General features: G+C 71.6%; 105 protein-coding genes and 3 pseudogenes (1 of these 108 only partly in view). 55 read left to right on the top strand and 53 right to left on the bottom strand.

From position 1 onward, the window contains the following. Positions 1-485: 485 nt before the first annotated feature. Positions 486-1,016, top strand: a complete 531-nt coding sequence (locus ACIBI9_RS28660; protein ID WP_397226084.1) for an RICIN domain-containing protein — start codon at positions 486-488, stop codon at positions 1,014-1,016. 354 nt (positions 1,017-1,370) lie between these two features. Then, positions 1,371-3,032 carry a hypothetical protein gene (locus ACIBI9_RS28665; protein WP_397226086.1) on the top strand — a complete coding sequence of 554 codons (1,662 nt, stop codon included), beginning with the start codon at positions 1,371-1,373 and terminating at the stop codon, positions 3,030-3,032. 507 nt (positions 3,033-3,539) lie between these two features. Here ACIBI9_RS28665 and ACIBI9_RS28670 read toward each other — a convergent pair. Then, positions 3,540-3,917 carry a hypothetical protein gene (locus ACIBI9_RS28670; protein ID WP_397226088.1) on the bottom strand — a complete coding sequence of 126 codons (378 nt, stop codon included), beginning with the start codon at positions 3,915-3,917 and terminating at the stop codon, positions 3,540-3,542. Between the two features lie 292 nt (positions 3,918-4,209). On the opposite strand from ACIBI9_RS28670, the gene ACIBI9_RS28675 reads away from it, so the two are divergent. Further along, positions 4,210-7,782 carry a WD40 repeat domain-containing serine/threonine protein kinase gene (locus ACIBI9_RS28675; protein WP_397226090.1) on the top strand — a complete coding sequence of 1,191 codons (3,573 nt, stop codon included), beginning with the start codon at positions 4,210-4,212 and terminating at the stop codon, positions 7,780-7,782. A 680-nt stretch (positions 7,783-8,462) separates the two neighbouring features. Here ACIBI9_RS28675 and ACIBI9_RS28680 read toward each other — a convergent pair. Next, positions 8,463-9,065 (bottom strand): hypothetical protein, encoded by a 603-nt coding sequence (locus ACIBI9_RS28680; protein ID WP_397226092.1) that lies wholly within the window; start codon positions 9,063-9,065, stop codon positions 8,463-8,465. 652 nt (positions 9,066-9,717) lie between these two features. On the opposite strand from ACIBI9_RS28680, the gene ACIBI9_RS28685 reads away from it, so the two are divergent. Both ACIBI9_RS28685 and ACIBI9_RS28690 read left to right on the top strand, forming a co-directional pair. Then, positions 9,718-9,996: a hypothetical protein gene (locus ACIBI9_RS28685; RefSeq protein WP_397226094.1), complete on the top strand. Its 279-nt coding sequence runs from the start codon at positions 9,718-9,720 to the stop codon at positions 9,994-9,996. Between the two features lie 52 nt (positions 9,997-10,048). Next, positions 10,049-11,446, top strand: a complete 1,398-nt coding sequence (locus ACIBI9_RS28690; RefSeq protein WP_397226096.1) for a DHA2 family efflux MFS transporter permease subunit — start codon at positions 10,049-10,051, stop codon at positions 11,444-11,446. Here the strand turns inward: ACIBI9_RS28690 and ACIBI9_RS28695 are convergent. After that, entirely contained in the window at positions 11,400-12,173 is a 774-nt protein-coding gene (locus tag ACIBI9_RS28695; RefSeq protein WP_397226098.1) for a methyltransferase, read from the bottom strand. The two genes, ACIBI9_RS28690 and ACIBI9_RS28695, sit on opposite strands and share 47 nt — an antisense overlap. A 290-nt stretch (positions 12,174-12,463) precedes the next feature. Between ACIBI9_RS28695 and ACIBI9_RS28700 the strand changes: the two genes are divergently transcribed. After that, positions 12,464-12,697 carry a hypothetical protein gene (locus tag ACIBI9_RS28700; protein WP_397226100.1) on the top strand — a complete coding sequence of 78 codons (234 nt, stop codon included), beginning with the start codon at positions 12,464-12,466 and terminating at the stop codon, positions 12,695-12,697. Here ACIBI9_RS28700 and ACIBI9_RS28705 read toward each other — a convergent pair. Beyond that, on the bottom strand, positions 12,691-13,596 hold the full coding sequence (locus ACIBI9_RS28705; RefSeq protein ID WP_397226102.1) for a hypothetical protein: 906 nt from the start codon (positions 13,594-13,596) through the stop codon (positions 12,691-12,693). The two genes, ACIBI9_RS28700 and ACIBI9_RS28705, sit on opposite strands and share 7 nt — an antisense overlap. Positions 13,597-14,004: 408 nt before the next feature. After that, positions 14,005-15,021 carry an NADP-dependent oxidoreductase gene (locus tag ACIBI9_RS28710; RefSeq protein WP_397226104.1) on the bottom strand — a complete coding sequence of 339 codons (1,017 nt, stop codon included), beginning with the start codon at positions 15,019-15,021 and terminating at the stop codon, positions 14,005-14,007. Positions 15,022-15,121: 100 nt separating this feature from the next. Between ACIBI9_RS28710 and ACIBI9_RS28715 the strand changes: the two genes are divergently transcribed. Together ACIBI9_RS28715 and ACIBI9_RS28720 are read left to right on the top strand one after the other, a co-directional pair. Continuing rightward, complete coding sequence (locus tag ACIBI9_RS28715; RefSeq protein WP_397226106.1) at positions 15,122-15,736, top strand: TetR/AcrR family transcriptional regulator; 615 nt, start codon at positions 15,122-15,124, stop codon at positions 15,734-15,736. Between the two features lie 227 nt (positions 15,737-15,963). Then, positions 15,964-16,690: pseudogene (locus ACIBI9_RS28720) on the top strand (transposase family protein). Here ACIBI9_RS28720 and ACIBI9_RS28725 read toward each other — a convergent pair. The 4 genes from ACIBI9_RS28725 to ACIBI9_RS28740 all read right to left on the bottom strand — a co-directional run bounded on the left by ACIBI9_RS28725 (position 16,680) and on the right by ACIBI9_RS28740 (position 19,070). After that, positions 16,680-16,976: an SMP-30/gluconolactonase/LRE family protein gene (locus ACIBI9_RS28725; protein ID WP_397226108.1), complete on the bottom strand. Its 297-nt coding sequence runs from the start codon at positions 16,974-16,976 to the stop codon at positions 16,680-16,682. The pseudogene ACIBI9_RS28720 and the gene ACIBI9_RS28725 overlap by 11 nt on opposite strands. A gap of 70 nt (positions 16,977-17,046) precedes the next feature. Beyond that, positions 17,047-17,805: an IclR family transcriptional regulator gene (locus ACIBI9_RS28730; RefSeq protein ID WP_397226110.1), complete on the bottom strand. Its 759-nt coding sequence runs from the start codon at positions 17,803-17,805 to the stop codon at positions 17,047-17,049. 60 nt (positions 17,806-17,865) lie between these two features. Beyond that, positions 17,866-18,675, bottom strand: a complete 810-nt coding sequence (locus ACIBI9_RS28735; RefSeq protein WP_397226112.1) for an NAD-dependent epimerase/dehydratase family protein — start codon at positions 18,673-18,675, stop codon at positions 17,866-17,868. 5 nt (positions 18,676-18,680) lie between these two features. Next, a complete protein-coding gene (locus ACIBI9_RS28740; protein WP_397226114.1) occupies positions 18,681-19,070 on the bottom strand; it encodes a MerR family transcriptional regulator in 390 nt (129 codons plus the stop codon). A gap of 45 nt (positions 19,071-19,115) precedes the next feature. On the opposite strand from ACIBI9_RS28740, the gene ACIBI9_RS28745 reads away from it, so the two are divergent. Beyond that, positions 19,116-19,856 carry an MBL fold metallo-hydrolase gene (locus tag ACIBI9_RS28745; protein ID WP_397226117.1) on the top strand — a complete coding sequence of 247 codons (741 nt, stop codon included), beginning with the start codon at positions 19,116-19,118 and terminating at the stop codon, positions 19,854-19,856. Positions 19,857-19,881: 25 nt separating this feature from the next. Here the strand turns inward: ACIBI9_RS28745 and ACIBI9_RS28750 are convergent, their stop codons facing one another. Further along, positions 19,882-20,517: a phosphatase PAP2 family protein gene (locus ACIBI9_RS28750; RefSeq protein ID WP_397226119.1), complete on the bottom strand. Its 636-nt coding sequence runs from the start codon at positions 20,515-20,517 to the stop codon at positions 19,882-19,884. Positions 20,518-20,740: 223 nt separating this feature from the next. On the opposite strand from ACIBI9_RS28750, the gene ACIBI9_RS28755 reads away from it, so the two are divergent. Genes ACIBI9_RS28755 through ACIBI9_RS28770 form a run of 4 tightly spaced genes read left to right on the top strand, consistent with a single transcriptional unit; the run spans position 20,741 to position 25,414 of the window. Beyond that, positions 20,741-22,237 carry an ABC transporter substrate-binding protein gene (locus ACIBI9_RS28755; RefSeq protein WP_397226121.1) on the top strand — a complete coding sequence of 499 codons (1,497 nt, stop codon included), beginning with the start codon at positions 20,741-20,743 and terminating at the stop codon, positions 22,235-22,237. Then, a complete protein-coding gene (locus tag ACIBI9_RS28760; protein ID WP_397226123.1) occupies positions 22,222-23,169 on the top strand; it encodes an ABC transporter permease in 948 nt (315 codons plus the stop codon). Before ACIBI9_RS28755 ends, ACIBI9_RS28760 begins: the two co-directional genes overlap by 16 nt. Then, positions 23,166-23,939 carry an ABC transporter permease gene (locus tag ACIBI9_RS28765; protein ID WP_397226125.1) on the top strand — a complete coding sequence of 258 codons (774 nt, stop codon included), beginning with the start codon at positions 23,166-23,168 and terminating at the stop codon, positions 23,937-23,939. The genes ACIBI9_RS28760 and ACIBI9_RS28765 overlap by 4 nt, the downstream gene beginning before the upstream one ends. Before the next feature lie 44 nt (positions 23,940-23,983). Then, complete coding sequence (locus tag ACIBI9_RS28770) at positions 23,984-25,414, top strand: ABC transporter ATP-binding protein (protein WP_397226127.1); 1,431 nt, start codon at positions 23,984-23,986, stop codon at positions 25,412-25,414. Between the two features lie 15 nt (positions 25,415-25,429). On the opposite strand, the gene ACIBI9_RS28775 is transcribed toward ACIBI9_RS28770, so the two are convergent. Together ACIBI9_RS28775 and ACIBI9_RS28780 are read right to left on the bottom strand one after the other, a co-directional pair. After that, entirely contained in the window at positions 25,430-25,672 is a 243-nt protein-coding gene (locus ACIBI9_RS28775) for a hypothetical protein (protein WP_397226129.1), read from the bottom strand. 6 nt (positions 25,673-25,678) lie between these two features. Further along, entirely contained in the window at positions 25,679-26,140 is a 462-nt protein-coding gene (locus tag ACIBI9_RS28780) for a hypothetical protein (protein ID WP_397226131.1), read from the bottom strand. Positions 26,141-26,338: 198 nt separating this feature from the next. Between ACIBI9_RS28780 and ACIBI9_RS28785 the strand changes: the two genes are divergently transcribed. The 3 genes from ACIBI9_RS28785 to ACIBI9_RS28795 all read left to right on the top strand — a co-directional run bounded on the left by ACIBI9_RS28785 (position 26,339) and on the right by ACIBI9_RS28795 (position 30,838). Then, positions 26,339-27,109: an IclR family transcriptional regulator gene (locus ACIBI9_RS28785; protein WP_397226133.1), complete on the top strand. Its 771-nt coding sequence runs from the start codon at positions 26,339-26,341 to the stop codon at positions 27,107-27,109. Between the two features lie 61 nt (positions 27,110-27,170). Next, positions 27,171-28,022, top strand: coding sequence for a fumarylacetoacetate hydrolase family protein (locus tag ACIBI9_RS28790; protein WP_397226690.1), 852 nt, complete (start codon positions 27,171-27,173; stop codon positions 28,020-28,022). A gap of 8 nt (positions 28,023-28,030) precedes the next feature. Beyond that, positions 28,031-30,838, top strand: coding sequence for an FAD-binding and (Fe-S)-binding domain-containing protein (locus tag ACIBI9_RS28795; protein WP_397226135.1), 2,808 nt, complete (start codon positions 28,031-28,033; stop codon positions 30,836-30,838). Here ACIBI9_RS28795 and ACIBI9_RS28800 read toward each other — a convergent pair. The 4 genes from ACIBI9_RS28800 to ACIBI9_RS28815 form a co-directional block, all read right to left on the bottom strand. Continuing rightward, the gene (locus ACIBI9_RS28800; RefSeq protein ID WP_397226137.1) at positions 30,828-33,371 is read right to left on the bottom strand and encodes a M14 family zinc carboxypeptidase; all 2,544 of its coding nucleotides are present in this window, start codon (positions 33,369-33,371) and stop codon (positions 30,828-30,830) included. The genes ACIBI9_RS28795 and ACIBI9_RS28800 overlap by 11 nt on opposite strands. Positions 33,372-33,394: 23 nt before the next feature. Then, positions 33,395-35,425, bottom strand: coding sequence for a M14 family zinc carboxypeptidase (locus ACIBI9_RS28805; protein ID WP_397226139.1), 2,031 nt, complete (start codon positions 35,423-35,425; stop codon positions 33,395-33,397). Positions 35,426-35,510: 85 nt separating this feature from the next. After that, positions 35,511-36,311, bottom strand: a complete 801-nt coding sequence (locus ACIBI9_RS28810; RefSeq protein ID WP_397226141.1) for an IclR family transcriptional regulator C-terminal domain-containing protein — start codon at positions 36,309-36,311, stop codon at positions 35,511-35,513. A 69-nt stretch (positions 36,312-36,380) separates the two neighbouring features. Further along, entirely contained in the window at positions 36,381-37,823 is a 1,443-nt protein-coding gene (locus ACIBI9_RS28815) for an amidohydrolase family protein (RefSeq protein ID WP_397226144.1), read from the bottom strand. A gap of 161 nt (positions 37,824-37,984) precedes the next feature. On the opposite strand from ACIBI9_RS28815, the gene ACIBI9_RS28820 reads away from it, so the two are divergent. Genes ACIBI9_RS28820 through ACIBI9_RS28840 form a run of 5 tightly spaced genes read left to right on the top strand, consistent with a single transcriptional unit; the run spans position 37,985 to position 42,287 of the window. Next, a complete protein-coding gene (locus tag ACIBI9_RS28820; RefSeq protein ID WP_397226146.1) occupies positions 37,985-39,202 on the top strand; it encodes a CaiB/BaiF CoA transferase family protein in 1,218 nt (405 codons plus the stop codon). Further along, entirely contained in the window at positions 39,199-40,086 is an 888-nt protein-coding gene (locus ACIBI9_RS28825; protein WP_397226148.1) for a citryl-CoA lyase, read from the top strand. The genes ACIBI9_RS28820 and ACIBI9_RS28825 overlap by 4 nt, the downstream gene beginning before the upstream one ends. Beyond that, positions 40,079-40,942: an extradiol ring-cleavage dioxygenase gene (locus ACIBI9_RS28830; protein WP_397226150.1), complete on the top strand. Its 864-nt coding sequence runs from the start codon at positions 40,079-40,081 to the stop codon at positions 40,940-40,942. The genes ACIBI9_RS28825 and ACIBI9_RS28830 overlap by 8 nt, the downstream gene beginning before the upstream one ends. Then, a complete protein-coding gene (locus ACIBI9_RS28835) occupies positions 40,939-41,298 on the top strand; it encodes a hypothetical protein (RefSeq protein WP_364754566.1) in 360 nt (119 codons plus the stop codon). The genes ACIBI9_RS28830 and ACIBI9_RS28835 overlap by 4 nt, the downstream gene beginning before the upstream one ends. Further along, positions 41,298-42,287 carry a zinc-binding alcohol dehydrogenase family protein gene (locus ACIBI9_RS28840; RefSeq protein WP_397226152.1) on the top strand — a complete coding sequence of 330 codons (990 nt, stop codon included), beginning with the start codon at positions 41,298-41,300 and terminating at the stop codon, positions 42,285-42,287. The genes ACIBI9_RS28835 and ACIBI9_RS28840 overlap by 1 nt, the downstream gene beginning before the upstream one ends. Before the next feature lie 12 nt (positions 42,288-42,299). Here the strand turns inward: ACIBI9_RS28840 and ACIBI9_RS28845 are convergent, their stop codons facing one another. Continuing rightward, positions 42,300-43,697, bottom strand: a complete 1,398-nt coding sequence (locus ACIBI9_RS28845; protein WP_397226154.1) for an L-fuculokinase — start codon at positions 43,695-43,697, stop codon at positions 42,300-42,302. A gap of 266 nt (positions 43,698-43,963) precedes the next feature. Between ACIBI9_RS28845 and ACIBI9_RS28850 the strand changes: the two genes are divergently transcribed. From ACIBI9_RS28850 to ACIBI9_RS28865, 4 genes are all read left to right on the top strand, one after another. Then, positions 43,964-44,995, top strand: coding sequence for a hypothetical protein (locus tag ACIBI9_RS28850; protein ID WP_397226156.1), 1,032 nt, complete (start codon positions 43,964-43,966; stop codon positions 44,993-44,995). A 320-nt stretch (positions 44,996-45,315) separates the two neighbouring features. Continuing rightward, on the top strand, positions 45,316-45,936 hold the full coding sequence (locus ACIBI9_RS28855) for an L-threonylcarbamoyladenylate synthase (RefSeq protein ID WP_397226158.1): 621 nt from the start codon (positions 45,316-45,318) through the stop codon (positions 45,934-45,936). A 341-nt stretch (positions 45,937-46,277) separates the two neighbouring features. Then, complete coding sequence (locus tag ACIBI9_RS28860) at positions 46,278-47,663, top strand: SPFH domain-containing protein (protein WP_397226160.1); 1,386 nt, start codon at positions 46,278-46,280, stop codon at positions 47,661-47,663. Between the two features lie 116 nt (positions 47,664-47,779). Continuing rightward, the gene (locus ACIBI9_RS28865; protein WP_397226162.1) at positions 47,780-48,214 is read left to right on the top strand and encodes a DUF4158 domain-containing protein; all 435 of its coding nucleotides are present in this window, start codon (positions 47,780-47,782) and stop codon (positions 48,212-48,214) included. Here the strand turns inward: ACIBI9_RS28865 and ACIBI9_RS28870 are convergent. Both ACIBI9_RS28870 and ACIBI9_RS28875 read right to left on the bottom strand, forming a co-directional pair. Beyond that, positions 48,096-48,926, bottom strand: coding sequence for an MBL fold metallo-hydrolase (locus ACIBI9_RS28870; protein ID WP_397226164.1), 831 nt, complete (start codon positions 48,924-48,926; stop codon positions 48,096-48,098). The genes ACIBI9_RS28865 and ACIBI9_RS28870 overlap by 119 nt on opposite strands. Further along, positions 48,920-49,495: a dihydrofolate reductase family protein gene (locus ACIBI9_RS28875; RefSeq protein ID WP_397226166.1), complete on the bottom strand. Its 576-nt coding sequence runs from the start codon at positions 49,493-49,495 to the stop codon at positions 48,920-48,922. Before ACIBI9_RS28875 ends, ACIBI9_RS28870 begins: the two co-directional genes overlap by 7 nt. A gap of 95 nt (positions 49,496-49,590) precedes the next feature. Between ACIBI9_RS28875 and ACIBI9_RS28880 the strand changes: the two genes are divergently transcribed. Then, complete coding sequence (locus ACIBI9_RS28880; RefSeq protein ID WP_397226168.1) at positions 49,591-50,094, top strand: winged helix-turn-helix transcriptional regulator; 504 nt, start codon at positions 49,591-49,593, stop codon at positions 50,092-50,094. Positions 50,095-50,172: 78 nt separating this feature from the next. Here ACIBI9_RS28880 and ACIBI9_RS28885 read toward each other — a convergent pair whose 3' ends face one another. The 3 genes from ACIBI9_RS28885 to ACIBI9_RS28895 are packed head-to-tail and all read right to left on the bottom strand — an operon-like array spanning position 50,173 to position 52,403. After that, positions 50,173-50,568, bottom strand: coding sequence for a hypothetical protein (locus tag ACIBI9_RS28885; RefSeq protein WP_397226170.1), 396 nt, complete (start codon positions 50,566-50,568; stop codon positions 50,173-50,175). An 11-nt stretch (positions 50,569-50,579) separates the two neighbouring features. Then, a complete protein-coding gene (locus tag ACIBI9_RS28890; protein WP_397226172.1) occupies positions 50,580-51,941 on the bottom strand; it encodes a NucA/NucB deoxyribonuclease domain-containing protein in 1,362 nt (453 codons plus the stop codon). Positions 51,942-51,944: 3 nt separating this feature from the next. After that, entirely contained in the window at positions 51,945-52,403 is a 459-nt protein-coding gene (locus ACIBI9_RS28895; protein ID WP_397226174.1) for a hypothetical protein, read from the bottom strand. A 109-nt stretch (positions 52,404-52,512) separates the two neighbouring features. On the opposite strand from ACIBI9_RS28895, the gene ACIBI9_RS28900 reads away from it, so the two are divergent. Both ACIBI9_RS28900 and ACIBI9_RS28905 read left to right on the top strand, forming a co-directional pair. After that, the gene (locus ACIBI9_RS28900) at positions 52,513-56,307 is read left to right on the top strand and encodes a helix-turn-helix domain-containing protein (protein ID WP_397226176.1); all 3,795 of its coding nucleotides are present in this window, start codon (positions 52,513-52,515) and stop codon (positions 56,305-56,307) included. Further along, entirely contained in the window at positions 56,304-56,915 is a 612-nt protein-coding gene (locus ACIBI9_RS28905) for a hypothetical protein (protein WP_397226178.1), read from the top strand. The genes ACIBI9_RS28900 and ACIBI9_RS28905 overlap by 4 nt, the downstream gene beginning before the upstream one ends. Here ACIBI9_RS28905 and ACIBI9_RS28910 read toward each other — a convergent pair. Both ACIBI9_RS28910 and ACIBI9_RS28915 read right to left on the bottom strand, forming a co-directional pair. After that, positions 56,896-57,717, bottom strand: a complete 822-nt coding sequence (locus ACIBI9_RS28910; RefSeq protein ID WP_397226180.1) for an ABC transporter permease — start codon at positions 57,715-57,717, stop codon at positions 56,896-56,898. The two genes, ACIBI9_RS28905 and ACIBI9_RS28910, sit on opposite strands and share 20 nt — an antisense overlap. Continuing rightward, a complete protein-coding gene (locus ACIBI9_RS28915) occupies positions 57,714-58,658 on the bottom strand; it encodes an ATP-binding cassette domain-containing protein (RefSeq protein ID WP_397226182.1) in 945 nt (314 codons plus the stop codon). The genes ACIBI9_RS28910 and ACIBI9_RS28915 overlap by 4 nt, the downstream gene beginning before the upstream one ends. An 86-nt stretch (positions 58,659-58,744) precedes the next feature. Here ACIBI9_RS28915 and ACIBI9_RS28920 point away from each other — a divergent pair, with 86 nt between their 5' ends. Beyond that, entirely contained in the window at positions 58,745-59,497 is a 753-nt protein-coding gene (locus ACIBI9_RS28920; protein WP_397226184.1) for a TetR/AcrR family transcriptional regulator, read from the top strand. 220 nt (positions 59,498-59,717) lie between these two features. Here ACIBI9_RS28920 and infA read toward each other — a convergent pair whose 3' ends face one another. The 3 genes from infA to ACIBI9_RS28935 form a co-directional block, all read right to left on the bottom strand. Next, positions 59,718-59,942: a translation initiation factor IF-1 gene (gene infA / locus ACIBI9_RS28925; protein WP_397226186.1), complete on the bottom strand. Its 225-nt coding sequence runs from the start codon at positions 59,940-59,942 to the stop codon at positions 59,718-59,720. 53 nt (positions 59,943-59,995) lie between these two features. Beyond that, the gene (locus ACIBI9_RS28930) at positions 59,996-60,784 is read right to left on the bottom strand and encodes a GNAT family N-acetyltransferase (RefSeq protein ID WP_397226188.1); all 789 of its coding nucleotides are present in this window, start codon (positions 60,782-60,784) and stop codon (positions 59,996-59,998) included. A gap of 341 nt (positions 60,785-61,125) precedes the next feature. Continuing rightward, positions 61,126-62,760: a RecQ family ATP-dependent DNA helicase gene (locus tag ACIBI9_RS28935; protein ID WP_397226190.1), complete on the bottom strand. Its 1,635-nt coding sequence runs from the start codon at positions 62,758-62,760 to the stop codon at positions 61,126-61,128. 297 nt (positions 62,761-63,057) lie between these two features. Here ACIBI9_RS28935 and ACIBI9_RS28940 point away from each other — a divergent pair, with 297 nt between their 5' ends. Genes ACIBI9_RS28940 through ACIBI9_RS28950 form a run of 3 tightly spaced genes read left to right on the top strand, consistent with a single transcriptional unit; the run spans position 63,058 to position 64,951 of the window. Then, positions 63,058-63,567 carry a hypothetical protein gene (locus tag ACIBI9_RS28940; RefSeq protein WP_397226192.1) on the top strand — a complete coding sequence of 170 codons (510 nt, stop codon included), beginning with the start codon at positions 63,058-63,060 and terminating at the stop codon, positions 63,565-63,567. 10 nt (positions 63,568-63,577) lie between these two features. Next, entirely contained in the window at positions 63,578-64,021 is a 444-nt protein-coding gene (locus tag ACIBI9_RS28945; RefSeq protein WP_397226194.1) for a peptidase inhibitor family I36 protein, read from the top strand. Between the two features lie 57 nt (positions 64,022-64,078). After that, positions 64,079-64,951, top strand: coding sequence for a hypothetical protein (locus ACIBI9_RS28950; protein ID WP_397226196.1), 873 nt, complete (start codon positions 64,079-64,081; stop codon positions 64,949-64,951). Positions 64,952-65,238: 287 nt separating this feature from the next. On the opposite strand, the gene ACIBI9_RS28955 is transcribed toward ACIBI9_RS28950, so the two are convergent. Further along, positions 65,239-65,757 (bottom strand): hypothetical protein, encoded by a 519-nt coding sequence (locus ACIBI9_RS28955; RefSeq protein WP_397226198.1) that lies wholly within the window; start codon positions 65,755-65,757, stop codon positions 65,239-65,241. A 59-nt stretch (positions 65,758-65,816) separates the two neighbouring features. Between ACIBI9_RS28955 and ACIBI9_RS28960 the strand changes: the two genes are divergently transcribed. Next, positions 65,817-66,137, top strand: coding sequence for a hypothetical protein (locus tag ACIBI9_RS28960; RefSeq protein WP_397226200.1), 321 nt, complete (start codon positions 65,817-65,819; stop codon positions 66,135-66,137). Positions 66,138-67,002: 865 nt separating this feature from the next. Here ACIBI9_RS28960 and ACIBI9_RS28965 read toward each other — a convergent pair. Further along, entirely contained in the window at positions 67,003-68,172 is a 1,170-nt protein-coding gene (locus tag ACIBI9_RS28965; protein WP_397226202.1) for a PQQ-binding-like beta-propeller repeat protein, read from the bottom strand. 72 nt (positions 68,173-68,244) lie between these two features. Continuing rightward, positions 68,245-68,394: a hypothetical protein gene (locus ACIBI9_RS28970; protein WP_397226204.1), complete on the bottom strand. Its 150-nt coding sequence runs from the start codon at positions 68,392-68,394 to the stop codon at positions 68,245-68,247. Positions 68,395-68,439: 45 nt separating this feature from the next. Between ACIBI9_RS28970 and ACIBI9_RS28975 the strand changes: the two genes are divergently transcribed. Continuing rightward, positions 68,440-69,012, top strand: coding sequence for a GNAT family N-acetyltransferase (locus ACIBI9_RS28975; RefSeq protein ID WP_397226206.1), 573 nt, complete (start codon positions 68,440-68,442; stop codon positions 69,010-69,012). On the opposite strand, the gene fusA is transcribed toward ACIBI9_RS28975, so the two are convergent. Then, positions 68,975-71,002, bottom strand: a complete 2,028-nt coding sequence (gene fusA, locus ACIBI9_RS28980; RefSeq protein WP_397226208.1) for an elongation factor G — start codon at positions 71,000-71,002, stop codon at positions 68,975-68,977. The two genes, ACIBI9_RS28975 and fusA, sit on opposite strands and share 38 nt — an antisense overlap. 375 nt (positions 71,003-71,377) lie before the next feature. Here fusA and ACIBI9_RS28985 point away from each other — a divergent pair, with 375 nt between their 5' ends. From ACIBI9_RS28985 to ACIBI9_RS29000, 4 genes are all read left to right on the top strand, one after another. Further along, complete coding sequence (locus tag ACIBI9_RS28985; RefSeq protein ID WP_397226210.1) at positions 71,378-72,094, top strand: GNAT family N-acetyltransferase; 717 nt, start codon at positions 71,378-71,380, stop codon at positions 72,092-72,094. Next, positions 72,091-73,044 (top strand): lysophospholipid acyltransferase family protein, encoded by a 954-nt coding sequence (locus ACIBI9_RS28990; RefSeq protein ID WP_397226212.1) that lies wholly within the window; start codon positions 72,091-72,093, stop codon positions 73,042-73,044. The genes ACIBI9_RS28985 and ACIBI9_RS28990 overlap by 4 nt, the downstream gene beginning before the upstream one ends. 278 nt (positions 73,045-73,322) lie before the next feature. Then, the gene (locus tag ACIBI9_RS28995) at positions 73,323-74,114 is read left to right on the top strand and encodes a DUF1206 domain-containing protein (RefSeq protein WP_397226214.1); all 792 of its coding nucleotides are present in this window, start codon (positions 73,323-73,325) and stop codon (positions 74,112-74,114) included. After that, positions 74,111-75,667, top strand: a complete 1,557-nt coding sequence (locus tag ACIBI9_RS29000; protein ID WP_397226216.1) for a phospholipase D family protein — start codon at positions 74,111-74,113, stop codon at positions 75,665-75,667. Before ACIBI9_RS28995 ends, ACIBI9_RS29000 begins: the two co-directional genes overlap by 4 nt. On the opposite strand, the gene ACIBI9_RS29005 is transcribed toward ACIBI9_RS29000, so the two are convergent. Beyond that, a complete protein-coding gene (locus tag ACIBI9_RS29005) occupies positions 75,644-76,312 on the bottom strand; it encodes a phosphatase PAP2 family protein (RefSeq protein ID WP_397226218.1) in 669 nt (222 codons plus the stop codon). The two genes, ACIBI9_RS29000 and ACIBI9_RS29005, sit on opposite strands and share 24 nt — an antisense overlap. After that, the gene (locus ACIBI9_RS29010; RefSeq protein WP_397226219.1) at positions 76,299-77,024 is read right to left on the bottom strand and encodes a phosphatase PAP2 family protein; all 726 of its coding nucleotides are present in this window, start codon (positions 77,022-77,024) and stop codon (positions 76,299-76,301) included. Before ACIBI9_RS29010 ends, ACIBI9_RS29005 begins: the two co-directional genes overlap by 14 nt. Before the next feature lie 74 nt (positions 77,025-77,098). Between ACIBI9_RS29010 and ACIBI9_RS29015 the strand changes: the two genes are divergently transcribed. The 3 genes from ACIBI9_RS29015 to ACIBI9_RS29025 all read left to right on the top strand — a co-directional run bounded on the left by ACIBI9_RS29015 (position 77,099) and on the right by ACIBI9_RS29025 (position 79,706). After that, positions 77,099-77,980, top strand: coding sequence for a diacylglycerol/lipid kinase family protein (locus tag ACIBI9_RS29015; protein WP_397226221.1), 882 nt, complete (start codon positions 77,099-77,101; stop codon positions 77,978-77,980). 101 nt (positions 77,981-78,081) lie between these two features. Next, a complete protein-coding gene (locus ACIBI9_RS29020) occupies positions 78,082-78,387 on the top strand; it encodes an FAD/NAD(P)-binding protein (protein WP_397226223.1) in 306 nt (101 codons plus the stop codon). Between the two features lie 5 nt (positions 78,388-78,392). Continuing rightward, positions 78,393-79,706: a hypothetical protein gene (locus tag ACIBI9_RS29025; protein ID WP_397226225.1), complete on the top strand. Its 1,314-nt coding sequence runs from the start codon at positions 78,393-78,395 to the stop codon at positions 79,704-79,706. A gap of 14 nt (positions 79,707-79,720) precedes the next feature. On the opposite strand, the gene ACIBI9_RS29030 is transcribed toward ACIBI9_RS29025, so the two are convergent. After that, positions 79,721-80,632 (bottom strand): LysR family transcriptional regulator, encoded by a 912-nt coding sequence (locus tag ACIBI9_RS29030; protein ID WP_397226227.1) that lies wholly within the window; start codon positions 80,630-80,632, stop codon positions 79,721-79,723. Positions 80,633-80,739: 107 nt separating this feature from the next. On the opposite strand from ACIBI9_RS29030, the gene ACIBI9_RS29035 reads away from it, so the two are divergent. Beyond that, positions 80,740-81,624, top strand: coding sequence for an NAD(P)H-binding protein (locus ACIBI9_RS29035; protein WP_397226229.1), 885 nt, complete (start codon positions 80,740-80,742; stop codon positions 81,622-81,624). Positions 81,625-81,634: 10 nt separating this feature from the next. On the opposite strand, the gene lexA is transcribed toward ACIBI9_RS29035, so the two are convergent. Continuing rightward, entirely contained in the window at positions 81,635-82,294 is a 660-nt protein-coding gene (lexA, locus tag ACIBI9_RS29040; protein WP_397226231.1) for a transcriptional repressor LexA, read from the bottom strand. 112 nt (positions 82,295-82,406) lie between these two features. Then, on the bottom strand, positions 82,407-83,708 hold the full coding sequence (locus ACIBI9_RS29045; protein WP_397226233.1) for an FAD-binding oxidoreductase: 1,302 nt from the start codon (positions 83,706-83,708) through the stop codon (positions 82,407-82,409). 308 nt (positions 83,709-84,016) lie between these two features. Here ACIBI9_RS29045 and ACIBI9_RS29050 point away from each other — a divergent pair, with 308 nt between their 5' ends. Next, complete coding sequence (locus ACIBI9_RS29050; protein ID WP_397226235.1) at positions 84,017-85,033, top strand: ABC transporter substrate-binding protein; 1,017 nt, start codon at positions 84,017-84,019, stop codon at positions 85,031-85,033. Here ACIBI9_RS29050 and ACIBI9_RS29055 read toward each other — a convergent pair. The 3 genes from ACIBI9_RS29055 to ACIBI9_RS29065 form a co-directional block, all read right to left on the bottom strand. After that, positions 85,026-85,508: a metallophosphoesterase family protein gene (locus tag ACIBI9_RS29055; protein ID WP_397226237.1), complete on the bottom strand. Its 483-nt coding sequence runs from the start codon at positions 85,506-85,508 to the stop codon at positions 85,026-85,028. The two genes, ACIBI9_RS29050 and ACIBI9_RS29055, sit on opposite strands and share 8 nt — an antisense overlap. Positions 85,509-85,567: 59 nt before the next feature. Continuing rightward, the gene (locus ACIBI9_RS29060) at positions 85,568-86,800 is read right to left on the bottom strand and encodes an RNA polymerase sigma factor (protein WP_397226239.1); all 1,233 of its coding nucleotides are present in this window, start codon (positions 86,798-86,800) and stop codon (positions 85,568-85,570) included. 66 nt (positions 86,801-86,866) lie between these two features. Continuing rightward, positions 86,867-87,217 (bottom strand): YciI family protein, encoded by a 351-nt coding sequence (locus ACIBI9_RS29065; RefSeq protein WP_397226241.1) that lies wholly within the window; start codon positions 87,215-87,217, stop codon positions 86,867-86,869. A gap of 168 nt (positions 87,218-87,385) precedes the next feature. On the opposite strand from ACIBI9_RS29065, the gene ACIBI9_RS29070 reads away from it, so the two are divergent. Then, positions 87,386-88,192: a nucleotidyltransferase domain-containing protein gene (locus ACIBI9_RS29070; protein ID WP_397226243.1), complete on the top strand. Its 807-nt coding sequence runs from the start codon at positions 87,386-87,388 to the stop codon at positions 88,190-88,192. Between the two features lie 29 nt (positions 88,193-88,221). Next, positions 88,222-89,052: an LLM class flavin-dependent oxidoreductase gene (locus tag ACIBI9_RS29075; protein ID WP_397226245.1), complete on the top strand. Its 831-nt coding sequence runs from the start codon at positions 88,222-88,224 to the stop codon at positions 89,050-89,052. 12 nt (positions 89,053-89,064) lie between these two features. Here ACIBI9_RS29075 and ACIBI9_RS29080 read toward each other — a convergent pair whose 3' ends face one another. From ACIBI9_RS29080 to ACIBI9_RS29090, 3 genes are read right to left on the bottom strand one after another with little or no spacing between them, the layout of a single operon-like run. Continuing rightward, a complete protein-coding gene (locus tag ACIBI9_RS29080) occupies positions 89,065-89,406 on the bottom strand; it encodes a DUF4180 domain-containing protein (protein WP_397226247.1) in 342 nt (113 codons plus the stop codon). Then, entirely contained in the window at positions 89,399-89,527 is a 129-nt protein-coding gene (locus ACIBI9_RS29085; protein WP_397226248.1) for a hypothetical protein, read from the bottom strand. The genes ACIBI9_RS29080 and ACIBI9_RS29085 overlap by 8 nt, the downstream gene beginning before the upstream one ends. A 5-nt stretch (positions 89,528-89,532) precedes the next feature. Further along, positions 89,533-89,925, bottom strand: a complete 393-nt coding sequence (locus tag ACIBI9_RS29090; RefSeq protein WP_397226250.1) for a helix-turn-helix domain-containing protein — start codon at positions 89,923-89,925, stop codon at positions 89,533-89,535. Positions 89,926-90,030: 105 nt separating this feature from the next. Between ACIBI9_RS29090 and ACIBI9_RS29095 the strand changes: the two genes are divergently transcribed. Genes ACIBI9_RS29095 through ACIBI9_RS29110 form a run of 4 tightly spaced genes read left to right on the top strand, consistent with a single transcriptional unit; the run spans position 90,031 to position 94,008 of the window. Continuing rightward, entirely contained in the window at positions 90,031-91,575 is a 1,545-nt protein-coding gene (locus ACIBI9_RS29095) for a phenylacetate--CoA ligase family protein (RefSeq protein ID WP_397226252.1), read from the top strand. Then, positions 91,572-92,018 (top strand): DUF4188 domain-containing protein, encoded by a 447-nt coding sequence (locus ACIBI9_RS29100; protein ID WP_397226254.1) that lies wholly within the window; start codon positions 91,572-91,574, stop codon positions 92,016-92,018. Before ACIBI9_RS29095 ends, ACIBI9_RS29100 begins: the two co-directional genes overlap by 4 nt. Further along, a complete protein-coding gene (locus ACIBI9_RS29105) occupies positions 92,015-93,091 on the top strand; it encodes a hypothetical protein (protein ID WP_397226256.1) in 1,077 nt (358 codons plus the stop codon). The genes ACIBI9_RS29100 and ACIBI9_RS29105 overlap by 4 nt, the downstream gene beginning before the upstream one ends. Continuing rightward, positions 93,088-94,008 (top strand): hypothetical protein, encoded by a 921-nt coding sequence (locus tag ACIBI9_RS29110; protein ID WP_397226258.1) that lies wholly within the window; start codon positions 93,088-93,090, stop codon positions 94,006-94,008. The genes ACIBI9_RS29105 and ACIBI9_RS29110 overlap by 4 nt, the downstream gene beginning before the upstream one ends. Before the next feature lie 318 nt (positions 94,009-94,326). On the opposite strand, the gene ACIBI9_RS29115 is transcribed toward ACIBI9_RS29110, so the two are convergent. From ACIBI9_RS29115 to ACIBI9_RS29125, 3 genes are all read right to left on the bottom strand, one after another. Then, positions 94,327-95,160, bottom strand: a complete 834-nt coding sequence (locus ACIBI9_RS29115) for a phosphotransferase family protein (RefSeq protein WP_397226260.1) — start codon at positions 95,158-95,160, stop codon at positions 94,327-94,329. A gap of 131 nt (positions 95,161-95,291) precedes the next feature. Continuing rightward, a complete protein-coding gene (locus ACIBI9_RS29120) occupies positions 95,292-95,624 on the bottom strand; it encodes a hypothetical protein (protein WP_397226262.1) in 333 nt (110 codons plus the stop codon). A gap of 164 nt (positions 95,625-95,788) precedes the next feature. Then, positions 95,789-96,154: a MerR family transcriptional regulator gene (locus ACIBI9_RS29125; RefSeq protein ID WP_397226264.1), complete on the bottom strand. Its 366-nt coding sequence runs from the start codon at positions 96,152-96,154 to the stop codon at positions 95,789-95,791. Between the two features lie 55 nt (positions 96,155-96,209). On the opposite strand from ACIBI9_RS29125, the gene ACIBI9_RS29130 reads away from it, so the two are divergent. Further along, positions 96,210-97,400, top strand: coding sequence for an MFS transporter (locus ACIBI9_RS29130; RefSeq protein ID WP_397226266.1), 1,191 nt, complete (start codon positions 96,210-96,212; stop codon positions 97,398-97,400). Here the strand turns inward: ACIBI9_RS29130 and ACIBI9_RS29135 are convergent. After that, positions 97,397-98,911, bottom strand: a complete 1,515-nt coding sequence (locus ACIBI9_RS29135) for an LLM class flavin-dependent oxidoreductase (RefSeq protein WP_397226268.1) — start codon at positions 98,909-98,911, stop codon at positions 97,397-97,399. The genes ACIBI9_RS29130 and ACIBI9_RS29135 overlap by 4 nt on opposite strands. A gap of 114 nt (positions 98,912-99,025) precedes the next feature. Here ACIBI9_RS29135 and ACIBI9_RS29140 point away from each other — a divergent pair, with 114 nt between their 5' ends. Next, on the top strand, positions 99,026-99,490 hold the full coding sequence (locus ACIBI9_RS29140; RefSeq protein WP_397226270.1) for a MarR family winged helix-turn-helix transcriptional regulator: 465 nt from the start codon (positions 99,026-99,028) through the stop codon (positions 99,488-99,490). Positions 99,491-99,600: 110 nt separating this feature from the next. Here the strand turns inward: ACIBI9_RS29140 and ACIBI9_RS29145 are convergent, their stop codons facing one another. Next, complete coding sequence (locus ACIBI9_RS29145; protein WP_397226272.1) at positions 99,601-100,464, bottom strand: alpha/beta fold hydrolase; 864 nt, start codon at positions 100,462-100,464, stop codon at positions 99,601-99,603. 161 nt (positions 100,465-100,625) lie between these two features. On the opposite strand from ACIBI9_RS29145, the gene ACIBI9_RS29150 reads away from it, so the two are divergent. From ACIBI9_RS29150 to ACIBI9_RS29165, 4 genes are read left to right on the top strand one after another with little or no spacing between them, the layout of a single operon-like run. Then, on the top strand, positions 100,626-101,678 hold the full coding sequence (locus tag ACIBI9_RS29150) for a small ribosomal subunit Rsm22 family protein (protein WP_397226274.1): 1,053 nt from the start codon (positions 100,626-100,628) through the stop codon (positions 101,676-101,678). Then, a complete protein-coding gene (uppS, locus tag ACIBI9_RS29155; RefSeq protein WP_192784861.1) occupies positions 101,665-102,441 on the top strand; it encodes a polyprenyl diphosphate synthase in 777 nt (258 codons plus the stop codon). The genes ACIBI9_RS29150 and uppS overlap by 14 nt, the downstream gene beginning before the upstream one ends. A gap of 1 nt (position 102,442) precedes the next feature. Further along, positions 102,443-103,195 carry a GNAT family N-acetyltransferase gene (locus ACIBI9_RS29160; RefSeq protein WP_397226276.1) on the top strand — a complete coding sequence of 251 codons (753 nt, stop codon included), beginning with the start codon at positions 102,443-102,445 and terminating at the stop codon, positions 103,193-103,195. A gap of 45 nt (positions 103,196-103,240) precedes the next feature. Continuing rightward, a complete protein-coding gene (locus ACIBI9_RS29165; protein WP_397226278.1) occupies positions 103,241-104,152 on the top strand; it encodes a pentapeptide repeat-containing protein in 912 nt (303 codons plus the stop codon). Positions 104,153-104,210: 58 nt separating this feature from the next. On the opposite strand, the pseudogene ACIBI9_RS29170 reads toward ACIBI9_RS29165, so the two are convergent. The 6 genes and pseudogenes from ACIBI9_RS29170 to ACIBI9_RS29195 all read right to left on the bottom strand — a co-directional run. Beyond that, positions 104,211-104,540: pseudogene (locus ACIBI9_RS29170) on the bottom strand (response regulator); the annotation flags it as partial. Next, a complete protein-coding gene (locus ACIBI9_RS29175; RefSeq protein ID WP_397226280.1) occupies positions 104,537-105,604 on the bottom strand; it encodes a sensor histidine kinase in 1,068 nt (355 codons plus the stop codon). The pseudogene ACIBI9_RS29170 and the gene ACIBI9_RS29175, both read right to left, overlap by 4 nt. Positions 105,605-106,031: 427 nt before the next feature. Then, positions 106,032-107,336 carry a M50 family metallopeptidase gene (locus ACIBI9_RS29180; RefSeq protein ID WP_397226282.1) on the bottom strand — a complete coding sequence of 435 codons (1,305 nt, stop codon included), beginning with the start codon at positions 107,334-107,336 and terminating at the stop codon, positions 106,032-106,034. A 211-nt stretch (positions 107,337-107,547) separates the two neighbouring features. After that, positions 107,548-107,781, bottom strand: coding sequence for a PQQ-binding-like beta-propeller repeat protein (locus tag ACIBI9_RS29185; RefSeq protein WP_397226692.1), 234 nt, complete (start codon positions 107,779-107,781; stop codon positions 107,548-107,550). After that, positions 107,769-107,888, bottom strand: a pseudogene (locus ACIBI9_RS29190) (hypothetical protein); the annotation flags it as partial. The gene ACIBI9_RS29185 and the pseudogene ACIBI9_RS29190, both read right to left, overlap by 13 nt. A gap of 271 nt (positions 107,889-108,159) precedes the next feature. Continuing rightward, a protein-coding gene (locus tag ACIBI9_RS29195) for a hypothetical protein (RefSeq protein ID WP_397226284.1) crosses the window boundary here: on the bottom strand, positions 108,160-111,213 show its 3' portion. 1,308 nt of this gene lie beyond the right edge of the window; 3,054 of the gene's 4,362 nt are visible here — the last part of the coding sequence; its start codon lies off the right edge, out of view — the gene reads right to left on this strand; its stop codon occupies positions 108,160-108,162.

Here is a 111,213-nt window from a genome sequence, read left to right on the forward strand (position 1 = left end):
TTGCCTGCCTGATCAGGGGTGCCGAACAATTTCCACCGCCATGATCCTGGTGCCATCGGCCCCGGCGGGCAACCGGTCCCGGGACCGCTTGCTCCCGGAAACCGCGCGGCCGGCCACACGAACGTGTGACCAGCCCCGGCCTGCTCGCGGGTCGGTGCTGTCGATCCCATCCCCACCCGAGAAGGGACATCCATGCGTACGAGCTCCAAGACCGCCGCCGTGACCCTGCTGTCCCAGCCGCCCAGCGGGTCCGCACAGCCGCCGTGGCCTCCGCCGGACCCGGCCAGGCCTACGTCAACGGCGCCACCGGCATGTGCCTGGCCGCGGGCGAGGGAGAGGTGAGGGCGGGCGCAGCAGTTTCCGCCAGGGCCCCACCCTCTCACCGAGGTACCTCGGTAACGCCGAAAGAATCCAACACAAGGAGAGACGCCATGCGCACAACATGCGCGAGGAACGCCGCAGCGGCAGTTATAGCCGGAGCACTGATGGCGATGGTGACAGCCAGTCCAGCAGTCGCTCACGCAAGGCCGCTCACGGGCGACGAATGGGCACCCGTTTCGTTGTCGGCCATCAAGGTCCAGGTCGCCGCCACGTTGGGGATCCGGAACTATAAGAGCGGACACTTCCTGCAACCTGCAGGTGGCAGCTCTGCCAACGGCGCCCCGGTCGTCCAGGCACTCAACAACCAGAACGTGGCCTCGCAGCACTGGATTCTGGTTCCGGACGGTGACTATTACAGCTTCGAGAACGCCGCATCGCGAAAGAATCTCGGCATCGACCGCGCCAGCACGGATCCGGGCGCGGGGGCCATCCAGGCGAATCCAGCCGGTCATTACAATCAGGACTGGATCCTCCGCTACGACGCTCGGTATCCACAGAATATCTTCGCGCTGTACAACCGCAAGAGCGGCCTGTGCCTGGGTATTCCAAACGCCAGTACCCAGCCTGGCAAGCAGGCCGCCCAATACCCCTGCGATGGTTCGGCTAATCAGGGCTGGGGACTGCACCAGCCCTGACCGGGCGGTCAGCGCGAGTCCGCATGGGCGGGCGTGGCCCGGATCTTGAGGCCGGCCGACACGCTTTCATGCCCTCACAACCTGTCATCCCAATCCGGGGCCTTGTGGCGGCCACGTCGGCGAAGCGGTCCAGGCCGCGACGTCCCCGACGCACACTGCTGTCGTTCATCGCTCCCGGTCACTGCAAGAACATCAGCCAATGGCGTGTGGGGAGAAGGCGCCACGATCAGCGCCTCCGTTCCCCTGAGAATGACCACGCCCTTCTTCGCCTGATCCAACACCGGAAAACCGAATACGAAAGGCGCACGTATGCACTCTGTTCATGCTCGCCTGCCACGGCGTGCCATCACAGCGGTGGCAACCGTGCTCATCCTGCTGGTTTCGCTGATGACGGCGACCTCGTCAATGAATCCGGCCAGAGCCGACGAGGCCCCGGACAACCAGTTCGTGGCCGTGCCTCCGGCCGTGCTCGCAGACACCCGCGACGGGACCGGCGGTGTCAGCTCCGCCAAGGTGCCGGGCAAGGGCCAGATCACCTTTCAGGTGGCCGGCCAAGCGGGGATCCCGGCTTCCGGGGTGTCGGCGGTGGCACTGAACATCACTGCGGTGGGCGCGGAGAAGTCCGGCTGGTTCACCGTCCATCCATCCGATGCCCCGACCACCGTGTCAACGCTGACCTTCTATCCGGGCGAAAATGTCACGGGCGAGGACTTCACCCGCCTCACCAGCACCGGCATGGTGTCTGTCGTCAACAACAGCGACAGTCCGGTGCACATCGTGGTCGCGGTCCGCGGCTACTTCCTCAGTGCCGCGGACACCCAGGCGGGCAACGAGTACTACCCGGTCGGCGCCGAGTATTTGTACGACACCCGGCCTGGGCATGTCACGGGGTCCCCGGTCCACGGGGCCATCCCTGTCCCGGCCGATTCGTCGGTGACGATCGACGTCGCCGGGCAGGGGAACGTCCCGGCCGCCGGCGCCAACGCGGTCGCACTGAATGTCGTGGCGTGGTCTCAGGGGCAACAAGGCTGGTTGAGCCTGCACCCGTCCGATCAGTCGGGCAACAACGTGGCAACGGTGGACTATGTCCCCGGCGAGACCAACAGCAGTTTCACCGTGGCCCAGTTGACCGGTAGCGGCAAACTGATCCTCGAGAACCGCGGCAGCGGCACCGTACACGTGGCACTCACCCTTCGCGGCTTTTTCAAGGCGACGGCGGAAGAGGGCGGAGGGGGTTACGTCAGCGTCCCGTCCAAGGTCATCGTTGAGACCATCACCGGGGCTGGCGTACCAGGTGGAAACACCGAAGCCCTTGCCCCGGGCATGTCCGTCACCTTCGATGTCACGCAGGGTATCGACCTGGGCGACAAGGCGATGGCTTCCGCCGCGCTCACCATTCAAGCCCGGCGACCAACGGACAAGGGATGGCTCACCGTCTATCCGACCGAGGACGGCGACCCCGACATCTCCAGCGTCAACTACGACCAGGCGGAGAGCACTACCGGATTCGACCTGGTCATCCCCGACTCCCAAGGGCATGTGACCATCACCAACCACGGTCCGGGCACCACCCACGTCCAGGTCTCAATGCGGGGCTACTTCACCGACCCGCCTGCTGACGACCCGGCCACCGAAGATCTGGCGAAGACCTCCGAGAACGCCTACATCTACGCTTGTAGTGGGGCCAACGAAAGAAGTCCATGGCTCCACACGACCGACATGCACGGCATCTGGAGAGACCACCCCGGTGGATGGGGCGATTTCTGGGTGTCCTGGTGTGGTCGTGGACCATACACTGTCGACCTGTCGAGCAACGTGTGGGACGACTATGCGGACGGATACTGCGTGGTGGGCGAAATGCGCATCGACGGAAAGAGATGGCAGATGGGCGGCCGGGCGTGCCCGAAGGGACGCCACGTCAAAGAATCCTTCACCTTGACCAAGGTATGGAAGGTCCATGTAAGAGTCTGCCGGCGCAAAGGAAATTACGTCTACAACTGCAGCGCCTGGAGATAGGGTTCGCCTGCTCCGAAGCTGACTCACGCATATCGTTGTGGACCGCAGCGGGGCCACCCCGAAGAGGACAGCCCCATCGTGGGCGTGGAATGATGCCCGCCGCTATGGCGCGCGGGAGGTAGTCCAGCATCATCTCGACCGCGTAGCCGCCCCAGAAGACCGGTGTACGGCGCGTCTTGCCCGGCACGTCGTACACCCGCCTGACGACGACCAATGACGGGCCGCGATCGTCGCCTACGGGCGGGTCAGGCACGGATACCAGGAGAACTCGCCGTGGATGGAGCGGCTTGCGGCGTCCGGGTCCCAGCCGATCACCGTGCGACCGGTCAGTTGATTTCCGCCTCTATGTGTCACGGCGTGCCACTGCTGGGGCGGCGAGAAGCCAGGGCGGACCCGGCCTCATCCCCATCATGCTCTGGATCCCGCGGCCAGGCCGCCGCAACCGTCCCGAAAATCACCGTTTTGGGGACGGCCCCGGAGATCTCCTTCGCCGACCCCACCGCCTCATCACCCTGACCCGGTGGATCCGGGTAGGAACGCGGCGGCAGCGCTGGACAGGAGCGGCCCGAGGATCACCAGACCTGTTTGCAGGTCGGTCATGAGGTTGTGGTCGACCTCCAGGGTCTGCTCCAGTTTCGCGCGTTCCTCGGCCCGGCTGAGCGCTGTCGCGGCGTCGTCTGCGTCCGCGAGGGGTAGCAGGTCGTCGCAGAGACGGGTCGCGGCCTCCCGGAGCGCGGCGCGGGCCGGAACGTACGCCAGGGCCACCAGCAGCGATCCAGTGCCGCCGAAGATCAGGACGACCCCTCGCGACGACATCGGGGCGGGAGAGGCGCCGAGCGCGAGCGTCGCCAGCGCCACCAGCGAGCCGACGGCGCTCATGTCCACGGCACGAGAGCGTACAGGCAGGGTCCGGCGTTGCGGGGAACCGCCAAGAATTGCGCAGCACCCCGCCTTGCCACGGCACGACGCGCGGACATGGGGGGCAGCGTTACGACGCGGACTTCGTGGGCGCCGACGGACCACGCTGCGGCGCCTGTGCGGTTCGGCGCGCGTGACCGGCTAGGTGACCCTTGCCTCCGCGATCGCAGGCCGGGACGGTTGCGGGCAACTTCGCCACCGTAACTGACGTCACACATGGTGGATGGTTGATGCGTGGTTGCCGGCGAGGGGAGCTCGGATGCCTGAGGCGTTGCAACCGGGGGATCCGCAGCAGCTGGGTGACTACTGGCTCTCCGGCCGGCTGGGCACCGGAGGACAGGGCGTGGTCTATGACGCCTACGACCAGCTCGGAACCCGTGTGGCGATCAAGGTTTTGCATACTGTCGATGGAGCCTCCCGGCATCTTGCCCGGATGGCCAAGGAGGTGCGGGCCGCTCAGCGAGTCGCGTCGTTCTGCACCGCGAAGATCCTTCACGCGCATCTGGAAGGTCCGACGCCGTTCATCGTCAGCGAGTTCATTGACGGGGTCAGCTTGGGCCGGGTTGTAGCGGGTGGCCGCCGCTTCCACGGCGACGACCTTCACCGGCTGGCGATCGGTGTCGCCACCGCGCTGACCGCCATCCATCGGGTGGGGGTGATCCACCGTGATCTCAAGCCGGACAACGTGCTGCTCGGCCCCGACGGCCCTCGACTGATCGACTTTGGGATCGCCCGCACGATGGAGATGTCGCTGACCCCAAGCGGCCAAGCGGCTGGCACCCCCGCGTACATGGCTCCGGAGGTTTTCGCCGGGGAGCGAGCTGGAGCGGCCGCCGACATCTTCGCCTGGGGAGCGATCCTGCTGTATGCCGCCACCGGCGAGCATGTCTTCGGGGCTGACTCTGTGGCCGCTACGGCGTACCGGGTGCTGAACCACTCTCCATGTCTGGATGTGCTGCCAGAAACGGTGCGCCCGCTGGTGGGGGCGGCGCTGGCCAGGAAACCGCTGGACCGCCCCGACGCTCGTAGCCTGCTGGCCGCGCTGACCGGCGGCCCTTCGGCGGCCGACGCTGCGCTGATGGCGGCGGGCAGTGCCCAGGCTGGACTATTGACCGGATGGGAACCGATGGATCCCACGCTGGAAAAGGTGGCCGAGGACGCCTATGCACGCCTGAGCGCAGACCATCGTGACCTTGTCCCGGACTTGTTTCTGCGGCTGGTGGCGGTGACTGACAGCCGCGACATCAGGCCTCGGCCCATCCCGCGCGAGGAGCTGTTCGACCGGTTGTCACCTGCCCGGGAACAGGCGCTGCGCAGTGTGCTGGCGGCATTTTCCTCTTTGATCGTGGAAGCTGATGGACAGATCAACTTGAGCAGGCCGGCGCTGCTGCGGGCCTGGCCGCGCCTGCGCGGCTGGGTGCAGGAGGAGCGGGACGGCCTGGCGGTGCATGAGCAGATTCGACGTGCCGCCCGCGCGTGGGACGCCCAGGGGCGTCGGCCCGCCGACGTGCTCAGCGGCAGACGCCTTGAGGAGGCGCTGCTGTGGGCTACCCGGAGCCGTCGGCGCCTGAATGTGAACCCGCTGGAACGTGAGTTCCTCGACGCCGGCACCAGAGTGCAGATCCGCACCACCCGCCGCCGTCGGACCCTCACCGCGACGTTGTCAGTTCTGCTCATCATCGCCGTGGCCGCGACGGTGCTTGCCGTGCAGGCTCAACAGGACGCTGATCGGCAGCGTGATATCGCGCTCGCCCGCCAGTGGGCCGCGCAGAGCGAACTCCTCGCCAGTGATCCTCGGCTGTCGGCGTTGCTCGCGGTGGGAGCCTGGCGGATCAATCCCGCTCCCGAAGCTCGTGCTGCCATGCTCGCCGCTGTGGCCAATCCAGGGCGTGCAGTCCTCACCGGCCACACCGCTGCCGTCACCGCCGTGGCGTTCAGCCCGGATGGCCGAACTGTCGCCAGCGTCGGCGGCGACGATGACGAGACGGTACGGCTGTGGGATGTGCGGACCCGCCAGTTGATCGTTTCGCTCACCGGGCACAGCAACCGAGTCACGTCGGTCGCATTCAGCCCCGACGGGCGCACACTTGCCGCGGGCAGCGACGACGAGACGGTCCTGTTGTGGGATGCGCATTCCGGGCGGCAGATCGGCGCCCCGCTGACCGGCCACGGCGACCGGGTCACGTCGGTGGCGTTCAGCCCCGACGGGCGCACGCTTGCCAGCGCCAGCAGCGACCTGGGCGGCGATGCCGGCTCGGTGCGGTTCTGGGACGTGGCAACCCGTCACCAGCTCCACACCAAGATCTCAGGCGACCAATACGGCTTCAACACGCTGGCCTTCAGCCCCGACGGGCGCGTTCTCGCCACTGGCAGCGGCGACATCGGCGATCCCATCGGCGGCGATGACGCGATCCGGCTGTGGGACGCGGCAACTCACGAACAGATCGGCGCCCCACTCACCGGCCACCGCAGCGGTGTCACGTCGGTGGCGTTCAGTCCCGACGGGCGCGTCCTGCTCAGCGGCGGCAGCGACGATACGGTCCGGCTCTGGGACGTAAAGCGGCACCGGCAGACCGGTGTCCCGCTGCGTGGCCACGGCGACCGCGTTACCTCGGTGGCGTTCAGTACCGACGGGCGGATGTTCGCCACCGGCGGCAGCGACAACACGGTGCGGCTTTGGGATGCGAGGAGCCGCCAGCAGATCGGCGCCCCGCTGACCGGCCACACCGACTGGATCACGTCGGTGGCGTTCAGCCCTGACGGGCGATCCCTGGCCACGGGCAGCGATGACGAGACGGTCCGGTTGTGGGACGTGCTGATCCGCCGGGAGATCGACACTCCGCTTACCGGCGGCGGCGAAAGCATAGACGCAGTGATCTACGGGTCCGACGGGCAGTCGCTCGTCGTCAGCGACGGGCAGTCAGCCCGGCTGTGGGACGTTAAGGCCCACCGGCCGATCGGCGCCCCGCTTACCCCTAACGATTCCACGGTCACTCCCGTGGCTCTCAGCCCTGACGACAGGATCCTTGCCACGGGCAGCGACGACGACAGTGTGGCGCAGTTGTGGGATGTGCGTGGCCGCCGGGCGATCGGCTCCCCGCTTCGCGGCCATTCAGTGAGCGTCCACGCGTTGGCCTTCAGTGTCGACGGACGCGTTCTCGCGTCCGCCAGCGCCGATGAGACCCTTCGCCTGTGGGACGTCAGGGGCAGCCAGCCGATCGGAGCGCCGCTCACCGGTCACACCGATGCCGTCGAGACGGTGGCCTTCAGCCCGGACGGCACAACGTTGGCGACCGGCAGCAGCGACAACACGGTCCGGCTCTGGGACGTGAGCGCCCGCACGTCGATCGGAGCGCCGCTCACGGGCCACACCGATGCCGTCGAGACGGTGGCCTTCAGCCCGGACGGCACAACGTTGGCGACCGGCAGCAGCGACAACACCGTGCGGCTCTGGGACGTGAGCAGCCGCACGCCGATCGGCACCGCGCTCACCGGTCACACCGAAGCCGTCCACGCCCTAGTGTTCAGCCCCGACGGGACCACGTTGGCGAGTGCCAGCGGCGACAACACGATCCGGCTTTGGGATGTGGCCGCTCACCGGCAGATCGGTGCTCCCCTGTCCGGCCATACGAGTGCAGTCAACGCGGTGGATTTCAGCCCGGACGGCAGCAGGCTCGCGACCGGCGGCGAGGACAGCACCGTCCGGCTGTGGGATGTCAGCATCCCACATGACCTTCCTGCCGCTCTGTGCGCTGTCGCAGCGAGTTCCCTCACCAGACAAGAATGGGGACGGTACGCAGCTGGCATGGAGTTTCGGCTGGTGTGCCCATGATTCACTCGATGCCGACCTTTCTGGGCCCAGCACTATCTAAACCACGATCAGCCACAAAGTGCTTCAACATGGGTTCTCACGGACCAGCGGCTCGCGCGACGGCCCTGGGCGATCTACACCAGCCGGCGCGGGGTGACTTGTCGCGAGCTTGGCGTCGATGTCGGTCAGCCCGATGATGGGCGCCTCCGGCAGCCAGGGCCACGCTGTGCTCATCGAGGTGTCAGCGTTGAGGGCGGCGCTCTGACCGCTGACGCGGTCGCGCTGGAGGCCCGCAAGGCTGCCGACGACCCGCAGCCGTCACCGGTGGCGTCGCTCACCGAACGGCGACTGGCCGGCTACCCGCCGACACTCGCCCGCTGCCATCGCTGGCGGCCTATGATGCGCTGCTCCGGCATCGCCGCCCCCTACCGCAATCGTTATCTTGGGTTGTTGGCCTATTCCCGCTGGTCAGGGCGCGACGATCTTGTCGGGCACGTGGACCGGCCTTGAAACAGGTTGCATCGGAGGCGTGCCCGGGTGTTCGGCCGAGCTCGCGATGCCGGTTGGGCCGCTATCAGGGGCTGGGGTTGGTCTGGTCAGCCGTTGCCATCGCGGCCACCACGAAAACCTGGACTTTTCCCAGGTCTGTATGCGGGCCGGGAAACTGCCAGAGCTGCCCGCTCAGCTTCCCTGGTATTGATTCAGCGCGGGGGCCGGGAAGCGAGGTAGCGGGGGAGGTGATCGTCACAGCAGGCCCAGCGGGTGCCGGACTTGTCGGTAACGGTGTATTTGGGGTGGTTGGGGCAGGGGTTGTTGCGGTCGCCACCGCCCCAGGTGCAGCGGGTGCGGCTGGCCTGGCCGAGTCGGGGATCGTCGGGGTCGTAGTCCTCGATCTTGGTGGCGGGTGGGCGCAGGCCGGTGCGGTCGCCAACCTCGACGACCTCGTCGGCCCCGAAGGCGCGGCTGGCGCCGGAGGGGCTGAGGTCGGCGGCCTGCCCCAGGATTTCCAGGGTGTAGGGGCGTGGGGCGACGTAGGCGCGGCCGTAGGCGAGGAGGAGCCGGATCTGGGTGTCGGCGTCCTTCTTGACCACGACCAGGTCCTCGATGGTGGTCAGCAGGGGATCGAAACCGGGTCCGCTGGCGTTCCATGCCGCGTCCAGGCTCTCCACGAACGCGGCGCGGGCTTCCTCGATGGCGGCGACCGCAGTGTCGAACGACTCCGATGTGGTGTCGTCGTGCTCGGTGGCGACCGGCATCGGGTGGCGGATCGCCGCGAGATCAGTAAGCATCTCACGTGAAGTCACACGAGAAGCATGCAACGTTTTTTGCATGAGTACAAGAATATTGTACGAAGATCGTAATATTGAAGGAGTATAAGGTCTCCAGTGGTGGGATGATCTTCGCGCTCGCGCCGACAACGGCGACTCGTACGCCGCCGGGCGGCTGGTCGTCCTGGCCGCCCGGGACCGCCGGGACGACCAGAGCGTCTCCGGGACATCCAGAGCGTCCCCCACGATGCCGCCCCTGCCTGCGGGTTGTTTCATGGGCGACCCATGCAACACCGCCGCGGCCGGACGGCGTCACCGCAGCTCACGGACGAGGAGATCGTGGAGGTCCGCGGCACGGCGTTCCTGTCGTGCCCCTGTGGCCGGACGAACTCACACCGACCGCCTGGAGTCGCTGCCCTTCGGCCGGCAGGGCACTCACGCGCGATGGACTCTGGTCTCACCCGCCAGGGCCCGTCATTGGGAAGATTTCAAAAGAGTTATTCCGCTACTGGACAAATCCCGCTCGCTATGGCCATGCACCGATGAGCATGGAGACATCTATCTCATTGTGCGGAGCGCCATTTCATGTCCTCCCCATCGCTAACCCCACTGACCTGGGACGTGGCATCTCGGAAGCAGTTTTTTCGGCTTTTTTAGCGCTTGCGGCAGGCCATTAGGGTGCACATTCATGCAATCGACTTTTCGATCGGCCGAAGAACTCGCGGCCGCCATGCGTGCCGGTGAAGTGACCTCGGCGGAACTGACCGACGAGGCGATCGCCCGCATCGAGCGGGACGACAAGGTGATCAACGCGATCTGTGCGCGGGTGTCCGTTGCGGGCGATCACTCCCAGCGGCCCGTAGCTGCCAGGGGTTCAGGTCGGTGCGCCAGAACCGCTGATCGCCCAGGTCGGCGAAGCGGGCGCGAACCAGTGGCCGAGCATGGAGAAGATCCCGCACACCAGTGACCGCGTTCAAAAGCGTGAGACCAGTAACCAACTGCTTTTAGGAGAGATTCGCGTGAAAGCGTTGCTCACCCTGACCTGCGCAGGTCAGTTCATGGTGCTGCTCGACAACACGATCGTCGGCGCCGCCCTGCCCGACATGCAGCAGCGGCTCCACACCGGGCTGACCGGCCTGCAGTGGATCGTCGACGCCTACGTGCTGCTGGTGGCCATGCTGCTGCTGTCGGGCGGCGTCTTCGCCGACCGGTTCGGCCGCAGGCGGGTGTTCCTGACCGGGGTGATGGTGTTCACGGCCGCGTCGGTGGTGTGTTCGCTCGCGCCTTCGATCGGCTGGCTGATCGCCGGGCGGGTGCTGCAGGGCGTCGGGGCCGCGGCGCTGAGCCCCGCCTCGCTGGCGTTGCTCGCCGCCGCGTATCCCGCCCCGAGGCGCGTCAGAGCGATCGGGCTGTGGGCCGGATTCAGCGGCATCGGCCTGGCCGCCGGACCACTGGCGGGCGGGATCCTGGTGGAGGCCTTCGGCTGGCCCGCCATCTTCCTGGTCAACGTGCCCATCGGGGCGGTCCTGCTGCTGGCCGGGCTGCGCGTGCTGGGGGAATCCCGCAACCCGAGCGCACCGCCGATCGACGTCCCCGGCACGGTCCTGTCCGTCGCGGGTGTGGGCGCTGTGACCTACGGCCTGATCGAGGGCGGTTCCCGAGGCTGGACCTCGCCGGTGATCCTGGGCAGCTTCGCCGCCGGACTGGTGCTCCTGGCCGCGTTCGTCGTGGTCGAGGGGCGTGCGTCGACGCCGATGCTGCCGCTCCGACTGTTCCACCAGCGGCTGTTCACGGTGTCCAACACGGCGATGGTCGTGGTCGGGTTCGCGCTGATGGGGTCGTCGTTCTTCTTCTCCCAGTTCTTCGTCTACGTCCAGGGCACTTCGATCCTGGTCGCCGGGCTGCGGACCCTGCCCACCTCGCTGGCCATGGTGATCGTCAGCCCGTACGCGGGCCGGTTCGCGGCCAGGTACGGCTTCCGCGTCGTCGCCGGCATCGGCCTGGCGCTGGCCGGGCTGGGGCTGCTGGCTCTGGGCTTCGTCCACGCCGATACCGGCTACGGGAACGTGTGGTGGCGGCTGGCGGTCGTCGGCATCGGGTTCGCTCTGACCATGTCGCCGCTGACCGGGGCCGCCATCCAGTCGGTCAGCCCGCAGGAGGGCGGCCTCGCCTCGGGCGTCAGCAGCACCACCCGGCAGATCGGCGCGGTGCTCGGCGTGGCGGTGCTCGGGGCGATGGTCCACACACGAGAGTCCGGCGGCGCCTCCTTCGAATCCGGCCTCAACAGCGCCTTCCTCGCGGCGGGTGCCGTGACGCTGGCCTGCGCCGTATTCACCGGCCTGTGGCTGACCGCGGCCCGGACGCCGCGGGCTATCCCGGGCGGCGTCCCCATGCCGAGATCAGCGGCGCGAGGGTGAGGTCGAGCTCGCCGGCATCGATGGCGGCCAGGTGCGCGTCGATCTCGGCGTCGTTGGCCAACCCAGCGGCGAGCAACTCGGCGCGGACCATGCGCACCGTCGCGGTCTCCAGCCGGTCGCAGGCTACCCCGCCGACCGGGAAGCAGCCGGCCGCCGTGACATCGACCAGGCCGGCCGCGCGCAACACCCGCGGCAGCGTACGGCCGTAGCGCAGGTCGGCGCCGCGGCGGGTCATCAACTCCCGGACGGCGCGCCGCAGCCGGTTGGCGCGCTGCTGTGCCGGGCCAACCTCATCGAGGCAGGCCAGCGGCTGCAGCTCGGTATCGGCGTCCTCGACCAATGGCCAGCCACCGGGGCGCAGCGCCGCCACCATCGTCGCCAACGCCCGGGCACGGTCGGGCACGTGGACGAGCACGAGCCGGGCGTGTACCAGGTCGAACGTGCCTGGCTGCGGCGGCGGGTCCCCGACGATGTCGTGCTGGAGCACCTCGTACCCGCCGTGCGGGTCCAACCAGGCCGGATTGATGTCCGTGGCCAGCACGTAACCGGTTGGTCCGACGGCCGTGGCGAGTGCCTCGGGAATGCTGGGGCCTCCGGCACCGACTTCCCAGCAGCGCCAGCCCGCATTCACTCCGAGCCGGTCGAAGTGCCCTCGTGTGACACCGTCGAACAGCTCGGCCAGCCAGGTGAACCGCTCGCCCGCCTCCACCCGGGCGTTGTCGAGCAAGTAGCGGTGACCCGGGGCAGACCCAGGGGTGTACGGCGATGGGGGGCCGGACCCCGCGCCAGCAGCATTCACCGCCCCGCCTGAGGTTGTGTCCGGCTCGGACCCGGGGTCGGCGAGGGGCTGCGATGAACTCATGCCTACATCCTCACGACCTTCCGCGTGCTGTGTCAGCGCGACATGGAATGAAACCAGACGGCCTCCGGGACCGCGCCACTACAAAACGAACGCCAAAACGCGCCGCGTGGCGTAGGACCCAGTTCTCAGGGTTGGCGCCGCCGGGTCGCCGGGTCGTGTTCGGCCGTGGTGCGGGCGGAGGGCTCCTCGCCGAGGCGGATGCAGCGGCCGAGGCTGGCCAGGTGCTGGTGGCGGGACTTGGCCTGTACACCGGCACGCTCGCCGTCCTGGCCGCGGTGTCCGTGTACGGGCGGGCGCCCTCGCGGCGCCGCAACGCCCGCACCACGCTGGCCCTGCTCGTCCGCACCCGCGGCGCGGCCGGGCCGGACGAGGAGCCAGGAGGTCAGTAGGTGACGCTGCCCTTGACGACGCTGATCCTGCGTTCCTTGGGGATGACGGTGTCCAGGATGCGAAGCTTGTCGCTCGCGCGGCGCCAGCGGTAGCCGCTACCGCGGACGATCATCCCATGGTGGTATTTCTTGGGGAGGTAGCTCACGACGTCGAGATGGTTGGCCTGGTCCCAGAAAAGCCCTTGGGGGAATTCGTTGATGGGGATCGTTATGGGAGCGCCGACGGGCTTGTCGGCGGTCAGGTCCCAGAACCGGATGGAGACGGGTTTGCCGATGGTCTCCGAATCGATGTAGGCGACGACCGCGCCGCCCATCCGCAGGGCGCCGAACTTCGAACCGCGACGCACCACGGTCCACGTCTTGGTGGACAAGACCTCGTTCACCTCCGGCTGGCGGACGACCCGCGGGCGGCGGGCGATGAAGTAAGCGTTGTCCGGGCTGAAGGAGATCGCCCGGTCCGGCGTGAAGGGCAGCGTGTGGACCTGCCCGGTATAGGTATCCACCACCTGGTACGAGGGCCCGATGACCGCGAAGCGGCCCGCCGGGGAGAGGTATTTCAGCGGGTTGGCGTCGGGCGACCATTTGCCCGGGACGGCGCGGATCTTCCCCGTGGTCAGATCATGGACGACCAGGGCGCCGTCGCTCTTGCGGTAGTAGGCCACCTGGCTGCCGTGCGGCGTGGGGACAGGGACCACCGCGTCGGCCAGGCGGATCATCCGCCCGTCGCTCAGCCTCAGCCGCCATACGGTGCAGGGCTCGCCCTCTTCCATGGGGCAGGGGTTGACGACGTAACGCGCGAAGACCTTTTTCGCGGTGAGCGCGTCAGCCGAATGCGTCACCGCGAGCGGCGACGCCGTCACGAGGGCCAGAAGTAAGGCCGTTCGGAAAAGCAGTCTCACGGCGGGCCCCCGGTCGGTCCTTTTGATGACTGGCCCGATTATTGAGGTGAACGGCCCGTGACGTCCAGGTCACCGGCGGAACGGCGCCATGCCGAGCACGGACCTGACGCCGCCCAGCAGGTGCCGGCCGCTCACCCACCAGGAGGCCGGCGAGCTGGGCGAGATCGCCATGGTCTACGACCGGGTCCGCTGAGCGCGCCCCGACGGGCCCGGCCGGTGTGCCGTCAGCGCTGCTGCATGTCGGGAACGTAGCAGAAGGGCCTCCGACCTGCATAAATGAGTAATTTAGTTCAGTCAACAGGCCTGACTACCGGCGGTCACCCAAGATAATCCGCGCCTCCATGGTGGACACATCCACCGGGTGTGTCACCCCCGGTCTGCTTTCCTGGATTGGCTGCGCGCAATGGCTCAGTCCGTGGCGTTGGCGTCGGCGATGACGAGGAGCTTTCCGCGCACATGGGTGTGCACCAGATCGGCATACGCTCGCGCGGCCTCTTCCAGCGGGTACCGCCGACTGATGGTGGCAGGCAGGGAGCCGGCCATGGCCTGTGCGGCCAGCTCTTCCAGATCTCCAGGGCGCGCGGTGCTGAAGACGGTGCGCACCGTCAGGTCGGGGCGGTCGAATGCGGAAGGCTCGGGGCTGGGAAAGGCGACGTTGAGCAGGTGGCCTCCTGGCCTGATGGCGTCGCTTGCTTTGACCAGGGTGGGGCCGGGCAGGGCGAGGTTGACCATGGCATCGACGCCGCCGGGATGGCGCCGCAGCGTCTCGGCGACGGTATCGACCGTCCGGTAGTCGATCACCTCGGTGGCGCCCAGGTCGCGGACGTAGTCGTCGTCCTCGGGGATCGCGGTGGCGATCACATGTACCTTGGCGGCGGCCAGCAACGGGACCACCGCGCCGCCGACCCCGCCCGCGGCGCCGGTCACAAGAACCCGTTCACCCGCCTCGAACCGGCCGGCGCGCACCACGGCCAGCGCGGTTAGCCCAGGTATCGGCAGGCTGGCCGCGTGGTCGGCGGTCAAGCCGTCCGGGCGGCGGGTGATGGCGGGGGTGTCGGCCTCGAAGACCGCGAAGTCGGCCATGGCGCCGGTGGTGAGGGATGGCGGGGTGGACAGCATCGCGGCGATCTTCGGCGTCGCGCGCGGCAGCCCGACTCCGAACACCTCGTCACCCCGGGTGAACCGGGTCACGTCCGGGCCGACTTCGGTCACCGTGCCGGCGAAGTCGCTGCCCGGTACATGGGGGAACGTCAAGGGGGTCAGCTCGCGCAGTATCCCGCTGAGGGTTCGCAGGTCGGCGGGGTTGATGGCTGCGGCGCGGATGCGGACCTGGATCTGGCCGGGGCCGGGCCGTGGAACGGAAACGTCTTCGACAGTCAGGACCTCGGGCGGGCCGTACTGCTTCGCGACAACTGCTTTCATCATCGACCCCTCACAAACACCAAGATAAGTTGACCAGATGGTCATTTTGGTGACCGTAGCACACAATATGACCGGATGGTCAAGTTGCGCTAGGCTGGCGCATATGCCCCGAGCCGACGCCGCCCGAAATCGAAGCCTCCTCATCGACGCGGCCTCCGCGGAACTGTCCGAGCATGGCCTCGACGTCTCCATCGCGCGGATCGCCGCGCGCGCCGGCGTCGCCAAGGGGACGGTCTTCAACCACTTCTCCAGCAAGGAAGAACTGGTCTCGGCGATCTTCTGCGACCAACTCGACACCCTCGCCGCGACCGGCGAAATCCTGCTGGGGCAAACCGATCCGGGATCCGCCCTGCTGCAGTTCATGACCGCGGGCGCCGAACTCCAGGCCAACGATCGTGCATTCTGCGAGGCGGCCACCGCAGCCTCGCGCGCCCATCCCGCGATCAGGGCCGCCAGCGACCGGCTGGCACAGGTGGCCGAGGCCCTGACCGCACGCGCCCGGCAGGCCGGAGTCGTCCGGGCGGACGTCACCGGCCACGACATCGTGCTGCTGCTCAATGCCCCCACCCGGATCGCAGCACCGCTCGCCGCCGCACGATCCGACCTGTGGCGGCGCTACCTGCGCCTGATCTTCGACGGACTACGACCGGAAGCCGCACACGAGCTACCCGTTGCGGCACCAACGAATGAGGACTTCACCACAGCCGCCACTCGCTGACATCGTCCTCCCCTCACGACCGACCCGCCCCCCGGCCACTTCCTGATCACCCGCACATCGGCAATCGGGTATGTCACCCAGACCCGATCGTCGCTTCGGCACTCGTGGTTCCTGACATCGACCACACCCGCACTACATGACGACAATCAGTAGTCAGCACGTTGCGCGGAAAGACTCACTCGGTGTCCAACCGCCGCCCGTCGGCGTTGTCCGGTCATGGATGGGTGATGTCAGCAGGTGATCCGAAGTGGATCGAGTCGTTCGTCGGGTTGAGCCCGGTGCAGTTCGACCGTCTCGTCGCGTTGGTGGGATGGCGGGGTGGTGACATCAAGCGAGGCCGGCCGTGGCGATTGCCGCTGGAGGACCGGGTGCTGCTGGTGGCCACGTACTGGCGCACGAATTTGACGTTGCGGCAGGTGGCGCTACTGTTCGGGATCTCGATGTCGGCCGCGGACCGGATCCTGAACCATCTCGCGCCGCTGCTGGCGATCTCTCCGGCCCGCCGCAGACGCGAGGGCACCGTGTACATCGTCGATGGCACGCTGGTGCCCACCCGGGACCACACTGTCGCGGCCTCGAGCAAGAACTACCGGTACTCGACGAACCTGCAGGTGACCATCGGTGACCCGCTACCCGGCAGCCGCAACGACTGCCGGGCCTTCGCCGAGTCCGGTGTCGACCCGGGCCTGCCATGGTGTTCCCACCCTCGCTCATGGCGGCTACCAGGGCACCGGACTGCTCATCCCGCACCGCAAAAGACGAGGCCAACAGCGTCTGAGCCCGCAGCAGGAGGCCGAAAACGCTGTCCACCGTCGGGCCCGGGCACGTGTCGAGCATGCCCTGTCGCGCCTCAAGAACTGGAAGGTTCTGCAGGACTGCCGACTCAAGGGCAACGGCGTTCACCTGGCCATGCTCGGCGTTGCGCGCCTTCACAACATGGCCCTCACGGGATAACCCCAGCCCCAGGCGGGCACCGGCTTGGCGTTAACCGCTGTACCGATGTTCCCCGAGGCCGGTTCGGCACGGCGAAGCCGTCGCGCACCGCCGGCGCCGGCCCGCCGGGGACCCGGGGCGCCGCCACGCCCACCGGCCGGCCCACGTCGATCGTCTCCTGCTCGTCGCCGGCCGGATCGAGCCGGTGTACCAGCCCCGCCGGGATGTCCACCCACAACAGCGTCCCCGTGTCCGCGTCCCACCGCGGGCCCTCGCCCAGCCGGGCCCGCGGGACCGGCACCGCCATCCTCGCTCCTATCCGTATGGCGGAATCTGATTCCATAAGACCGACAGGGCACCGCGCCCACGCGTATGCGTCAGACCTGCTCGGCGACCGCCTGCCGCAGCTTGTGGCCGATCTCCTCCATCCTGGCCGGCGACATCCGGTCCTTGAGCGCCGTCACGCTCACCGCCGCGACCGGCGCGGTCCTGCCCAGGAAGACGGGGACCGCCACACATCGCACGCCCGGCTCGTTCTCCTCCAGGTCGAGCGCGTAGCCGCGCCGGCGCACCTGGTCGAGGTGGGTGGCCAGCTTGGCGGGGTTGGTCATGGTGTTACGGGTCCTGGTGGCCAGCGGGCCGTATCGGGCGGTCCACGCCTTGATGGCCTCGTCCGTCGGGTACGTCCAGGCCAGCAGCGCCTTGCCGACGCCCGTGCAGTGGGCGGCGTTGCGGCCGCCCACCACGGACGTCATGGTGATCGTCCGCACCGCCTCCACCTTGTCCAGGTAGACGACCTCGTCGCCGTCCAGCATGGCCATGTGCACCGTCTCGGCGAACTCCTCGCTCACCCGCAGGAGCAGCGGCCGCACCAGGCTGCGCAGGTCCATCGTCTCGTAGAACCTGAAGGCCGTGGCCAGCATCTCGGTGCCGAGGAAGTACGGCCCGCTCGGCTCCGGCTGGGCGGCGAACCCCCGATGCTTCAGGGCGCCCAGCAGCCGGTGCAGCGAGCTCTTGGGCAGGCCGAGCCTGGTGGCGAGCTCGTCGAGCGTAACGCCTCTGCTGTGTTTGCCGATCTCCTGCAAGATCAGCAGCGCGCGATCGACGCTTCCCACCGGGGACTGCCCGTCGGCCACTGCCCTCGCCTCCCTGTTCCGCTTCATGGAAGGCTAGCGCGTATCGCGGAACCGCTCCACTTACCGGGTGTCGCCGGGCCGGGTAGCCCATCCGCCGTACTCGTAGTGCGTGTAACGGCCCCCTTGGTGGGGCTCGGTGAAGGACCCCAGTTCGGCCGCGAAGTCCTCCGCGTCGTCCGTCGGCCGGTATCCGAGCGCGCTCGCCGCCGCGTTCTGCGTCCACCACGAACGCGTGTTGCGCGAGACGCCGTAGACGACCACGTGTCCCGAGCCGGGCGGCGCGGTCAGGCAGGCGCCGTAGAGCCGTGCCGCGTCGTCGTGGCTCAGCCAGGTGTGCAGGTGGCGGGGCTCGGCGGGGCGCTCCTCGAAGGAGCCGACGCGTACGGAGACCACGTCGAGGCCGAAGCGGTCGGCGTACAGGCTGCCGAGGGCCTCCCCGAACGCCTTGGCCGCGCCGTACAGGCCGTCGGGCCGCACGGCCTCCTGCCCGTGGAGGGTCGTGCCCGCCGGGTGGAAGCCGGTGATGCGGTTGGAGCTGGTGTTGACGACGAGCCGGACGCCTTCCCTGCGGCACGCCTCGAAGACGTTGTAGACGCCCTCCAGGTTGGGGCCCTTGATCGAGTCGAAGCCGGCCTCGTCGGAGACACCCCCGAGGTGGATCACCGCCTCGGTGCCCCGCGCGGCCGCCCGCACCTGGTCCAGGTCCATGAGATCGGCCGGTACGAACTCCTCGTGTGCGGCGAGCGGGCCGACGTCGCGGAGGTCGGACAGGCGCACCCGCGCGATCTTCGGCAGCAGCGTGCGTCGCAGCACCTGGCCGATGTTTCCGGCGGCTCCGGTCACGAGGACGTGTTCGGGGAGTCTGGTCATGATGATCACTTATCCATGATTTCCGGGATACGGCTGGCGATCTGTTCACGGGCGTGCTCGCACTCGGCGAAGCTGTGCGGGCAATCCAGGGCGTGCTCGACGAGCTCCTTGGCGGCCCGGGCCCGCGAGATGCGCCGTTCCAGCTCCTGGACGTGGTGGCGCAGCAGGTCCCGGTGGTCCATCGGATCGGCCGCCGACAGCAGCACGCGCAGCTCGCCCAGCGTGAAGCCGGCCTCCTTGCCCATCAGGATCAGCGCCACCCGCTCCAGATCGGGCTGCCCGTAGGCGCGCTGACCACCCGCGCGCCGCGCGGGTTCGAGCAGGCCCATGCTCTCCCAATGGCGCAGGACATGCGTTTCCAGGCCGAACCGCTCCGCCAGCTCTCCGATGGGCATCCCCTCGCTTGACTTCATGTGTACATTAACCGGCACGGTTTCCGCATGATCAAGCCGACCGTTGCGATGACGCGGGTGGTCAACTCCTGCGTCCTGCTCGAACTCGACGGCCACGCCGTCCTCACCGACCCCTGGTTCACCGAACGGTGGTGGCTGCGCCGGGGCGAGCCGCTGGGCCTGCGCGTCCCCGACCTCCCCCCGCTCACCGCCGTCGTGGTCACCAACCTGGCCACCAACCACTGGGACCTGCGCGCGCTGCGCCACCTCCCGGCCAAGGACACCACACCGCTGTACGTGCCCACGCGCGGCATGGCCCGCCGGGCCCGAGCCCTGGGGTTCCGGCGGGCGGAGCGCCTGACGTGGGGGCGGACGCTCGACCTCGCGCCCGGCCTGTCCATGACGGTCGTGCCGTCCGGGCGGACCCTCGTATGGCCCAACAACGCCTACGTCTTCACCACGGCGGGCGGCCGGGTCGTCTTCTTCGGCGGGGAGATGGGCGAGGTCGCCCCGCTGGAGGGATACCGGGCCGACCTGGCCCTGCTGCCCGTCAACGGGCTGCGCCCCCTCTTCGGGCCCCGCCTGGTGATGGGGCCGGAACAGGCCGTCGCGGGGGCGTCCGCGCTGGGCGCCGAGGTCCTGGTCCCCGTGCACGACGCGCATGGGCGCGATCCGCTGTCGCGGCTGTTCCGCACCGGCGGCACCGCCTCCGACGCGGTGGCCCTGGCGGGTCCGGAGCTGCGGGTGGTGGACCTGCCGACGGGCGAGCGCTGGGAACTCGACGCCTGATCACGAGCCGGGCGGCCCGCGCCCGCTAGCGCTTCCATGGCGGGTCGAACAGCCCCAGCCGGCGCGCGTTCAACGCCAGGTAGATCGCGGCGGGGGCCACGACGATCGAGCCCAGCGTGTCGGTGGCGTAATGCGCCCCCAGGTAGACCCGGGCCAGCATCTGACCGGCCACGAGCACGAAGCCCGCCGCCAGCACGGGCCGCTGGAAGCGGGTGTGCCTGACCGTGATCGCGACGGCGATCACGATCGACAGGGTCAGGCACACATGACCGCTGGGGAAGCTGCCGGGGCCGAGGCCGTACACCAGGGCGTCGGAGACCGGGGGCCGGGAACGGGCGATGACGGTCTTGAGCACCCAGCTGACGCCCCACCCGGCGGCGATCACGACCAGCACGCGTCCGGCGGCCCGCGTGCGGCCCGAGACGGCCACACCCACGACGAGGGCGGCGGCGAGGAGAGGGCCCATGACCGTGCCGAACCCCACGTTCAGGACCTGCGCCACCGCGGTCGCCCACGGTCCCCGGACCGACTGCACCCCGTCGCTCACGGCGGTGTCCACGGCGGTCCACGCGGGCGTACGGGCCGCGAAGCCCATCACCGTACCGAGAACGAGGAGCGCCACGGAGACCGGCACCGGAGACCTCGCTCTGTTCAACCCCATGGTGGAACGATAAAGAGGTCCGGATAAGGGCGAGTTCAACCTCCGGGTAGCTTGACCGGCGGTGTCACCCAGCGTCCCCCGGCGTGTGCTCAGTGATCGCCGTCACGTTGCGCGCACGCTCCGTTTTAGGGTAGGCAAACCTAAGCAAAATTTCATGATGGATGGGGACAAAGTGGACCTGAGTCGACGTCGGCTTCTCACGACGGCCGGAGGCGCAAGCCTGATGGCGTTGCTTGCCGCCTGCGGAGACGGCGGAACGGGCGCCGGCCCCGCGGCGACGAAGGCTCAGGAACAGCCCGTCAGCGGCGGCACACTGCGCGTCGGCGCGCTGGGCCGGGCGAGCGCGATCACCCGCGACCCGCACGGCACGCAGGCCAACGAGAGCGACTACCTGATCATCAGCCTGATCTACGACACGCTGACCGTCCCCGGCGCCGCCGAGAACACCGCGCCCCGGCTGGCCGCCAGCTGGAAGGCTGACGCCGACGTCAAGACCTGGCGCTTCACGCCGGCGCGGGGCGCGACGTTCCACGACGGCACGCCGGTCACCGCCGAGGACGTCGCCTGGTCGCTGCGGCGGCTGCGCGAGACCCCGGCCGGCGCGGCCCGACTGCCCGGCATCAAGGCGGACAACATCCGGACCGAAGGCGGCGCCGTGGTGCTGACCTCCGACTACCCGAACGCCGATCTGCCGCTGATGCTGCGGCTGACCACGTTCGTGCTGAAGAAGGACACCAAGGAGGTGGCCGGCGCGCCGGGCAGCGGGCCGTTCAAGCTGGAGTGGTACCGCGACGGCAACGCCCGGCTGGTGCGCAACGACGCCTGGCACGCCGGCAAGCCCCACCTCGACGCGATCGAGGTGAAGATCTTCGAAAGCCCTCAGGCCATGGCGAACGCCCTGCTGGGTGGCCAGATCGACCTGGCGTCCAACGTCGGCGCGGTCGCCGCCAGGACGGCGGCCACCCGGCCGGACGTCCAGGTTCTGCGCCGGCCCGACGACATGGCGATGCCCATCGTCATGCGTACCGCCGAGGGCAGCCCGTTCGCCGATCCCAAGGTCCGCGAGGCGCTCCGGCTGGCCGTCGACCGCGAGGCCATGGTCAAGCAGGTGCTCAGCGGCTACGGCAAGGTCGCCAACGACGTGCTCGGCACCGGCGACCCCGCATACGCCAAGAACCTGCCGCAGCGCGCCCGCGACCTGAACCGGGCCAGGCAACTGCTCCAGGAGGCCGGGTTCGACCTGTCGAAGACCTATCAGCTGCGTACCACCGAGGACATCTCCGGCCTGGCCGAGTCCGCCGCCCTTTTCGCCACGCAGGTGCGCGAGGCCGGCGTGCGGATCGAGGTCGTCAAGGAGGACTCCGGCGCCTTCTGGGACAAGACCTGGCTCAAGGGCGACCTCTACACCACGTACTGGGGCACCAACGACTCGGTGCTCTTCTACGCCAGCAAGCTCCTGCTGACCGGTGCCGGGCAGAACGAGTCGGCGTGGAGCGACGCCGAGTTCGACCAGGCCTACAAGCAGGCCGTGGGAACGCTGGACGAGGCCGCACGGGCGCAGGCGCTGCGCAAGATCCAGGAGATCCAGCACGAGCGCTCCGGGTACGTGCTGTGGGGCATGGCCGACGGCATCGACCTGGCCGGCCCGAAGGTGCGCGACCTGCCCACCTTGCCCGGGTACGGACGAGTGCAGCTCGAGCGGGTATGGCTGGCACGCTGACGGCGCTGCGGCTGGGCGGGCTGCTCGCCCGGCGGATCGCCCTGCTCGCCGTACTGCTGGCGCTGGTCTTCGTCGTCGTCGAGGCGCTTCCCGGCGACGCCGCGGACGCGACCGCCGCCCGCGGGGAGAGCGCCGCCGACATCGCCCGGCGGCGCGTCCTCCTCGGCCTGGACCAGCCGGTCGTCGTGCGCTTCCTGAAGTGGATGGCCGGGTTGCCGACCGGCGATCTCGGGCTGTCGGCGCGCGGCGAGCAGGTGTGGGGAATCCTCGCCGGCCCGCTGCCCAACACGCTGCTGCTGGGCGGCCTGGCGCTGGCGATCACCGTCGTCGCCTCGATCGCGCTCGGGTCCTGGGCGGCGATGCGGCCGGGATCGGCGGCCGACCGGGTGATCTCCGCGTCGTCCACCGTGGTGCTCGCGCTGCCGGAGTTCGTCATCGCGGTGGCGCTGGTGCTGGTCTTCGCGCTGTGGGCGGGCATGCTGCCCGCCGCGACGCTGGCCGGCCCGGACGGCGCTCCCGCCTCGTGGACCATGCTGGTCCTGCCGGTGCTGGCGTTGGCGATCCCCCAGATCGGATGGAACGCCAGGATCGTGCGCGGTGCCCTCGGCGACGAGGCCAGGGCTCCGCACGTGACGGCGGCCGTGCTCGACGGCCTGCCGCCGTTGCGCGTCCTGGCCCGCCATCTGTTGCCGGGCGCGCTGCCCGCCATCGCGGCCGGCGTGGCCACCTCCACCGGCATGCTGCTCGGCGGCGCCGTGGCGGTGGAGACGATCTTCAACTACCCGGGCGTGGGCGCGCTGCTCGCGGGCGCGGTGGCCGACCGGGACACCCCGCTCATCGCCGGCGTCGTCGCGCTGACCGGCGTGATGATCACGTGCGTGCTGCTCGCCGCCGACCTGATCCGGTCGTGGGCGGCGGGGGAGCGCCGGTGAAGCGCCTCCTGCCTGCCCTGCTGCTGGCGCTGCTCGCCCTCGCCGGGCCGCTGCTGGCGCCACACCCCATGGACCAGCCGATCACGATCCCGTACGGCCCGGCCGGGGCGGACGGCGCGCTGCTCGGCGGCGACCAGCTCGGCCGCGACGTGCTGAGCAGGCTTCTGCACGGTGGGCGCGAACTGGTCCTCGCCTCCCTGGTGGTGGCGGTACTGGTGACCGCGATCGCGGCCGTCCTCGGCGTGGCCGGAGCGCTGCGGCCGGCGCTCGGCCGGGTCGTCGAGCGGGCGGCCGACGTGTTCATGCTGCTGCCGGCCGTGCTGGGCATCCTGCTGGTCACGCAGTCCTGGCCGGGCGGCGGCCGGATCGCGCTGGTGGCCGCGGCGGTGGCGCTCGGCACGCCGTACGCGATGCGGTTCATGGCCGCCGCGGCGGCGCCCGTCGTGGCCGCCGGCTACGTGGAGGCGGCCGTCGCCGGCGGCGAGCGCACCTGGCACCTGGTCGTCCGCGAGGTGCTGCCGAACCTGCGCTCCACCGTGCTCGCCCTGTTCGGCCTGCGCTTCGTTGCGGCCGTCTACGTGGTCTCCACCGCGGCGTTCCTGCAGGTCGGTCCGCAACCACCGGCGGCCGACTGGGCGTTGATGATCCGCGAGAACAGCGCCGGGATCGTCCTCAACCCGTGGGCGGTGCTGGCCCCCGGCGTCGCGATCGCGTTGCTGGCGATGAGCGTCAACCTGGCGGCCGGCGCACTGACTCGGGAGGACTCGTGACCCCTGGCGGCTCTGGTGGCCGGCGTACGGATGTGGAAGGACCCGTGACCCCCCACGCTGTCGTGACCGATCTGACCGTGGCCGTGCAGGGCGGACCTGAGCTCCTGTCCGGCGTCGGCCTGGCCGCCCGCCCCGGGCGCGTGCTGGCCCTGGTGGGCGCCTCCGGGTCGGGCAAGACCACCCTGCTGCGCGCCCTGCTCGGCGACCTGTCGCCGGGCACGGCCCGCCGCGCCGGCACCGTGCGGGTGCTCGGCGTAGACGTGTTCGGCTGCGGCCCGGCCGAACTGCGCGAGCTGCGGCGCAGGCGCCTGGCCTTCGTGGGGCAGGATCCCGGCTCGGCGCTCAACCCGCGGATGCGGGTGGGCGCGCTGGTCGCCGAGACCGGTACGAACATCACCCGCGCCGGCATCACCGCCCTGCTCGACGAGGTCGGGCTGTCGGGCGTGCCCGGCCTGCTCGGCCGCAGAGCCGGCGAGCTGTCGGGAGGCCAGCAGCGCCGCGTCGCCCTGGCCAGGGCCCTGGCCCGGCGGCCCGGCCTGCTGCTCCTGGACGAGCCCACCGCCGGGCTCGACCCCGCGCTGCGCGACGAGATCGGCGCGCTGCTGCGCCGCTTGGCCCGCGAGCAGGACGTCGCGGTCGTGCTGTCCTGCCATGATCGGGACCTGGTCGAGCGGGTGGCCGACGACGTGCTGGAACTGCCCGAAGGAGGCGCCGTCCCGCCGCCGGTGGCCCGGGGCTCCGTCCAGCCCCGCCGGACGCCTGTCACGGACACGGCGGCGCCGGCCCGTGGCCTGAGCGCGGATGCGGGGCTGCGGGCCCGTGGTCTGGACGCGGACGTGGGTGCCGCCCGCCTGCCGGTGCTGCGCGGCGTCGACCTGGACGCGGCCGCGGGGACCGCGGTCGGCGTCGTGGGCCCGTCGGGTTCGGGCAAGACGACGTTGCTACGCATCCTGGTCGGCCTGCATCCCCGCTCGGGCGGCTCGCTCACCCTGGACGGCCTGGCCCTCCAGCCCGACGTCCGCAGGCGCGGCCGAGAACAGCGGCGCAGGGTGCAGTTCGTCCCGCAGAACCCGATGGGCGCGCTGAACCCCTCGGCGACCGTGTCCGCAGCCCTGGCCCGTCCGCTGCTCCTGCACCGCAGGTGTGCCCGCTCCGCCGTGCCCGGCCGGGTGGCCGAACTGCTGGAGCAGGTCGGGCTGGGCGTCGAGCACGCGCATCGGTACCCGCACGAGCTGTCGGGCGGCCAGCGGCAGCGGGTCTCCATCGCCCGCGCGCTGGCCGCCGAACCGGATGTGCTCGTGTGCGATGAGATCACCTCCGCGCTGGACGGCGGCACCGCGCGCTCGGTCATGGACCTGCTGGCCCGCCTGCGGGAGACGCGCGGCACGGCCGTGGTCTTCGCCTCTCACGACCTCGACCTGATCGAGCGGTACGCCGACGGAGTGGTGACGATCAACGGAGGCTCTTCGACGTGAAGGCCCGCCCGGGCGTCAGCCTCCGGCGCGGGCGCGCAGGGTCCGCAGGACGAGCAGCCCGCCGACCCCGGGGACGAACGCTAGACGGCGGGCGGCCGGCTGGACCGTCCAGGTGGCCGCGATCACGGCGAGGTAGGCGGTGCCGTGCAGCGGGCCGCAGAACGTCGTGATCACCTTGGCGTGGACGGTGAACAGGTTGCCGAGCAGGATCACGAGGGAGGCGGCCTCGACGGCGGCCGCCATTCGCAGCAGGCGCATGGCGGGTCAGTCTCCCGCGCCGGGCCGTACGATCATCAGGACCACGACGACCGCCCAGGCCAGGTTGTAGAAGCCGGACAGCATGGACAGCGCGCGCAGCGGCCGTTCGTCGCCGGGCTCGCTGAGCGCGGCGCGCTGGCGCGGGTGGATCTGCGCGGCCAGCAGGCCGCCCGCGACGGCCGTGAGGATCATGGAGATGATGATCCAGATCTCGCCCATCCGGCCCTGCACGCTCGCCAGGATGATCCCGGCCAGGGGCACGATGAGCCCGAAGGCGGCGTAGCCCCCGGTGATGCGGTGCAGCGCGACCGCCACACCCCGGTTGCGCTCGCCCGGATCCGGCGGCTCGCCCTGCCCACCGGTCGCGACCGGCGCGTAGCGGGGGAACAGGCTCGTCGCCGCGGCCGAGCCGCCCACGAACACGATGCCGGCCAGGACGTGCACCGACAGCAGGACATGCTCCAGCATTCCTCTACCTCCAACCTTCAGTGTGACTGAAGCCTAGCGCAAGCTTCAGCCGCCCTGAAGGTTGGGCGACATGCTGAGGGTGTTTCGAGATGATGGGGGCCTCCCGCCTGGCGATGCGCGGCGCTGTGGAGGCGAGGCGGGCCCCGGGACGGAGGGGCCAACTTTCACTTTTCGGAACGATAGTCTAACGTTCGGAACATGTCCGAGATGGCTGCCGAGTCCAAGCTCGTCGGATCCGACCGCGTGCTGGCGGTTCTGGCCGAGCTGGCTCGCCACCCCGACGGGATCGGCCTGGAGGAGATGGCCCGAGCGGTGGCCAGCCCCAAGCCGACGGTGCACCGTGCCCTGGCGTCGCTGCGCCGCGCCGGGTTCGCGGCCCAGCACGGCCACGGGCGGTACGTGCTCGGCGACGAGTTCCTGCGGATGGCCTTCGCCCACCACGAGGCCCGGCCGGACCACGTGCGGGTCACGCCGATCCTGCGGGCCCTGTGCGAACGCTACGGCGAGACCGTGCACTACGCGGTGCTGGAGGGGGCGTCAGTCGTCTACCGGTCGAAGCTCGACCCGTCCGACGGGGCCGTCCGGCTGACGTCCGTCGTCGGGGGCCGCAACCCGGCACACTGTACCGCCGTCGGCAAGGTGCTGCTGGCCGACGCCCTGCGCACCGAGGACGCGGTGCGCCAGTGGGTGGGGGACCGGCGGCTGGAGCTGCCGACCGAGCGCTCGATCGGCACGGTGGAGCAGCTGCACGGCGAGCTCGCGCGCATCCGCGAGCTGGGCTACGCCGTCGACGACCAGGAGAACGAGCCGGGCGTCAACTGCGTGGCGGTCCTCGCATACCTGACCTCGCCCACCGTGCCCAGCGGCGCCGTCAGCGTCAGCGGACTGGCCTACCGGACGCCGCTGAAGTCGCTCGTCGACGACCTGCCCGCCATCCGCGGCATCGTCGCCGGACGGGAGACCCCGTGAAAGAGCCCGTGAACCTCGCCCGTACCCTCCCGATCCGAACACGGAGAAAGCGTTGTACCTGATGCGCATCGGCGCGCCCGGCGCCGAGAAGCCCGTCGTCCGCGTGGACGAGACCCACTACGTCGACGTCAGCGACCTCACCCCGGACTTCGACGAGAAGTTCTTCGGCTCCGGCGGCACGGCCCTGCTGAGCCAACCGGTCGCCGACCGGATCGCGCGGGGACAGGTGCACGCGTTCGGGGACGAGCGCGTCGGCGCGCCGATCGCCCGCCCGCACCAGATCCTGTGCATCGGCCTGAACTACAGCGACCACGCCGCCGAGACCGGCCAGGCCGTCCCCGACGAGCCGATCCTGTTCACCAAGTCGCCCAACACCCTCATCGGCCCGTACGACGAGGTGCGCATCCCGCGCGGCTCCACCAAGCCCGACTGGGAGGTCGAGCTCGGCATCGTGATCGGCAGGCGCACCTCCTACCTGGACTCGGTCGAGGAGGCCGCCGGCGCCATCGCCGGTTACTGCGTGGTCAACGACGTCAGCGAGCGCGCCTTCCAGATGGAGCGCGGCGGCCAGTGGTCCAAGGGCAAGTCCGCCGAGACCTTCAACCCGGCCGGCCCCTGGCTGGTCACCGGCGACGAGATCCCCGACGTCAAGAACCTGGGCATGTGGCTCGACGTCAACGGCGTGCGCCGGCAGACCGGCTCCACCAAGACGATGATCTTCGACCCGTACTTCATCGTCCATCACCTGAGCCAGTTCATGGTGCTGGAGCCGGGCGACCTGATCAACACCGGCACCCCGCCCGGCGTCGGCATGGGCTTCAAGCCGCCGATCTGGCTGCAGCCCGGCGACGTCATCGAGTTGGGCATCGACCGCCTGGGCGCCCAGCGTCAGCAGGTCCTGGGCCCGAGATAAGGATTGGCATGAGCGTCACCCATTCCGAGAAGCGGCTGGCCGCCCCGGACCCCGCCGTCCTGGCGGCGGTCGAGGCCGCCGTGCCCGGGATCACCCGTACGCGGGCCACCGACCGGCTCGGCATGGCCCATGACGCCTCCCACTACCTGCTCACCCCGCAGGCGGTCCTGGTGCCGGAGAGCGCCGAGCAGGTGGCGGCGCTCATGCGGACCGGGCTGCCGCTGACGTTCCGCTCCGGCGGCACCAGCCTGAGCGGGCAGGGCGTGAGCGAGCACCTGCTGGTCGACACCCGGCGGCACTTCCGCGGCATCGAGGTGCTCGACGGCGGCGCCCGGATCCGCGTGCAGCCGGGCGCCGTGCTGCGGCAGATCAACGCCCGGCTGGCCGCCCACGGCCGCAAGCTCGGCCCGGACCCGGCCAGCGAGTCGGCCTGCACGATCGGCGGCGTCGTCGCCAACAACTCCAGCGGCATGACCTGCGGCACCCACGCCAACACGTACCAGACGCTGGAGTCGCTGGTCCTCGTGCTGCCCAGCGGCACCGTCGTCGACACCGCCGCCCCCGACGCCGACGCGCGGCTGCGCGCCCTGGAGCCCGAGCTGGCGCAGGGCCTGGAACGGCTGCGCGACCGGGTGCGCGGCAACCCCGAGTCGGTGCGGCGCGTCACCGCCCAGTTCTCCCTGAAGAACACCATGGGGTACGGGCTCAACAGCTTCCTCGACCACGACAAGCCCGCGCAGATCCTCGCCCACCTCGCGGTCGGCAGCGAGGGGACCCTGGGCTTCGTCGCCCAGGCGGTCCTGCGCACGGTCCCGGCGCACCGCCTGGCCGCGACCGGCCTGCTCGTCTTCCCCACGCTGCGCCGGGCGATGGCGGCGATGCCGCAGCTCGTCTCCGCCGGCCCCGCCGCCGTCGAGCTGCTGGACGCCGAGTCCCTGCGGGTCGCCCAGCGGGACCCCAAGGCCGACGACGTCCTGCGCACGCTGACCGTGCGGGACCACGCCGCGCTCCTGGTCGAGTGGCAGGAGTCGGACCCGGAACCGCTGGCCGAGCACGAGCGCACGGCCGAGCGGCTGTTCGCCACGCTCGACCTGGCCGCCCCGGCGCGGCTGAGCAGGGACGCGGGCGGCCGGGGCGCGCTCTGGCACATCCGCAAGGGCCTGTACGCCTCCGTCGCCGGCGCCCGTCCCAGCGGCACCACCGCGCTCCTGGAGGACGTCGCCGTCCCGGTGCCCGTCCTGGCCGACCTCTGCGACGACCTGGCCGACCTGTTCGCCAAGCACCGCTACGAGCGCAGCGTCATCTTCGGCCACGCCAAGGACGGCAACCTGCACTTCATGCTCAACGAGCGCTTCGACACCGACCTGGAGCGCTACGCCGACTTCACCGAGGACATGGTCGCCGCCGTGCTCGACCGGGGCGGCACGCTCAAGGCCGAGCACGGCACCGGCCGCGTCATGGCCCCGTTCGTCCGCCGCCAGTATGGCGACGAGCTGTTCGAGGTGATGCGCGAGGTCAAGCGCCTGTGTGATCCCGCGGGCACGCTCAACCCCGGCGTCGTCCTCACCGACGACCCGCACGCCCACCTGCGTGACCTCAAGTCCGTCGTCACCGTCGAGCCCGAGGTCGACCGGTGCGTGGAGTGCGGCTACTGCGAGCCCGTCTGCCCCAGCCGCGACCTCACCACCACGCCGCGCCAGCGCATCGTGCTGCGCCGCGAGCTGGCCGCCGCCCGCGCCGCCGGGGACCACGCGCTGGCGAAACGGCTGGAGGAGGAGTACGGCTACGACGCCGTGGACACCTGCGCCGTGGACGGCATGTGCGCCACCGCCTGCCCCGTCCTGATCAACACCGGTGACCTGACGAAACGCCTGCGCGAAGAGCGCCACGGCCGCACCGCCCGCGCGGGCTGGAAGTCCGCCGCCAAGCACTGGAACGGCGTGACCCGCGCCCTGGACCTGGCCCTCGACGCCGCGGCCGCGGCGCCGGCCCCGCTCACCGAGGGCGCGAGCAAGGCCGCCCGCGCCGTGGCGGGCCAGGACGCCGTCCCGCAGTGGAGCCGTGACCTGCCCCGGGGCGGGACGCCCCGCCGCCCGGCCCCGGCCGAGGAGGCCGACGCCGTGTTCGTCCCGTCCTGCCTGAACACCCTGTTCGCCCCGGCCGAGGGCGGCCCCGGCGCGATGGCCGCGCTGCTGAGCCTGGCCGGGCGGGCGGGCGTCCGGCTGCGCGTGCCCGACGGGATCGGGAGCCTGTGCTGCGGCACGCCCTGGTCGTCGAAGGGCCTCACCGACGGCTACGAGGTGATGCGCCGCCGGGTGCGGGACGCGCTGGCGACGGCCACGGACGGCGGCCGGATCCCGGTCGTCAGCGACGCCGCCTCCTGCACCGAGGGCTTCGAACGCCTCACCGCCGCCGCCTCGCCCGCCGTCCGGGTGCTCGACGCGGTGGCCTTCACCGCCGAGCACCTCCTGCCCCGCCTGCCCGCGGCCCGCCGCCTGCCCTCGCTGGCCCTGCACCCGACCTGCTCCTCGACCCGGCTCGGCCTCGACGCCGCCATCACCCGCGTCGCCGAGACCGTCGCCGAACGGGTCGTCGTGCCGGACGGCTGGCAGTGCTGCGCCTTCGCCGGCGACCGCGGCCTGCTCCATCCCGAGCTGACCGCCTCCGCCACGCGGGCGGAGGCCGCCGCCGTGGCGCAGGAGGACTTCGCCGCCCACGCCTCGGTCAACCGCACGTGCGAGCTCGGCCTGACCCGCGCCACCGGCAAGCCGTACCACCACCTCCTGGAGCTCCTGGACCGGGTCACTACCCCTTGACGGCCGCGCCGGTGACCGAGGAGGCCCAGTACAGGGCCTTGGCCACCTGCGGGAACAGCCCCTTGGGGTGGTTGCGGAACATCGGCTCCGTGCCGAACAGCACCACGGCCGCGCCCCGCTCGTCCCTGCCGCTGACCACGGCCGCCTGGCCCCTGGCGGCGTCCTGGCCGCCGGTGCCGTCGGCGTTGGGCCGCCAGTGGCCGGAGACCAGGGGGCCCTCGGCCGCGTACGACTGCTCGACCGTGACCTCCGGCCCCAGACCGGTGAACCAGCGCGGCGAGTACACGAACGAGTGGTCCGGCGACCCGCCGCCCACATGACCTCCCGTGGAGAGCACGCGGACGACGCCGTTGGCGTCGCCGCGGCCCGCGACGGCGGTCGCGGTGAGCAGCCCGGCGGCGGCGTTGAAGGCCGCGCCGGTGGCGCCACGGGTGATCACGCCGCCGGCGGTCAGGAACGCGTCGAGCGCCGCCCTGGCCGCCGGGTTGAGCGCGGTGTAGCTCAGCCCGCTGGAGACGAACAGCACGTCGGTGCCGCTCCAGTCATAGCCCGCGTTGAGGACCGCCGTGGAGACGGGGGTGACGGCGAAGCCCAGCTCGCGCAGCGTGAACAGCTCGTCGGCCGAGGCGGCGGCGGCGATCCTGACCTGCGAGAGCGGCACGCCGGACGCCGTGCCCCCCGGGGTGAAGGCGACGCCGTAGCGCTCGGAGACCGCGCGGGCGGCCGCCCGCGCCGAGGCGGGCACGACGGCCGCGCCGTCCGCCCAGGTCACCGCCGTGCCCTGGGCCAGGAGGTCGTTCAGGGCGAGGACGTCCTTGGCGTCGGTCACCTTGAGCGCGAGCGCCCCGGGCGTGCGCGGCACGGACCCGGTCGGCGCGGCGGCCTTGACGGGGTCGGCCTGCACGCGCAGGGACGTGACGCCGTCCACGCCGGCGCCCCAGAGCAGGCCGTGGCTCCAGCCGGAGATGTCGTACATGGCGTCGACCCTGGGCGAGATGTCCGCGCCCGCCTCCAGCATGACGTTGGCCAGCCCGCGCTTCGGCTGGCGCATGTCCACCACGTACGACCCGGCCGGATACGTCCTGCCGTCCGCCCGGAACGCGTGCCTGGCCCGCTCGACCCGCACGTCGTTCGCGATCAGGTGGTCGACCAGGCGCGCGGCGGCCGCCTCCGAGCGCCGGCCGGTGACGACGTACGCCCGGGGGAAGGTGGTGTTGTAGACGTCCTCCGGCCCGAACCCGGGCACGATGCCGAGCGGCACGGTCTTGGACGGCTCCCCGGCCGCGCCCCGCCGGAACACCTCGATCTGGTCGGCGATCAGCCGGTCGTGCCGGTCGCGCACGAAGGCGTAGGTGGCCCGGATGGCGGCGGCGGCCACGTCGGTGTTGATCGCGGAGCGGCGGCGCAGCTCCTCGACCGGCTGCTGGGTGTAGTCGGAGCCGTTGACCCGCAGCGGGATCTCGACGGTGTGCGCGGCCACCGCGCCGTGGAAGGGCGCGTACTGCGGGGTGAAGATCGGCGGCCAGTCGTCCCAGCCCTCGGCGGAGTCGCGGAACGGGATCTGCGCCGGGTACACGCCGTCCTTCTCGACGGTGTAGCCCAGCCCGTTCACGGCGGCCTCCATGCCGAGGCCGTTGGCGTAGGTGTCCTGGATGAACAGGTCGTACTCGTAGTTCGCGCCGTGCGGCGGCGTGGTCGGCTCGATGAGCGTGCCGTTGACGTAGCCGTGCAGGTCGATCATGGTGACCGGCTGGGCGTCGATCATGATCTGGCGCATCGCCCGCACCTCGGGCTGGGAGGCGGTGACGAAGTCGCGGTTCAGGTCGAAGCCGGCGCCGTTCTGGCGCGCGCCGTTGACGCGGCCGTCGGGGTTGGCGGTGATGTTGAAGTACAGGCGGGTGCGCGCCAGCAGGTCGGCGACCTTGGGATCCTTGCTGGTGGCGAGCTCCTCGATGACGCGCAGGGCGGCGTCGGTGCCCTCCCACTCGTTGCCGTGGATGTTGGCGTTGACGAAGACCGGTGCCTTGTACCTCTTGACCAGCTTCCGGTCGCGGGCGGCGGCGGCCGGGTCGTTCTCGATGCGCTCGCGGATGCGCTCCTGCTCGCGCGTCCCGGCGGCGCTCTCCGGCGCGGTGACGGTCACCAGGTAGAGGTCGCGGCCCCCGTACGAGCGGCCGATGACCTGCGCGCTGACCCGGTCGCCACGCTGCTGGAGGTCGTTCAGCCGGGGCGCGATGCCGTGGTGGGGCACCAGGCCCAGCTTGATCGAGGCGTCGGCCGGGTTCTCAGGGGGCACCGGCAGACGGGTCCGGCGGGGGTAGCCCCGGTCGTGCGACAGGGTGCCGGGTTGCTCGGCCTGGGCAGCCAGCGCCTCGGCCCGTTCGGGTACGTCGGCCGCGACCTCGTTGCGCTCCGGGCCGTTGCCGAAGTCGCGCACGGCCGGGGCCGGCGGCGCGACCGGGTCGGCCGACACCGCGTGCGGGACGAGCGGGATCACCAGGAGCGCGGCGAGCAGGGCAGGGGGCAGGCGCAAGGGAGTCCTCCAGAGGGTGCGGATCAGGGTTCCCGGTAGTCGGCGGCGACCCCCACCAGCGAGATCAGCCCGGACGCGAACTCCAGCGCCTCCGCGTGACCCTCCGCGAACGGCGGCTGGAAGCCCACGGCCTGCCACGTCCGCGTCCCGGGGTCCCACAGGTCGGCGCCCACCTCGAAGTCCCACCCGTAGACGCCGTGGTCGTACCAGAGCTCGTCGGCGGAGTTGCCGGCCGCGGAGTAGAGCACGTCCGTCACGGGCCCGGTCTGCTGGGGCCAGATGACGGTGCCGCGCTCGGCGGCGATGGCCTGCTCGATCGTGCGGGCCGAGCGCAGGAAGTACGCCTCCTGCCGGTCCGTGGGCCTGGGCAGGGTGACGCGGCCGTCGAGCTTGTACGCCCCGGGCGGCCACATGAAGTAGCCGCCGTAGCTGTGCACGTTCATGGCGAATCTGATGTTGCGGTGCTGCTGCGCCAGCCACATGACGTTGCGGCTCTCGGGCTCGGAGTGCTCGGCGGGGCCCGCGTACGTGCCGCTCTGGCAGTTGGCCGAGGCGCCGAAGTACCCGTCGGACAGCGAGCCGACGGCGTAGTTGCGGTTGACGTCCACGCCCCAGGTGTTGCGCAGCGCCGGGTCGGACTGCTGCGGCGGGCAGTGGTTCGTCATGTTCTTCCGCTGGCTGTTGAAGTCGTAGAAGCTGTAGTTGGCGCCGTCCGGGTTGACGGTCGGCACGATGAAGACGTCGGTGCGCTCCAGCAGCCTGCGGGTGGCCTTGTCGCGGGCGTAGTTGCGCAGCAGCCGCTCGGCCGCCTCGACCACGACGAGGGGCGCCACCCACTCGCGGGCGTGCTCCTGGGCGTAGGCCAGCACGCCGGTGCGGCTGCCGTCGCGGTGCGCGCCGATCCGCAGGGCCAGCACCCGGGCGGGCGCGCGGGAGACGCCGGCGGGCGCGTTGAGGAAGTCGCTGAGCTGGGTGAGCGGCGCGGGCGCCATGACGCCGTCGCCCGCGTTGGCGCGGTAGGTCGTGGCCTTGACGCCGGTGCCGGCGGTGGCGTTGATCGCGGCGGTGACCTGCGCGGCGGTGCCGGCAGGGGCGCCGGAGGCGTCGGTGGCCAGGCTGACCGTGATGAGCTTGCCGTTCACGGTGACCTGCAGCGGGCGGCCGGGCGCGCCGGGGTTCACCAGCTCGACGGCCAGGTCGTTGCCGCCCTCGGAGCCGTACGCGTCCGAGGTGATGACGACGGCGGCGGCGGGCGGCGTGCCGAGCAGCGCCTGGGCGTGGCGCCGGTAGCCGTTGGTCGGGTACGGCAGCGTGATCAGCTCGGTCAGCTTGGGGTAGCGCTGGTGCAGCGCCTTGATCCGCTCGTTGAGCTGCGCGGGCGGCATGTACTGGGTGACGAAGTCCTTCTGGTAGCCGGGACCGGCGCGGTCCGGCCGCTCGCCGTCGGGCCACTCCCTGACCTTGGCCTCGGCCGTGCCGCCGCCGGCGGAGGTCACGGTGACCCAGTGCGGCCTGCCGTCGGCGGGCACCGGCGTGCTGAACTGGTGGCCCAGGTACGCGCCCGCGTCCACGTACGCGACCATCGGCGCCTGGCCGGTCGAGCCGCCCTTGCCCTTCCACGTCACGGTGAGCGTGGCCGCCTCGCCCGCGCTGCTGGACGCCTCCACCGACAGGAAGTAGCCGTCGCGGGACTTCATCCAGACGGCCCGCTCGATGACGAGCTGGTCCTTGGCGGTGGTGGCCCTGGCCTTCGCCTGGGGCGGCGTGGCCGGCGCCAGGGTCGCGCCGAGCGCGGCGTAGGCGGCGAGCTGGCCGGCCGTGGCCACCGCGTCCACCTGGACGCTGCCGTCCGCCTGCGGGCGCACCCGCTCGGTCAGGTCGGCGCCCGCGGCCACCAGCCGCTCCATCGCCGCGCGGTCGGGCACGGAGAGCGTGACCAGCGAGGCCGGCTCCGGGTCACTCGGCCCGGCGACCGCCGGGACGGACGGCTCCGCGGCCACGAACGTCGTGAGCACGATCAACAGAACGACTGCGGACGCCCGTAAACCACGCATCGGCCCCTCCTGGATCACCCGTATGGGGCACATTCAAAGCGGAGTTGCCCCAACCGGCAAGACCCAGGCGGCGTGGGGCACGCCCTCAGGAGGCCGTCACGTGCGGGACCGCCTGGTAGAGCGCCCAGTCGGCACTGATCGCGCCGGCCGTCGTCAGCAGCAGCGGCAGGTATTCCTCGGTCAGCTTCTCCATGGACGTCTCGGCGGCGTGGGCGTTGACGTTCACGGCCGCGATGACGTTGCCGAGCCCGTCCCTGAGCGGCGCGGCCACCGACCGGATCGCCAGCGCCAGCTGCTCGTCCGTCGCGGCCCACCCCTTGGCACGGACCGCGCGCAGCGCCGCCTCGCGCTCCTTGGCGTCCGGGCGCCAGCGCGGCTCGATGCCCGAGCGGCTCGGTTCGGCCAGCACCCGCTCCACCTCGGCCGGCGGCAGCGCGGCCAGCAGCACCTTGCCCAGGGACGTCTGGAGCGCGGGGAAGCGGGTGCCGATCTGCACCTGGAGCGACACGATCTTCGGCACCGCGACCCGGGCGACGTAGACGATGTCGGAGCCGTCGAGCTGGGCGATCGAGGACGACTCGTTGGTCTGCGTGACCAGTCGCTCCAGGTGCGGCCTGGCCACCTCCCACAGCCCCATCGAGCGGACGTAGGTGACGCCCAGCTCCAGCACCCGCGGCGTGAGCGCGAACCCGCCCTGCTCCGCCCTGGCGTACCCCAGCTCCTGGAGGGTGAGCAGGATGCGGCGGGCCGTCGGCCGGGCCAGGCCGGCGGCCGTCGCCACCTCCGTCAGGGACATGACCGGGCGCCCCGGCTGGAATGCCCTGATGACATCGAGGCCGCGGGCCAGCGCCTCGATGAAGTCAGGTCCGGTGTCACCACGTGCCATGTACGCCCTCGCTCGCTCGGAATCCGTTCGATCCGACTCTAGACGGTCGCCCGTCCGCAGAGCGGCCGATCAGAGGCGGTGTGTGGCATCGCTGCGGTAGTCGGTGTACGTGTACGGGTTGTCGAGGACCTTCGCCGAGGGGATGTCCGGGTTCATGCCCTTCTCCCAGGCCTCGTCGCCCATCGTCGAGCGCAGGTGCTCGACCGTGCGCTCGACCTGCGCGCGGGCCCCGGCGAGGTCGACGCCGAGCAGGCGGTGCTCGTGCTTGACCACGCGGCCGTCGACGATCACGGTGTGCACGTCGCCGCGCTGCGCCTGGAACGCGACGTGCCCGAACGGGTTGAGGATCGGGAACGACACCGGCGAGTGCTCGTTCTTGATGAGCACGAGGTCGGCCTTCTTGCCGGGCTCGATGGCGCCCAGGTCGTCGCGGCTCAGCGCCCGGGCGCCGCCCCGGGTCGCCCACTCCACGACCTGGTCGGCGCGCAGGCCGGCGTGCGTGACCGTCTCGCCCTTGGCGTGCGCCTCCAGGTGCTCGCGCGAGCGGTCGGCGCCGAGCGTGGTGCGCATGGCCGAGAACAGGTCGCCGCTCCACCACACGCTGGTGTCCATGGACAGCGACACCGGGATGCCGTGGGCGCGGACGGCCCAGGTGGGCGGGTAGCCCTGGCCGGCGCTCTGCTCGCTCTCCGTGGAGACCGAGATCGAGCCGCCGGTGGCCGCGATGCGGTGGTAGGAGTCGGCCGACAGCGAGGCGGCGTGCACGTAGATCGTCTCCGGCGTCATGAAGCCGTGCTCGTGCATCAGGCGGATGCCGTCGTCGCTGGTGGCGCCCCACACGCCGGCGTGCGTGGTGACGGCGGCGCCGAGCTCGCGGGCGACCTCGAACGCGGGCCTCTCCGGGAAGGAGGGGTCGCCGAGCACGTCGAAGGCGATCTGGAAGCCGAGCATGTCGCCGCCGGTGGCCCGCCTGCGCACGAAGTCGCGGAACTCGGGCGCGGCCGTCCACTCGGCGGGCGGCTGCTGGATGTTGCCGTAGGCGAGCACGTACCGGCCGGGCACGGACTCCAGCGCGTCGGCGGCGGCGTCGGCGTGGTCGATGGTCCGCAGGCCGTGCGACCAGTCCACGACGGTGGTGACGCCGGCGTCCAGCGCCTCGATCGCGGCCAGGGTGTTGCCCGCGTGGATGTCCTCGGGCCGGAACAGCTTGCCGTGCTCCAGGTAGAACCAGACGAAGTACTGGGTCAGGGTCCAGTCGGCGCCGTAGCCGCGCAGCGCCGTCTGCCACATGTGCCGGTGGGTGTCGATCATGCCCGGCATGACCAGGCCGCCGGACGCGTCGATCACGACCGCGTCCTCGGGCACCTCCAGCTCGGGGCCGACGGCGGCGATCCTGTCCCCGGTGACGAGGACGTCCGTGCCGGGCAGCGCCCGCCTGCTCCCAGCGGGGGACATGGGCAGCACGGTGCCGCCGCGCAGCACCACGGGCCGTCCGGCCTCGAACTCGTTCATGGCACACGCTCCTTGCGAACGATTGTCCGCTATACGGTCACAGTCACTGTGATGAGCGTTCGCCTACGTGTCAAGGCGGTTGACGCAGGCTCGCGTCGGTGATGGGATTCGGCTCAGCGGACATATGTCCGTTGAACGGACGCGGGAAGGGGAGTTTCATCGTGCCTGAGGGGCCGCTGTCCGGCCTGCTGGTGGCCGACTTCTCCAGGGTCCTGGCGGGGCCGTACGCCACGATGCTCCTGGCCGACCTGGGGGCCGACGTCGTCAAGGTCGAGTCGCCCGGCGGGGACGACACCCGGTCGTGGACGCCGCCCGCGCGGGGCGAGGTCTCCACGTACTACCTCGGGGTCAACCGGGGCAAGCGGTCGATCGCCCTCGACCTGCGCGACCCCGCCGACGCGGAGGCCGCCAGGGAGCTGGCCCGGCGCGCCGACGTGCTGGTGGAGAACTTCCGGCCGGGCGGGCTCGCGAAGTACGGGCTGGACTTCCCGGCCGTGCACGCCCTGAACCCCGGCGTCGTGTACGCCTCCATCAGCGGGTTCGGCGCCGGGGCGGGCGCGCGGGTGCCAGGCTACGACCTGATGGTGCAGGCCATGTCGGGGCTGATGAGCCTGACCGGCGATCCCGGCGGGCCGCCGTACCGGGCCGGGATCTCGGTGTTCGACGTGATGGCGGGCAACCACGCCGTCATCGGCATCCTCGCCGCGCTGCGGCACCGGGAGGCCACCGGGCAGGGGCAGCACGTCGAGGTCAACCTGCTGTCGTCGGCGCTGACGGGGCTGGTCAACCAGAGCTCGGCGTACGTGGCCGGGGGCGTGGTGCCGTACCGGATGGGCAACGCGCATCCGAGCGTGTTCCCGTACGAGCCGCTGCCGACGGCGGACCACGAGCTGATCGTCGCGGCCGCCAACGACGGGCAGTTCCGCAAGCTGTGCGAGGTGCTGGGCATCCCCGAGGTGGCCGACGACCCGCGCTTCGCCCGCAATGCCGACCGGACCGCGCGGCGGGAGGAGCTGAAGCCGATCCTCGTGGAGCGGCTCGTGACCCGGCGGGCGGAGGAGTGGTTCGACCTGCTGGTGGAGGCTGGGGTGCCGAGCGGGCCGATCAACACGATCGACGGCGGGTTCGCGGTGGCCGAGCGGTTCGGGCTCGAACCGGTGGTCGTGGTGGGGGAGGGGGAGCGGGCCGTGCCGACGACGCGGCATCCGATCCGGTTCTCGGAGACGCCCGCGGGTTACCGGCTGCCGCCGCCGGAGCTCGACGAGCACGGCACGGAGCTGCGCAAGTGGCTCACCGAGCCGGCCGCTGGCTCTGCCGGCGTCTCCGGTTCCGCGCCCGAGAGCGACCCCGCCGGCCCCTCCGAGGAGGCGCGCTCGTGAGCGGCGGCGACGCGGTCGGCACCGGCGGGAACGCGAAGGAGGCGGTCGACGTGGGTGGCGTCCGCGCCGGGGAGGCGAAGGAGTATCCGACCGCGCTCGGGGCGTCCTCCCTGGAGACGATCACCCTGCTCGGGCACGACCTGGCCGCCGACGTCATGGGCGAGGTGGGCTTCGGGGAGCTGGCGTTCTGGCTGGCCACCCAGCGCCGCCCGGCCCGCGGCGAGGTGCGGGTGTTCGAGGCCGTGCTGGCCGCGCTGGCCGACCACGGGTTCACGCCCACCGCGATCGTGACGCGGCTGACGTTCCTGTCGGCGCCCGACTCCGTACAGGGAGCGCTGGCCGCCGGGCTGCTCGGCGGCGGCTCCCGCTTCCTCGGCGTCACCGAGGACTGCGGCCGCTTCCTCGCCGGCGTGCTGCGGGCCATGGACCCCCTCCCGGCCGACGACGCCGGCTGGGACGCCCTGGCGCTGGAGACCGTACGCGCCCGGCGCGAGGCGGGCGGGCGCATCCCCGGCCTCGGCCACCACGTGCACAAGGACGGCGACCCGCGCACCGCGCGGCTGTTCGAGATCGCGGCCGAGGAGGGCCTGTTCGGGCCGCACCTGTCGCTCTTCGCCGCCGTCGGCCGCGTGCACCCCCAGGTCCTGGGCCGGACGCTGCCGCTCAACGGGGCGGGCGCGTGCGGCGCGGCGCTGGCCGACCTGGGGCTGCCGCTGGAGCTGCTGCGCGGCTTCGCGCTGCTGGCCAGGACGGCCGGGCTGATCGGGCAGCTCGCCGAGGAGCTGCGCCGTCCCGTGGCCAACGACATCTTCCTCTCGGTGGACCTCAACAACCGTCCCGTCCCGCCCGAGCCGTATGCCGCCAACGGAGGTACGCATGGCTGAACTCGTCGCGGTCATCGCATCCACCCACCACCCCTTCTACTACCGCGCCAGCACCTCCACCGGCGAGGACCGCCCCCCGTTCGCCGACGAGTGGGTGCGCAAGGTGGAGGCGTTCAGGGAGACCCTCACGAGGGCGCGGCCCGACGTGCTGGTGATGGTCGGCTCCGACCACTTCCACCAGCTGTGGCTGGACAACATGCCGCAGTTCCTGGTTGGCAAGGCACCCTTCTACGACGCGAACTTCTACAACGAGGAACGCGAGTTCGGCTTGCCGCGGATGGTGCTGAAGGGCCAGGAGGACCTGTCGGCGTACATCCTGCGGGAGGGCCTGGACGCCGGCTTCGACCTCGCCTTCAGCAACGAGCTGCGCATCGACCACTCGATCACGTGCCCGATCATCACCCTGCGCCCCGAGGCCGACCTGCCGATCGTGCCCGTCTACACCAACATCTTCGCCCCGCCGCTGCCGCGTCCCCAGCGGTTCGTGCAGCTCGGGCGGACGATCAGGCAGCTCGTGGAGTCCTGGCCGTCGGACCGGCGGGTGGCGGTCATCGGCACCGGGCACCTGTCGCTGGAGCTCGGCGGGCCGCGCCAGTTCGGGCCGCACGGACCCGACCCGGAGTTCGACCGCAAGGCCGTCGAGTGGATCTCCACCGGGGACATCGAGGGCTGCCTGTCGGAGGTCACCCTGGACAGCCTCCACCTGCCGGGGAACGCCACCCACGGGTTCATGGACTTCATGCTGATGATGGGGGTGGCGGGGGAGGGCCGCAAGGCCGACTACGTGGACACGTACGACCTGTTCCACACCATGGAGGCGTACTTCACCTGGTACCCGAGCGGAGGCGCTTCATGAGCAAGTACCTGCTGAACAAGTTCCTCTTCACCGTCGACCGCGATCCCGAGCTGGTCGAGCGTTACCGCGAGGAGCCGCGCGCCACCGTCGAGTGGTGGGAGTCCGAGTACGCCAACCGCATCCTCGGCTGCCACACCGGCGAGTCGTCCACCTGGTTGCGCCTCGACGACGCCGAGCGTGAGGCACTGGCCGCGCACGACTACCCGAAGCTGTTCGAGCTGGGGGCGCACCCGTTCCTTACTCTGACCCTGTTCATCGCGATGTTCGAGCGCGACCACCCGCCGCTGGGCTTCCAGATGGAGTACGCGCGGCGGCTGGCGAGCTTCCGGCTCCCGTACCCGGACATCGCGACCTGATGACCGCCACCGAGACCGGCGACCGCGGCCGGATGCGCGCGGCCCGGGTCGAGACGTGCGGCCTCCCGCCGGTGGTCGGCGACGTCCCCGTGCCGGTGGCAGGGCCGGGGGAGAGCCTGGTACGCGTGGGTGCGGCCCCGCTCACGCCGCTGGACCTGCTGTGCGCGGGCGGCGCCTCCTACTTCGGCACGCCCGCCGTCCCCTACGTGCCCGGCGTCCAGGGCGTCGGGACCGTCGGGGAGACGGCCGTGTGGTTCCCGACCACGGCCGGGATGGCGCCCGGCGACGGGAGCATGGCCGGGCTGGCCGTGGTGCCGTCCGAGGATCTGGTGGAGCTGCCCGCCGGCGCCGACCCGTACGCCGTCGCCGCGCTCGGGCTGTCGGCCGTGGCCGCCCACATGGCGCTGACCTGGCGCGGCGAGCTGGCGGCGGGGGAGCAGGTGGTGGTGCTGGGCGCCGGGGGAGTGGTGGGCCAGGCGGCCGTGCAGCTCGCCCGCCTCGCCGGAGCGCGCCGGGTCGTCGCGGCCGCGCGCTCTCCCGAAGCCCGGGAACGGGCGAAGCAGGCGGGCGCGGACGCGGTGGTGGCGCTCGACACGCAGGACGTGGCCGGCCTCGCCGCCCGCCTGTCGGCCGCCTGCGACGGCCCGGTGGACCTGGTGCTCGACCCGCTATTCGGCGCCCCGGCCGCCGCGGCGGCCCGCACCCTGCGGCCGGGCGGCAGGCTCGTCAACCTCGGCGGCTCGGCCTCCGAGACGTGCCCGCTCGACTCCTCCACCCTGCGCGGCCGGTCGCTGCGGGTGCTCGGCTACACCAACAACGAGCTGACCCGGGAGCAACGCGCCCAGGCCATCTCCCTGATCGCGGAACACGCGGCGCGGGGGCGGCTTTCGGTGGCCCACGAGGTGGTGCCGCTGGAGGAGGCGGGAGCGGCCTGGGAGCGTCAGGCGGCAGGCGCGGCCGGCGGCCGGATCGTCCTGCGCGTCACCTGAGGCGCCGGTCCGTCATCGGGCCGAGGCCAGGAAGCGTTCGTAGAGGGGGACGTAGGCGGCGGCGAGATCGGGTTCGGGCGGCCGGCGATCGCGGGGGAGCACGGGCACGTCGTCGAGTGACCCGCCCGCCTGCCCGGCGATGAGCGCCGCACCTGCGCAGACCGCGTCGTCGGACCGCACCACCTCGACCGGGGCGGGCGAGACCGCGGCCTTGACCCGCATCCACAGCGGGATCCTGACCTGCCCGCCGAGGACCACGAGGCGCTCGGGAGCGGTGCCGGTGACGGCGGTGAGCTCGTCGAGCATCCAGCGGGCATGCAGGCACGTGCCCTCGACGGCCGCCGCCAGCAGGTCGCCCGGGGTGTGCTCGGGCCCGAGCCCCGACATCGTCACGCGCCGCGCGGGGTCGGGCGCGGGCGCGACCCGGCCCCGTAGGTACGGCTCCACCACGATCCCCGTCGGCAACCGCACCCCGCCCAGCAGGCCGGGCAGCGCCGCGTACCCGCCCTCGCCGTTCCCCGTGAGGCCGAGCATCCAGTCGAGCATGGCGCCGCTGGTGGGCAGGCCGCCGACCACCACCTTGCGGGCTCCGTCCAGCGACGGGTCGGTCGTGATGCCGAGGGCGAGTCCCGTACGCGCGTCCGGGCTGGAGTCCGACAGCGCCATCACCGCCTCCGCCGTGCCGAGCGAGTCGGCCACGTCGCCGGGCCGGCGCACCCCCGCCGCCCACGAGCCCACCGCGTGGTCATGGCCCGCGATCACCACGGGGACCCCGGCGGCCACCCCGCTCACCTGCGCGGTCAGCGGCCCGACCGGCTCCACGGCCCCGGCCGGAGCCGGCAGCTGCCCGGTACGCAGCCCGGCCCGCGCGAGCAGCTCCGGGTCGTAGTCCCCGGCCTCCAGGTCGTAGGCCAGGGTGCGGGCGGCCAGCGTCTCATGCGTCCGCAGGCGTCCCGTGAGCGCGTACGCCACGGCGTCCGGCACGTGCGCCCACCACCGCATCGACTCCAGCACCTCGGGCGAGTGGGCCCGCAGCCAGAGCCACTTGGCCAGCGGCGCCTTGGGGTCGGCGCGGCGGCCGGTCAGCGCGTACAACGCCGCCGCGTCCCGGCCCAGCTCGGCGGCCTCCCGCGCGGCCCGGGGGTCGTTCCACCACAGCAGCGGCGTGAGGGGCCGCGCCGCGCGGTCGAGGGGCACGCCGGTCTCGGCCATGCCCGCGATCCCGATCGCGTCCGCTCCCCGCCCGGCACGCTCGGCACACTCGCCGAGCGCCCTCGTCACCGCGGCGACGAGGGCGGGCAGCTCGCGCGGGGTCGGCTGCCGCACGGCCGCGACGCAGCCGCCCCGCTCGTCGAAGAAGCCCACCTTGACATGCGTGGTCCCCACGTCGACCCCGGCCAGCAACCTCATGCGTCACACTATGGCCGATCCGCTCGCGCCGCCGGGCCCCTGCCGTGACCTCGGCACCGCCCAAGCCTTCCGGCCAGGGATCCCGCATCCGGCCCGGGAGGCAGGCCGGTCTCGATCGGTCGCCTCGGCTCCCGCCCGGCGTGGGGCATCCCCGTCCGTCACGCCGGGACGCCCGCGTTCGTCACCCCTTCGACGGCCCCGAGATCGGTGCCGGCCATCAAGGTTTGCGGCAGTATGAGCGAATCATCGAGGCCGCTGGAGGGTAGTTGGTCATTTTCGCCTGCGCCGGATGCAGTGCCGTGCTGACCGCGCGGGTGTCGCGGGTCGAACTGCCCGATCACGCACGCCAGTCGTGGGGCGATCGCAAGCTCCCCTCGCTGCTGGAGCCGGGAACGTACGCGGTGGACCCCAAGCCGTCCTTTCCGCCGTACCGGTTGTGGGACGAGGTCGGCGCGGAGGAGGCGGAGGCCCGCGGCGTTTACGCGCCGGTGTATTCGCTGCCGTACGGCCCCTCGGGACGGATCGGGGTTGCGCCGGGCGATCTGCGTGGAACCGTCCACATCTTGCGGCGGGATGACAACTCCTGTTGTGGCCTGAGCGGCAGTGCCGGCCCCAACCTGGCGTGCGCGGAGTGCGGGCGCGCGGTGGCCACCCTCATCGACGACTGCTACCTCTGGTACGTGGCGTGGCTGGATCCGGACGCAGTGCGCCCCGTCAGCGTGTCGGGCCCCGCCTGCCGGGTGATCGGCTGGGAGTCGCTGCGGGAGGAGTTTCCCGGCATACCACCCGTTGCCGAGCCCGGATGGTGGAGCCTCGAGTGGCGGGCGGCGGTCGCGGTGTCGCTGGCCCACCTGCTGGCGGCCTCGGGCGGGAAGCCGATGGTCGTGCCCGATGGGCTTGTCGGGCAGGTGTTCCGCGGGGCGATCGACAGGTTGCTTCCGGCGGGCCCGCCGGAACGGCGTCTCGTCCTGGCCGGGCCGGGGCTGGCCGCCGCGTCCGGGGACGTCCTCCTGGTGCCGCGGCATCCGCAGACCGGCCGGGTATGGCCGTCTGGCGCGGAGGCGGTGGTGCCGCTGGCCGCCGAGGTGTGGACGTACCTGGCCTTCCATGACGATCGGCGGCTTCTCCCCGCAGCGAACCGGATACCCGCCGACGTACGCCGAGACGATCCGCCGCCGCTGTTGCCGCACGACCGTTTCCGTCCCGACTGGCAGGTGTTCCGCGACACGCTGGCGCGACTGCCGGCGGTTCGCCGGCCGTGGTTACGCGCGATCTATGACCGGGCGGCGGCCCTCTGATTGAAGCACCCGCTCTCCTGGCCCATCTCCTTGCAGGCTCACCAGCGAGGACAAGGTCCACTCGAGGCCACCGGCGAGGTCGCCGACTGGTACGAAAAGGGCCGGTTCAGCCACTGGTCGGCCTACCGCTCCCCAGCATGAGATGAGCCTCGAACCGCTCATCCTGACCCCCGGTACGGCACAGCCATGTGGTGGCGTCCTCGCCGGCGTCGACCACAGGAGCCTTGGTGCGGACTCAGGGATACGCTGCCGGACGGCGAGACTGTGCCAGGCTTGGGGCGGCCTGTCATGCCATGGTGCCGGACCCTAGGATCCGAGGCGTGGCCAGATACTTCGATCTTCATCCGGACAATCCCCAGCCTCGCCTGATCAGCCAGCTCGCCGAGATCCTGCGGGCGGACGGGCTCATCGCCTACCCCACCGACTCGTGCTATGCCCTGGGATGTCGACCGGGCAACAAGGAGGGCCTCGACCGGATCAGGGAGATCCGCGGCCTTGGCAGCGACCACCACTTCACCCTGGTATGCCGTGACTTCGCCCAATTCGGCCAGTTCGTTCACCTGAGCAATGCGCTGTTCCGCCAGGTCAAGGCGGCGACTCCCGGCGGTTACACGTTCATTCTGCCCGCGACCAAGGAGGTGCCGCGGCGGCTGCTGCATCCCCGGAAGAAGACGGTCGGCGTCCGCATCCCTGATCACGTCGTCACCCAGGCGCTGCTGGCCGAGCTCGGCGAACCGCTGGTGTCCAGCACCCTGCTGCTGCCCGACGAGACCGAACCTTCGACGCAGGGCTGGGAGATCAAGGAGCGGCTCGACCACGTGGTGGACGCGGTCATCGACTCCGGCGAATGCGGCGCCACTCCGACGACCGTCATCGACTTCTCGCAGGAGGAACCCGAGATTCTCCGCCGGGGCACGGGAGACACGTCCCTGTTCGAATAGGCGACCGGCAGCGGTCTTGCCGACCGCGATCTCCCGGCCGAGTCCGACGCCTGAGAGGCCGCCCTTCGGCCGCTGCTGATCCTGCACGGCCGGGCGGATCGGCGCGGGCCGAAGGCCACGTCACCATGTGGACGAGGGCCGGGCCGCGGGGGCTCCTGCCGGACGCGCCGCCGCCCACCTGGGAGACGGTTGAACGGTTCGTCCGCGCGGCCCTCGGGTCCCACACCGCGCGCAACGACGAAGTGGCGGCGGCGTAGGGCACCGCGAGCGGATCGCGGGTTGCGGTGGTTCGGCGGCGTAGGCAAGACTCGGCGGCAGTCGTGAGGTGGGCGGAGGGGACGATGAGCACCGCTGACAAGGGCAACGCCTATCTGGAACGGGTCGTCGCGCAGCAGGCGGTGCTCGAGGACGACCTCAGGGCACGCCGCGCCGCCCCCGGCGAGCCGGCGCCCCCGGCGGGGCCGCTGGTCAAGCGCGAGCGGGCCATCGGCGGGGCGGCGCCCGACAAGGCGGCCCCGGGCCCGGTGGACGTACGGATCACCGGGTTCTGGCGCTGGAAGAACGTGCTCGTCCCGCCCAACGCCTTCGTGGTGCACACCCGGCGTGGCCGCGAGAAGCCCCTGCACGTCGGCCTGGGCGTGTCGTTCCGTTTCAACCCGTCCACCGACTCGTTCCTGGTCGTGCCGGGGGCCACCCAGACCATCCTGATCAACGCCTACTGCGTCTGCCGCGAGCTCCAGGGTGTGCTGGTGCAGGGGTACGTGCAGTGGATCATCCAGACCTTCCCCGTCGCCTACCGCAAACTGGACTTCAGCGATCCGCAGGACCCGATGCGGCTGGTCAACCTCCAGCTACGGGAGCAGGCGGAGGCGGCCATCAAGGACAAGGTCGCGACCATGGGCGTGCGCGACGTGCTCAGCGACAAGCAGCCCATCATCGAGGAGCTGACCGCCCGCCTGCGCGCGGTGGCCGAGGGCGAGGACGACAGCGACCAGGGGCTCGGTCTGCGCATCGTCACCGTCCAGATCAAGGAGGCCGTGGTCAGCTCGTCGCGGCTCTGGGAGAACTTACAGAAGCCCTACCGGGCCGAGCAGGGGCAGCTCGCCCGCCTGGCCGAGCTGCAGTCCGAAGAGGCGATCACCCAGCGCGAGATGGCGGCCGAACGGCTCAAGGAGACCCAGCGCCTGGAGAACGAGCGGGAGCTCGCCGGGCTGCGGGCCCGTAACGAGGCGTGGCAGTTCGACACCGAGGTGGCCGAACGGCTGCGGCGCACCCAGCGCCAGCACGACGACTCCAGGGCGGTGGCGGAGTTGGAGACCCAGACGACCCTGCACGCGCTGCGGATGGAGCGCGAACGCCACACTGAGGAGGCCGAGACCGGCAGGCTCCGGATCGAGCGGGAACAGGAGCTCAAGGGTCTGGAGCTCGCCGGCGAGCTGGAGCTGGCGCGTTCCCGGGCGCTGGCCGACCATGAGCGGGCGCTGCTGGACGTGGAGCGGCTGCGGATGCGGGCCGACATCGACAACCAGCAGTCTCCGGCCAGCCTGCAGGCCAAGCTGATCGGCTTGCTGCCCGAGATCATGGCGAAACTCCCCAAGCCGGAGGAGCTGCGCATGGTGTCGATCAACGGCAGCGACCGGACCACCGTGTCGGGCCTGCTGGCCGAGCTCGCCGCCATGGTCGGAGTGCTGCGTTCCGCTGTCGACCGGGACACCCCGGCTTCCTGATCGGCGAGTTTCCCCGCGGTCCGATGGCGCGGGGTCCTTTCCGCGTGAGGACACGTGCTGACAGACGATCGTGTGGGGCCGCGGCCGGGTTCGGCGTCGGTGCGCTGGCCGCGATCATGGGCGCCGACCTCCGCTTCGTCGCCGTCCTGGGCGCCGGCTCCGTCACCGGTGCTGCTGCCCCGCCAACTCCAAAGCAGGTGTTCATCCTCGATGACGAGGACCGGGCGCTGGTCGGGCAGCGGCGCGGCGAGCACATGAGGCTCGGGTTCGCCTTCCCATCGGTGACGGTGCGCTGGCTCGGGACGTTCCTGGAGGATCCCCTTGACGTGCCGTGGGTGGTGCTGGAGTTCGTGGCTGAGCACGAGAACGTCGTGCCGCTGCCCCAGATCCCGGCCGGCGACCCGCGCGTACTGCTGTGTCGCACACCGATCGCTAGCGGGGCGCCCCGTCGCGCTCGCTTCTTTGGGCGAGGCGCTGGGCTTGCCCACTGTGCACATCGCTTACCCACTCCCAGCCGGGCTTGGCCGATGGGCCGACCCGCGGGTCACTGACAACCTGCTTGTCGCGCAGGGCCTGTACGTACGCCCGATCCTGGTCGATCTGTGCGCGCAGCTGATCAGCTCCGCCGACGGACCCGTGACCCGGGATGAAGACATCGACGTCGCCTGCCACGCCTTCGAGCAGTCGCAGCGCGGCGAGGTAGTCCTCGATCGGGTCAGCGGCGCTCAAATCGAGCATCGGAATCAGGACATCGGAAAGCATGTCGCCGGCGACGAGAACCCTGGGTTCCTCGATCAGCAGCGCCGCATGGCCCCGAGCATGTGCCTGATGCTCGATGATCCGGACTTCAGGGCCATCCCACGGAATCTGCGTAGTTTCGGCAGGCAGACCGGTAATGAGGCCGAACAGGTCCATCGGTATCTCGTCAGCGATTTCCGGCGGTAGCCCCTCGGCGACGCGGGCCTTCCAGTCCGCGTTCGACAGCAGATCTCGCATATCAGCCGCGCAGCGGGCTGTACCGTAACGGGGCGCTTCGCCGAGCTCGGCGTGCCAGAGCACGTGATCCCAATCAGGATGCGTCGAGAAGCCTGCCACAACGGGCTGGCCCAACTTACGAAGGCCGTTCGCGATGGAGACCATTTCGTCGCCCGTTATCCCGGGGTCAATGAGCAACACGCCGGCCCGGCCCTGCACGACAACGGTGTTGTTCTGGAGCAACTCGCTCTCGTGGGCCAGTACACCCTCCGCGACCTGCCTCAGCACGAGCTCGCCTCCTTTGCGTCCCGGACGGCGTAACGATGCATCGTGACGCCCTGCTCGAACGATCGCTGCTCGAGCAGGTCGAGATCGAGCGGCACGTCGTAGTCGTCGAACAGCGGCCTGCCGAAGCCGAGGATTGCCGGGTGGGTCCAGAGCAGCAACTCGTCGAGCAGCCCCGCCCGGAGCAGTTGCGTGGCGAGCGCCGCGCCGCCCACACTGATGCTGCCGTCGGTCCCGGCCCGCAGGGCGGCGAGTTGCTCGATCGCGTCGTCTCCGCCGATGATCCGGGTGTTGTGATCGGCGCTGAGGCGGGTGCGGGAGACAAGCACCTTGGGCTTGGCGGTCCAGATCTCGCCGTATTCACGCAGGACGTCCGGCAGCGACGCGTCCTCGCGCGCCCGTGGCTGGTACTCCTCCATGACCTCGTAGATGACCCGGCCATGGACCATGAGCGCGAGCGCCCGCGTCTGCGCGTTGGCCTCGCGGTGCAGCTCCTCGCTGATGCGCAGCCACTCGCCGGCGCCGTTGTCCCCAGGAACTTGCTCGATCCGCAGGTCGAGGGACACGTTCATCGAATAAATGAAGCGGCCCATCATCTCCTCTTCCCAAGAGTGATTGTATTCTGCAACTACTATAGGTAGGGCGAAATACCTGTCAAGGAGGAATCGTGGAACCACGGTCGGGGTGTCCGATCAACGCCGTCGTCGAGGTGCTCGGAGATCGCTGGTCGTTGCTCGTGCTTCGCGACGTCATCTTCGGCGACCGCCGCTACTTTCGGGCGCTGCTCACCGGGTCGATCGAGGGCATCGCTTCGAACATCCTCGCCGACCGCCTCGTGCGGCTCGTCGATGCGGGGATCCTCACCCGCGGCACCGCCGCGCGGGGGCAGCGCGCTCGCTACAGCCTCACTGAAGCCGGTATCCAGACTCTTCCGATCATCTACGCCCTCGGCAACTGGGGCCTCGACTGGCGCCCGGGCAGCGACGAGTTCCGGAGCCGACAGCGGCTCATGCGCGATGAGGGTCCGGCGTTCATCGAGGAGCTCATGGACGAGCTTCGCGTCCGCCACCTCGGCGCCCCGCCGAAGCCGCACGACGGTCCAGGCCCGTTCGAGCGCCTCGACGCCGCCTACGCCGCGGCCGCCGAGCGAGAACACGTCGATCAACGGTGACGGAACGGCGTCCGCCGGGTTCCTTGACGTGACTGGGCTCGGAGGACGCAGCGGTCCTCCGAGCCCGTCGATCGGGGATCAGCACTCGCCGCGCCAGCGGACCCGCACGATCTCGACGGGATCGTTCGGGGTGTAGACGTAGTACTCGCCGGGGCCGGGATAGTAGTGCACGCACCGCGTGTACGGGCCAGAGCCGTCCTGGGCCCGGTAGAAGGTGACGTCCACGTGGTCGGCCCCGGGATAGGGGTAGCCGTTGTTGAACAGGAAGACGCCGTAGACGCTGCCGGTCCAGTTGCCGGCCGTGGACCAGCCGGTGGGGCTGTCCGGTCCGCCGGAGACGCAGAAGTGGCCGCGCTGGCAGCCCGGCGGCGGGCCCAGGTCGGCCGCGGCCGGCTGGGCGGCGACGGTCAGCGCCGCCGTCGACACCAGTGCCGCCGCCGCTCCGACGCGGGCGATTGTGTTGATCAGGGCCATGGCGAAGCCTCTCAGGGGTTGATCTTCACCCAGAACGGGTCGTTGATGTGCAGGATCCGGTCGTCGAAGAAGAAGGCAATCAGCGAGCCGCCCGCCGAGGTGTTCTGCGACGGAGGCACCCACCGGACGGAGAAGTCCCAGGTGCCGCTGCTGGCGCCCTCGGCAGTCGAGCGGAAGGGGTACTCGTCGCACTGCCAACCCTCCGCCTCCTGCTGCGCCGTCTTGGGCGGCAGGCCGGTCGTCGCGTTGTAGGGGCCGTTGCGGTTGCAGGCGTAGTTCTTCCAGGTCGTGTTCGCCGCGGCGATGGTGCCGCTGCCCTCCACGCGGTGCAGCGAGCCGTACTCGGGGTCGGGGTCGGGCTCCCAGCGGCCCGGGACGACCTTGCGGTGCGACTCGATCGGGTAGGAGGTGTCCGGGCTGAGCTGGGCGTCCTGGATGTGCCGGGCGACGGTCGCGTGCTTGGGGCTGGAGAGGCTGTACTGCAGGTGCGGGATCACGTCGGTGAACACGCAGGCCTGGTCGAACGCCTGCCCGAAGCGCGAGAAGTAGTCGGCGGAGTCGCAGCGGAACGGCCAGTCGTTCGTCTGGCCCGCCGGGATCTCCGGATACTCCAGGGACGTGGCGTCGGTGACCAGGTGCCAGTGAGGCGAGGTGATCTTCTCGCGGGTGGGGTCGCCGGACCGGGCGGGCGAGGTCACGTCCCAGGAGGCCCAGTCGGTGGTGGTGTTCCAGGCCGCCCAGGTCTTCCTGGCCGGCGTCCCCAGGTTGTTGCAGTACGGCGCCGCCTCGGCACACGCGGGATGCACCGCGAAGGGCTGTCCGCTGGGGACGCCGGTGGTCCAGCCGACGTACCGCACGGACCCGGCCACCGGCCGCCAGAACACCCGGATGGCACGCTGGGTGTTGCTGCCCATCGCGGCCATCTCCCACGTGACCTCGACGCTGCCCATGTAGATCACGGTGCCGGACGAGGTGCGCTTGGTGTAGTTGGCCCGGTAGCCGACCGTCTGGCACCACAGCAGCCGGTTGTAGGTCCAGCCCTCCGCTGTCTTGGCCTCTTCCTTGGCCAGGCAGTTACCGGTGTCCGGCTGCGGCGGCGTGGCGGGGAAGGCCATGATCGTGGCCAGCCTGCTCACGCTTTGCTGCGAGCGGCCGTCGGCGGAGACCTTGTCCGCGTCGTAGTAGGCGTGGTTGCCGCGCTCCGCGGCCCGGCGTAAGGCGCGCAGGCGGGCCTCTTCCGGCGCCACAGGCTCCTTCTTGGCGGCCGTGGTGCCCGGCGAGGGCGACGGGGGCTGCGCGTGGGCGGGGGTCACCGCGCCGGCGCACAGCACGAGCGGGATCACGAGGGCCGTCAGGCGGGAGCGCAGGGACATGGCTCACTCACCCGACCCGGAGGGCAGCACGTCCTCTTCCCAGGGACACCAGCTGAGCCCCGGTATCGGCCCGTAGTTCACGCCGCCGGACACGTGCGTGGCGGGGAATCCGCCCCAACCGCCGGCCGCCCAGGCCTCGTCGGCCTCCGTGTAGAGCCAGATGTCGTTGACCCAGTCGCCGACCGGCGGGTTGTCGGGGCCGTGGGACTGGCAGACGAACCAGTTGTCGCCGGCGTACAGCCTGCCGACCGGCTGCCACCGCCCGTCGACGTAGTTGTAGACGTCGCCGGCCCGGTAGTTGTTGCAGTAACGGGTCGCCCACCGCTGTCCCAGCGTGTCTGTGACGGTCGGCCCGGTGCCCCAGCAGCCGTCCGCGGCGGCCTGGGCGGGTAAGGCGGTGAGCACGGTCGCGGCGGCTGCCGCCGCGACCATCACGCAGGAAATACGTCTGACTGCGGACATGACTCTCCCTTGTCATCGGGTGCGGTCGTGAGTGCTGGTATATGGCTCGCGGATTGTTCGGTGTCACGTGGTGGACACCGAACAACAACTGCTGAACAATGAAGCCGGCTTGAGGATCACAACGGGGGTGGAGATGCCTCGCCGCGAACGGCCGCTCGACGCCGGTGACAACACGCTGTTACGGTTCGCGGCCGACCTGCGACGATTACGCGAAAAGGCAGGCAGCCCCTCCTACCGCGAGCTCGCCCAACGCGCGCATTACTCGGCCGGCACCCTTTCGGAGGCCGCCGGAGGGCGGAAGCTGCCCAGCTTGGCGGTGACTCTGGCCTACGTGGAGGCCTGCGGCGCGGACCCGGAGAAATGGCAGGAGCGGTGGATTTCGCTGGCTGCGGAAATCAACCGGCCGGAGCCACGGGAAACATCAGAGGAAAGACCGCCATACATCGGGCTGGCCAGTTTCGGGCCGGGTGACGCCGACCGGTTCTTCGGCCGGGAGCGGCTGCTGGAAAAGCTCCGCGCCGGCCTGAGGGAACATCGTTTTCTGGCGGTGCTCGGCGCGTCAGGATCGGGAAAATCGTCGTTGTTGAGAGCGGGTCTGCTGCCGGCCGCGCAGGCATTGCTGCTGACCCCAGGGCCGCATCCTTTCCGCGAATGCGCGGTGCGGCTCGCGGCCCGGCTCGGCATCCCGGCGGGCGCGCTGCTCGCCGACCTCACCGTCGGCCGCCGCAACCTGGGGCTGGCCATCCGCCAGGTCATGGCCAAGGAAGACCGTACCGGCGACCTCGTGCTCATCGTCGACCAGTTCGAGGAGGTGTTCACGCTCTGCCCCGACCCGGCCGAGCCGGCGGCGTTCATCGACGCGCTGGTGAGCGCGGCCCGCGAGCCCGGCAGCCGCACCCGTGTGGTCCTCGGCGTGCGCACCGACTTCTACACCCACTGCGCGCGCCACCCCGACCTGGCCGAGGTGCTCCAGCGCGCCCAGATCCTGGTCGGCCCCATGACGACCGAGGAGCTGCGCCAGGCCATCACCCGCCCGGCCATCGAGACCGGCCACCGCGTGGAGGGTGCGCTGGTGTCGCGACTCGTCGCGGAGGCCAAGGGGCAGGCCGGGGTGCTCCCGCTGGTCTCGCACGCGCTGCTGGAGACCTGGCGGCGCCGTCGCGGCAACACCCTCACCCTGGCCGGGTACGAGTCCACCGGCGGCATCGAGCACGCCATCGCCCGGACGTCGGAAGCGCTCTACAACAGGCTGAGCGAAGAGCGTCAGGCCGTCGCCCGGCAACTGTTCCTGCGGCTGACCGCCCTCGGCGAGGGCACCGAGGACACCAAGCGCCGCGTCGGCCGCGACGAGCTCGCCGACGACGAGGGACTGCTCGGCGAGCTGGCCGCGGCCCGGCTCGTCACCCTCGACGGCGACAACGTGGAGATCGCCCACGAGGCGCTGATCCGCTCCTGGCCGCGCCTGCGCGACTGGCTCACCGAGGACCGCGACGGGCTGCGCCTGCACCGCCAGATCACCGAGGCGGCCGAGGCGTGGGAGGCCGAAGGGCGCGACGAGGGCGCGCTGTACCGCGGCACCCGCCTCGCCGTCGCCAGGGACTGGGTCGCCGCCAGGAACCCCCTCCTGTCGGCCAGGGAGAAGGAGTTCCTGGAGGCCGGGATCGCCGCGCAGGCGCGGGAGCAGGCCGCCGCCCGCCGCCAGGCGCGCCGCCTGCGGCAGCTCGTCGCGCTGCTCGCCGTCCTGCTCGTCATCGCCACGGCCACCTCCGTGAACGCGGTCGGCAGCGGCCGTATGGCGGCCGGGCAGCGCGACATCGCGCTGTCGCAAAAGGTCGCCGCCGACGCGGTCGAGGTGCGGGCGGCCAACCCCGCCCTGGGCGCGCAGCTCGCGCTGGCCGCCTACCGGCTCTCGCCCACCGCCGACGCCCGCAGCAGCCTGCAGCGCACCTTCGCCACCTCCTACGCCACCCGGCTGACCGGGCACACCGACCGGGTCAACGCGGTCGCCGTCAGCGCCGACGGGAGCCTGCTCGCCACAGCGGGCCGCGACGGCACGGCCCGGCTGTGGCGGATCACCGACAGGCACCGCCCCGAGCCGCTGGCCGTGCTCGCCGGGCACCGCGAGAACGTCAACGCCGCCGCCTTCAGCCCCGACGGCCGTCGCCTGGCCACCGCCGGCTGGGACCACACCGCCCGCCTGTGGGACCTCACCGACCCGCGCCGCCCCCGCCAGCTCGCCGCGCTGCCGCACGGCGACGACGTCAACGCGGTCGCGTTCAGCCCGGACGGCCGCACGCTCGCCTCAGCGAGCACCGACAAGACCGTCCGCCTGTGGAACGTCGCCGGCCAGAACGCCGCCGGCCCCCGCCCGCGGGCCACCCTCACCGGCCACACCGAGGCCGTGGTGTCGGTGGCGTTCAGCCCCGACGGTCGCACGCTGGCGACCGGCGCCTTCGACCGCGCCGCCGCCCTGTGGGACGTCAGCGACCCCGCCCGCCCCGGCCCGCCCCGCCTGCTCACCGGCCACGCCGACGCCGTCGCCTGGGTCGCGTTCAGCCCGGACGGCCGCCTGCTGGCTACCGCGAGCAACGACCGCACCACCCGCCTGTGGGACCTCGCCGACGGCACGAACGTCGTGATCAAGGGCCACCGGGACGTCGTCAGGTCGGTCGCCTTCAGCCCCGACGGCCATCTCCTCGCCACCGCCGGCCTCGACGACACCGTACGGCTCACCGACGTCACCGATCCGAGCCGGCCCCTGTACGTGACCACGTTCACCGGCCACACCGGCAACGCCGTCTCAGTCGCCTTCACCCCCGACGGTCGCACGCTGGCCACCGGCAGCGACGACTACACCGCCCGACTGTGGGACCTGCCGGGCCCGGCGCTCACCGTCCCCACCTCCGCCGTCTACTGGCTCGCCTTCAGCCCCGACCGCCGCACCCTGGCCGCCGTGGGGGAGGACCACGCCGTACGGATGTGGGACGTCGCCGACCCCACCCGCCCTCGCCTGCGGGCGGTCCTGACCGGCCACGGCGACGAGATCTGGGGGACGGCCTTCAGCCCCGACGGTGGCCTGCTGGCGACGGCGAGCAACGACAAGACGGTCCGCCTCTGGGACGTCGCCGGTGGCCGCCCGACGGCCACCCTCACCGGCCACACCGCCAACGTCAACGCGGTCGCCTTCAGCCCGGCGGGGCACCACCTCCTCGCCTCCGCCAGCCTCGACCACACGGTCCGCCTCACCGACGTCAGCGAGCCCCACCACCCCCGCCTCCTCGCGGGCTTCATCGGCGACCTCGGCGGGGTGAACACCGTGGCCTTCAGCCCCGACGGCCGTACGCTGGCCACCGCGGGCTGGGACCGCCTGGCCCGTCTCTGGGACGTCGCCGACCCCCGCCACCCCGCCCCGCTGGCCGCGCTTCCCGGTCACACCGACGGCATCAACTCTCTCGCCTACAGCCCTGACGGCCGCACCCTCGCCACTGCCGGCTACGACGACACGGCCCGACTCTGGGACGTCACCGACCTCCGCCGGCCCGTCCCGCTGGTCACCATCACCAGCCACACCGACAACGTCAACATGGTCGCCTTCAGCCCTGACGGCCGCGCCCTCGCCACGGCCGGCAGCGACGGCGTCACCCGGCTGTGGGACCTCGCCGACCTCCGCCGCCCGCAGGAGCGCTCCTCCCTGCAGGCCCATTCCGACCGCGTGTCGTCGGTCGCGTTCAGCCCGGACGGGCACATCTTGGCCACCGGCGGCTACGACCGCACGGTGCTGCTGTGGGAGACCGACGCTACCCGCCTGGCCGCCCGCGTCTGCCGGACCGCGTACCCGCCGATCACCAGGGCCGAGTGGGGCCAGTTCTTCCCCGGCCTGCCCTACCGCCCGCCCTGCCCATGACCCTGGACGGCAAGATCGTCAAGCGATCGTCGTTGGAGCAGATGCGGCGCGCGATCCCGGTCATCTCCCAGGCCGGGGAGAGGATCGAATATGGTCTCGGCCTGCTCAAGGTCGAGATCCCGGGTTGCGGCACCTTCTGGGGCCACGACGGCACGGTCTGGGGAGCCGAAACCCTGTCCCTGACCCGCACCGACGGCAAGCAGCAGATGTCCGTCGCGATGAACCTCGTACGGTGTAACAAGCCGGACTCCTCGGGTAAGCCGCAGCGCCACCCCATCGACGACGCGCCCTGGCCGGCCGCACTGCACTCGAGCCCCAGGCCAAGAGCCGCCACCAGCACCTGGCGGGCTTCGGCCGCTACGTCCGCCTCGGCGAAGACACCTCCGCCCGCATCACCGCCGAAGCAGACCCCGCCCGGCGCCGCCGAGGCGGCAGCTGACCAGGCCGTCCCGGACCCCGCCATCGTCCGAGACGAGGCCGCTGACCCGCACCTGATCGACCGCCAGGCCGACCTGGGGCGACTTCGCGTCGTCAGCGTCCGAGCCGCGCACCGTCGCCGGCCTCCTCCACCGCAGATGCCTGGAGCGTTCAGCGTCCTTTGCGCATGAAGGCGCGGAGCGACAGCGGGACGAAGATCACCAGCAGCGCGGCCGACCAGAGCAGGACGGCGGTCACCGGATGCGCGAGTGGCCAGGCCACGTTTCCGGACGGGGCGCCCGGATTGCCGAACAGCTCCCGTGAGGCGGCGGTGAGCGCGCTCACCGGGTTCCAGTCGGCCAGGAAGCGCAGCCAGCCCGGCATGCCGTCGGTCGGGACGAACGCGTTCGACAGCATCGTGAACGGCAGGCCCAGCGGCACCATCGCGTCGGCGACCTGGTCGTTCTTCACCGCCAGGCCCACATAGACGCCCACCCAGCTCAGCGCGTACCGCAGCACGATCATCAGCAGGAACGCCTGGGCCGTGGGGATCAGGCCGCGGTGCGGCTGCCAGCCCACCAGCAGGCCCGTGCCCACCATGATGGCCAGCATCAGCAGGCCGGTCAGCAGGTCGGCGCCGGTCTGCCCGAACGGCACCGCCAAGCGCGCCATCGGCATGGAGCGGAACCGGTCCATCACGCCGCGGGAGGCGTCGGTGGCCATCCGCGTCATGACCCCCAACCACGCGGAGAAGGTCACCATCGCGAACAGGCCGGGCATGAGGTACTCGCGGTAGTCGCCGCCGTCCGGCACCTGGATCGCGCTGCCGAAGACGTACCCGAACAGCACCACCATGACGGCCGGGAAGATCAGCGCCGCGACGAGTTCGCCGGGAGCGTGTCGCAGCCGTCCCAGCTCGCGGCCGACCAGGGTCAGCCCGTCGGTGAACGTCCAGCGCAGGCGGTGGGCCGGCGGCGGGGTGAGGGCGGTCATCGTACGGACTCCTTCCGGTCGGTGAGGCGCAGGAACACCTCGTCGAGGGTGGGGCGGCGCAGCCGCACGTCGGCCGCGGCGACCCCGGCGCGGTCGAGCTCGCGCACGATGTCGGCGAGCCGGAAGCTGCCGCCCGGCAGGGCGACGCTGAGCCGGTCGGCGCCGGTCATCGTGGGATCGGTCCCGGCCAGGGCTTTCAGCACGTTCGCCGCAGGACGCAGGGCGGCGGGGTCTTCGAGGACGACGTCGAGGCGGTCGCCGATCGTGGCCTTCAGCTCGTCGGGCGTGCCCGTGGCGATCACCTGTCCGTGGTCGACGACGGCGATGTCGTCGGCCAGCTGGTCGGCCTCGTCCAGGTACTGCGTGGTGAGCAGCACCGTGGTGCCGTCCGCCACGAGCTCGCGGACGTTGTCCCAGATCTCGCCGCGGCTGCGCGGGTCCAGGCCGGTGGTCGGCTCGTCCAGGAAGAGCACCTCGGGGCGCAGGATGAGGCTGGTGATCAGGTCGAGGCGGCGCCGCATGCCGCCGGAGTAGCCGGTGACCTGCCGATCGGCGGCGTCCATCAGACCGAAGCGTTCGAGCAGCTCGTCGGCCCGCCGGTGCGCCTCGCGCCGGGACAGGTGGGAGAGGCGCCCGAACATGCGCAGGTTGCCACGGCCGGTGAGCTTCTCGTCCACGGCGGCGTACTGGCCCGCGAGCCCGATCCTGGCGCGCACCTTGCCGGCCTCGCGGACGACGTCGTATCCGGCGATGCGGGCGTGCCCGGCATCGGGATCGGACAAGGTCGCCAGGATGCGCACCGCGGTCGTCTTCCCGGCGCCGTTGGGCCCCAGCACGCCGCAGACCGTTCCTCTCGGAACGCTCAGGTCCAGCCCCCGCAGGGCATGGGTGTCGCCGAAGGACTTGTGCAGCCCTTCGGCGACCACGATCGGATCAGGCATGACCCCTCCACTGGGTACGTTGTACGCGGTTACGGCGGTCACGCTAAACCACTGGGTACTATGTACGCAACAAGGAGGGTGGCACGGTGACCGACGCCGAGTACGTGAACATCTGGATGCGGCCCGAGCGCCCAGCCCGCGGGCCGAAGCCGGTCTACAGCCGCGCGCAGATCACCGATGCGGCCGTCCGGATCGCCGACGCCGAGGGGCTGGAGGCCGCCACCATGCGGCGGATCGCCGCCGAGATCGGCGCCGGCGCGATGTCCCTCTACCGGTACGTCCCGAGCCGCGACGACCTGGTCGAGCTCATGGCCGACCGGCTGATGGGCGAGATCGACGTCACGGGCATGCCCTCGGGCGACTGGCGCGCCGACCTGACCCGCTACGCCGACGGGCTGCGGGCCATGTGGCTGAGGCACCCGTGGATCGCCGCCGTGCAGCGGTCACTGCCCAGCTTCGGCCCCAACCAGCTGCTCTTGATCGAACGGCTGATGGGGGTGCTCGACGCCTTCGTCTCCATCGACGAGAACCTCGGCCTCATGGCCATGCTGAACAGCTACATCGAGGGCACCGTCCGCGAGGAGATCAGCTCGGCCAGGGAAGTCCGCCGCAGCGGGCTCAGCGAGTCGGAGTGGATGGCGCGAAGCGGCCCGTACGTCGACCGACTGGTGAAGAGCGGGGAGTACCCGATCTTCACCAAGATCGTGATGGAGGCGCGCCAGCCGCACCTGAGCCGCGACGAGCAGTTCCGGCACGGGCTCCAGCGCGTCCTCGACTGCATCGCCGCGGCCCTCCCATCAACGGCCGAGTCTCCGATGTCTGCGCACCAAGAGGGGTAGGAGAACAAGGCAGGCTCGTAGCCGACCCTCCGAGAGGGCCTCAAGAGCGAAATAGACGCACGAGCCATGCCTCAATGCCCACCGAAAAGGCGCAGCAGCCGGACTGGCGGAGTGCATGTGGCCGATCTGGGCGCCGCCATCTGCTACTACTACCGGAGCCGTACGGGTATCGGCGACCGAGCCGAAGCCGGACGCCGATACCCGCTGCCCCGGCCGGTGACTACGTCCTGTAGCGGTACAGGATCCGGCCGCGGGTCAGGTCGTACGGGCTGAGCTCCACGAGCACCCGGTCATACGGCAAGATCTTGATGTAGTTCTTCCGTATCTTCCCGCTGATGTGCGCCAGTACCTTGTGCCCGTTCTCGAGCTCCACCCTGAAGGTGGCGTTACGCAAGCACTCGATGACCGTGCCCTCTATCTCGATACCGCCTGGTGATCTTGCCATCGTTCTCTCACCTCTTCACTACGAATGCCGTTGACGCGAGCCGCGGTGCGACCTCAGCGGAGCACCAACTCCAGGTTGCTGCTCGTACGGCGGGCCCCGACGCTCTCGAACAGCGCCATGGCCGCCCGGTTGGACTCGTTCACTTCGGCCGAGGCCACTTCGGTGCCGCTGTGGTGCAGGGCACCCAGTACGTGGGCGAGCAGCGCCCGGGCGATGCCGCGGCGCTGCCGGCCGGACCGGACCGCGATCAGCCCGATCCGCGGCTGCCTGGTCACCGCTGCCAGCCGGACCAGGCCCACGTACTGATCGGGCCGTGCGGCCACCGCGTACTTCGACGGATCCAGCACGATCGGGCCGGGCACCACCTCGGCGGGCATCTCCTGCCAGCCCACGGCGGCCTCGACCTCGTCGCGAATCGCGCGGTCCAACGCACGCAGAGGGGCCTCTTCCACCTTGCCCGCGGCCACGATCGTCACGCCCTCCGGTGGTGGCACCGAACCGAGACCCGTGATCCGCGGGTCGGTGGGCACGAGGTACTCCCACTCGCGGCGTCGGATCGCGAACCCGGCACGCTCCCACCGCGACGTCAGGTCGAGGTCGGCCTCGTCGGCCACCGTGTGGAGCGGCCTCGGCAGATCCGCCAGCATGGCGTCGGCGAGCCGGTCGAAGACCTCGCCGTCCCACGCGTCGACGCTGAGGAACATCCGTCCGTCGGGCCTGCGTGACGTGTCGCCGCGGCCGACCACCCGGTCGCCCTCGACGGCATGCCATTGCCACTCCGCAACCCGGCTGATCGCTACGGCATGCTCGCCGGTGCCTGACGGGAAATGAGCAGAATTCATAGGTTGTCGCCTTTCGGGATCGCCTTGTCGAGGCGCTCCCGGCGACCCCTATGTCAGTCGCCCGACCGTGACGACGAGGGGAGCACCCACATCGATACAGCGTTCATGGGGCTCACCTCCTCGTGCAGTGTCACGGTTCGCAGGACGCTATCAACGCGCGCATCGTCCCGTCCAACCATTTTCCCGGGCCGCCCGACGGGAGCGGCCCTCGGGTCGCGGGTGGCAACCGGTCAGGTTTCAAGAAGCCGCTGCCCAGCTGACCAGCCCCTGGAGCCCTGGCGATGGCCCCCTTGACGCGCCCGCCCTGGCGTTGGAACCCCGATGCGCCCGACCTCTGGGACCTACACGCGGTGGAGGACGTCACCCACCGCGGCCAGCGACAGCGTCTTGTAGCCGACCGAGTCGAACAGCACGGTGATCCGGTCATGCTCGCGGCTCATGACCGTCCCCGCCCCCCACATCTTGTGCGTCACCCTCGCCTGCACAGGGAGCTCCCCGCCGTCGGAGGCGGGTGCCGGTTGGGGTGCCGGGCTGTTCTCGCAGGTGTCGCAGGTGCCGCAGGTTCCGGCGTACGGCTCGCCGAAGTAGTGGAGCAGGAACCGGCGGCGGCAACTCCTGGTCTCCGCGTAGCCGCGCATCATGTCGATCCGCGAGTCGTCCACGCGTCGTCGCGCCTCGTCCAGCTCGGACGCCCGCGCGGCGGCCTGCTCCGGCGTCAGCGTGCGGGAGGCGTACCGCAGGTCGCCGGTGTGGGTCACGGTGAGCGCGCCCGCGCGTTCCAGCAGGTTGACGAGCCTGGCGAGGTTGGACGTGCTCACCTTGAGCAGCGCGGCCAGTTCGCCCGCGGGCACCGTGCCGGCGTGCTCGCGAACCAGTGTCGCCACGCGCAGCAGCGCCTCGGCGTCGGCTCGCGCGCTGGTGAAGAACCGGCGCAGGCCCAGATCCTCCTGCCGGTAGAACAGCACCGCCGAGGCCGGAGCGCCGTCCCGTCCCGCCCTGCCGATCTCCTGGTAGTACGCGTCGGGCGACTCCGGCGGCTCGGCGTGCAGCACGTAGCGCACGTCGGGCCGGTCGATGCCCATGCCGAACGCCGACGTCGCCACGACGGTGTCCACCTCGCCCCTGGTGAACAGCTCGTGCACGCGGGTGCGTTCGCTGGCCCGCATGCCGCCGTGGTACGGCTCGGCCCGGCGTCCCTTCCGGGTCAGCGCGGCCGCGTACTGCTCGGTCTCCTTGCGGGTGGCGACGTACACCAGGCCGAGACCGTCGAGGGAGGCGGCGTGCTCGACCAGCGCCCGCTTCTTGTCCTGGGCGGAGACGAAGCGGCGGACCTCCAGCGAGATGTTCGGGCGGTCGAATCCCCTGATGATCTCCACTGGGTCGGTCAGTCCCAGCGAGCGGATGATCTCCTCGCGGACGTTCGGGGCGGCGGTGGCGGTCATCGCCACCACCGGCGGATGCCCCAGGCGCTCGATGACCTTCCCGAGCCGCAGGTAGTCGGGCCGGAAGTCGTGGCCCCAGGACGAGACGCAATGGGCCTCGTCGATGACGATCAGCGAGGGCCCGGCCTGCGCGAGGCGTTCGACGACGTCGGCCTTGGCGAGCTGTTCCGGGGACAGGAACACGAACGCCGCGTCCCCGGCCGTCACCTTCTCCAGCCCGGCCGATACGGAGGAGGTCGAGTTCACCGCCACGGCGCCGCCCGCGTCGGCCTTGAGCAGGTTGGTCACCTGGTCGCGTTGGAGCGCGATCAGCGGCGAGACGACGATCGCGGGGCCGTCGAGCAGCAGCGTGGGCACCTGGTAGACCGCTGACTTGCCGCCGCCGGTCGGCATGACGAGCAGCACGTCGCGGCCCTTGAGTAAGTGCTCCATCGCCTCCTGCTGGCCCGGGCGCAGCTCTGTCCAGCCGAAGCGTTGCGAGGCCGTGGCCCGCAGCTTGCGCCCCCGCCGCCCGAACCGGCTCTTCAACCTCATCCACAAGCCCATGCCACCCAACCCTCCACTCGGTGGCGGTCATTACCCGCGCCGGCGGGCCGCATGCCTGCGACCGATCGGGCAGCAGCTTACGGCAGCCCGCCCGCCCTGAACGGTGGCCTGTTCGGCCTGCGTACCAGCTGCGCTCCAGGCGCCGACACGGGACTTCACCCCTTGTTACAAACTCCAGGCAGACTTTGACAGGCAGTTTTACGCAATATCACGAAGACGCATCCCAGGCAGTCGATCACCATAGGGGAGGCAGTCAGAACCCCCTTTCTCCCGGGAGGCGCAGAAATGTCCACACGTCTTCGCACACTCGTTTTATCCGTCGCTCTCGCGCTGTCGGTCGTCCTTATGGGCAACCCGGCCTCCGCCGCTCCGGAAAAGCCGTCCGTTCCCCTCAAGGGCGGCGCCACCCAGTCGTTCACGATGACCCTCACGAGAAAGGCTGACACCCCGAAGGGCGTCAACGCGCCGGCGGACGTCATTTACTGCGGCGGTTATCTCAGCATCCCGTACGTCAACAGCCTGTACAACGACGTACGTACCGAGATCGAGGTGCAGTGCACCGCCGTCGTCGACTCGATCGACCTGTACCTCAACCTCTACAAGGACGGGTCCACGACCACGACCACCAAGCGCTACAACCCGGCCAACTACGGGATCCATCACTCCAGTGCGCCGTGCCAGGGCACCACGAACACGTACTTCGCCGGCGGCACCGCCGTGTTCACCAAGGCCGGCTACGCCGGGTCCCCGCTGGTCATGAACGGCACCACCCCCCAAGTCACCCTCGCCTGCTGAAAGGATCACGATGCGACGCGCCGTCATCGGAATGCTCCTGGCGTTCTTCACCCTCGCCCTGTTCTCGCTCCCGGCGAAAGCGGCGCCGGAGCCGTCCTACTTCGAAAAGTCCAAGGTTTCCACCACGTTCCAGAAGCCGCCCATCTCCGGAATCATGGAGGACGGCGTCTGCAATTGGTACGACCTGTGCGTCTGGGAAAATCAGAACCTGACCGGCCGCATGGCGGACTTCACGTACATGGACACGACCGGGCACCCTGACTGGTCCGCCAGCACGGCAAACGGATTCATCGCCAACAATGACGAGTCCGCCATCAACGCGCACCTGTTCCTGAACGCTTACATCTGCACCAACACATACCAGTCCGGCCAGTGCGGACAACTCGTACCGGGCGGTTACGGTAACACCGCGCCCACGTACGCGAACAATTCCGAATCGCACTACTGGAACTGACCCCGTTCCCGGCGGCCGCGGCACGTGCCCGCGGCCGCCGCCCTTCTGGGAGACACCATGCGCCCCCACCTCGCCGCCCTGCTGACAGCCGCCACGGCCCTCACCGCATCGTGCGCCCAGGCCCTCCCGAGCGGCACCACCACCCCGGACGGCGCCGCCCTTCGCCTCCCTCTGGACGACTATCAGCATTCCCCCACCCAGACCCTCACGGTGGCCAACGCCTACCGCGCCCTCCTCATCCGCTGCGCGCGGCGCCACGGCCGCACCCTTCCCATCACCTCCTCCCCCCGCCCCCTGGTCGGCCCCCGAACGTGGATGGAACGCCGCTACGGCCTCACCGACGCAGCCGACGCCGCCTCCTACGGCTACGGCCTCGGCCCCCGCGACCCGGCCCGGCACCCGCCCGAGACCCCGGACCTGGACCCCGCCACCATCGCCGTCATCACCGGCACCGATGACAAGGCCCCGCCGGGCGGCTGCCAGGAGCAGACGCGCAAGGCCCTCGCCATGGCTCCCGCGGGCGCCGACCCTTCACTTCCCCAGCACCTGTCCATGCTCAGCTTCCAGCGCTCCCGCACCGATCGCCGCGTCCAAGCCGCCGTCAAGGAGTGGTCGGCCTGCATGCGCGCCGCCGGCCACTCCTACGCCACCCCCTTCGACCCCATAGCCGACCCGGCCTTCCGCGACGGAACGTCCGAGAAGGAGCTCGCGACCGCCCGGACCGACCTCGCCTGCAAGGAACGGACCAACCTGGTGGGCGTCTGGCTCTCCGTCGAAAGCGCCTACCAGCGGACGATGATCGCCCAGAACGCCATCGCCCTCCAGGGAGCCAAGTGGGCGAACCAGACCACCCTGCGTCTCGCCCAGGAGACCCTCGCCGCCGAGATGCGGGCCCCGGCGTCGACGAGCAGCGGCTCTCCGGCCGATTGACACCGTGAACGGGCCCGCGCGCCGACGGCGGGTCCAGCAGCCAGGCGACGTCGGCCGTCACGTCCAGGCCGGGCGGTGTGGATGGGGTCGCGGCCATCAGAGCCGCGAACTCATCCGGCTTGTGCCAGGTCAGCGGGAAGCGGTGGCGGTTCAGCAGCCGGCTCCGGCCGTCGTCCGCGAGGGGCCGCCCGCCACCGCCGCAGACGTCACCGACGCCATGGCGGCCTGTGCCGATCTCCGCAGGTCCCTCGCTGACACGGCTCATGAACACACCGCCCTGGGCGACCTCACGGGGTCTGCTCGTCGATCTCGCACTTGGTGAAGACCCATTGGTGGCCGCCGCTGTTCTTCAGCGACCAGTACATCCACGCCGTTCCGGTCAGGTCGACGCTTACGGTGAAGTCGAGCGTGAGGGCGCCGCCGGAGATGTTCGCGGTCTGCGTGCCGCCGCCGTTCGGCGTGATGAGCTGGTACTGCGTGCTGGTGGCGTTGGTGGTGTCGAGGTGGAAGCGCAGCCGGTAGGTGTGCGGGTTGCCGTCGGGCACCCGCACGTACGGCACCGCAAGCTGGGCCACCGAGGCCGGGATCACGTTCGGGTTGAAGGCGACGTTGTTCGGGGTGAAGGCGTGCACCCCGTAGAGCACGAGCTGGGTGTCGGCCGAGGCAACGTGCTGGGGGTCCACGGTGCCGACCGGCGTCCAGCCGGTTGCCGCTCCGCTCTGCGCACACGCGCCTGGTGCGAGCCCCGCCCAGAGCAGCACGGCCGCCAGGCTCGCCAGCGCTGATCTTCTTGCGGTGGTACCCATGGAGCGCTCCCTTGCGATCGTCGTCGTGTCGCGGGATGTGCTCAACCGATGCTGCACTGATGGCGAAGGGAATCCGCGCCGACTGCCGTGATGTAGGTATGACTCAAATCAGCGAGCAGACCGGTCGACGCACGGACCAGCCGATCGCGGAGGACGACCTGACCGACGAGCGCGTCCTGGACGCGTTCGGACTGCCGTTGCCGCGCGGTGGTCAGTGGCTGTTCATGGCCGACTTCCTGGCGCCGCTGGACGCCCGGAACCGGGTAATCGTGGTGCTGCTCGGCAGCGGGGTGATCGAGAAGACCGAAATCGCGTCCGACGCGTCGCAGAGGAATACTTCGACGAAAGCTGACCGTAATGGATCTTGGCGTTCCCTGTGACAGGCATCACCCATTGGTCGCCGAGCGGGCAGCGTGACCATGCGCTCAGTCGGCGGGTCTCTGGGGACGGTCTCGCCGGTGGTGAACGACCAGCTGTGTGGCCTTGGGCATCAGGTTTCCGGCGCGCTGGCGAGCTGTTCGAGTCCGCGGCCGCCGAGTCGCCCGGCAGCCAGCGGACGCCGCACCGGTTGCGCAGCGGCACTCGAGCCGAACGCGCCCCCCTACGGCTGGTACGAACCATGACCGGTGCCAAGGCGGCCGACCTCGTCCACCGCGTCCGGCAGGTACGTCACGGCATCTAAGGCTGCGCAGCCTGGAGTGTGAACCTGCGTGACGATCACCCCGTTGTCCACCCAAAGGACCACGGCCAGGCCTTCGGCGTTCGTGGGTGTCGCCTTGCAGGTGAAACACCAGCGCCTTTCCGTCTGGGGCCGATCAGCAGTCACGGCCACCGCCACAATGCGCGATCCGGAATATCACGGCCCCACGCTACGATCACCACTCCCATGCTCGGACCGTTGGCGCTGTGGCCTTACGGTCGCAGCTTTGTGGCGTGTCGGCTCATCGGGAATGGGACGGGATCGGCGCGTCAGAGGGCATGTGCGTTTCAGGGTCGGGTAGGGCCCGGTGGTGCTCGCGGTGTGCGGGCCCGTCCGGCATGAGGTCGTACTCCGCCCTGCCCCGGCTCATCAGCCGCACCTCGCCGGCACGCGGCCGGCGGGTCGCCTCGTACGACTGCAGCGCCTTCGGCACCGAAGCGCGGTCGGCCCCGCACCGCCAAGGGCGGCACGGCGAGCCGGCAGGGGCGGCGCGGGAGGACATCGGGCAGTCGCACCGTCGCGGTCATGGGCCGCCGGCGCCGCAATCAGGCGATCACGAGATGGTGCTTGAGTCCCACGGAGACCTTGGCCAGGTCGTCGCGCATGACCTGCAGTTCGATCTCTTCGGCGAAGCGGCGCCGGTCGAGCACGTCGCCGGTGCGGGCGTCGAGCTTGATGAGCGTCCGCTCGTCTCCCCGGACGTAGGTGACCTGGCCGTTCGTCAGGACGCTGCCCGGCCGTCTGGGCGCTCCTTCGAACGATGTGCGCCAGGCGACGCCGCCGTCGGCGATGCGGTAGGCGATGACTTCTGCCGGGGTGTCCACCGTCAGGAGGTCGTCCGAAACGCCCAGAATGGTCGCGTCGTTGGTGTCCAGCCCTTTGAGCCCAGCGCGCCAGAGGATCTTTCCGTCGGCCGCTTCGCGGACGATGAGTTCTCCTCCCGCGTGATCTATGGTCGCCATCCGGCCCTGGCCGAGGTCACGGGTGATGAACGTCAACCCGCCGGCGTACGTCCACCGCTGCGTGCCGTCCTCGGCGTCCCGCGCGACGCCCTTGATCACCTCTCCCTCGGGACCCTGGTCGATCAGAACAACCTCGCCCATGCCGTGGATTCCGTGGACGCCCGGCCCCCCGAGCCCGCCGACGGTGGAGCACGTGGCGAACGGGCACGTCCAGCGGGCGGCGCCGGTGCGGGTGTCCAGCACGTCGACGCGACCGTCATGCAGGATCATCAGAGAACCGGGCCCGAACACCGACACCTCCCACATCACCGGCCATTCCTCGTCGTAGGTTCGGCTGAGCTCGGCGTCCGGCCCCGCGGGAAGGTCGGCATGCCACACGATTCGGCCCGTTGCCACGTTGATGAGGGCAACCCGGCCATCGCGCCAGACGACGGCGATGCGCTGATCGTCAACCCTGACCCAGTCCACGAAGTCGTCGGCCCAAAAACGCTGGTACACCCAGCTGTCGGCCCCGTCGGCCAGCCGTACGGCAGCCACACCCGGACCTCGTCGCTCCACGGCCACGTCGCCGAAGAGGTCGCTCTCGTAGGAGACTTCTGCCAGGACGTCGATGGGCGGCGTGCCGCGACCGGGCGGCTGCCAGGGTTCGCCCGGGGGGCCCGCCGCCCGGCCGATGATCTCCCCCGGCCATGCCACCATGGCCAGGAGCACGACGCAGACAAGGGCTATGGCTTTGAGCCGAATCCGCCACATTCGCGTAAGTATGGCCTGAGACCGCCGCCACATGATGATCTTCTGCTGCAGACCCCCTGTCGTCGCGGGAGATCACGACGCCGGGCCGTACCAGCCGTGCGTGACGTTCGCCTGCCGCCCCACGGCCCAGCTCGGCGGCCTCCCGCGCGGCCCGGGGTCGTTCCACCACAGCAGCGGCGTGAGCGGCCGCCGGGCCTCTGCTATGATCTCGGCATCGTTCAAGCCTTCCGGCCAGGGATCCCGCATCCGGCCCGGGAGGCTTTTTTCATGCCCTCATACCACCCGCACCCCGCCGTGCGGCCCGCGACCGCCGACGATCAAGCCACTGTGGAGCGCCTGTGGCTGATGTTCCGTCATGACATGTCGGAGTTCGGGGGCCAGTTGCCCCACCCCGACGGCACCTTCAGGAGCGACCGCCTCCGCTCCGCCTTCCACGACCCCGACTGGGCCGCGTACCTGATCACGAGCGACGAGCGCCCCGCCGGGCTGGCGTTCGTCCGCGGCCTGGCCGGGCCGGCGCGGGTGTTGAACAGCTTCTTCGTGGTACGCGGCGCCCGCAGGTCCGGGATCGGCCTGCGGGCGGCGCGCGAGGTCGTCGCCCGGCACCCCGGCCCCTGGGAGGTCGCCTTCCAGGACGCCAACGCGGGCGCCGTGGCCTTCTGGCGGCGCGTGGCCACCGAGCTCGCCGGCGACGACTGGAGCGAGGAGCGCAGGCCGGTGCCGAACCGGGCCGACCTGCCGCCCGACGTGTGGATCTCGTTCGACGCGGGTGGCCCCGCCCGCGTACGGACGGGGCCATCCCCTACTTGGCCGCGGCGTAACCGGCGGGCCTGGTGGTGAACGTGCCACGGCCCTGCGTACGGCTGCGCAGCCGGGTCGCGTACCCGAACACCTCGGCCAGCGGCACCACCGCGGCGATCACCACCGCCCCGGCCCGCGCCGACGAGCCCGAGATCCGGCCGCGCCTGGCGGCCAGGTCGCCCAGCACGCCCCCGGCCGCGTCGTCGGGCACGGTGACCGTGACCTCCACCACCGGCTCCAGCAGCTCCATGGCGCCGGCCCGCAGCGCCTCTCGCAGCGCGAGCCGCCCGGCCGTGCGGAACGCCAGGTCCGAGGAGTCCTTCGGATGGGTGGCCCCGTCGGTCAGCGTGACCCGCAGGCCGGTCACCGGGTGGCCGCCGAGCGGGCCGTCGGCCAGGGCGTCCCGGCACCCGGCCTCCACCGCCCGCACGTACTCGCGCGGCACCCGGCCGCCGACGACGGTCGAGCCGAACTCGAAACCGTCGTCCAGCGGCTCCACGTCCAGCACGACGTGGGCGAACTGCCCGGCGCCGCCGTCCTGCTTGACGTGCCGGTACAGCAGCCCGGACACGCCGCGCACGACCCTCTCCCGGTGGGCCACCTGCGGCCGGCCCACGGCCACGTCCAGGACGTGCTCGCGCCGGAGCTTCTCCACCGCGACCTCCAGGTGCAGCTCGCCCATCCCGGACAGCAGCGTCTGCCCGGTCTCGGCGTCCGTGCGGACCGCCAGCGACGGATCCTCCTCGGCCAGCCGCGCCAGCCCGGAGGCCAGCCGGTCGGCGTCGGTGCTCCTGCGGGCCTCGATCGCCACGGACACCACCGGCTCGGCCGTGCTCGGCGGTTCGAGCACCAGCGGCGCGCCGGGCGCGCACAGCGTGGTCCCGAGGCGGGCCGACCTGAGGCCGACGACCGCGACGATGTCCCCGGCCACCGCCAGGTCCACCTCGGTGCGCCGGTCGGCCTGCACGCGCAGGATGCGGCTGACGCGCTCGGTGCGCCCCGCGCCGGTGTCCAGCCCAGTGATCAGTACCGTGTCCCCCTTCCGCATCGTTCCCGAGTAGACCCGCACGTAGGTCAGCCGCCCGGTGGCGGTGGCGTTCACCTTGAACGCCAGCGCCGCCAGCGGCGCCTCCGGGTCGGCGGCGCGTTCCGCGCCGTCCACGCCGCGCACCGGCGGCACGTCCAGCGGCGACGGCAGGTACGCCACCACGGCGTCGAGCAGCGGCTCGATCCCGCGGTCGCGGTAGGCCGCCCCGCAGAGCACCACAAGGCCCGCGCCGCTGTGGGTGAGGTCGCGCAGCGCGGCGGCCAGCGTCTCGTCGGAGATCGACGGCCGCACGCAGAACTCCTCCAGCGCGCCGGCGTGCAGCTCGGCCACCGACTCCTCGAGCAGCCGGCGCCGCCGCCGCGCCTCCGCCAGCAGGTCCTCCGGCACCGGCCCGGCGGAGCAGTCCCCGCCCGCCCACACCAGCGAACGCATCCGCACCAGGTCGACGACCCCGGTGAACCGGTCCTCCTGCCCGATCGGCAGCTGGACCACCAGCGGGGCCTTGTGCAGCCGGCGGCGGATCGACTCGACGGCGGTGTCCAGGTCGGCGCCGGCCCGGTCGAGCTTGTTGACGAACGCGACGCGTGGAACGTCGTACCGGTCGGCCAGCCGCCACACGGACTCGCTCTGCGGCTCGACGCCCGCGACGGCGTCGAACACCGCGATCGCGCCGTCGAGCACCCGCAGCGAGCGCTCCACCTCGTCGGAGAAGTCGACGTGGCCGGGGGTGTCGATCAGGTTGATGCGGTGGCCGTCCCAGGAGCAGCTCACCGCGGCGGCGAAGATCGTGATGCCGCGGTCGCGCTCCTGGGGGTCGAAGTCGGTGACGGTCGTGCCGTCGTGCACCTCGCCGCGCTTGTACGTGGCGCCGGCCAGGTAAAGCATGCGCTCGGTGACGGTGGTCTTGCCGGCGTCGACGTGGGCGAGGATGCCGAGGTTGCGGACGATGGCAAGGGAGTTGTCAGGTATTCGGGGACGCACAGCCCAAGACCCTTTCGGGAGGATTCTTCAGCAGGACAGCGCGATTCCCCTGACGAAAGGCCAGGAGGCGGGTGTCGTCAGGGCGTCGTCCAGTGGCGGCCGCGCAGCCGGCACCGGGGCGACGGAGACACCAGGATCACCTCGTAGCGCGACGGGGGAACGACGGCAGCGGTGCTCTGGCGCACGGCCGTACTCCTCTCCCTCGTCGATGATCAGTGGTGAGTGTAGTGAACCGGGGGCCGGTGAAGAAAGCGATTTGTCGCGTGCGTGCGAGGTTCACCACGCGGTCGCCTCGCTGACCCCGATGTGCGGTTCAGCCGTCATTTCCGCATGTCGACATAGGCGTGAGACGCTTTAAGGGAAGGATCCGCGCCCATGACGATCTCTCTTGACACCGGTCGCTACACGATCGGCATGGCCACCGGCCCCGCCGACGTCCAGGCGGCGCAGCGGCTGCGGCACGAGGTCTTCGCCGAGGAGATGGGGGCACGGCTCGACAGCCCGGTCTCCGGCCTCGACGTGGACAGGTTCGACGCGTACTGCGACCACCTCCTCGTGCGCGACGGCCGCGAGGTCGTCGGCACCTACCGGCTGCTTCCCCCGGGGCGCACGGAGCGGCTCTACTCCGACGGCGAGTTCGACCTGGCCAGGCTCGCGCCCATCCGGAAGGGGCTGGTCGAGGCGGGCCGTACGTGCGTGCACCCCGACCACCGGGGCGGCGCGGTCGTCGCGCTGATGTGGGCGGGCATCGCGCGCTACATGATCTCCGGCGGCCACCAGTGGCTGGCGGGCTGCTGCTCGGTGCCGCTCGACGACGGGGGCGCGGTGGCCGCCGCCGTGGTGGAGCGGGTGCCGCTGGGGCCGGAGGAGTACCGGGTCACGCCGCGCGCGCCGTGGCGTCCCCGGGGCGCGGTCCGCTCCGACCGGTTCGTGCCGCCCGCCCTCCTGCGCGGCTACCTGCGGCTGGGGTCGTGGGTGTGCGGGGCGCCCGCGCACGACGGGGACTTCGGCACCGCCGACTTCTTCGTCCTGCTCTCGATGGCCAACGTGAACACCCGCTACCTGCGCCACTTCCTGGGAGAGCCGCTGTGAACACAGCCGTCGACACCCTGGCCCCGGCCCCTGCTTCTGCTCTGGCTCCGGCGACCGCCCTCGACCCCTGGCGTCCGTCCGGGCCGTGCACCGCGCAGGCCTGCCTGGCGCCTGCCGCCCGCGCGACCAGGCCCTTCCGCCTGGTCGCCCGGCTGTGCGCCGCGCTCCTCGTGGTGCTCGGCGGGGTGCCGGTGTCCCTCGTGGGGCGGGTGCGGACGGCGTGGCGGGCGAAGCTGACCATGGCCTGGGCGCGGCTGCTCCTGCGCGCGCTCGGGATCCGGCTCGAGGTCGCCGGCGTTCCGCCGGTCTCGGACAGGGGCGCCCTGGTCGTGGCCAACCACGTGTCCTGGCTCGACCCGCTGGTCGTCGCGGCCACGCTGCCGTCGCGGCCGCTGGCCAAGCGCGAGATCGGCGAGTGGCCGGTCATCCGCACGCTGGCGAGGGGCTCGGGGGCGCTGTTCATCGACCGGGAACGGCTCTCCGCGCTGCCCTCGGCCGTGGCGGCGGTCGCGGACGCGCTCAGGGAGGGCGACACCGTCGTCGCCTTCCCTGAGGGCACCACGTGGTGCGGGCGGGGGATGGGGCGCTTCCGGCCCGCGGTGTTCCAGGCGGCCGTCGACACCGGCGCCGCGGTCCGCCCGGCCACGCTGCGCTACCGCGAAGGAGCGGCGATCTCGACCCGCGCCTGCTACGTCGGCGACGACTCGCTGCTCGCCTCCATCGTCCGGGTGGCCGCCACCCGCGACCTGGTCGTCGAAGTGACTCTCTTCGCCCCCGTACCGCCTGCGCCGCCGACGGCCAGGCGGCCCGAGGCCCGTACGGCACTGGCCAGGACCGCCGAGGCCCGCGTCCGCAGCGTGGTCGATACCCGTTCGACGCCGTCCTCGTCGGCGTGTCCGTCCACGACGACGCCGGGCAGCTCGAGGACCATGATCGCGCCCCAGGCGTAGCCAACGGCTCGAGGCCGGTAGCCGCCATCCCGCCGCCGGGCAGGTGTACCCGGTCGGTACGGGTGCGATGGCGATCGACGGGACCCGGCAGGCCGATGGCTCGTTCGGTCTCGAAATGGACGAGTGATCTCGATCAGCCTCCCGGCCGTGGGCCCGCGCCCTGCCGGGTCCTGGGGCCGGTCTCGGGGCCGGTCCCGTGGCCGGTCCCGCCGGGTGAAGGTCTAGGGCGCGAAATTCGGGGCAGTTCGCCGGTTTCGGGCGAGCTCTTGGGAGAAGTCATGACCGAAGCCGAAGCCAAGGCGAGACAGGCGGCGAACAGCCCCGCCATGGACAAGCTGGCGCGGGTCGGGCTGGTCTGCCGCGGCGTGCTGTACGGGCTGATCGGAGTGCTGGCCGTGCAGATCGCGTTCGGGGGCGGCGGGCGGGAGGCCGACAAGAGCGGGGCGATCAGTACGGTCGCGTCGTTGCCGTTCGGGGCCGTGATCCTCTGGGTCATGGTCGTGGGATTCGCCGCCCTGGCCGTATGGCAGGCGTCAGAGGCCGTCTTCGGCGCCCACCGGCTCAAGGACCGGGTCGAGCCGGCCGGCCGGGTCGCGGTCTACGTGTTCGTGTGCACCGCGCTGGTGACCATGCTGCTGACGCACAAGGCCGGCTCCGACGACCAGCGGACCCAGGACCTCACGGGGAAGCTGCTCGAGCTGCCCGCGGGGCAGGTCATCGTGGGGGCGATCGGGCTCGGTGTCATCGCGCTCGGCGTCTATTGGATCCGGTTCGGCGTCAAGAAGGAGTTCCGCAAGGAGCTCAGGCCGATGCCGAGGCGTGCCGGCTCGGTGATGGACCGGCTCGGGCTCGCCGGCTACCTCGCGCGCGGGCTGATCGCCGGGCTGGCCGGCGTCTTCGTGGTCCAGGCGGCCGTCACCTTCGACCCGGACAAGGCCGGAGGCATCGACGCCACGCTCAGAGCGTTCGCCGACACCCCGGCCGGGCCCTGGCTGCTGGTGGTGGTGGCCCTCGGGCTGCTGCTGTTCGCCGGATACTGTTTCGGAGAGGCCCGCTGGCGGCGTACATGAGGCTGGACGACTGGTTCCTCACCGGCCCCGAACGCGGGAACGACGCGACCAGGCTCGCGCCCTGGACGGAGGGCAACCTGGTGCGCCCGCTCGTGCACGGCGCCACCTACTTCGCCGAGCTCGCCGCGTGTTTGGACGCTCTCGGCAAGGACGACCTGCTGCTGTTCTCCGACTGGCGCGGCGACCCTGACGAGCGGCTCACGCCGGACGGCCCCGGGGTGGCGGCCGCGATGGCGCGGGCGGCCGAGAGGGGAGCCCTGGTCCGAGGGCTGATCTGGCGCTCGCACCTGGACTTCCTGCGTTTCAGCTCGGCCGAGAACCGGCACCTCGGCGAGGACATCGAGGCGGCCGGCGGGCAGGCGCTGCTCGACACGCGGGTGCGGCGTGGGGGCTCGCATCACCAGAAGTTCGTCGTCCTGCGCCATGATCGCGGCCCGGACAGGGACGTGGCGTTCGTCGGCGGCATCGACCTGTGCCACAGCCGGCGCGACGACGCCGAGCACCTGGGCGACCCGCAGGCGGCGCCGATGCCCACCGCGTACGGCGATCGCCCGCCGTGGCACGACGTCCAGGTGGCGATCAGCGGCCCGGCCGTGGCCGAGGTGGAGAAGGTCTTCTGCGAGCGCTGGGAGGACCCGGCGCCGGAGACCCGCCAGCCGTTCAGGCGGCTGCGGGACCGCATGACCCGGATGGCCGACGTGCCGCCGCTGCCGGAGCCCGGCCCCCCGCCGGCGGCGGCCGGGACGCATGCCGTACAGCTGCTGAGGACCTATCCCCACCTGCGCCACGCCTACCCGTTCGCGCCGGAGGGCGAGCGCAGCGTGGCCAGGGCGTACCGCAAGGTGCTGGCGCGGGCGAGATCGCTGGTCTACCTGGAGGACCAGTACCTGTGGTCCACGGAGGTGGTCGAGCCGTTCGCCGAGGCGCTGGAGCGCGAGCCGGGCCTGCGCATGATCATCGTGGTGCCCCGCCATCCCGACCAGGACGGCTGGCTGGCCGGCCCGGCCAGCTTGATCGGCAGGTCGGAAGCGCTGGCCAGGCTGATGCGCGCGGGCGACGGCCGGGTCGCGATCTACGATCTGGAGAACCACCGGAGCACGCCGGTGTACGTGCACGCCAAGGTCTGCGTGGTCGACGACGTGTGGGCGAGCGTCGGCTCCGACAACGTGAACCTGCGCTCGTGGACGTTCGACTCCGAACTGAGCTGCGCCGTGCTCGACGCGGAACCCGACCCGCGTCCGCCCTCGGGAGCCCGCAGGTTCGCCAGGGAGCTCCGGCTCACGCTCGCCGCCGAGCACCTGGACCGCGACCCCGGCGACATGGACGATCTGCTCGACCCGGAAAGCGCGTTCGAGGCGTTCGCCGAGTCGGCCGCGCGGCTCGAGGCCTGGCACGAGGGCGGCTGCCGGGGGCCCCGCCCGCCGGGCCGGCTGCGCCGGCATCCGCGCCCCGGGCTCGGCCGCGTCCGCCGGGCGCTGGCCATGCCGCTGTACCGGGTCGTCGTGGACCCCGACGGGCGGCCCCCGCGTCTACGCCGATCGAACGAGTTCTGAGCGCTGCCGCTCGCGCGCGTACAGGATCGCCCGGGCGGCCATGACGACGCAGCCCACGCCGAGCAGCACGCCCCAGAGCACGTCGGTGAGGAAGTGCATGCCGCGGTACAGGCGCGACAGACCGACAGCGAGCGGAGCGGCGATGCCGAGCGCCCAGATCAGCACCTGGAGCGCCCTGTTGCGTACGTGCGCGGTCAGGACGAGCGCCATCCCGCAGTAGAACGCGACGGCGGCGCTGACGTGCCCCGACGGGAAGCTGGAGGTCGGCGGGGCCGGGTCGATGTGCTGTACGGGCGGCCGGTGCCGGCCGACGGCCTCGGTGGTGGCCAGGAAGATGAGGGACTGGCTCCAGACGGCCGCGACGAGGAAGATCGATTCGCGCCAGCGCCGGTACACCAGCCTGAGGACGACCGCGGCGATCACGGTGAGCGCCACGATGTACGGAGTGTCCGACAGGCTGCTGCCGAAGTCGGTGAGCGTGTTCCACAGCGGGGTCCGGCCGGCGGCCAGGCTCCGGCTCACCGACGCCTCACTGGTGGGCCAGGCGAGGATCGCCTTGCCCGCGCCGTACGTCACCGCGGCCATCAGGACCATCGGCAGCAAGATCGATAACGCGTAGTGCTTCGCCTGCTCAGTTGTGCTCATTGCTCGCTCTCACGAACTCGGGTTCCACTCCCTCGACCGGCGGTGAGGCGGGCCTGCGTCCCTGCTCGCGCCGCCACGTCTCGAATGCCGCCGCCGTCGCGGCGATCACGGCCACGCCCAGCACGATCCCGGCGACCACGTCGCTCACCCAGTGCACGCCGAGCGCGATCCGCGTGTAGCCGACGGACAGCACCAGGAAGCAGGCGACGGCCCACGCCACCACCCGCCCCCATCGAGGCAGCATGGGCAGGAGGAGAAGGACGATCACTCCCGCGCCGAGCGTCGCGTTCATCGCGTGGCCCGACGGGAAGGAGTCGCCCGGCGCCAGCGCGACGGGGTCCGGAAGGTGCGGCCTGGCCCGGGCCACGACGATCTTGACCACCAGGCCGAGCAGCCCGCCCACGGTGATGGTGGTGACCGCCCAGACGGCCAGCCTCGGAGCGCCCTCGTTCAGCAGCCAGACGGCGTACGCGATGACCGCGATACGCCAGGGCCACGGTCCGAACAGATCCGTCCACACAATGAGGAACCTGGTCACCTCAGGATGGGTAAGCGCGTACTCGTGCAGATGCCGCGCGGCCTCCGCATCCAGTCCGTCGACGGGCATCTTGGCCACGATGAGCAGCAGGGTGAACGGGATCATGACGAGCGCCACCGCCAGGCCGGCGAGCGTCAGCCGCAATCCCAGTACGCGGTCGCCGTGGATACTCATTCGCGCACGGCTACCCCGGCAGGCGGGATCGATTCCTCCGTCTGAAATCCGGTGCCCGGGGTAGTCCGGAACGCATGTCCCCCATCGTGGCCGTCGTCGCGCACCGCAAGAAGATCCTCGGCGCGGGCCTGGACCGATTACGCATGCTCATCACCGAGGAGGGCGTCGGCGAGCTCCTCTGGTACGAGGTGCCCAAGAGCAAGAAGGCGCCCAAGAAGGTCCGGCAAGCCCTCGATCAGGGTGTCGAGCTGGTGTTCGTCTGGGGCGGTGACGGCATGGTGCAGCGCTGTGCCGACGTGATGGCCGGCTCCGGCGTGCCGATGGCCGTGCTCCCCGCGGGGACGGCGAACCTGTTCGCCGCCAACCTCGGCATCCCCGCCGACCTCGACGAGGCGGTGCGGATCGGCTTCCACGGGCGGCGGGAGAAGCTGGACCTGGGGGTGCTCAACGGCGAGCACTTCGCGGTGATGGCGGGGGCCGGGTTCGAGGCCGAAATGATCGCCGACGCCGGCGGGCGGGCCAAGAAACGGCTCGGCAAGCTGAGCTACGTCAAGGCGGCCGTCCGGCACGTCGGCGAGCCGCTCGTGCCGATGAAGATCAAAATCGACGGGACGACCTGGTTCGAGGGCCGGGCGAGCTGCCTGCTGCTGGGCAACGTGAGCACGATCGCCGGCGGCGTCAAGGCGTTCGACGACGCGCGGCCGGACGACGGCTGGCTGGAGGTCGGCGTCTCGACCGCCAAGGGGCCGCTCGAATGGGGACGGGTGATCGGCAGGATGGCCGCGGGACGCTCCGACGACTCGCCGTACGTCCGGATCACGCGGGCCAGGAAGGTGTCGGCCCGCTTCGGGGTTCCGCTGACGTACGAGCTCGACGGCGGGGAACGCGAGCCCACCACCCGGATCAAGGCCAAGGCCGCCGCGGGCGCGCTCACGGTCTGCCTGCCGCCAGGTTGACGATCTTTCCCGTAATACCTACTGTTAATATAGGTATTAGCGCTCCGCCGGGGGAGGCGTCCGCCTCCTCCGGCGGACCCCGGTCTGGGTGGGGAGGGGCGGTGCGGCGCGTAACCACGGGAGAGCGGGGCGGGGTCGGGGTGAGCGCTGTCGCGGTGATCGGGGCCGGTCCCACGGGGACGTCCATCGTGGAGCGGATCTGCGCCAACGCCCCCGAGCTGCTCGGAGACCACGTGCTCGACGTGCACGTGGTGGACCCGTACCCGCACGGCGCGGGCCGCGTCTGGCGCGCGGGCCAGCCGGACCTGCTGTGGGCCAACTCGGCGGCCGCCGACATCACGGTCTTCACCGACCGGTCGGTGCGCTGCGAGGGCCCGCTCCGTCCCGGGCCACGGCGGTCGGCCTGACCGACGTGCGCGGGGGCCAGCGGGTGGAGCTGTCCGGCGGGGGAGCGCTGGAGGTGGACGCGGTGGTGCTCGCGCAGGGCCACCAGGGCGCGCTGCCCGCGCCGCCGGAGGCGGAGGAGCTCGCCTTCGCGGCCAGGCATGGCCTGGCCTACCTTCCCGCCGGGTACGCCGCCGACCTCGACCCGGGCGTGATCCCGGCCGGGGAGCCGGTGCTCGTACGGGGGGCCGGGCTGGCGTTCGTCGACCTGATGGCGCTGCTCGCGTCGGGACGCGGCGGGCGTTTCACCGAACACGGCGGCGAGCTGCACTACGTGCCCGGCGGGTCGGAGCCGCGGCTGTTCGTGGGGTCGCGCAGGGGAGTTCCGTACCACGCCAAGACCGGCTACCGGCTCGCCGCGCCGCCGCCCGGACTGCCCGGGTTCGTCACCCCGGGCACGCCCGCCGGGGAGCTGCGGCGGGCGGTGGCCAAGGAGCTGGCGTACGCGTACTACTTCGAGCTGTTCAACGGGCACCCGGCACGCACGCGGATGGGCTGGGACGCGTTCGAGCCCGCCTTCGCGCAGGCCGAGTGGGGCGGCAAGGAGCTGCGCGCGCTCATCACCAAATCCGTGCCCCGCTTCGCCGACCGGCTGCACCTGGACCGGCTGGAACGGCCGCTGCGCGGCATGCGCTTCGGCGACCTGGCCGGTCTGGGGCGCTGGATGGCCGGCTACCTGACGGCCGACCTGGAGCGGCGGGCCGACCCGGCGCACAGCGCGGACCTGGCCATGATCCACGGCCTGAACGCGCTGCGCGCGGTGGTCCCGCCGGACCCCTGGTTCCAGGGCCTGTACAACTACCTCGCCAGCGGTCCGCCCGCGCCCCGGCTGGCCGAGCTGCGGGCGCTGGCGCGGGCCGGCGTGGTGACGTTCCTGGGCGAGGGCATCCGGGTCGGGCGGGACGAGCGGGCGGGGGTCTGGCGGGCGGTCGGCACGAGCGTGCCCGGCGCGGTGGAGGCGCGGGCGCTGGTGGAGGCCCGGTTGCCGGAGCCGACCGTGGCCCGCAGCACCGACCCGCTGCTCGGCGCGCTCTTCGCCCGGGGCGAGTGCCGCGAGGCGGCCGGCCTCCTGGACGTCCGCCTCCCGGACCGCCGCCTCGTCGCCCGTACCGGCGCCGTCCACCCCCGCCGGTTCGCCCTCGGCCCGTGGACGGCGGGCGGCCCCGGCATCGCCGGCTTCGCCCGCCCGGGCGCCGACGCCCCGCTGTTGCGCCAGACGGACGCCCTGGCCCGCACCCTCCTGAGCGTCACGACCGCCGCCCGCCTCCGCCCGGCAGCTTAGGGAAGCCGCGGCCGTCAGCTGCCGGGGGCGTGTGCCGGCGCGTCCGCCGCGTGCGTGGCGGTGGCTGTGGCGGTGGCCGTGCGGACGAAGGCGGCGACGGCCGGTGAGCGGCTGTGGTGCGGCCAGGCCACGGTGAGGGTGAGCGGCGGCAGGTCGCTGACCGTGCGGTAAGCGATGCCGGGCCGGGGATGGCGCGGCGCGACCGAGGCCGGGGGAAACCAGACGATGCTGCCCACCTCGACCAGGTTGAAGATCTCCGCCAGGTCCAGGCGTCTCGGCCGGGTCCCGGCCGTCGCCGGACAGGCTTCCTGGCCGTCGGCGGGTGTCCCGTCGGGGAGGGTCCTGCCGGCCAGGTCGGCCAGGTGCAGGTACGAGCGGGAGGCCAGCGGATCGGAAGCCGCCAGCGCGACCAGCCGGGGCTCGGTCAGCAGCGGTTCGACGTCCAGGCCACGTACGTCAAGGGGTTCGTCAAGGGCGGCGGGCACCAGGGCGACGTCCGCGCGGCCGTCGCGCAGCGCCGTCAGTTGCTCCCCCTTCCCGCCCAGCACGAGCTCCACCGGGAGGGCGGCCGCCTCGCGCTGGTACGCGGCGAGGATCTGCGGCAGCAGCCCGCCGTCGTAGTCGGCCTTCAGCGCCAGGCGCAGCCCAGGGTCAGATCGCCCGGCGTGCCGGGCCCGCCGGGCGGCCGCGGTGACCGCGTCGAGCGCGATCCGGGCGTCGCGCAGCAGGGTCTCGCCGGCGGGGGTGAGCGCGACGTGGCGCGTGCTGCGCTCCAGCAGCCGTACGCCCAGCTGCCGCTCCAGGCCCCGGATCGCGCGGGACAGCGGCGGCTGCGCCATGCCGAGCCGCTCCGCCGCGCGCCCGAAATGCAGCTCCTCGGCGACGGTCACGAAGTAGCGGAGCTGCCGGACCTCCAGGTCATTCATACCCCGACAGTATCAATGGTGATCGAATCGGTCCTTCAGGTCTGGCGCGGTGCCGGGTTGACTGGGCTCCCGTTCTTCCCGTCAACACTTCCCTCCAGGGGGCTTTCATGATCGTCGTCACTACGCCCACCGGTAAGATCGGCCGCCAGGTCCTCGACCGCCTCATGGCCGCCGGCGCACCCACCCGCGTGATCGCGCGCGACCCCGCCCGGCTCCCCGCCGCGGTGCGCGCGTACGCCGAGGTCGTCGAGGGCTCGCACCGTGACCTCGACGTGGTCACCAAGGCGTTCGCGGGCGCCCGCACCGTCTTCTGGCTGGTGCCGTCGGACCGTCGCTCCGCGAGCGTCGATGCCGCCTACGTCGGCTTCAGCCGCCCCGCGTGCGAGGCCATCGTGGCCCAGGGGGTCGAGCGGGTGGTGGGAGTCTCGGCCCTGGGCCGCGGGACGGCGGTGGCCGGGAACGCCGGGTACGTGACGGCGTCCCTCGCCATGGACGACCTGATCGCGAGCACGGGCGTGAGCTACCGGGGGCTGGCGATGCCCTCGTTCATGGACAATTTGCTGCGCCAGATCGAGCTGATCAGGGACCGGTCCATGTTCACCTCGCCTATCTCCGGCGACCACAAGGCTCCGAGCTGCGCCACCCGCGACATCGCCGCGGTCGCCGCCGACCTGCTGCTCGACGGCGCCTGGAGCGGCGTCGAGGAGGTCCCGGTGCTCGGCCCCGAGGACCTTTCCTTCGAGGACATGGCACAGATCATGTCCGAGGTGCTGGGCCGCCCGATCCGCTTCGAGCGGCTGTCGGGCGAAGCGTTCAAGGCCGGGCTGGTGGAGTCGGGGATGTCCGAAGCCATGGCCCAGGGGATGCTCGACATGGCGCTGGCCAAGGACGCCGGCCTCGACAACGGCGCCGTACGCACGCCTCGGGCGAGCACCCCCACCAGCTTCCGCCAGTGGTGCGAGGACGTGCTCAAGCCTGCCGTCCTCGCCTGACCTGGGGTGCTCACACGCTGCGCAGGACCGAGACCACGATGCCCAGCACCACGGCGCCGTCGCCGTCGATGACGTCGTAGGCGGAGTTGCGCGGTTCGAGGAAGACGTGCCCGCCCCGCCGGCGGAACACCTTGACCGTGGCCTCACCGTCGATCATCGCGGCGACGATCTGGCCCGAGTGGGCCTCGGGCTGCTGCCGTACCACGACGATGTCGCCGTCGCAGATCGCGGCGTCGATCATCGAGTCGCCCCGCACGCGCAGGGCGAACACGGTGCCGCGCCCGGTGAGGTCGCGGGGCAGGGTGAGCGTGTCGTCCATGTACTCGTCGGCCAGGATGGGGGTGCCCGCGGCGATGTCGCCGACCACGGGCACGCTCACCACGTCGCCTGCGGGCTCCGGCGCCGAGGCCCGCAGGAACAGGCGCACGTCGATCGGCCGGGTCATGGTCGCGCCCCGTCGCAGGAACCCCTTCTCCTCCAGGCTCTTCAAGTGCTTCGACACCGAGGAGGACGACCGCAGCCCGACCGCGTGGCCGATCTCGCGCGTGCCCGGGGGATATCCGTACCTGACCACCCAGTCCCGGATCATGGCCAGGATCCGCTGCTGGCGCGGCGGCAGAGCCGAGAAGTCCAGGTACTCGAACGCGTCAGGATCGTCGTAGGTGGTCATCTGCGAAATGCTAGAGGCAGGCCCGGCCGCGGCACACCTGGCCGGTCACTTGGAGCACGATCCTGCCCTGGATGTGTCCCTGTTCGGCCCATTCGTCGCCTTGGCCGCGTGCTCAACGGGTGACGTGGCCGACGCGGAAGAAGCCGTCCGGGTCGTAGGCCCGCTTGACCTCGCGCAGCCGCCGGAAGTCACCGGTCGTGAACGCCGCCGCCGTCCTTTCGGGGTCGGCCAGGAAGTTGAGGAACGTCCCGCCGTTGGCGTGGGGGCGCAGCTCCTCCGCCAGCCCCGGCACGACGGTGTCCACGATGACCGACAGCTTCGTGCCACGGTGGCTGACCGGGCCGGCGTCCTGGCCCGGGCGGGCCATGGCGCCGCCCCAGTGGCGGATCTCCACGGTCTGCGCTTGCTCCGCGGCCCGCACCAGCGTGCCGATCACCTCGTCGGGCACCGTCTCGAACATGTCCATGTGCCGGTTGGGCGTGCCGCCCATGGAGGTGGCCGCGTACGTGCTGGGGCGCGTCTCGTCCAGCAGCGCCCCGCCTGTCGCACTGCCGGCCGCCCGCCACAGCGGCGCGAGCAGCCGCCTGGCCTCCTCGGCCTCGCCGGCGTGCACCACCTTGACCATGACGACGTGCCTGCCGCGCACCGGCTCCGGCGCGTCCTCGGGCATCCGCCTGAGCACCACCGCCGTGCTGATCTCGTCAGGGGCGTCCTCGATCCAGCTCCGGTACGCGGTCAGCGTCTCGGCCGCCGCCTCGATCGGGAAGTACGCGAACCCCGAGAACACCCGCTCGACCGGGTGGAGGCGGAACTCCAGCGAGGTGACGACGCCGAACCCGCCACCGCCGCCGCGCAACGCCCAGAACAGCTCGGGGTGGCTGTCCGCGCTCGCCACGACGTGCCGGCCGTCGGCCAGCAGCACCTCGGCGCGCACCACGCTGTCGGCCGCGAACCCGTGCTTGCGCGCCAGCCACCCGAGCCCGCCGCCGAGCGTGTAGCCGGTGACGCCGACCGACGGCGACGACCCCGACAGCGGCGCCAGCCCGAACGGCGCGGCGGCCGCGACCACCTCGCCCCAGCGCGCCCCCGGCCCCACCCGGGCGATCCGCCGGTCCGGGTCCACCAGGACCGAAGCCATGGGGGAGGTCCTGACCAGGACGCCGCCGTCGCACGCCTCGTGCGTGCCGTGCCCGGTCGCCTGCACCGCGAACGGGACCCCGTGGTGCCGCGCCGCCAGCAGCGCGCCGCGCAGGTCTGCCACCCCGTACGCCTCGGCCACCAGGGCCGGGCGGGCGTCCACGCGCGGGTTGAGCGAGCGGCGCAGCTCCTCGTACCCGGCCTCGCCCGGCAGGTGGACGGTCCCGGCGAACCCGGGGAGCGTGATCTCGTCCTGGACGGTGTACGGCTGGCTCATCTCTCGGCCCTTCTCTCCTGTGATCTGAGATCACTGTGCTGGAGGGCGCTTACGGCTTTGTTCCCGTGGACTTACCGCGGCCCTTAAGTCCCGAGGATCCTCGCAAGCGGCGGTGACAGAATCCGCCCGGCGTCCCCGTCTCCGGTACGCCGCGGGACGTACGATCCGGCGGGCCGCCGCCACTCGTACTACACCGCCGGTCGTACGGCAGAGCACCACGGAGAGATGATCAGACCTCGTAGGGCTTCCAAGTTAGGTAAGGCTAATCTAAGATCTTGTTCGGGAAGCCTGCCCAGCGAGGAGCGCTCATGCCCACTGTCCCGCGACGCACCCTGGCCGCCGTCGGCGTCGCCGCCGCGATCGGCGTCAGCGCCTGTGGCGGGACGGCCCCGCCGCCCGCCGCCGCCCCCGCCTCGGGACAGGGCACCTGGACCTGGACCGACGACCGCGGCAAGAACATCTCCCTCCCGAGCCGGCCGCAGCGCGTGGTCGCCCAGTCGGGGGCGGCGGCCGCGCTGTGGGACTTCGGCGTGCGGCCCGTCGCGGTGTTCGGCCCGCACCGGCTCAAGGACGGCGGCCGGGACCCCGAGGTGGGCGAGGTGGACATCGCCAAGGTCGAGTCGATCGGGAACGTGTGGGGCGAGTTCAACGTCGAGAAGTACGCCTCGCTCCGGCCTGACCTGCTGGTGGCGGGCATGTACCAGAAGAACACGCTCTGGTACGTCCCCGAGGAGTCCGTCCAGGCGGTCGACCAGATCGCCCCGTCGGCCGGCGTGCAGCTCAGCGGCAAGCCCCTCGTGGAGATCATCGAGAGGTACGGACAGCTCGCCGCCGCGCTCGGCGCGGACCCGAAGGCGGCGCCCGTGGTCGAGGCCAAGAACCGCTTCGACGCGGCGAGCGCCGCCCTCAGGACCCTCGCCGCCGCCAGGCCCGACCTCAAGGTCATGGTCGTCACCGCCACGCCCGACAACCTCTACGTCGCCTACCTGCCGGACCACCCCGACATCAAGTACTGGGGGGAGCTGGGGCTGAACATCGTCCACCCGGCCAGGCCCACCGAGAGCGAAGGCGGCTTCTGGGAGGTGGTCAGCTGGGAGAACGCCGACAAGTACCAGGCCGACGTGATCCTCGTGGACGCCCGCACGCAGTCGATGAAGATCGAGGAGATGGCCGGGAAGCCGACCTGGGCCAAGCTCCCGGCGGTCAGGGCGGGCCAGCTCTACCCGTGGCACGCGGCCGAGCGCTACAGCTACCTCGGGTACGCCAAGGTCATGGAGGAGCTGAAGACCAACCTGGAGCAGGCCCGCGACGACGTCGTCAAGTGACGGGCACGATCTCGGCGCCGGTCAGGACGCCGTCCTCGATGGTGAGCAGGCCCAGCGTGCCGTGCGGCTGGCGGCGGCGGTCGGTGGGGGAGCCGGGGTTGAAGATGCGCAGGCGGTCGCCCGACTCGTCCAGCGGGATGTGCGAGTGGCCGAAGACGACCAGGTCCGCCTGAGGGAAGCGGCGCCGCAGGCGGTCCATGCGCCCCTTGGCCGGGCCGCTGTCGTGGATCATGCCGATCCGCAGCCCGTCCAGGGTCAGCTCCAGCGTCTCCGGCGCCACCACGTCCGGGCCGTCGTTGTTGCCCTTCACGACGTGGACGGGGGCGTACGCGGCCAGTTCGTCCAGCACGGACGCCACGCAGACGTCACCCGCGTGCAGGATGGCGTCCGCGCCGCGCAGGTGCTCGGCGACGCGGGGCGGGCAGGAACGCCAGCGCCTGGGCGCGTGCGTGTCCGACAACACGACGACTCTCACGACCGTCCCCTGCCCGCTCCTCGTCCGATCGACCGCTCAGCGCTCCTCCGCAATCGTCGTCAGGACAAGCGGGAGGCCCGGCTCTCCAGGTATCGCTGCTCGGGCAGGCTGGTGGTACGCCGGGCCGCCTCGCGGTACGCCTCCACCGCCGCCGCCAGGTCGCCCGCCATCTCCAGCAGGTGCGCGCGCACCGCGGCCGGCCGGTGGTGCCCGGCCATGCGCTCGTCGGCGGCCAGGCGGTCGAGCAGGTCGAGCCCGGCCCGCGGCCCCCGCACCATGGCCACGGCCACCGCGTGGTTGAGCTTGACCACCGGGTTGTCGTCGAGGCTGGACAGCACCCCGTACAGCGCCAGGATCTGCGGCCAGTCCGTCTCATCGGCGCTGGGCGCCTCGTCGTGCACGGCGGCGATGGCCGCCTGGAGCTGGTAGGGGCCGAGCGCGCTGGTGGACAGGGCGGTGCTGACCAGCTTGACGCCCTCGTCGATGAGCCCGTGGTCCCACAGGCTCCGGTCCTGCTCGGCGAGCGGGACCAGCTCCCCGCCGGGGCCGGTGCGCGCGGGCCGGCGCGCCTCGGTGAGCAGCATGAGCGCCAGCAGCCCCGCGACCTCACCGTCGCCGGGCAGCAGCCGGCGCACGGCCCTGGTGAGCCTGATCGCCTCACCGGTCAGCTCGGCCCGCAGCAGCTGCGGCCCCGAGGTGGCGGTGTAGCCCTCGTTGAAGATCAGGTAGAGCACGTGCAGCACCACGCGCAGCCGCTCCTCCCGCTCGCCCTCGGGCGGGGGCCGGAACGGCACGCCGGTCGCCTTGATGCGCTGCTTGGCCCGGCTGATGCGCTGCGCCATCGTCGCCTCCGGCACCAGGAACGCGCTGGCGATCTGCGCCGTCGTCAGCCCGCCCACGGCCCGCAGCGTGAGCGCCAGCTGCGAGGCCTGCGACAGCGACGGGTGGCAGCACAGGAACAGCAGCGTCAGCGTGTCGTCGTGATCGCCGGGCCGCTCCTCGCCGGGCGCCGGAGCCGTGAACTCGTCGGCCGGCACGCTGACCGCGACGCTCTCCTCCCTGTTCCGGCGCGCGTGCTCGCTGCGTACCTGGTCGATGAGCCGGCGCGAGGCGACCGTGATCAGCCAGGCCCGCGGGTTGCCGGGCAGCCCCTGCTCGGGCCACTGCACGGCCGCGTCGAGCAGGGCCTCCTGCACGGCGTCCTCGGCCAGGTCGAACTGCTCGTACCGCCGTACGATCACGCCCAGCACCTGCGGCGCCAGCTCCCGCAGCAGCCCCTCGACCTCGCTCACACCCGCCCCCCGACGCCCTTCTGCCCGCTCATCTTCCGCCGCCCCGCGCACCTGTCTTTCCGCCGGTCATGCCACCTCGTCGATGACCGGCCACACCTCCATCGCGCACAGCCGCGCGTCCGGCCAGCGGGCGGCGATCTCCGTGGCCCGCTCGACATCGGCGCAGTCGACGACCAGGTAGCCGGCCAGGTGCTCCTTGGCCTCCAGGAAGGGCCCGTCGGTGATCGCGGGCGCCCCGTCGCGCACCTTCACGGTCCTGGCGGCGGCCGGGCCGTCGAGCGCCATCCCGCCGACCAGCTCGCCGCTCTCGCGCAGCTCCTTCATCAGCGCGTCGACCTCCGCCATCACCGCGTCGACGCCACCGGCGATCGCCTCCTGGGCGGCGGGGTTGGTGTAGATCATCAGCATGTACTTCATGGGTCACTCGCCATTCGCGCGATCGGTCGGCCGAACTGTATGGACGCCCCGGCTCAAGGGCCCCGGACGCCGGTGAAGGCCGTTCTGTGCGAGCTTAGAAGCCTAGCGCGCCACCGGCGAGGCGGACGCACCCGACGCCCCCGGGCCGGGAGGTTCTAAGATCGACCCGTGCAGGAGCCGGACATCCACGCCATAGCCGCCCGACTGGCCGAGGTGCCCGGTGTGGTGGCCGTCGTCCTGGGCGGCAGCCGGGCGCGCGGCACGCACCGGCCGGACTCCGACATCGACCTCGGCCTCTACTACCGGGGCCCGCTCGACGTGGACGCCCTGCGCGCCCTGGCGGGGGAGCCGACCGAGGTGACCGAGCCGGGCGGCTGGGGGCCGTGGGTGGACGGCGGCGGCTGGCTCACCGTGGACGGCCGGCGGGTCGACTGGATCTACCGCGACCTCGACCGCGTCCACCGCGTCTGGGACGACTGCCGCCAGGGCCGCTACGAGATCGGCTTCCAGGTCGGACACCCCCTCGGCTTCTACTCGCACGCCTACGCCGGCGAGGTCGCCCTGTGCCAGGTCCTCGCCGACCCCACTGGCGAGCTCGCCGCCCTCCGGCGGGACATCACGGACGCATACCCGCCCGCGCTGCGCCAGGCTCTGATCAGGGGGCTGTGGGAGGCCGATTTCGCCCTGATGATCGGCGGCTACGGCGCCAAGGGCCAGGACCCGGCGTACGCGGCCGGCTCGCTCTTCCGCGCCGTCGGAGTCGTCTGCCACGCCCTGCACGCCGCCGACGGCGCCTGGCTGATCAACGAGAAGGGCATGGTCGCCTCGGCCGCCCGGCTCACCTCCGCCCCGCCCGGCTTCGGCGAGCGGGCCCAGGCGCTGCTGGCGGAGGTGGGGCGCACCCCGGAGGAGATCGCCCGTACGATCGAGGCCGCGGCGGGCCTCGTGGCGGACGTGCGAGCCGCGTGCGGCTGACGCGATGATCGCTGGGATAACCTGACCCGGTGCGAATAGGTGTGAACGTTCCCAATTTCGGCCCCGGCACCAATCCCGACGTGCTGCGCAGCTGGGCGCGGACGGTCGAGGGGCTCGGATACGACCTGCTCATGGTCTCCGACCACGTGGCGATCACCTCTGACGTCGCCGAGCAGTATCCCGCGCCGTTCTACGAACCGTTCACGACGCTGGCCTGGCTCGCCGGCTCCACCACCCGGATCGGGCTCGGCACCACGGTGCTCATCGTGCCGTACCGCCACCCGCTGCTCGTCGCCCGCATGGCGGCCAACCTCAACGATCTCAGCGGCGGGCGGCTGGTGCTGGGCGTGGGGATCGGGTGGGCGCGGCAGGAGTTCGAGGCGCTCGGGGCGGCGTACGAGCGGCGCGGCAAGGTGACCGACGAATACCTCGCCGCCATCCGCGCCGCCTGGGCCGACGAGGGCGACTACCGTTCCGGCGGCGTGCCGATCTGGGTCGGCGGCGGCAGCGACGCGGGCCTGCGCAGGGCGGTGCGCTACGGCGAGGGGTGGCACCCGCTCAGGAGCACCCTCCCCTCGTTGCGCGAGAACTGGTCGCGCCTGAAGGAGATCGCCGCCGAGGAGGGCCGGCCGGTGCCCGCCCTGGCGCCCAGGATCCTGCTGCGGATCACCGACTCCCCGCCGGCGGAGCGGCGCGCCGGCGAGGGCACGATCGAGCAGGTCATGGCCGACCTGGAGGAGCTGCGGCTGCTCGGCGCGGAGACGGTCGTCCTCGATCCGTTCCACACGGACCCGGACGAGACGCTGCACCCCGAGGCGGCCTGGGAGATGCTCGCCGCCGTGGCCGCCCGCCGCCGCTGAAGGAGCCGCGCCTCAGGGCAACCGCGCCGCCAGCTCCTCCAGGTCGCCGACGAACCAGATGTGCTCGCCCCGGTTCGACTCGGACACCCAGTCGCGCAGTGCCGAGCTGGCGGCGGTGAAGCGGGAGATGTCCCCCACGACGGCCAGGCCGACGCGGTAGTTGACGAACTTCTGCGCGATCTCGCCCGCCACGCCCGTGCGCAGCGCGAAGAAGTCGTCGTGCAGCCGCTCGGCGGGGACGGCCACCCAGGTCGAGCCCCGCCCGAAGGCCTCGCCTAGGAGGTCGAGCGCGTCGCGGGTCTCGCGCAGCGGCTCGCCGTGCGGGTCGCAGACGTATACGCGGTCGTCAAGCATGTGCGGTCTCCAGGAAGTCCATGATCTCTCGGGTGCGGGCGGGGAGCAGGTGCCCGGTGCCGGGCGGCAGCTTGCCGCGGCGGGGCCGCGCGCCCTCAGGCGAGGCGCGGATCCCGGCCATGGGCCTCACTCCCGCACCAGCGCGTCGACGATCCTCAGGACCTGGGCGCTCTCCTCCAGGCCGCCCAGCACGATGACCTTCAGGTGCTCGCGCTCCTCGTCGTAGACGAACTCCACGCGCAGGCCATGGGGCCGGCTCGCCAGCGCTGCCATGACCATCGTGCTGACCCGGTCCATGTCGCCCCTGGCGATGCCGTCGATCTGCACGATGCTCGACACCTCCGCGCGGCGGGGCGCGCCGAGCGGCGTGCCGGTGAAGGCCGCCAGGTCCTCCTTGGCGATCCGGTACTGCTTGCCGATGCGCACGGCCGGCAGCCGCCCGTCGCGTACGTAGTTGCGCACGGTCTTGACGTGCAACCCCAGCAGGGTGGCTACCTGTTCGACGGTGTAACGCTCCATATCGCTCCCTATGATGGCACACAACAGGGAAGGATAGGGAAGGTAGGAAAGCGGTGAAAGTGGGCGTAAAGCGATCTTCTATCCGGCCCACTAGTCTCACCGTTCATGACCCGCCTCAGCCCGGCTCTCGGGCCGCTCACCGTCCGCCAGCGCTGGCGGAGGGCCCGCCTCCAGGCCTACTCCTGGTCCCTGACCGGCGCGTACCGGCTGGGCGCGATGCACCCCGCCATCTGGCGGCTCGTCGCCCGGAGCTACCACCCCGCCTTCGACTGGCTGGCGGCCCGGCACGCCAGGCTGGCCTGCCAGTTCGCCGCCGTGGACGTGCCCGCATACCGGCACTTCGTGCGGGCGAACGGCGCCGAGCACGCCAGGAGGCTGGCGGACTTCCCGGAGACCAGCAAGCAGAACTACGCCGCCGTCTATGACGAGGAGAGCCGCTGCCAGGAGGGGAAGCTGCACCGGCCCGGCGTGATCGTGGACGAGTCGTCGGGGTCCAGCGGCAAGCCGTACAACTGGGTACGCGGGCCGCGCGAGCTCAAGGGCATCTACCGCAACGCGGCCGGCTACATCGAGCTGGTCTTCCCCGGTGACCGGCTGTTCGTGATCAACGCGTACTCGATGGGCGCCTGGGCCACCGGCACCACCACCGGCACGGCCATGGCGCGCGTCGCGATGGTCAAGAACACCGGTCCCGACCTGGAGAAGATCGCCGACACGCTGGAGCACTTCGGGCCCGGCTACGACTACGTGGTGGCCGCGTACCCGCCGTTCCTCAAGCACCTGCGCGACCGCCTGGACGAGAGCGGCTTCCCGTGGCGGGACTACCGCATCCGCGGCATGGTCGGCGGCGAGGGCATGACCGAGGCGCTGCGCGACTACCTGGAGGAGCGCTTCGAGGAGGTCCGCTCCGGATACGGCGCCAGCGACCTGACGATCGGGATGGGCGCGGAGAGCGGGTTCAGCGTGTGGCTGCGCAAGCGCCTGGCCACCGACCAGCGGCTGCGCGATCTCTTACTCGGGCCGGGGGAGCAGCGGCTGCCGATGATCTTCCACTACAACCCGCTGGAGACGTTCCTGGAGGTCAACGGCGAGGGCGAGCTGCTGTGCACCATCAACACCAAGAGCTGCCTGCAGCCCAAGCTCCGCTACAACGTCGGCGACGAGGCCAGGCTGCACACCCTCGCCGACGTCAGGCGGGCGCTCGGCGCCGACGAGTACGAGCGAGCCTGGACCGACGAGCGGATGAACCTGCCGCTGCTGTTCCTGTTCGGGCGCAAGGACTCGACGATCTCCTACATGGGGGCCAACCTGTATCCGCAGGACGTCGAGTACGGCCTCTACCAGGGCAATCCGTACGCGGCCGCGATCAACCGGTTCTGCCTGTCGCTGGAGGAGCTGCCGGGCCTGGAGTACCGCCCAGTGATCAACATCGAGCTGCGCGGCCCAGGCGCCGCCGACCGCGATGAGCTCGCCGAGATCTGCCGCAAGGGCGTGGTCGCCCACCTGAGCGCCGTCTCGCGCGACTTCGCCGAGTCGCTCAAGGAGGACCCGACGGCCGCCGACCTGCGCGTCAAGGTCTTCGACCCGGGCGAGGGGCCGTTCGCCGGCTTCACGAAGATGAAGAACGTCTACCTGGTGAAGGACGCATGAGGACCACGGACTTCAGCAAGGCACCGCCGCAGGGGCGGGCGACGGCGATGTTCGTCGGCGCGACCCGCTACCGGGGGCCGCTGTCGATATTCACGCTCACCCTGACGTGGTTCCGCATGGTGCGGGACATGAAGCGGATGCGCGGCTACTGCTGGCACAAGGTCTACTGGGAGTTCCCGTTCACGCTGGGCACGCTCGCGTTCTTCGAGGACCGCGACGCGCTGCTGCGCTTCGCCCGCAGCCGCCACCACCGCAAGCTCATGCAGTGGGTGACGGACGGCACCAGGAACGCCACCGGCGGCTACATCCGGCTCTACAACGCCGAGCCGGAGGGCTACAGCAACGGGATCTGGCGCGCGGAGGGCGGGCCGATGGCGCACATCGAGACGTTCACCCCGCTGTCCGTGGAGGACGGCGAGGGTCCCCGGGTGAGGCGCGGGTGACGCTGCATCCCGTCGAGAGCCGCCGCGACCTGCGCGACTTCCTCTCGCTGACCGACCGCGTCTACGCGGGCGAGCCGCGCTTCATCCCGCCGCTGCACGCGCAGGTACGCACGTGGCACCGGCAAGGGGTACGGCTGTTCCTGCTCAGGCGGCGCGGGCGCGTGGTCGCGCGGACCACGCTGCACACCGACGCCGCGCTGGACGCCAAGCTGGGCCGGGCCACGCAGCTGTTCGGGCTGACCGAGTTCGCGGAGGAGGCGGCGGGGGAGCTGTTCGACAGCATCCTCGCGGCCGGGCGCGCCGCCGGGAAGGAGGCGGTGTTCGGGCCGGTGTCGCTGCTGCCCAACCAGTCGGGCGGCGTCATCACCTCCGGCTTCGACGAGCGCGGCTTCATCGACAGCGCCTGGAACCACCCGTACTACCCCATCGCGTACGAGGCGCACGGCTTCGCGCGCCGCTTCGAGTCCGACACCTGGATCTGCCCGGTGCCGGACGAGGCGGTGTTCGCGTTCGACGACGGGCGGATCGCGGCCGAGGGGCTGCGCGTGCACCGGGGCGACCGGCGGCGCGTGGCGGAGCAGCTGCCGATCCTGCGGGAGATGCTGAACGCCAGCTTCGCGCAGCTCGGCTACTACACGGAGATCTCGGCGGAGCAGCTCGCGGCGCAGACGGACGGGCTGGCGTACCTGCTGGACGAGTCGTTGCTGCTGTACCTGACGAAGGGGGAGCGGCCGGTCGCGTTCGTGCTGTGCTTGCCCGACATTTCGCGATTTATCGCGAAAATTCGTGGCAATCTCCACTTCCTGAACCAGCTCCGCCTGCTGGCCACCCGCTCCCGCTACCGCAGCGAGGCCGTGCTCATCATCAAGGGCACGGTCCCCGGGGAGCAGGGCCACGGCTACATGCGGCTGCTGTCCCGGGAGCTGCACGAAGGGCTGCGCCGGGGCGGCTACCGGGCGCTGCGCAGCACGTACGTCGAGCGCACGAACCCCGGCTCCGCCGCCCAGTACACCGCGATGGGCGGCCGCCCCCTGCACGGCTACACCTTCTACGAGAAGGGCCTGACGGCGTGAAAGACCGGCTGCGGCCGCTGGAGCCGGACTTCTGGCGTGCCCCCAGCGCCCACAACACCCAGCCCTGGACCCTCACCTACACGGCCGACGGGGCCGAGGTCGGCTGGGACCCGTCCCGCGCCCTGCCCATCAGCGACCCCACGGGCCGCGACCTGCGCCTGAGCCTGGGCGCGTTCGTGGAGTGCTGCCTGATCGTCTGCGCCGACGCCGGCCTGTCGGTCGGCTTCCGTCCCGATCCGGGGCCGCTGCGGGTGGGTGTCCTGTACGCCGCCGCGCAGCCGTACCGGACGCCCTTCACGACGGCCGACGTCCGGGCCCGCGGGGCCAACCGCGGCGAGTACCACCCGGGACGCCTCCCGGGCTCCCTGGTCGCGGAGCTGACCGGGATGCGGCGGCTGGCCTGCCGCGACCTCGCGGACCTGCTGCACGCGGCCGACCTGCACCAGTTCGGGGACCGGGAGGTGACGCGGGAGCTGCGCGCCTGGCTGCGGCTCACCCGCCGCCACCGCCGCTACCTCCTCGACGGCCTCACCGACCGGGCCCTGTCCCTCAGCAGGGCGGAGGCCATCGGCCTGCGCGCCTCGCTGGCCCTCTACCCGGCCCTGCGTCGCCTGGGCCTGCCGAGGGTGCTGGCCGGGGCCTCGCGCGACCTGCTGGACTACGACGGGGACGTCCTGGTGCTGGTGGGGGCGGTCGAGGACGAGCTGGAGGTGGGGCGCGTCCTGATGCGGCACTGGCTCACCCTGTCCGTCCACGGCTATGCCACGCACCCGCTGAGCCAGATCATCGACTGCGAGCCGACCCGGCGGACCCTCGCGGGCCGGCTGGGCGTCGCAGACCCCCGCACCCTCCTCCACCTGGCCCGAGTCGGCCGCCCAACCGCCCCCGCCACCCCCTCCTCCCGCCTCCGAACCTGACCCCTCCGCCCTCCCACCGCCTCCCACCGCCTCCCACCGCTCCGCCTCCCACCGCTCCGCCTCCCACCGCTCCGCCTCCCGCCCTTCCGGCCACTGCTCCTCCGGTTCTCAGCCGCCTCCTGCCTACGGTGCCCAAGGGCGGCGGCCGGAACGGGCTGCCGTCGCCTGCTGCCAGCCGGCTGGCCACCTGCTCGCCTGCCGCTCTGGCGCGGATGGGCTCTCAGCTGGATCCGGTCCTGCGAGTGGGCCGAGGGGCGGCGGCGCGGGCGAGGCAAGCGCTGCCGGGGTGCGCCGAGTGGCGGTGGCGAGGGGCGGGGGTCAGCGGTAGGGGGTCAGGCCGTCCGCCAGTTCTTCCGCGTCGCCGTCCCGGTGCGCGTCGAGCGCCTGTTGCAGGGCGAACGTGCCGCGGATGGCGGCGATGCGGGCCGCCGTCCCGTCGTCGGCCCAGCCGCCGAGCGCGAGCACCCGGCCCAGGAACGCGTCGCCGTGGCCGGCCGCGATGGCGGCGAGGTCCTCGGCGGGGTCGCCGATGGTGGCCTCGTCCCAGTCGATCACGCCGCTGAGCCGGGGCCGCCCGCCGTCGATCTCCCACAGGACGTTCTCGGCGCCGAGGTCGCCGTGCGCCACCGCCGTGGCGACGTGGGGGAGACCCGCGGCCGCGGCGAGCTCCTGCTCGGCCCGCCGGCGTCCGGCATCCGACATGAGCCCGAACAACTCGGCGCGGACATCCGCCTCGAAGCGCCGCCACCGGTCCTCCGGCGTCCACGGCAGCGCCTCCCGCGCCCGCTCGTCGGACCCCACACGGGCCAGCGCGGCCAGCAGCTCGGCGTACTGCTCCGCCACCGCTCCGGCCACCGCCGGGTCGTCGAGCACGCCGTCCTCCAGCGGCGCGCCCGGGACGCGGCTCAGCACCAGGTACGGCGCCTCGCCCGCGCCCTCGAACAGCGGCCGGGGGATGCGGAAGCCGAGACCGAGCCCGGCGAGCACGCGCAGCATGGCCGCCCGCTGGGGCAGCCGGGCGGCCGCGGCCTCGGTGCGGGGCAGGCACACGACCCGGTCCGAGCCCATCACGACCCGGTGGAACTGCCCCTCGCGGACGGGGAGAGGTCCTGATGCGGCGTCCTGCGCCGGCCGGCGCAGTGGATCATCCATGGTCCCAGCATGGCGGCAACGTCCCCGGAACGCCGAACCGGCCAGGGGAAGGCACGGCGGCGGGGCCTGAACGCGCTCGTCCCGGTGCCCGCGCGGCGGGCACCGGGACGAGCGCGTGATGCGGGGCTTGATCAGTCGTCGTGGTGGAAGCCGTGCTGGGGCCAGGAGCCGACCCAGTTGCCGTTGCCGCTGGTGGGCCAGTTGCGGTGCTTCCAGTGGGGGTCCCACGACCAGCCCCAGCCGCCGCCACCGCTCTTGCAGGCCTTGGTGTCGCGGGTCCCGGCGTACACCCCGTGGTCGGTGACGTGGTGATAGGTAATGTCGTCGTCCACCCCGAGGCCGCAGTGCTTCGAGTTGTGGTGCTTCCGGTCCTTCCAGGTGTCGGCCGTGGCGGGCGCGGCGCTGCCGTACAGCGCGGTCGCGGCGAGCAGGGCACCGCCGACGGCGATGAGGCTATTCCTCATGATCTCCCCCTGTAATCACGAAGTGACATCGGAGATCACTATACGTAGCGATCTTGGGGGACGGGTGCAGCGCCACACCGCGTTTTCGATCACCGTGCCGCCGTTGACCAGCGACGTGGATGTACTCTTTTGGTTGTGTGATCTACATTGTAAAGGCGCCGGGCTCAGGAAGATCGCACCACAGCCAGGTACGCGTGGATCGCGTCGCGATTGCGGGAGAGGCAGTCGATGCGCTGCTGGATGCGGTTCGCCTCGGCCTCCAGGAGGTCGGCCAGCTCCGGGGTGAGGCACTGCGGGTGCAGGTGGATCTCGTCGGGCTTGTTCAGGAACGGCAGGATGCGCCGGATGATCTCCGTGGTGAGACCGGAGTCGAGCAGGCCGCGGATCTGCTGTACCCGGTAGACGGCCGACTCCGGATAATGGCGGTAGCCGTTGTCGGCGCGCTCGGGGCTGAGGAGGTCCTGCTCCTCGTAGTAGCGGAGCATGCGGGTCGGCACGCCCGTCAGTCGCGACAGTTCACCGATTCTCACGGCGGGACCTCCTGGCTTGCCTTCACATTGATGTGAACGTTTCAGCATATTCGACATGTCTGGTGCGACGATCACCGACGCCGTCCGCGTCGGGAGAATGCCCTGGTCGGGGCTGCTGGCGCTGTTCTCGGCGGCGTTCACGGCGGTGATGACGGAGCTGCTTCCTGCGGGGCTGCTGCCGCAACTCGGCGCGGCGCTGGGGGTGCCGGAGGGGCGGGCCGGGTTCCTGGTGACGGCGTACGCGGTGGCCTCGACCCTGTCGGCGATCCCGCTGACGGCGTTGCTGCGCGGGCTGCCGCGCCGGCCCGTACTGGTGGGGACGCTGGCGGGGTTCGCCCTGTTCAACACGGTGACCGCGGTCTCGTCGTCCTACGCGGTGACCTTCGGGGCGCGGGTGCTGGCCGGGGTCATGGGCGGGATCATGTGGGCGATGCTGGTCGGGTACGCGGCGCGGATGGTGCCGGTCGAGCGGCGGGGGCGGGCCATCGCGATCGTCTCGGCGGGGATCACGGTGGCGCTGTGCGCGGGGATTCCGGCGGGCGCGGCGCTGGCCTCGGCGTTCGGGTGGCGGACGGCTTTCCTGAGCCTGGCGGTCGTGGCGGTCGCGCTGGTGGGGTGGGTGCTGTGGAAGGTGCCGGACTTTCCCGGGGAGGCGGCCACGGTGCGGGTCCCGTTGCGGCGGGTGGCGGTGCTGCCCGGCGTCCGCACGATCCTGGGGGTGACGGTGCTGGTGCTGGTCGGGCATCAGGCGATGTACACGTACCTGGCGCCGTTCGTGGCCTTCGCCGGGCTGGGGCGGACGAGTGTCGTGCTGCTCGTGTTCGGGGTCGGGACGGTGGCGGGGATCTGGGTCACCGGGGTGATGATCGACCGGTTCCTCCGGGTGACGCTCGTGGTGGTGCTGGCCGTGGTGGCGGGGGCCATGGCGGTGCTGGCCGGCTCCGGAGGGCCGGGCTGGGCGCCGCTGGGCGCGGTCGCGCTGTGGGGGGCGGCCTTCGGCGGTGTGCCGACGTTGCTGCAGTCGGCGCTGGTGGACGCCTCCGGGGCGGGGAACGCGGACGCGGCCACGTCCATGCAGACGACCGTGTACAACGCGGGGATCGCGGCGGGGTCGCTGGCCGGCGGGCTGGTGCTGGAGGGCGCCGGGGCGGGTGCGTTGCCGTGGACCTCGCTGCCGCTGGTGGCGGTGGCCCTGGCGGTCGTGGTCGCGGCGCGCCGTCGCGCGTTCCCCGCCCGCCGGTCCTAGAGGCCGTGCCTGGCCAGGGGCTCGACGAGCTCGCGCTCCTCGTACGACAGGTGGGACAGCAGGCTGTCGGTGAGCAGGTCCACGGTTTCGCGCAGCCGGCCGAGGCCGTCCGGGTCGCCGACGAACGCCACGAGGGCGCGGTCGACCCGTTCGATGATCTTGTGGATGGCGTGGTGCTCTTCCTGGAGTCGGTCGAGCACGGGGGCCAGGGCGGGCTCCGTGCGGCGGAGGTGGGGGAAGACCATGGCGTCCTCGGCGGTGTGGTGCATGGTGACCAGGCGGCAGTAGGACTCGCAGTAGGCGCCGAGGGTCCAGTTGTTCTGGCGCATGGTCATGGTGTTGATGTGGGAGCGGGCGGTGCCGGCGTCGATGGCTCCGGAGGCCACCTGGTCGACGAGGTCGCGGAGCTGGGCGAGCTCGGCGCGCAGGTGGTCGTGCACGTCGATGAGGTGCCGGCCGTTGGCCTGTTCGGCGGGGGTGTAGCGCCTGGTGGGATCGGGGGCGGGGCCGGTGGGACGGGTGGTCTCGTCCCAGACGCGCACGTCGGTGAGCCGTACACCGTCGTCGGGGGTCGGGGTGGCGGCCAGCGCGGCGCCGGGCTTGGCGGTCGGGCTCGCGGCTGAGGGGGCGGCGCTTTGAGCGGTGGATGGCGGCGGGGCGGCTGGGGCGCGTTCCGCGGCGACGAGTTCGCGTACGGCCGGGGCGGTCTCCTGGGCGAAGCGCTGGAGCCGGGCGGGGTCGTTGACCGCGAGGATGAAGACACTGACGCCGTACGTGAGAGCGATCTCGGCGAGCTGGGCGGCAGGCAGTTCCTCGCCGAGGTTGAGCAGCCGGCGGATGTCGCGGGGCGAGCGGCCCGCCTCGGCGGCGGCCTCGTCGATGATGGCGTTGCCCTCGCCGAGCTTGCCGATGTCCTGGAGGTAGGGGAGGGAGGGGAGCCAGCCGTCCGCGAGGCGGCCGGTCAGGCGGAGCATGCGCGGCTTGTACGCGCCGAGCCAGATGCCGATGTCGTGGGCCGGGCGCGGGCCTCGCGGGGCGGTCACCCGGTAGTGCTCGCCGTGGTGGTCGATGGTGCCCGGGGCGTCGGTGTCCCAGGCGGCGCGGATGATCGGGATGGCCTCCTCGAGCGCGTCCACGGCCTGGCCGGGGGTCAGGCGCTGGGCGCCCATGGAGGCGATGGCGTCCCGGTATCCGCCGGTGCCCAGAGCGAGCTCGAAGCGGCCGTGGCTGAGGATGTCGAGGCTGGCGGCGGCCTGCGCGAGCATGGCGGGCGGCCGGAGCGGCAGCGGATGCACGTTGCCCGCCAGCCGGATGCGCTCGGTGGCGGCCGCGACGTAGCCGAGCAGGGTCCAGGCGTCGAGGAAGGTGGGCTGGTACGGGTGGTCCGAGAAGGTGACGAGGTCGAGTCCGGCGCGCTCGGCGAGCTGGGCGAGGGCGACGACGGTGTCGGCCTGCGGGGCGGAGGGCACGAAGCTGACGCTGAAGAGCAGCTCGTGGCCGTAGTCGGGCATGGGGGCTCCTTGGATGTGCCGTTCGCCGCCGGACATTGGTTGGTTGTGTGAACAGTTGGTAATAACAACTAAATTAGTTCGTATTATGAACCATTGTCAACTAGACTCGATGCCGTGGCCACGACGTTCACTACCGCCCTCGTACGTCTGGGGCATCTGGTGCAGCAGGTGTTCGGGGACGTCGGCAGGGAGCAGGACCTCACGCCGCAGCAGGCGCAGCTGCTGTGCCTGCTCGTCGGCGGGCCGGTGGGGATGACGGAGCTGACGCGCGCGCTGCACCTGGAGAAGTCGAGCCTGACGGGGCTCGTCGACCGGGCGGAGAAGCGGGGGCTCGTGGTCCGCACGCGTGATTCCCGGGATCGGCGGGCCTGGCTCGTCGAGCTGACCCCCGAAGGGGAACGCGTCGGGGCGCTGGCGCACGACGGGGTCGAGGCGCGGCTGGAGGCGTTGGCCGGGGAGCTGCCGGCAGAGCACAGGGAGCTGCTGGCCTCCGCCATCGAGGGGATCCTCGCCGGGTACGCCTCCACGACCGGCCGCCCCCGCCCGCAGCCCGACCGCACCCCGGCATCACCGGCCTGACATCCCGGGCTTCACTCGCCTGACGCACGCCCCGTCGGTCGTGCGGGCATACGGCGGGCGTGGAGGCAGTGGCGCCGCTCCAGCAGGGGAGGTGTCGGGCCCGGGGTGGGTCAGGGAGCGAAGGTGGTCGAGAGGAATGCTGTCAGGGCCTCGGTTACCTCGGCGGGGCGTTCGAGGGGCGGCAGGTGGCCCGTCTCGGGGAGGTCGATGCGGCGGGCGGCGGGGATGCCGGCCGTGAGCAGGTCGGACACCTGCTGGATGCCGGGCACGTCCGACAGGCCGTTGATCACCAGGGTCGGGGCGGTGATCTCGGGCAGGCGCGAGCCGGCGGGCGGGGTCAGGTGGCGTTCCGTGGATCGGGGGCCGGTCCAGGAGCGCTCGAACACCAGGCTGCACATCTCCACCGCCGACTCCCACACCTCGTCGGAGAGCGCGTCGCGGCCACGGTCGGGGCCGGCGGTCTGCCAGAGCGTGTGGGCCTCCGCCATCGCGCGTACGTCGGCGGGATCCACGTGGTCGGCGGCGCCGGCGCGGTAGCGGGCCAGACGGTCGGCCGGCACCGAGCTGTGGACGCGCTCGCGGGCCTGGTCCAGCATCTCCTGCGGCCACTGGTGGCCGCCCAGGCCCGAGCTGATCAAGGCGAGCGCGGCCACCCGGGAGGGGGCGGCCAGGGCGACCTCGGTCGCGTACGCGCCGCCCATCGAGTTGCCGACCAGCGCCGCCCGCTCGACCCCGAGCGCGTCCATGACGGCGAGCAGGTCCTCGTGATGGCACACCTCGCCCTCGGCGTCGCCGGACCGGCCGCGGCCGCGCCAGTCGTAGCGGATCACGCGACAGCGCTCCGAGAGCGCGCGGAACTGGTGCTCCCAGAGGCGCAGGTCGGTCGTCCCGCCGTGCACGAGCACGACGGTGCCCAGGGGGATCGCGGGGCCGGCCTCCTCGTACGCGATCTTGATGTCGTCGATGATCAGCATGCTCGGCACGCTACCGCCGCGCGAGGCCGGGGATGGGCGTGTTCGCCGGCGGCGCAGCCCGCGCGAGCCGGACGTCCGAGGCGCGTGAGTTCCGAGCACCGTCGAATCCCGAGCATGATTGACGCAGGCAAGCCACGTACGGACCACAGGTGAACCCATCCATGCTTCCAGAAGAACTCAGAACCGCCCTGGACAAGGCCCTGTCCGGCTACTCGCCGCAGGAGCTGTCCGACTCCGTGGCGCGGCTCACCGAGCGCTACCGTACGAACGCCGCCACCGGCGGAGGCACCCACATCAGGTCCCGGGCCGACGTGGCGGCCTACGCCGCGTACCGGATGCCCGCCACCTACGCCGCCGCAGCCACGGCCATGCGCCAGGCGGCCGCCATGACCCCGGGCTTCCGGCCCGGGAGCCACCTCGACGTCGGCGGCGGCACCGGGGCGGCCATCTGGGCGGCGGACCAGACCTGGTCGTCCATCGAGCGGGTCACGGTCATCGAGCACGACCCGCAGATCATCGACCTGGGCAAACGCCTCGCCCGTACGTCCGAGGCCCTGCGCGGGGTCACCTGGCGGCAGGCGTCGGTGCGCCCCGGGCTCGACCGGCCCGCGGCCGACCTGGTGACCATGTCGTACGCCCTGGGCGAGCTCCCCCAGGACAAGCGCCGGGAGATCGTCCGCTGGCTGGCCGCCGACGCGGCCATGGTGATCGTCATCGAGCCCGGCACCCCGGCGGGCTACGCCACCGTCGCCGAGGCCAGAGAGGTCCTGGTCGCCCAGGGGCTGAGGGTCGCCGCCCCCTGCCCCCACGACGGCCGCTGCCCGATCGAGCAGGGACGCGACTGGTGCCACTTCTCCGTCAGGCTCCCCAGGACGTCCCTGCACCGCCGGATCAAGGCGGGCACGCTCAGCTTCGAGGACGAGAAGTTCTCCTACGTTGCCGCCACGGCGCTCTCGGGGGAGCGGGCCGACGCCCGGATCCTGCGCCACCCGGTCAAACGCAAGGGCGTGGTGTCCCTGCGGCTGTGCTCCAGGGAGGAGGGGATCCGCGACGTGATCGTGTCCAAGCGGCAGGGCGACCTCTACCGCGCGGCCAGGGACGCCGACTGGGGCGACGGCTGGGGCGACGGCGGCTCGCGGCTCGGTCACGGAAATGGGGAAGGGGGCGATTCCGGTTCGGTGGGTGGTCCATCCTTGGAGGATGTGGACGACTGATCTTCTTCACTCCCTCTATGCCCGGCGCCTGCGCCGTCAGGCAACGGCGGGTCCGCTGCCCCGGCACGTCGGCCTGATCATGGACGGCAACCGGCGTTGGGCCAGGCAGCAGGGGCTGGCCAGCCCGAGCATCGGCCACAAGTACGGCGCCGAGCACATCGAGCACGTGCTGTCGTGGTGTGAGGGGCTGGGCATCGAGCACGTGACGGTGTTCCTGTGCTCGACGGAGAACCTCCAGCGCCGCGGTGACGAGGAGGTCGCCTACCTGTTGCGGGTGATCGAGCAGATGGTCGCCGAGCGGTTGGACCGGCCGGACGCCCGCTGGCGCGTCCACGTCGCGGGCCTGCTCGACATGTTGCCCGACACCACGGCCCGCGCGCTCAAGAGCGCCGTCGAGGCCACACGTACGTGTGCCACCGGCTTCCACCTGACGCTGGCCATCGGGTACGGCGGCCGCCAGGAGGTGATCGACGCCCTGCGCGAGCTGCTGTACGAGCGGGCCGAGGCCGGGCAGTCCATGGTGGAGCTGGCCTCGACGCTGAGCGTGGACGACATCGCGCCCCACCTGTACACGGCCGGCCAGCCCGACCCCGACCTGGTGATCCGCACCAGCGGCGAGCAGCGCCTGTCGAACTTCCTGCTCTGGCAGTCCGCCTACTCCGAGCTGTACTTCTGCGAGGCGTACTGGCCGGCCTTCCGCGAGATCGACTTCCTGCGGGCGCTGCGCAGCTTCGCCGCCCGGCAGCGACGGTTCGGGGGCTGAGTTGCTGGAACTCTTCGACCGGCAGCTGCGGCAGGAGGCCCGCCCCGACGGGCCGGACGCCAGGGTGGAGCGGGCCGGTAACGTGGTGCGGCACGTCGCGCCCGAGCACGGCTGGAACGGCGTGCTCTGGTCCGGCCTCGACGAGCGCAACGCGGACGCCGAGATCGCCGAGCAGGTGCGCTACTTCGGGGAGCTGGGGCGGCCCTTCGAGTGGAAGCTGTACGGCTACGACCGGCCCGGCGACCTCGACCGGCGCCTGCTGGCCGCCGGATTCACCCCGGAGCCCGCCGAGACGCTGATGATCGCCGAGACCCGGCGCCTGCCCCTCGGCGGGGAGCCGCCCGAGGGAGTGCGGCTGGTCCCGGTGACCGGCTCCGACGGCGTGGAGCTGATGGCCGACGTCCACGACAGCGCCTTCGGCACTCCCGGCACGCACTTCACGGAACGGCTGCTCGAACAGCTCGCCGAGGGCGAGGTCGTCGCCGTCCTCGCGATGGCCGGCGACGTGCCGGTGAGCGCGGCCCGCATGGAGCTGCACCCGGGCACCCGGTTCGCGAGCCTGTGGGGCGGCGGCACCGTGCCGGAATGGCGCGGGCGGGGCATCTACCGGGCCCTGATCGATTACCGGGCCCGCGAGGCGGCCGCCCGCGGCTACGACCATCTGCAGGTGGACGCCTCCAGCCAGAGCCGGCCGATCCTGCTGCGGCTGGGGTTCGAGGCGATCACCACGACGACGCCGTACGTCCACGAGTGAGTACCCTTGATGACCTGACCGTATCCATCCGAGGAGGCCCGCACGTTGCCCGGAACGAACCCGCGCGAGCTCGGCCTGCTGGCCGACTGCGAGAGCTGCTTCGGGCTGTGCTGCGTCGCGCTGCCGTTCTCGGCGTCGGCCGACTTCGCGGTGGACAAGAACGCCGGGGAGCCCTGCCGCAACCTGCGTGACGACTTCCGCTGCTCCATCCACGCGCAGCTCAGGGAGCGCGGCTTCCCCGGCTGCACCGTGTACGACTGCTTCGGGGCGGGCCAGAAGGTCTCGCAGGTCACCTTCCAGGGCACGAGCTGGCGGCAGGCGCCGGGCACTGCCGGGCAGATGTACGCGGTCTTCCCCGTCGTGCGGCAGCTGCACGAGCTGCTGTGGTATCTGGCGGAGGCGTTGACGCTGGAGGCCGCCCGGCCCGTCCACGCCGAGCTGCGGGACGCGCTCGACGCGACGGAGCGGCTCACCCGGGAAAGCGTGGACGTGCTGAAGAAGCTGGACGTGCCGGCGCACCGGGCCGAGGTCAACGTGCTGCTGCTGCGCACGAGTGAGCTGGTCCGGGCCGGGAGCAAGGGCAAGGAGCGCAGGGGCGCGGATCTGATCGGGGCCAAGCTGGCGGGCGCCGACCTGCGTGCCGCCAACCTTCGCGGGGCGTACCTGATCGGCGCGGACCTGCGGGGTGCGGACCTGCGGGAGGCCGATCTGATCGGGGCCGACCTGCGGGGGGCCGACCTGTCGGGCGCGGACCTGTCGGGTGCGATCTTCCTCACCCAGCCCCAGCTCAACGCCGCCACCGGCGACGCCGCCACCCGCCTCCCGGCCGCCCTCATCCGTCCCGCCCACTGGCCGACCACCCGCTACGAACGCCCGTCCCGCGGCCCCGCCCCCCGCCGCGGCTCCGGCTCCGATCGAGGCTCGGGACGCGGCTCCGGCCGCCGGCGCCGCGGCTGAACACCGCGAGGTGGGGGTCCACGACCGTGCCACCCGCCCGCACCCGGCGGATCGCGGCGGCCAGGTCCTCGGCGCGGGCGTTCTTCGCCACGAAGCCGGCTGCTCCCGCGGCCAGGGCCCGGCGCAGGTAACCAGGGCGGCTGAACGTGGTGAGGATGAGCAGCCGCACCGGGTGGTCCTTGAGGTCGGCGGCCACGGCCAGGCCGTCGCGGCCGGGCATCTCGATGTCGAGGAGCACGACGTCCGGGCGGCCGGCGGTCACCGCGTCGAGCACGAGGTCACCCCGGTCCACCTCGGCGACGACCTCGATGTCGGGCTCGAAGCTCAGCAGGGCCGCGATTGCCTGCCGTACGAGGTGCTGGTCGTCGGCCAGCAGAACGCGGATCACAGGCGTGCCCTCACGGGCAGCGCGGCCCTGAGCAGGAAGCCGCCCTCGGCACGGGAGGTACGCTCCAGCTTGCCGCCGGCGGCCTCCAGGCGTTCGGCCAGCCCGCGTAGCCCGCTTCCGTCCGGACCCGGCCCGTTGCCATGGCCGTCGTCGGCGACCTCCACGAACGCGTGCCCGTTCTCCATGCCCAGGTGAATCCGGCAGGCGCGGGCGCGGCTGTGCCGTACGACGTTGGTCGTGCCCTCGCGTACAACCCACGCCAGCAGCGAGGCTGCGGCGGGCGGGACCGGCGCGACGGTGACGTCCATCGCCACGCCGGCGGCAGACAAGGTACGCCTGGCGGTCGCGAGTTCGTCGGCCAGGGACAGCGCCCGGTACCCCGCCACCGCGTCGCGCACGTCGTCGAGCGCGCGCCGGGACAGCTCCTCGACGTCGCCGATCTCGGCCCTCGCCCGGTCGGGTTCGGCACCGACCAGGCGTCCGGCCAGTTGGCTTTTGAGAGTCATGGCGGACAGGGCGTGCCCGAGAATGTCGTGCAGGTCGCGGGAAACGCGCAGCCGCTCGTTCTCGACCGCCAGCCGCTCGGCCTCGGCCTGGGCCGCCTTGAGCGCCCGGTTGGCCGTCTCGAGCCGGACGAAGACGTCCATCGCGCCGGTGAAGACGATTGCCTGAAGGGGGATCCACCACAGGGTGACCGGGGAGAGGGTGGCGGTCGCCGCCACGATCGTGAGCCCAGAGAGGGCGAGGGCGGCGGTCCGGGGGAAGGTGCTGAAGAGGGCCGCGATGAGGAAGAACAACACGGCGAAGACCCACAGGTTGCCAAGTGCCGGGATGAGGACGGCAGCCACGCCGTACAGGGCTGCCAGCGACCACGGGCGAGGCCTGCCGGCTCGTGCGGACGAGATCGTGCGCTGGTAGAGCGCAGCCAAGGCGACCAGGCCTGCGAAAACGAGCTCCGCGGCAAGCGGGCCGGGCTCGCGCTCCAGGAAGCCGGGGATCGGCCACAGGAGCAAGACCAGGTAGAAGAAGGTCAGATAGACGCTCGTCCAGGGGCGGGCGCGCATGTCTCCATTGTGGCTGTCAGCCTGATCGGCGCGGAGTGACGGATGTCATCGGTTTGCGAGGGAGCGCAGCGGATTGTCACCTGACAGGGGCGGATCCGGCTGCCATGCCCGGCCGTCATCCTGCCCGCCAACGAGCGAGTGAACTGGCGTTAGGCGAGCCGGTCGGGGCGCCAGGAACCGGCCACACCGATCGGGGGTGGGCAGTTGCGACCACGGTGGCGCGGCCATTTCCATGGCGCCGACCGCGCCTTACGTTGTGGGATCTGATGTCAGGCCCGCGGATCGGCAAACCGCTGGGGCCGCGTACGCGATATCGAGCGGCCGCTAAAGCGGTATCACGAGGCGCTGACCTGTAATTCCGTCCCTGTCACGGGTGTCACCGGAATGCAGAGCTCGCGCAGCCGCTCCAGCGCTTGCACGGCGAGCCTCAGCGGGTGAGCGTAAGCGGGTTGACCAGGTCGGCGTAGACCAGCAGGCCCGCCATGATCATCATCACCACCGCCACCGCGTACGTCAGCGGCAGCACCTTGGCGATGTCGACGTACGTGGGCTTCGGCCGCCGCAGGACCTTGGCGTAGGCCCGCTTGAGCCCCTCCCAGAGCCCGCCCGCGATGTGCCCGCCGTCGAGCGGCAGCAGAGGGATCAGGTTGAACATGCCGATCGCCAGGTTGAAGCCGGCCAGCAGGTTGACGAAGATGGCGATCTTCTCCTCGTTGGACAAGTCGGAGGCCAGGATCTCGCCGCCCATGCGGCCCGCACCGACCACGCCCACCGGGCCCTCGGGGTCGCGTTCCTCGCTGGAGAAGGCCGCGTGCCAGACGCCGACCATCTTCTCCGGCAGGTTGACGATCGAGCCCGCCACCCTGGCCGTCAGCTCGCCCATGTGGCCGAACACCTGGCCGACGCTCTGCTTCTCCATCACCTTGGTGGGCAGCACGCCAAGGAAGCCGACGTTCTTGTCTATCTTGTCGGGGTCTTCGAGGTTGGGTCGGTCTTGGGTGGTGAGCGTGACGTTGAGCGTCATCGGCTTGCCGTCGCGGACGATGCCGAGCTTGACCGGGCCGGCGCCGTGGGAGCGGATCAGGCGGATGGCGTCGTCCCAGGAGCCGATCGTGGCGCCGTTGAAGGAGACCATGTGGTCGCCCGGCTTGAGGCCCGCCTGCGCGGCCGGGGTGGGCTGGTCGCCGGGCTCGCAGGCGGCGCGTTGCTCGAAGACGGGGCTCACGCACGGGTTGGTGGCGGACGAGACGATCGGGGCCTCGACGGGCAGGCCGATGCCGACCAGCAGGATGGTGGAGAAGACGAACGCGAGCACGAAGTTCATGAGCGGCCCGCCGGACATGATGATGACCTTCTGCCACCACTTCTTGCGGTAGAAGACGCGGTCGTCGTCGCCGGGCAGCACCTCTTCCTGCGCGGCGTCGCGGGCCGACTCGATCAGGCCCTGGAACGGGCCGGTGGCGTTGCTCCTGAGCTTGGTGGGGTCGTCGCCCGGCCGGGGCGGCAGCATGCCGATCATGCGGATGTAGCCGCCGAACGGGATCCACTTGATGCCGTACTCCGTCTCGCCCTTGCGCCGTGACCAGGCGGTCGAGCCGAAGCCGACCATGTACTGGGTCACTCGCACGCCGAAGATTTTCGCGGGCACGAGGTGGCCGAGCTCGTGCAGCGCGATGGAGAACATCAGCCCGAGGAGAAAGAGGATGATCCCCACGATGTAGAGCCAGTTCATCGAGGTACGCTCCAAAGCGGACGACAAGGGGACCGAATGGCCCGGCTGCCCCCAGAGTAGGGCTGTTCGTAAGAGCCGTGCGCCCAGCCGCCAAATTCACGATCATGAGCGAAACAAGGGTAGCCCTTCTCCTGTCGGTTTCCGTCCTGGCCCGGCTCAGCCACGGTGGTCGACGAAACCCGCCTGCAGATCTAAGGTGCGGGAGAAAACCTCACGCCAGCGAGGCGTACAGAATGCCGTTCGCGCTGCCGACGTACACCATGCCGTTGGACACTGCTGCGGTGGACTCGCCGAAGCCGCCGGTCTCGAAGTTCCACCGGAGGGCTCGGATACGGCGTCCAGCGCGTCCACCTTGCTGTCGGCGCCGCTGACATACGCGACTCCCCGGGCCGCCGCGAGGTACCACTCGTAGTCCTGGCCGCCGTGGCCGGCCTGGAACTTCCACAGTCGTTTGCCGGTGGTCGCGCCCAGAGCATACGTCGTCCCCTTCGCGGGCGGCGCGGAGTGGACGCCCGCGCCCGACTCTCGCCTGAGCAGCTGGGTCACATCCACCTCCTCTCCCGGCAGATGACGACACAGGAGATCGCCACAGCACAGTAAGCCGCACCCTGAACGGTCACCGAAGGGGAACCGCGCTCGCGCTGACAAGGTGACAGGCGGTCGGCACGGCCGTACTGGGTATGGTCGCCTTGGGCGAGGACGCGTCCCTCCTCAAGATCGTCTCGGTGTGCTCATTGGTGTGTGGCGTCGTCGGCCTCAACCTGGCGGGCGGCGGGTCCCCAAGCCGACCCGGGCCGGGGCACCTTGGGCGCGGAGCCCGTGGCTAGGGTCCGGCACACACCGGCTCGTACGTTCGGCCCGGCACGTACAGGTCCCATTCCTGCCGGGTGAGCGCCCGCTGGGCCAGGGCGCAGACGTTCTCCTCGCTCACGGCGGGCAGGGCCACGTTCCACAGCCGGATCGTCTTGTCGTAGCCGGTGCTCACGAGCGTGCGGCCGTCGGGGGTGAAGGCCACTCCGGAGACGTCCCCGCGATGGCCGGTCAGCGGGCGGCTGAGCTGCCGCCCGGTGGCGACGTCCCACAGTCGGATCGTCGCATCGCGGCCGGCGCTGGCGAGCCGCCGGGCGTCGGGGGAGAAGGCCACCATCCAGACCGCGTCGGTGTGTCCCACCAGTGGCTGCCCGAGTTGTCGTCCGGTGGTCATGTCCCACAGCCGGATCGTCCGGTCGGCGCTCGCGCCGGCGAGGAGGCGGCCGTCCGGGCTGAGGGCGACGTGCTCGACGGCGCCGGTGTGGCCGCGCAGCGGGGCGGCCTTGTCGCGGCGCGTCGCCGGGTCGAGGAGCCTGATGGTCCCGTCGTCCATGCCGACGGCGAGTGTGGCGCCTTTGGGGGCGAAGGCCAGGGACGAGGCTTGGACGCCGGTCACCGGCGCGCCGATCTGCCGGTGCGCGCGCACGTCCCAGAACCGTAACGTGTCGTCGAATCCCGTGCTGGCGAGCGTCGCGCCGTCGGGGCTGAACGCCAGCGCCAGCACCCAGTTGTCGAGGTGCGCGGCGTGGCCGAGCAGCGGTTCCCCGATCTGGCGCCGCGTGGCGACCTCCCACAGCCGGATCGCCCCGTTGCTCTCCCCGGTGGCGAGCACCTTGCCGTCGGGGCTGAAGGCGACCGGGCCGTGCTCGCCCATCTCACCGGCCGATACGGGCCCTCCGAGACGGTCGCGCGCGGCCAGGTTCCACAGAAAGGCGCCGGGCACGCTCGACGTGGCCAGCGTGCCCCCGTCGGGGCTGAGCGCCATGCCGTAGACGGTGCCCGTACCCCGCTCGGTGACAGATCTGCCGACCTGCCGGCCGCGAAGGAGGTCCCACACGCGGACGGTGCCGTCGACGCCGGCGCTCGCCAGCCGCGTCCCGTCCGGGGAGAACGTCACGTCCTGTGGCGTGCCGGTGTGGCCCACGAGGGGCGTCCCCACCTGCTCGCGGGTGAGGGTGTCGTACAGGACGACCGTGCCGCCGCCGTCGGCGGCCAGGAGCGTGCCGTCGGGGCTGACGGCCAGAGCGGCGCCGGGCCCCTTGAGCGGGGTGCCGATCTGCGCGTGGGTGGAGGTGTCCCACCAGCGCACGGTGTCGTCGCTGTCGACGCTCAGCAGTCTGGTGCCGTCGGGGGTGAAGGCGACCTTCCACGCCGCGATGTTCCCCGTGCGGGTCACCGGGCTGGGCCTGATCTCGCGGCGCCGGGCCACGTCCCAGAACAGCACCTGCCCCCGCGTGCCGGCGGTGGCGAGCGTCCTCCCGTCCGGGCTGAAGGTGACGTCCTCTGCCTGGTCGGCGCCGAAGTCCCCGATCCGCCGGCGGGTGGTGACGTCCCACAGGTACAGCGTGCCGTCCTCTCCTGCGGCGGCGAGCGTCGTGCCGTCCCGGCTGATGGCCAGAGCCTCGAAGGGCGTGGTGGTCCCATCGGCGAACCCGGGGATGGTGATCGGATCGCCGGAGGGACGCCGGGCGGCGACGTCCCAGACCAGGATCGCGCCCCCGTCGGCCTGCTCCGTGCGGCTCGCCCCGAACAGCAGCCGGCCGTCCCGGCTGAAGGCCAGCCCCGTCGCCCACGTCCCGGGCCCGGTCGTGAAGCGTGCGGCCTGGCGGCCCGTCGCGGTGTCCCACAGCCGGACGGTGCCGTCGCGCCCCGCCGACGCCAGGAGCCTGCCGCCGGGCGCGAACGCCACCTCGTCCACCACCCCCGCGTGGCCGGTGAACACGGAGCGGGCCGGGTTGAACAGCGCGGCGGTCATGGCCGCGCGGGACTCCGGCGTGTCCCTCATCCGCCGGGCCGCCACCGCCAGCAGCCGCGACAGCGCCGGGTCGGTCTCGCCGAGCTCCAGGCTGCGGCCCGCCAGCTCGCGCGATCGCGCGGCGTTCTCCTGCGCGCCGGCCTCGGCGGCGCGGTTCGCGGCGACGCCCGCCCCGACCACCGACGTCAGGAACAGGATCACCAGCACGGCCACACCCGCGCGGCGGAAGCGGACGGCCCGCCTCTCCAGCCGGTCGCTCTCGCGCAGGAACGCGCGCTGCGCGCCGGTCAGCGCGGGACCGCGTACGGGGTCGGCCTCCCAGCGCGGGAACACCTCTCGCAGCGCCGCCAGCCGGGTACCGCGATAGAGGAATTCGGGGTCGCGTTTCTTGGCCTCCCAGTCGGCGACGCCGTCCAGGAACTGGCGGAACAGCACGTGGTCGCCGCGGCCCTCGTCGAGCCACTTCTTCAGCTTGGGCCACTCCTCCAGCAGCGCGTCGTGGGCGATCTCCACGGCGCCGTGCGCGTTGCCGCCCGTGTCGCCGCCTCTGCCGTCACCGCCCGCGTCGCCGCCCGTGTCGCCGTTCCGGACGGCACCCGTGTCGCCGCTCCGGACCAGGAGCCGGCGCTCGGTGAACGCCTCCAGCACCGCCTCGACGTCGTTCGCGCCGCCCGCCGGACGCCCGCCGGCCAGCTCGCCGCGCGCCACCCGGCGGCGCACGGGCCGCCCGTCGGGTCCGATGACGGCCAGCCTCAGGAAAACCTCCCGCGCGACCTCCCGGCGTTCGGCGGAAAGGCCGTCGTACACCTCGTCGGCGGCCGACTCCACCGCGTGGGCGATCCCGCCGACCTCGCCGTACGCCCTGCTCGTCAGCGTGCCGCCCGCGCACTTCTCCCAGGTGAGCAGCATCGCGTGCGACAGCAGGGGCAGGGCGCCCGTGCCGTAGCCGGCCTCGCCGGTCCGTGAGCGCAGGTCGTGCAGCACGTCGTCGACCAGCGCCGGCTCGACCTGCACCCCGGCCGCCGTGGCCGGTCCCGTGATGGCGCGGCGCAGGTCGGACTCCGTCATGGGGCCCAGCGTGTACTGCCCGCC

The sequence above is a fragment of the Nonomuraea sp. NPDC050451 genome (assembly GCF_044458585.1).

Excerpts from the sequence above, each read along its gene's own strand:
- ACIBI9_RS29180 (WP_397226282.1), bottom strand. The coding sequence starts at position 107,336 with ATGAACTGGCTCTACATCGTGGGGATCATCCTCTTTCTCCTCGGGCTG.
- ACIBI9_RS28890 (WP_397226172.1), bottom strand. The coding sequence starts at position 51,941 with ATGTCCCTGCGCTCCCGCCTGACGGCCCTCGTGATCCCGCTCGTGCTG.
- ACIBI9_RS29095 (WP_397226252.1), top strand. The coding sequence starts at position 90,031 with ATGACCCGCCTCAGCCCGGCTCTCGGGCCGCTCACCGTCCGCCAGCGC.
- ACIBI9_RS28675 (WP_397226090.1), top strand. The coding sequence starts at position 4,210 with ATGCCTGAGGCGTTGCAACCGGGGGATCCGCAGCAGCTGGGTGACTAC.
- ACIBI9_RS29090 (WP_397226250.1), bottom strand. The coding sequence starts at position 89,925 with ATGGAGCGTTACACCGTCGAACAGGTAGCCACCCTGCTGGGGTTGCAC.
- ACIBI9_RS28915 (WP_397226182.1), bottom strand. The coding sequence starts at position 58,658 with ATGCCTGATCCGATCGTGGTCGCCGAAGGGCTGCACAAGTCCTTCGGC.
- ACIBI9_RS29010 (WP_397226219.1), bottom strand. The coding sequence starts at position 77,024 with ATGAGTATCCACGGCGACCGCGTACTGGGATTGCGGCTGACGCTCGCC.
- ACIBI9_RS29130 (WP_397226266.1), top strand. The coding sequence starts at position 96,210 with ATGTCTGGTGCGACGATCACCGACGCCGTCCGCGTCGGGAGAATGCCC.
- ACIBI9_RS29145 (WP_397226272.1), bottom strand. The coding sequence starts at position 100,464 with ATGCTGATCATCGACGACATCAAGATCGCGTACGAGGAGGCCGGCCCC.
- ACIBI9_RS28875 (WP_397226166.1), bottom strand. The coding sequence starts at position 49,495 with ATGAACGTGTCCCTCGACCTGCGGATCGAGCAAGTTCCTGGGGACAAC.
- ACIBI9_RS29005 (WP_397226218.1), bottom strand. The coding sequence starts at position 76,312 with ATGAGCACAACTGAGCAGGCGAAGCACTACGCGTTATCGATCTTGCTG.
- ACIBI9_RS28810 (WP_397226141.1), bottom strand. The coding sequence starts at position 36,311 with ATGGCACGTGGTGACACCGGACCTGACTTCATCGAGGCGCTGGCCCGC.
- ACIBI9_RS29120 (WP_397226262.1), bottom strand. The coding sequence starts at position 95,624 with ATGAGGAATAGCCTCATCGCCGTCGGCGGTGCCCTGCTCGCCGCGACC.
- ACIBI9_RS29085 (WP_397226248.1), bottom strand. The coding sequence starts at position 89,527 with ATGGCCGGGATCCGCGCCTCGCCTGAGGGCGCGCGGCCCCGCCGCGGC.
- ACIBI9_RS28940 (WP_397226192.1), top strand. The coding sequence starts at position 63,058 with ATGTCCACACGTCTTCGCACACTCGTTTTATCCGTCGCTCTCGCGCTG.
- ACIBI9_RS28965 (WP_397226202.1), bottom strand. The coding sequence starts at position 68,172 with ATGTGGCGGATTCGGCTCAAAGCCATAGCCCTTGTCTGCGTCGTGCTC.
- ACIBI9_RS28905 (WP_397226178.1), top strand. The coding sequence starts at position 56,304 with ATGACCCTGGACGGCAAGATCGTCAAGCGATCGTCGTTGGAGCAGATG.
- ACIBI9_RS28840 (WP_397226152.1), top strand. The coding sequence starts at position 41,298 with ATGACCGCCACCGAGACCGGCGACCGCGGCCGGATGCGCGCGGCCCGG.
- ACIBI9_RS28735 (WP_397226112.1), bottom strand. The coding sequence starts at position 18,675 with ATGACCAGACTCCCCGAACACGTCCTCGTGACCGGAGCCGCCGGAAAC.
- ACIBI9_RS29030 (WP_397226227.1), bottom strand. The coding sequence starts at position 80,632 with ATGAATGACCTGGAGGTCCGGCAGCTCCGCTACTTCGTGACCGTCGCC.
- ACIBI9_RS28710 (WP_397226104.1), bottom strand. The coding sequence starts at position 15,021 with ATGATGAAAGCAGTTGTCGCGAAGCAGTACGGCCCGCCCGAGGTCCTG.
- ACIBI9_RS29115 (WP_397226260.1), bottom strand. The coding sequence starts at position 95,160 with ATGGATGATCCACTGCGCCGGCCGGCGCAGGACGCCGCATCAGGACCT.
- ACIBI9_RS28895 (WP_397226174.1), bottom strand. The coding sequence starts at position 52,403 with ATGTCCGCAGTCAGACGTATTTCCTGCGTGATGGTCGCGGCGGCAGCC.
- ACIBI9_RS29065 (WP_397226241.1), bottom strand. The coding sequence starts at position 87,217 with ATGAAGTACATGCTGATGATCTACACCAACCCCGCCGCCCAGGAGGCG.
- ACIBI9_RS28985 (WP_397226210.1), top strand. The coding sequence starts at position 71,378 with ATGACGATCTCTCTTGACACCGGTCGCTACACGATCGGCATGGCCACC.
- ACIBI9_RS28795 (WP_397226135.1), top strand. The coding sequence starts at position 28,031 with ATGAGCGTCACCCATTCCGAGAAGCGGCTGGCCGCCCCGGACCCCGCC.
- ACIBI9_RS29080 (WP_397226247.1), bottom strand. The coding sequence starts at position 89,406 with ATGCTTGACGACCGCGTATACGTCTGCGACCCGCACGGCGAGCCGCTG.
- ACIBI9_RS28740 (WP_397226114.1), bottom strand. The coding sequence starts at position 19,070 with ATGCCCATCGGAGAGCTGGCGGAGCGGTTCGGCCTGGAAACGCATGTC.
- infA (WP_397226186.1), bottom strand. The coding sequence starts at position 59,942 with ATGGCAAGATCACCAGGCGGTATCGAGATAGAGGGCACGGTCATCGAG.
- ACIBI9_RS28830 (WP_397226150.1), top strand. The coding sequence starts at position 40,079 with ATGGCTGAACTCGTCGCGGTCATCGCATCCACCCACCACCCCTTCTAC.
- ACIBI9_RS28750 (WP_397226119.1), bottom strand. The coding sequence starts at position 20,517 with ATGGGGTTGAACAGAGCGAGGTCTCCGGTGCCGGTCTCCGTGGCGCTC.
- ACIBI9_RS29150 (WP_397226274.1), top strand. The coding sequence starts at position 100,626 with ATGCTTCCAGAAGAACTCAGAACCGCCCTGGACAAGGCCCTGTCCGGC.
- ACIBI9_RS29045 (WP_397226233.1), bottom strand. The coding sequence starts at position 83,708 with ATGAGCCAGCCGTACACCGTCCAGGACGAGATCACGCTCCCCGGGTTC.
- ACIBI9_RS28950 (WP_397226196.1), top strand. The coding sequence starts at position 64,079 with ATGCGCCCCCACCTCGCCGCCCTGCTGACAGCCGCCACGGCCCTCACC.
- ACIBI9_RS29035 (WP_397226229.1), top strand. The coding sequence starts at position 80,740 with ATGATCGTCGTCACTACGCCCACCGGTAAGATCGGCCGCCAGGTCCTC.
- ACIBI9_RS29175 (WP_397226280.1), bottom strand. The coding sequence starts at position 105,604 with ATGCGCGCCCGCCCCTGGACGAGCGTCTATCTGACCTTCTTCTACCTG.
- ACIBI9_RS28885 (WP_397226170.1), bottom strand. The coding sequence starts at position 50,568 with ATGGCCCTGATCAACACAATCGCCCGCGTCGGAGCGGCGGCGGCACTG.
- ACIBI9_RS28780 (WP_397226131.1), bottom strand. The coding sequence starts at position 26,140 with ATGCTGGAGCATGTCCTGCTGTCGGTGCACGTCCTGGCCGGCATCGTG.
- ACIBI9_RS28775 (WP_397226129.1), bottom strand. The coding sequence starts at position 25,672 with ATGCGCCTGCTGCGAATGGCGGCCGCCGTCGAGGCCGCCTCCCTCGTG.
- ACIBI9_RS29100 (WP_397226254.1), top strand. The coding sequence starts at position 91,572 with ATGAGGACCACGGACTTCAGCAAGGCACCGCCGCAGGGGCGGGCGACG.
- ACIBI9_RS28725 (WP_397226108.1), bottom strand. The coding sequence starts at position 16,976 with ATGGCGGTGCCGGTCCCGCGGGCCCGGCTGGGCGAGGGCCCGCGGTGG.
- ACIBI9_RS28755 (WP_397226121.1), top strand. The coding sequence starts at position 20,741 with ATGGCGTTGCTTGCCGCCTGCGGAGACGGCGGAACGGGCGCCGGCCCC.
- lexA (WP_397226231.1), bottom strand. The coding sequence starts at position 82,294 with ATGACCACCTACGACGATCCTGACGCGTTCGAGTACCTGGACTTCTCG.
- ACIBI9_RS28955 (WP_397226198.1), bottom strand. The coding sequence starts at position 65,757 with ATGGGTACCACCGCAAGAAGATCAGCGCTGGCGAGCCTGGCGGCCGTG.
- ACIBI9_RS28790 (WP_397226690.1), top strand. The coding sequence starts at position 27,171 with ATGCGCATCGGCGCGCCCGGCGCCGAGAAGCCCGTCGTCCGCGTGGAC.
- ACIBI9_RS28930 (WP_397226188.1), bottom strand. The coding sequence starts at position 60,784 with ATGAATTCTGCTCATTTCCCGTCAGGCACCGGCGAGCATGCCGTAGCG.
- ACIBI9_RS29000 (WP_397226216.1), top strand. The coding sequence starts at position 74,111 with ATGAGGCTGGACGACTGGTTCCTCACCGGCCCCGAACGCGGGAACGAC.
- ACIBI9_RS28910 (WP_397226180.1), bottom strand. The coding sequence starts at position 57,717 with ATGACCGCCCTCACCCCGCCGCCGGCCCACCGCCTGCGCTGGACGTTC.
- ACIBI9_RS28805 (WP_397226139.1), bottom strand. The coding sequence starts at position 35,425 with ATGCGTGGTTTACGGGCGTCCGCAGTCGTTCTGTTGATCGTGCTCACG.
- ACIBI9_RS28685 (WP_397226094.1), top strand. The coding sequence starts at position 9,718 with ATGCAATCGACTTTTCGATCGGCCGAAGAACTCGCGGCCGCCATGCGT.
- ACIBI9_RS28995 (WP_397226214.1), top strand. The coding sequence starts at position 73,323 with ATGACCGAAGCCGAAGCCAAGGCGAGACAGGCGGCGAACAGCCCCGCC.
- ACIBI9_RS28845 (WP_397226154.1), bottom strand. The coding sequence starts at position 43,697 with ATGAGGTTGCTGGCCGGGGTCGACGTGGGGACCACGCATGTCAAGGTG.
- ACIBI9_RS29050 (WP_397226235.1), top strand. The coding sequence starts at position 84,017 with ATGCCCACTGTCCCGCGACGCACCCTGGCCGCCGTCGGCGTCGCCGCC.
- ACIBI9_RS29135 (WP_397226268.1), bottom strand. The coding sequence starts at position 98,911 with ATGCCCGACTACGGCCACGAGCTGCTCTTCAGCGTCAGCTTCGTGCCC.
- ACIBI9_RS28715 (WP_397226106.1), top strand. The coding sequence starts at position 15,122 with ATGCCCCGAGCCGACGCCGCCCGAAATCGAAGCCTCCTCATCGACGCG.
- ACIBI9_RS28835 (WP_364754566.1), top strand. The coding sequence starts at position 40,939 with ATGAGCAAGTACCTGCTGAACAAGTTCCTCTTCACCGTCGACCGCGAT.
- ACIBI9_RS29015 (WP_397226221.1), top strand. The coding sequence starts at position 77,099 with ATGTCCCCCATCGTGGCCGTCGTCGCGCACCGCAAGAAGATCCTCGGC.
- ACIBI9_RS28660 (WP_397226084.1), top strand. The coding sequence starts at position 486 with ATGGCGATGGTGACAGCCAGTCCAGCAGTCGCTCACGCAAGGCCGCTC.
- ACIBI9_RS28745 (WP_397226117.1), top strand. The coding sequence starts at position 19,116 with ATGATCAAGCCGACCGTTGCGATGACGCGGGTGGTCAACTCCTGCGTC.
- ACIBI9_RS28860 (WP_397226160.1), top strand. The coding sequence starts at position 46,278 with ATGAGCACCGCTGACAAGGGCAACGCCTATCTGGAACGGGTCGTCGCG.
- ACIBI9_RS28960 (WP_397226200.1), top strand. The coding sequence starts at position 65,817 with ATGGCGAAGGGAATCCGCGCCGACTGCCGTGATGTAGGTATGACTCAA.
- ACIBI9_RS28945 (WP_397226194.1), top strand. The coding sequence starts at position 63,578 with ATGCGACGCGCCGTCATCGGAATGCTCCTGGCGTTCTTCACCCTCGCC.
- ACIBI9_RS28865 (WP_397226162.1), top strand. The coding sequence starts at position 47,780 with ATGGGCGCCGACCTCCGCTTCGTCGCCGTCCTGGGCGCCGGCTCCGTC.
- uppS (WP_192784861.1), top strand. The coding sequence starts at position 101,665 with ATGTGGACGACTGATCTTCTTCACTCCCTCTATGCCCGGCGCCTGCGC.
- ACIBI9_RS28935 (WP_397226190.1), bottom strand. The coding sequence starts at position 62,760 with ATGAGGTTGAAGAGCCGGTTCGGGCGGCGGGGGCGCAAGCTGCGGGCC.
- ACIBI9_RS28760 (WP_397226123.1), top strand. The coding sequence starts at position 22,222 with ATGGCTGGCACGCTGACGGCGCTGCGGCTGGGCGGGCTGCTCGCCCGG.
- ACIBI9_RS28975 (WP_397226206.1), top strand. The coding sequence starts at position 68,440 with ATGCCCTCATACCACCCGCACCCCGCCGTGCGGCCCGCGACCGCCGAC.
- ACIBI9_RS28785 (WP_397226133.1), top strand. The coding sequence starts at position 26,339 with ATGTCCGAGATGGCTGCCGAGTCCAAGCTCGTCGGATCCGACCGCGTG.
- ACIBI9_RS28815 (WP_397226144.1), bottom strand. The coding sequence starts at position 37,823 with ATGAACGAGTTCGAGGCCGGACGGCCCGTGGTGCTGCGCGGCGGCACC.